The sequence below is a fragment of the Rhodococcus ruber genome (assembly GCF_016804345.1).
Classification (GTDB): Bacteria; Actinomycetota; Actinomycetes; order Mycobacteriales; family Mycobacteriaceae; genus Rhodococcus; species Rhodococcus ruber.
In genome coordinates this window covers 3,786,555-3,899,675 of record NZ_CP044211.1, presented here as the reverse complement: position 1 = coordinate 3,899,675, position 113,121 = coordinate 3,786,555, and the positions used below count along the sequence as shown (strand labels likewise).

Genomic DNA, 113,121 nt, shown 5'->3' with positions numbered 1-113,121 from the left:
GCGGCGCACGTCGCGACGAAGGACCGATCCGTGTCGAACATCCTGCGTGGTGCGGCCGCGCGGCTGACGACACCCCTCCTTCCCGACGACTACCTGCACCTCGCCAACCCCCTGTGGTCGGCGCGCGAGCTGCGTGGACGCATCGTCGAGGTCCGCCGCGAGACCGCGGACTCCGCGACACTCGTCATCAAGCCCGGCTGGGGCTTCGACTTCGGATACGCGCCGGGCCAGTACATCGGCATCGGGTTGCACGTCGACGGCCGCTGGCACTGGCGTTCGTACTCACTGACGTCCTCGCCCACGTGGGACCGCAAGCTCATCTCGATCACCGTCAAGGCCATGACCGACGGGTTCCTCTCGACCCACCTCGTCAGCGGCGTGCCCGCCGGCACGATCGTGCGGCTCGCCGAGCCCAAGGGCGAGTTCGTCCTGTCCGACCCCCCGCCGGCGAAGATCCTGTTCCTCACCGCGGGCAGCGGCATCACCCCGATCATCTCGATGCTGCGCACCCTCGACCGCCGGTCCGTGCAGGCCCATGCCGAACTGCCCGATGTGGTGCACGTCCACTCGGCGCCCACCGCCGCCGAGGTGATGTTCGCCGACGAGATCGCCCGATTCGGGGCGGATCACGAGCAGTACCACCCGTACGTGCGCCTGACGCGGGAGCAGGGCAAGTTCGCCCTCGCCGAGCTCGACACCGTGTGCCCCGACTGGCGGGAGCGTCAGGTGTGGGCGTGCGGACCGCAGGCGATGCTCGACGACATCGACCGGTTCTGGGAGTCCGCGGGCCTGTCCGAGCGGCTGCACCTGGAACGCTTCGCCGTCTCCCGCGCGGACACCTCCGGCGCCGGCGGGACGGTGACCTTCGCCAAGTCCGGCAAGACCGTCGCCGTCGACGGTGCGACGACCCTGCTCGAGGCCGGTGAAAGCGCCGGCGCGCTGATGCCGTTCGGCTGCCGGATGGGAATCTGTCAGACTTGTGTGGTGCCCTTGGAGAAGGGGCATGTCGTCGACCTCCGGTCCGGCAAGGAACACGCCGAGGGGGAGCGGGTACAGACCTGCATCTCCGCGGCTGCCGGAGACTGCACGCTCGGCGCCTGACGCACTACCCACCCGTTCCAGGGGGAAGGACCCCGGTGGCAATCACCGACATCACCGAGTTCGCTCACCTCACCGACGCGGACATCGAGGAACTCGGCCGCGAGTTCGACGCGATCCGTCGCGACATCGAGGACGCCCGAGGGCTGCGCGACGCCCGCTACATCCGCAACACCATCCGTCTGCAACGCGTCCTCGAGATCGGCGGTCGCGCGGCGCTGTTCGGCAGCCGCCGGCGTCCGCTGTGGCTGCTCGGCACGGGCCTGCTCTCGCTGTCGAAGATCATCGAGAACATGGAGCTCGGGCACAACGTGATGCACGGGCAGTGGGACTGGATGAACGATCCGGAGATCCACTCGACCTCGTGGGAATGGGATCAAACGGGTCCGTCGCAGCACTGGAAGCGCGCCCACAACTACGCGCACCACACCTACACGAACATCGTCGGGATGGACGACGACGTGGGCTTCGGCATCCTGCGGATGACGCGCGACGAGAAGTGGCGGCCGATCAACCTGCTGCAGCCCCTGGCCAACCTGATCCTCGCAGCCACGTTCGAGTGGGGCATCGCACTGCACGACCTCGATGCCGAGAAGAAGGCTGCCGGGGTGCCGGAAGGCCAGTGGAACTCCCAGCCCACCAAGGACTTCGCGCGCAAGATCGCGCGGCAGCTGGGCAAGGACCTGGTGCTGTTCCCGGCCATGACGGGCCGTGCGTGGCGCAGCACGATCACGGCGAACCTCACGGCGAACCTGGTGCGGAACCTGTGGGCGTACGTGGTGATCTTCTGCGGCCATTTTCCCGACGGCGCCGAGAAGTTCACCGTGGCGCAGTACGAGAACGAGACGCAGGGGCAGTGGTACCTGCGGCAGCTGCTCGGTAGCGCCAACATCGATGCCGGCCCGGTGATGGCCTTCATGACCGGCAATCTGAGTTACCAGATCGAGCACCACCTGTTCCCGGACCTGCCCAGCAACCGCTACCCCGAGATCGCGGAGCGGGTCCGCGCGCTGTGTGCGAAGTACGACCTGCCGTACACCAGCGGTCCGCTCGGTAAGCAGTACCTGCTCGCGCTGCGCACGATCCACAAGCTGGCACTGCCGGACGCGTGGCTGCGGGCCACGTCGGACGACGCCCCGGAGACCTCCTCCGAGCGCAAGTTCCGGCGTCCCGATCTGCCGCGGGTGCGGTCGGTGGGGGAGCGTCGTGAGGGGCTCGCGACCGCGCTGCGGACCCTGCGGGCCGCCAAGCGCGCCACCCGCCGGAAGTGATCTGCCGCACAAGCTACATCTCCGTAACCTACGGATTCGTAACTTACGGTACGGTAGGCGCATGGCCATTTCGGACATCAAGGAGTACGCGCACCTCACCGAGGCGGACGTCGAGGCCCTCGGCCGGGAGCTCGACGCCATCCGGCGGGACATCGAGGACTCCCGCGGCGAGCGCGACGCCCGCTACATCCGCAACACGATCCGACTGCAGCGCGGCCTGGAGCTGAGTGGGCGTGCGGTGCTGTTCGGCAGCCGCCGGCGGCCGCTGTGGCTGCTCGGTGCGGGCCTGCTCGGCCTCTCGAAGATCGTCGAGAACATGGAGCTCGGGCACAACGTGATGCACGGGCAGTGGGACTGGATGAACGATCCCGAGGTCCACTCCGTCCACTGGGAGTGGGACAACGCCGACCCGTCCGCGCACTGGAAGCAGACCCACAACTACCTGCACCACAAGTACACCAACATCCTCGGCATGGACGACGACGTGGGATACGGCCTGCTGCGGGTGACGCGCGACCAGCGCTGGCAGCCGTTCAACTACGGCAACATCGTCTACAACGCCCTGCTCGCCCTGCTGTTCCAGTACGGCGTCGCGGTCCAGCACCTCGAACTCGGCAAGGTCGCCAAGGGCCGCGACGACCGCGCCGAGACCAAGCGCAAGCTGCGCGAGGTGGGGGACAAGATCGGTCGCCAGATCGCCAAGGACTACGTGGTCTATCCGGCGCTGACGGGTAAGGCGTGGAGGTCCACGCTCACCGCGAACATGACGGCCAACGTGATCCGCAATCTGTGGACCAACGCGGTCATCTTCTGCGGGCACTTCCCCGACGGCGCCGAGAAGTTCACCAAGGCCGACGTCGACAACGAGACGCAGGCGCAGTGGTACCTGCGCCAGATGCTCGGCAGCGCCAACATCTCCGGCGGCCCGGTCATGGACTTCATGACCGGCAACCTGAGCTACCAGATCGAACACCACCTGTTCCCGGACCTGCCGTCGAACCGGTACGCCGAGATCGCGGTGCGGGTGCGCGAGCTGTGCGACAAGTACGACCTGCCGTACACCACCGGCCCGCTCGCCGTGCAGTACTTCAAGTCCTGGCGCACCATCGCCAAGCTGTCGCTGCCGAACAAGTACCTCGCGGACACCCCGGACGCGGCCCCGGAAACCGCGTCCGAGCGCGGCTTCGGCGGCACCGCCGTCGTGGACCCTGCGACCGGCCGGCGCCGCGGCCTGGCCACCGCGATCCGCGAGAACCGCCGGGTCCGCGGCGTGCGCCGTCTCCTCGGCATGCGCTGATCCCGAATCCACACCGAGCGCCCGGCGTCCCTGTGACACCGGGCGCTCGGCGTCCCTGTGACACCGGGCGCTCGGCGTCCCTGTGACACCCGGCGTCCGGGGACCGGGCTCACCAGGATTCGTTGGCGGCGATCGCGGTCAGCAGTGTGCGCACCGCCATCGCGCGGCGCCCGGACTTGCCCTCGAGGGCGTCGAGTGCGCACTCGGGGTCCGCGGGCGGGCCCAGGTGGGTGCAGCCACGGGGACAATCCTCCACCGCGTCGGCGAGATCCGAGAACGCGGCGATCACGTCGTCGGCATCGATGTGAGCGAGCCCGAACGACCTGATCCCGGGGGTGTCGATCACCCACCCGCCGCCCGGCAACGGCAGCGCCACCGACTGCGTGGAGGTGTGCCGGCCCTTCCCGACCCCCGAGACCTCGCCGGTGGCGCGGTCGGCATCCGGGACGAGCCGGTTGACCAGAGTGGACTTTCCCACGCCGGAATGGCCGATCAGCGCGGTCGACCTGCCCGCCAGCATCGCCGTCAGCTCCGACAGGTCCTGCTCGCGGCCCGCCAGCACCACGGGAACGTCCAGATCCGCGAACTGCGCCGTGAACTCCCCGGGATCGGCCAGATCGCTCTTCGTCAGGCACAGCACCGGTTCCAGCCCGCCCGCAAACGCGGCGACCATGGACCGTTCGACCAGCCCGGTCCGCGGCGGCGGATCGGCCAGTGCGACGACGATCAGCAGCTGCTCCGCGTTGGCCACGACGATCCGCTCGAACGGGTCGGTGTCGTCGGCGGTGCGGCGCAACACCGTGGTGCGTTCCTGTACCCGCACGATGCGCGCAAGCGTGTCGGGCCGCCCCGACAGGTCCCCGACCACCGCGACCCGATCCCCGACGACGACAGGGGTACGGCCGAGCTCCCGGGCCCGCATCGCGACGACCGGCCGCGCGGGATCACCCTCCAGCACGCAGCCCCACCGGCCACGGTCGACGGAGACGACCATCGCTTCGACGGCGTCCCGATGGGCCGGCCGGTCCTTCGTGCGCGGCCGCGAGCCCTTGCCCGGACGGATCCGGACGTCGGTCTCGTCGTAGGTCCGCCGGCTCAGGAGCGCGCTCCCCTCAGCATCCCGGCCCACAGCTCGGGGAAGCCGGGCAGGGTCTTGGCCGTCGTGCCGATGTCCTCGACCTCGATGCCGTCGACGACGAGTCCCACGATCGCGCCCGCCGTCGCCATCCGGTGATCCGCATACGAATGCCAGCGTCCGCCGTGCAGCGGCGCGGGCACGATGTGCAGGCCGTCCGCAAGCTCGGTGGCGGAACCGCCGAGCTTGCCGAGCTCCGTGACCAGGGCGGCCAGGCGGTCCGTCTCGTGCCCGCGCAGGTGGGCGATGCCCCGCAGCGTGGACGGGGTGGTCGCCAGCGCCGCGAGTGCGGCGACCGTGGGGGCGAGCTCGCCGACGTCGTGCAGGTCGACGTCGAGGCCGCGCAGATGCTTCGGGCCTCGCACGGTGAGCGTTCCGTCGGACAGTGCGACGTCGGCACCCATCTGCTCGAGGATTCCGCGGATCGCGTCGCCGGCCTGGGTGGTGCGCTGCGGCCATCGCGGCACCGACACCGTGCCGGCCGTGACGGCCGCGGCCGCCAGGAACGGGGTCGCGTTGGACAGGTCGGGCTCGACGACCCGGTCCACGGCGCGGACCGGGCCCGGTGCGACCCGCCAGGTGTCGGGCACGGACGTGTCGACCGTCACCGCGGACTCGCGCAGCATCTCGACGGTCATGTCGATGTGCGGCATGGACGGCACGGCCGCCCCGGCGTGCCGCACCGTGACGCCCTCGACGAACGCGGCGGCGGAGAGCAGCAGACCCGAGACGAACTGTGACGACCCCGACGCGTCGATGGTGACGGTGCCGCCGCGCAGGGAGCCGCGCCCGCGCACGGTGAAGGGCAGGGTGTCGCCGTCGACGTCGGCGCCGAGCGAGCGCAGGGCCTCGAGGACGGTGCCCATCGGGCGGGTACGCGCCTGCTCGTCACCGTCGAAGAAGACGTCGCCGTCGGCCAGCGCCGCGAGGGACGGCACGAATCGCATCACCGTTCCCGCCAGGCCGCAGTCCACCCGGGCGCCGTGCAGCCGGCCGGGGATGACGTGCAGCGTGGTGCCGTCGTCTCGCTCGTCGATCGTCGTGCCCAGTCCGCGCAGGGCCGCGATCATCAGGTCGGTGTCGCGACTGCGCAGCGCACCGGTCACGGTGGACGGGCCGTCCGCGAGCGCAGCGAGGATCAGGGCGCGGTTGGTGATCGACTTGGACCCGGGCAGCGTGACGGAACTGTCGACGGGTGACTCGGCTCGGGGCGCACTCCACGGATTCACCCGTCCATCTTCGCCTATCCGCAGCCGGCAGCCACCTGCCACACCCCGCGGCCGGGTGCGGTCCGCGGCGCGGGTGGTCGGCGCGGCACCTCCCGGGCGCCCCCGCATCAGGCCCCGGCGGTGATCGGCGCCACCACTGCTCCCGTGAGCCGCACCAGGTCCGCCGGGGCGAGTTCGATCTCGAGGCCGCGGCGTCCGGCGCTGCACAGGACCCGGTCCCACTGGTGCGCGGAGGCGTCGACGGCGGTGCGCAGCCGGCTGCGCTGACCCAGCGGTGAGATTCCCCCGAGGACGTAGCCGGTGGCGCGTTCGGCGTCGCTGCGTTCGGCCATGACCGCCTTGCCGCCCCCGAGGGCGGCCGCGGCCGCCTTCAGCGACAGCGTCGCCGGGACCGGGATCACGGCCACCGCGAGCTTGCCGTCGGAGAGCTTGATCACGAGGGTCTTGAAGATCTGGGCGGGGGCCACCCCGAGCCGCTGCCCGAGGAGCTCGACGGCCTCGGAACCGAACGAGCCGGCTCGCGGGTCGTGCGGGTACTCGTGGACGCGGTGGGTGACTTTCTCGCGTGTCAGCAGCGTGGTCGCGGGAGTGGAGGTCGAGGCCATGCGCGTCAATGTAGGGAACAAGCACCCACCCTGTCGTGTTGATTCCGGGTGGCCGCCACGATCGGCGTGGCCGGTGACCGAGAGCGAGGAGTGCCGCGTGCCTGTGCTGTGCCCGTCCCGGCCGGTAGCCTTCACGGATACGGCAAGTGAAGGGATCGGTGTGGTCGAGGAGTCTGGTACGGAACTGGCCGAACGGTTCGAGCGGGATGCATTGCCCCTGCTCGATCAGCTCTACGGCGCGGCGCTGCGGATGACCCGCAACCCCGCGGACGCGGAGGATCTGGTTCAGGAGACGTATATCAAGGCGTTCTCCGCCTTCTCCTCGTTCAAGGAGGGGACCAATCTCAAGGCGTGGCTGTACCGCATCCTGACGAACACCTACATCAACTCCTACCGCAAGAAGCAGCGCCAGCCCGCTCAGTACCCCACCGAGGAGATCACCGACTGGCAGCTGGCGGCGACGGCCGAGCACAGCTCCACCGGTCTGCGGTCGGCCGAGGTCGAGGCGCTCGACGCGCTTCCCGACGACGACATCAAGGCCGCGTTGCAGGAGCTGCCCGAGGAGTTCCGGATGGCGGTGTACTACGCCGACGTCGAGGGTTTCCCGTACAAGGAGATCGCGGAGATCATGGGCACGCCCATCGGCACGGTCATGTCACGGCTGCACCGCGGCCGCAAGCAGCTGCGCGGCCTGCTGGCCGATGTCGCGCGGGAGCGAGGATTCAACCGGAGCGGGGCCGTGGACGCTGCTGTCGGACACGGCGTGGACAACAAGGAGGTCTCGAGGTGAGCGAGTCGGCCGACTTCGATCAGCTCGACTGTTCCGCAGTGATCGCGGACGTCTATCTGCTGCTCGACAGCGAGTGCGACGACCGGTCGCGTGAGCGTCTGCAGCGCCATCTCGACGACTGCGGGTCCTGCCTCGAGGCGTACGGGCTCGAATCCCAGCTCAAGTCCCTGCTCAGCCGCAAGTGCGGCGGCGAGCACGCCCCGGAGGGCCTGCGGGAGCGGCTGCTGGTCGAGATCCGGCGGACCGTCGTCGTGACGCGCACCGACGTCCGGGATTGACCACCCGACACGCGTGAGGGGGCCGGAAGCAGCTGCTTCCGGCCCCCTCACGCGTGTGTGCGCGCCTCAGGCGTTGGGACGCTTGCCGTGGTTGGCGGCGTTACCCTTGCGACTGCGCTTCTTGCGGCCTCGCTTACCCATGGTCCGATCTCCTTTCTGGTTCATTACAGTGTTTCACGTGTGGTCCGGTGGCCCTGAAAGCAGGGCCACCGTCTTCTTCGTGGAATGAGGTGCCCGATGGCCGAAGACGTGCGCGCCGAGATGGTCTCCACCGTGTTCGAGGTGGTGGTGCAGGAAGGGGACGTCGTCGCCGAGGGCGACACGCTGGTGATCCTGGAGTCCATGAAGATGGAGATTCCGGTGCTCGCCGAGACGTCGGGCACCGTGACCTCACTGGACGTGGTCGTCGGCGACGTCGTGCAGCAGGGCGACCTCATCGCGGTCATCTCCTGAGTCCGCACGTGCCGCCCGTGTCCACCCTCAGCGCTCTTCTCGCCGAGCACACCGACCTGCCGGGCGGTGCGGTCGACCACCTGCAGCGAGTCGTCGGCGAATGGCAGTTGCTCGCGGACCTGTCCTTCGCGGACGTCCTGTTGTGGGTGAGCGCCGAGCCGAGTGGGGTGGTGTGCGTGGCGCAGTGCCGCCCCACCACCGCATCGACCGTGCTGCCCGAGGACATGGTGGGTTCGGTGGTGTCCGAGCGGGAACACCCGCACGTGTTGCGGGCCCTCGAGACCGGAGTGGTCGTCTCTGCGGACGCGCGGCCCAGCCACGTCGCGCCGCTGCGCCGGCAGGCGGTGCCGGTCCGCTGGGACGGGCAGGTCATCGCCGTTCTGAGCCGCGACGCGGCCACCGTGGCCAGGCGCACCAAGAGCGCCCTCGAGACCGCGTACCTCGAGTGCGCCGACGCCCTGTTCACGATGATCTGCGAGGGCACCTTCCCGACCACGGAATTGCGTTCGGACACCAAGTCGAGCCCCCGCGCGGGCGACGGCTTCATCCGCCTCGACCGGTCCGGCCGGGTGGTGTATGCGAGCCCGAATGCCCTGTCCGCCTACCACCGGATGGGGTTGAACTCCGACCTGCTCGGCCAGAACCTGATCGAGACGACACGCGCGCTGGTGACCGATCCGTTCGAGAGCGAGGACGTCGAGAGCTACCTGCGGGGTGCGGTGCGCGGCAAGCTGGGACGGCCCATGGAGATCGAGGCACGCGGGGCCACCGTGCTGCTGCGTGCGCTGGTGCTCGCGCCCGGCGGCCGGCTCGAGGGTGCGGCGGTGGTCATCCGCGACGTCACCGAGGTCAAGCGGCGCGATCGGGCGTTGCTGAGCAAGGATGCCACGATCCGGGAGATCCACCACCGGGTGAAGAACAACCTGCAGACGGTCGCGGCCCTGCTGCGGCTGCAGGCGCGACGCACCGGCAACACCGAGGCCCGGCAGGCGCTGGCCGAGGCGGTGCGCCGGGTGACGTCGATCGCGCTCGTGCACGAGGCGCTGTCGATGTCGGTGGACGAGGAGGTCGATCTCGACGACGTCGTCGACCGGCTGATCCCCATCGTCGTCGACGTCGCGGCCGTGGGCAGTCAGGTCCGGGTGCGCCGGGAGGGCAGCCTGGGGGTATTCCCCGCCGAGCGGGCGACACCGCTGGTGATGGTGCTCACCGAACTCGTGCAGAACTCGGTCGAGCATGCCTTCGATCCGGGTGCGGCCGGCACCGTGACGCTGCGGGCCGAGCGGTCGGCCCGCTGGCTCGACGTGGTGGTCCACGACGAGGGCAAGGGACTGCCGGAGGGATTCGACCTCGAGAGCTCGGACCGGTTGGGCCTGCAGATCGTCCGCACGCTCGTCGCCGCCGAACTCGGCGGCACGTTGCGGCTCGAGCGGGGCGCGACGACGGGAACGGATGCGCGGCTGCGGGTTCCGCTGGGCCGGGTGGCGCTCGGCTGAGCCCCCGTGGGGAGTCCGGCGGGAACCAGGCCCGCGGAGGCAGGAAGGCCCGGCACCGAAGCGGTGCCGGGCCTTCCCGGAGATCTGTGGCGGTGGGCCGTGTCAGACCGCGGAGCGCGCCCGGGTGCGGGCGTTGCGGCGCTTGAGGGCACGACGCTCGTCCTCGCTCATGCCGCCCCACACGCCCGCGTCCTGACCGGACTCGAGGGCCCACGAGAGGCACTCGGCGGTGACGGGGCAGCGGTTGCACACGAGCTTGGCGTCGGCGATCTGCGCGAGGGCCGGGCCGCTGTTACCGACGGGGAAGAACAGCTCGGGATCCTCGTCGCGGCAGATGGCCTTGTGGCGCCAGTCCATGCTTCTACTCTCCTTCGATAGTGCTCGTCGCACCGGCTGATCGTGGTGGCAAGTTCATGCGTGCGTCGGCAAGTGTTTCCGCGCGGTTACTTGTGAATGCTTTCACGAACCAGCGTGAAGTCAATAGGAATCGACACGACCGTGGGGAAGCTCACGCCGGCTGTGGCCCGTTCCGGGACTCGAACTTCCTTTGTACACCGCGGAACACAAAAATGTAACCCGGGTCACTCCACGGACGGGGTGGGTGCCACGACCTCGAGCACGGCCGGAACCGACACGAACTCCACCTCGGTGCGAAGACCGAGGTAGTCCCCGTCCACCTGCAGGCCGATCGGCCGGCTCGATTCCGCTCGCACCCGTGCGACGTCGTCGACCCGCACCAAGCGGCGGGAGTTCGGATTCCCGTGGCGCGCGAGCAACTGGCGGACCACCCGCAAGCTTGCGAACACCGCCGTCGTCGTCATCGCGAAGACACCGAGCCCGGTGTCGAACGAGGTGCCCGGATTGGTGTGCACCGGGCGCTTGTCCAGATAGGTCCACGGGCTCGAATTGGAGACGAACGCGTAGTACACGCCCGGGATCGGCGGCCGTCCGGGCAGCGTCAGCGTCAGCGCGGGCTCGGCACCCTTGGACTTGAAGAACTGCGTGATCGAATGCACGACGTATCGGGCGGTCGTGACCTTCCGCCCGCCCAGCCGGCTCAGGTCGACGGCCTCGCACACCTGTGCGTCGAGTCCGAGCCCCGCATTGAAGACGAACCACCGGCCGTCGCAGTGGCCGAGACCGATCCGGCGGGTCGTGCGCCGGGCCAGCAGATCGAGCAGTTGCGCGGTCGCCTTCACCGGATCGGCGTCCACACCCAGCGAACGGGCGAAGACGTTGGCCGACCCGCCGGGGACGACCGCGAGCAGCGGGAGCGTGGGGTCGGCAACCCGCTCGGACGGGGTACCGAGCAGGCCGTTGACGATCTCGTTGACGGTGCCGTCGCCGCCGTGCGCGACGACGACGTCCATTCCGTCGGCGTGCGCCGAGCGGGCCAGTTCGGCGGCGTGCCCCCGATGGGTGGTGTGGGCGACGGTGAGGGAGACCCGATCGGCGAGCGCGCGGGCCAACCGGTCGCGACCGGCCGGAGTGGTGGTCGTCGCGTTGGGGTTCACGATCAGCAGTGCGCGCACGGAGCATCAGCCTAAGTGGTCTCGCACGGGTCCACTACGCTGGCCGGGTGTCCACCGAGTCGCCACGCAGCACCGTCCCGTCCACCGTTCGAGCGGCGGGTGGTCTCGTCGTCCTCGAAGGCGTGATCGCGATCGGTTTCGCTGTGGTGTCCGTGGTCCGGGCGCTGACGGGCGGGCACGACCAGACGGTCGGAAACGGCTACGGCCTCGCGCTGTGGCTGGGAATCCTGTTCGGTGGCGTGCTCGCGGCCGGGATCGCGCTGTTACGCGGACAGCGCTGGGGACGGGCCGTGGCGATCGTCGCGCAGCTGCTGTTGCTGCCGGTGGCCTGGTCGCTGCTGACCGATTCCCACCAGGTCGTGCTCGGCATCCTGTTGACCCTGATCGTGGTGCCGGCGCTGGTGCTGCTGTTCAGCCCGCCGACGACGCGCTGGCTGGCCCAGGACTACGCGCCGGATGCCGACGACGCGGCCTGACCCCCGCCGAGCGCGGTGAGCGCCTGCCCGCTGAGACGGAAGGTGGTCCACTCGTCCTGCGGGACCGCGCCGAGCGAACGGTAGAACCCGATCGACGGCGTGTTCCAGTCCAGCACCGACCAGCTCAGGCGGCTGTAGCCGCGGTCGACGCACTCGCGGGCCAGCGCCGCGAGCAGGGCGCGGCCGTGTCCCTGCCCCCGGTGCTCGGGCCGGACGTACAGGTCCTCGAGATAGATGCCGTGCACCCCGTCCCAGGTGGAGAAGTTGCGGAACCACAACGCCATGCCCACCACCGTTCCGTGCGCGTCCTCGGCCACGTGGGCGAACGCGGCGGCATCGGCCCCGAACAACGCCGTGTGCAGCTGCTCGGGCACGACGGTGCACTCGTGGCGAGCCTTCTCGTACTCGGCCAGTTCGTAGACGAGGGCGGTGAGAGCGTCGACGTCGGCGGGACGGGCGCGGCGGATCACGATCGGGCCTTTCGTGAGGTTCGGCGACCCGCCGGAGGGCGGATATCGCGGTCGATTCTCGCGTTCGGGCGAGTTTTCAGCGAGGATCGACCCGTGACAACGGTACTTGCGGTGGCAAATCAGAAGGGTGGCGTCGCGAAGACGACCACCGTCGCGTCTCTGGCGGCCGCCCTGGCCGGGCTGGGGCAGCGGGTGCTCGTCGTCGACCTGGACCCGCAGGGCTGCCTGACGTTCTCGCTCGGGCACAACCCCGACCGGCTCGAACGGTCGGTGCACGACGTGCTGGTGGGGGCGGCGGAGGCCAAGGAGGTCCTGCTCGATACCGACGAGGGGTTCACGTTGCTGCCCGCGACGATCGACCTCGCCGGCGCCGAGGCGCTGCTGCTGATGCGGCCGGGGCGCGAGTTCACCCTTCGCCGGGCGCTGGCGCCCCTGCTCGACAGCTTCGACGTCGTCGTGATCGACTGCCCGCCGTCGCTGGGCGTGCTCACGCTCAACGGCCTGACCGCGGCGCAGTCCGTGCTCGTGCCCCTGCAGTGCGAGACCCTCGCGCACCGCGGCGTCGGGCAGCTGCTGCGCACCGTCGCCGAGGTCAAACAGATCACCAACCCCGACCTCGAGCTGCTCGGTGCGCTGCCGACCCTCTACGACGCCCGCACGACGCACAGCCGTGACGTGCTCGCCGACGTCGCCGACCGGTACGACATGCCGGTGCTCGCGCCGCCGATCCCGCGCACCGTCCGCTTCGCGGAGGCGTCGGCGTCCGGAGCCTCGGTGCTGGCCGGCCGGAAGAACAAGGGCGCCGAGGCCTACCGCGTGCTGGCCGAGAACCTGCTCGCCCATTGGCGCGACGGCAAGGAGCTGGTCACCTTCACGTCGTGACCGGTGGCCCGGCCGGGCTCACCGCAGCACCACGACCTGCGGCCCCCGCTGCTCGAGCACCGCACTCCCGGCGACCGCGACGTTCACGACACCGGTCCCGTCGCGCGCGACCGGAATGCGCTGCCGTTCCGTCCCGGTGGCCGGATCGACCACGGCGAGGGCGTCGCGCACCGGAAGCAGCAGCGCTCCGGCCATGGCACTGCCGGTGCCCGTCGTTCCCGGCACCGTCCACTGCGGCACCAGGTCGTCGCCGCCGAGGGCGACGGTCTGCGTGCCCGACCACCACGTGAGGATCGAACCCTGGGCCGTCGCGGGGAACACCGCCTCCGGTGTCGCCGCGGCCGACAGCGGGTGCCGCGCGGTGACCGTGCCCGCGGCGTCGTACACGGCGAGCACGGGCCCGGAGGACGCGGTGGGCGGCAGATACAGCACCGTGCGCTCGCCGGTCACCGCGACGACCCGCGTACCGCCGTCGTCCGGTCCCAGTTCCGGTAGCACCGACGAGGCGATCTCCGCCGGCTGCGAATCGGCCTCGGGGGTCGTCTCGAGCAGCGTCAGGCGGTCGGCTTCCTCACCGGGGCAGCGTTCGACCACCGCAAGCCGGCTGTTGCTCGCCGCGGCCGAGTTCAGCGTGCATCCGCTGCGGGGCTGGGCCCCCGGCACGACGGGCGCGTCCACGCGTCCGTACTCGAGTGTCCGCACGAGATCGGACCGCCACAGTTCGAGACGAGTGTCGCCCCGGGAGATCACGTGGGTGTCGGCAGCGGTGAGGGTCACCGCGTCGTCGGCGTCGCTCGAACGTTGCGCGCCGCGCATTCCCGAGTCGGGAACGAGCTGGGTGACCTGGCTGCATCCCCGCCGGTCGCGGTAGACCGCGACGGCGGTGCGCCAGTCCTCGACCACGCCGCACAGCGGTATGTCGCGGTCGTAGCGCCACAGTTCGGCGCCCGAGTCGAGGGCGCGGCCGGTGACGGTGCCGCCGTCCCCGGTGACCACGACGGCGCCGACCGCGATCGGACGGGACGTCGCGCCGCTGGGGGCGCGCCACGCCTCCGTCAGGGTCGACGGCACGACGGTCGCGGACGGTGGCGGCTCCGGTGCCGCGTCGGTCGTGACGGACACGGTGCCACGCGCATCCGAGCGCAACCAGACGACGCTCGCCGCCGCGACGACCGCGACGGCGAGCACGAGTGCTGCGATCAGATCCGCCCGGGTTCTGCGCTCCGGTGCGATCATCGCGAGCGGCTACTGGGCAGCCGAAGCCGTGACCGTTTCGCTGTTCGCGACGGTGTCGCCGGTCGCGGCGGAACCGCCGCGGCGCCGCCGACGGCGCCGCCGTGCGGGCGCTGTTCCGCTCCCGGACTCCTCGCTCTGCCCCGAGGCGGAACTCGCGCCCGCCGTCTCGGGACCGGTGCCGGAGTGCTCGGCGCCGCCGGTCTCCGGCCGGCCGCCGCGCGTGCGCCGGCGGACCCGGGTGCGCTTGGGTCGTGCCGCATCCTCGGAGCCCTCCTCGCGGGCGGGCCGCTCGGTCGGCGTCTTGCGGACGGTTCCGGTCGTGCCGTCGGGGATGCCCAGCTCCTCGAACAGGTGCGGCGAGCTCGAGTAGGTCTCGACCGGATCGGGCATGCCCAGATCGAGGGCCTTGTCGATGAGCTGCCAGCGCGGAATGTCGTCCCAGTCGACGAGGGTGACGGCGATACCGGTGCGCCCCGCCCGGCCGGTGCGGCCGATGCGGTGGACGTAGGTCTTCTCGTCCTCGGGGCACTGGTAGTTCACGACATGGGTGACGTCGTCGATGTCGATGCCGCGCGCGGCCACGTCCGTGGCGACCAGCACGTCGATCTTGCCCTTGCGGAACTTGTCCAGCGCCTTCTCACGAGCGATCTGCCCCAGGTCACCGTGCACGGCCCCGACGGCGAAGCCGCGCTCGGCGAGCTCGTCGGCGACCTTCTGCGCGGTGCGCTTGGTACGGGTGAAGATCATGGTGGCGCCACGACCCTCGGCCTGCAGCACGCGCGCCACCAGTTCCGCCTTGTCGAGCGCGTGCGCGCGGTAGACGAGCTGGTTGGTGCGCTCGTGCACCGCGGAGGACTCCGGTTCCTCGGCGCGGATGTGTGTCGGGCGGGTGAGGAACGTGCGGGCGAGCGTGATGATCGGCCCGGGCATCGTGGCCGAGAACAGCATCGTCTGGCGACGGTCGGGCACCATGCCGAGGATGCGCTCGATGTCGGGGAGGAAGCCGAGGTCGAGCATCTCGTCCGCTTCGTCCATCACCAGCACGCCGATCTTGCCGAGGATCAGGTGACCCTGGTTGGCGAGGTCGAGCAGCCGGCCCGGGGTGCCGACGACGACGTCGACGCCCTTCTTCAGCACGTCGACCTGCGTTTCGTACGGACGTCCGCCGTAGACGGACAGGATCTTCAGGGCACCGGTGGAGCCGGGGAGGTACTTGGCGGCGTTCTCGAGGTCCTGGGTGACCTGCAGGCACAGCTCGCGCGTCGGCACGATCACCAGCGCGCGGGGCGTGCCGTCGAGGGCGGTGGTGCCGGACTCGGCGGTGGTGAGGCGGTGCAGCAGCGGGACACCGAACCCGAAGGTCTTGCCCATGCCGGTGCGTGCCTGTCCGATCAGGTCGTCGCCGGCGAGGGCGAGGGGGAGCGTCAGCTCCTGGATGGCGAAGGTGCGCTCGATGCCGATCTCGGCGAGAGCGCGGACGATCTCGTCCCGCACGCCCAGTTCGGCGAACGTGGGCGGGGTGTGGGTGGCGTCGAGTTGGGCCGACACCGTGGTTTCGGTGGCGTCGTCTTCGTGGTCGACAGTGATCTTGCTCAGGGGTCTGGCCTTCCTGGTCTCGGCACGCACGCACGAGTGGAGAGGCGACCGGGCCTGCGCCTCAGCGGCCGGTAGGGCTCTGCGAGGCGCGGCAGCGATCTGCGATCGGGTGCGCGCACATCATCGGTGAAGTCCGCGGGGCCGGTGGTCGGCGCCTCGAGGCGCGGCCTTCCGGAACCATTGTACCGGGTGCGAGTGCCGTGAGCCGCGCGGTCGCCGGCCGGGTACTACGCTGTGTCGTCATGGGAGCCGAAACGTCACCGTCACCGTCCCGTCCATCCGCCGCCCCGGTGCGCGTGCCGGCCGACCATCCCGGCGTCGCCGAGCTGTTCGCGGTGCTCGCCTACGGTGAGATCTCGGCCTTCTATCGCCTTGCCGACGATGCGCGGATGTCGCCGAGCCTGCAGGGGCGGGTGGCGTTCGCAAGCATGGCGGCGGCGGAGATGAGCCACTTCGAGACGCTGCACGCCGCCCTGACCGCGCGCGGTGTCGAAATCTACGCGGCGATGGAGCCCTACCGGCGTGCCCTCGACGCCTACCACGCGTCCACGAACCCGTCGAACTGGCACGAGTCGCTGGTCAAGGCATATGTCGGCGACGGCATCGCCGCCGACTTCTACCGCGAGATCGCCGGTACCCTCGCCCCCGAGGTGGCCGAGGTCGTACGAGAGGTGCTCGCCGAGACCGGGCACTCGGAATTCGTGGTGCACGAGGTCCGCGAGGCGGTGCGGCACAGCGCCGCCGACAAGGACCGGCTGATGCTGTGGGGGCGGCGGCTGCTGGGCGAGGCCATCACCCAGGCCCAGTACGTGATGGCCCAGCGGGAGGATCTCACCGATCTGGTGATCGCCGCTACCGGTGATCTCGCCGACATCGCGGCGTTGTTCGACCGGATGCAGCTCGAGCACGCCGACCGGATGGCAGTGCTGGGACTGCACTAATCTGGGCGGGGACAGCTGTAGAGCCCTGAGAGTTCGGAGGTCGACCGTGGAGGTCAAGATCGGTGTTGCGGACAGTCCCCGCGAGCTCACCGTGGTCAGCGAGCAGACGCCCGACGAGGTCGAGTCGCTCGTGACGCAAGCCCTGGCCGGCGACAAGGACGGCGTCCTGACGCTCGTCGACGAGAAGGGCCGCAAGCTCATCGTGCAGGCATCGCGGGTCACCTACGTCGAGATCGGCCCCGCCGACATCCGCAAGGTCGGGTTCGCGGCGAGCTAGAACGACGGCATCACGACGGAAGGGCCGGGGCGACTGCCCCGGCCCTTCCGTCGTTGCGGGCGCGACCTCGGTCGGCGCCGTCGCTCATCGCCGGCGCAGCTCCGGCTGCAGCGGCACGTGCGACAGACCACCCCAGGCGAGCGCGACTGTGGTGTCGACGGCGTCTTCCTTCGGGATCGGCCGGGCGGCCTCGAGCCAGTAGCGGGCCGTGAACTGGCTGGTGCCGACGAGGCCGACCGCCAGGATGCGCGCCCGGTACGGGTCGAGCCCGGAGTCGTGGCTCACCAGGTCGAACACCGCGTCGACGCACGCCTCGGTGGCCTGCTCCACGCGGTTCGCCACCTGCGGCTCGCCCATCAGATCCGACTCGAACACGAGCCGGAAACCCTGCGAGTCGTTGTCGACGAAGTCGAAGAACGCCTGCACCGCAGCGCGGACGCGCTGCCTGTTGTCGGTGGTCGACCGCAGGGCCTGGCGGACACCGGAGATCAGGCTGTCGACATAGCTCTGCAGTACCGCGCAGTACAGTTCGAGCTTGCCGGGGAAGTGCTGGTACAGCACCGGCTTGCTGACCCCGGCGCACTCGGCGATCTCGTCCATGCCGGCCGCGTGGTACCCGCGGGTGACGAAGACTTCGCTGGCTGCAGCGAGGAGCTGGACCCGGCGCTCGTCCCGCGGCATCCGGGCGCCGCGTCGAGTGCCGGTGCCGTTGCCCGAGCTGGTGGCGCGGCCGGACGATGTCCGGGCTGCGAGTTCGGTCATGTCGCTCCCAATCCGAGATATTCGTCGAAGTGATACCTACCACTACGACGTGCAATCGTCTCTGCACGTTACAGGCCGGGGGCCCTCGAGGTGCGGCGCACCCCTACCCACGAGTATCCCAGCCGAGGGGCTACTGTGCGCGGCGCCACAGCGGCGCGGGGGCGGTCGCGTGCCGCGCTTCGCGACCCGGCACGTCCGGCGACGACCGTGTGAGATTCTGGCAGCCGTGACCGAGCGAGCAGGAGCCGACGTGGCGGACACACCGCGCCGCCCGGTGCGCAGTCCGCACCGGACACCCGAGGACCGGCCGTCCGAGTGGCGCCGCACACGCGCCCCTTCCCACCAGCCCCTGCGAGCCCAGTGGGATCCCGTTTCGGGGGAGAGCACCCGCCCGCGTCCGCCGCGCCCGGATCGCGGGGTGCGCCGGCAGAGCCGGCTCGGGCGCTTCGTCGCGACCTACGGATGGCGGGCCTACGCCGTTCCCGTCCTCGCGATCCTCACGGTGATCGTCGGGGTGGACGCCCTGCGCGCCGGTGGCGATCGACCCGAGCCCGCGGCGGCCGGGGACGCGGTAGCCGAATCCGGCGGCGTGGTGGGTGTGCCCGCGCCGGTCGCCGACGGCACGTTCCCCGCCGATCTGCCGTCCGGTGCGCTCCCGGAGGGTGGGCCGTTCACGGCGGCCGGAACCGGCACCTGGCGGGTCGTGCCGGGGACCGGCGATCAGGTCGGCACCGGCCGCGTCTACACCTACACAGTGGAGATCGAGGACGGCGTCGACACCACCGGCTACGGCGGCGACGCCGCATTCGCGCGGATGGTCGACGAGACCCTGGCCAACCCGAAGAGCTGGATCCAGGACCCGGCGTTCGCATTCCGGCGCGTCGATCAGGGTGAGCCCGACTTCCGGGTGTCGCTGACCTCCCAGATGACGATCCGGCAGGGCTGCGGGTACGACATCGAACTCGAGGTCTCGTGCTTCAACCCCGGCGTGGGCCGGGTCCTGCTCAACGAGCCCCGCTGGGTGCGGGGCGCCGTCGCGTTCCAGGGGGACATCGGCTCCTACCGCCAGTACCTGATCAACCACGAGATCGGGCACGCCATCGGCTTCGCCGCCCACGAAGGGTGCGGGAGCGACGGAGGCTTGGCGCCGATCATGATGCAGCAGTCGTTCGGCACGGCCAACGACGACATCGCCGGGCTCGACCCCGAGGGCGTCGTCCCCCGCGACGGGCTGACGTGCAGGTTCAATCCGTGGCCGTATCCGCGAGCATGAGGATGGGACAATCGGGGAACCGCCCGATCGAACCGGCCGAGGAGCTGTCGTGACGTCACTGCCATCCCTGGTGGAATCCGGTGCACTGCCACCTCTGGTGGAACCCGCCGCGGACCTGACCCGCGAGGAGGTGGCCCGTTACAGCCGGCACCTGATCATCCCCGGGGTGGGGGTGACGGGGCAGCGACGGCTGAAGAACGCGCGGGTGCTGTGCATCGGTGCCGGCGGCCTCGGTTCCCCGGTGCTGCTCTACCTCGCCGCGGCCGGGGTCGGCACCCTCGGCATCGTCGAGTTCGACGACGTCGAATCGTCCAACCTGCAGCGGCAGGTGATCCACGGGGTCGCCGACGTGGGCCGGCCCAAGGGGGAGAGCGCCCGCGACACGATCCGGGGGATCAACGAGAACGTGGCGGTGCGCCTGCACCCGGTCCGGCTCGACCGCAGCAACGCCGTCGAGCTGTTCGAGCAGTACGACGTGATTCTCGACGGCACCGACAACTTCGCGACCCGCTACCTCGTCAACGATGCGGCGATCCTCGCCGGCAAGCCGTACGTATGGGGGTCGATCTTCCGGTTCGAGGGACAGGTGTCGGTGTTCTGGGAGGCCGCGCCGGGCGGGCGGGGACTGAACTACCGGGACCTGTACCCGGAGGCGCCTCCGCCGGGCATGGTCCCGTCCTGTGCGGAGGGCGGTGTCCTCGGGGTGCTCTGTGCGTCCGTCGGGTCGATCATGGCCACCGAGGCGATCAAGCTGATCACCGGCATCGGCGAGTCGCTGCTCGGACGGCTGATGATCTACGACGCTCTCGCGATGAGTTACCGGACGGTGACGTTGCGCCGTGATCCGGGCCGGGTGCCGGTGACGGAGTTGGTCGACTACGAGTCCTTCTGCGGTGTCGTGCCGGACGACGCCGCCGAGGCCGTGGCCGAGTCGACGATCACCCCGACCGAACTGCACCGGCTGCTCGAGTCGGACCGGGAGATCGAACTGATCGACGTGCGCGAGCCGGTCGAGTGGGACATCGTCCACATCGACGGGGCGCGGCTGATCCCGAAGGACCGCATCCTCTCCGGAGAGGCGCTGGCGGAGCTGCCGCAGCACAAGCCGATCGTGCTGCACTGCAAGACCGGGATCCGCTCGGCCGAAGCGCTCGCCGTGCTGAAGAAGGCCGGTTTCTCGGACGCCACGCACCTGCAGGGCGGCGTGCTCGCGTGGGCTCAGCAGGTGGACCCGTCACTGCCCGTGTACTGAGGGAACACGGTGAGATAACGATGCGGGAATGCTGTCCCCGGGTAACGGAGTGCCTTCCCTGAAGGCGGCGGCGCCGACTGTACGGTGTGCCCCGTGAGTCCCCTCGAACCCCCGCAGCACGTGCGCTCGACCTTCGGCCTACGCGACGTCGAACCGGTCCCGCTCGGGGCGGACTGGGACGGTGGCTGGCGCTGCGGCGACGTCGTGCTCTCGCCGGTCGCCGACCACGCCCGGGCAGCGTGGTCGGCGAAGGTGCGCGAGAACCTCGACGTCGACGGGGTCCGACTGGCGCGGCCGGTTCGCTCCACCGACGGCCGCTACGTCGTCTCCGGCTGGCGCGCCGACACGTACATCGTGGGCACCTCCGAACCACGGCACGACGAGGTGGTGGCGCTGTCGCTCCGGCTGCACGCCGCCACCGCCCAACTCGAGCGACCGCGCTTCCTCATGCAGCCGCCCGTGGCGCCGTGGGAGGACGTCGACGTGTTCGTCGCCGCCGACCGCGCGGCCTGGGAGGCGGTACCGCTGCGCACCGCCCGCGCCGCCGGCGCCCCCGACACCGTCACGCCCGACGGACGCAAGAGCATCGATCTGATCAACCAGCTCGCGACGTTGCGCAAGCCGGTCCACCTGCCCGATCAGCTCGTGCACGGCGACCTGTTCGGCACCGTGCTCTTCGCCGGCAGCGCCGCACCCGGCCTGACCGACATCACCCCCTACTGGCGACCCGCGTCGTGGGCGGCCGGCGTCGCCGTCGTCGATGCGCTGTCGTGGGGCGGCGCCGACGACGAGCTCATCGGCCGCTGGGAGGACCTGCCGGAGTGGCCGCAGATGCTGCTGCGCGCGGTGATGTTCCGGCTCGCCGTGCACGCCCTGCATCCGCGCTCGACGGAGGAGGCGTTCCCGGGGCTGGCACACACCTCGGATCTGGTGCGTCTGCTCCTCTAGGTCTCGCCTCCTCTAGGCGTCACTGCCGCGCAGCTCCCCGAACATCGCGAGGGCGGCGGCCGCGGCGCGACCCGGGTCTCCTGCGACGACGGCGAGCACCAGTTCGCGGTGCTCGTCGTGGAAGCCTGCGCCGGTCTCTTCGACGCGACGGCGGATCGTCTCCTCGATGACGGGTATCAGCGAGTCGTAGAACTCGAGGTACACGGCGTTGTGGCTGGCCGCGACGATCGCGCGGTGCAGGGCGACGTCGGCGGCGAGGGCGGCGGCCGAACGCGGGTCCGCCCACGCGCGCATCCGCGCGTCGAACAGTTCGGTCAGGTGTTCTGCGTCCGCCCGGGTGCGGCGCTGCGCGGCGAGCGCCGCGGCGGTGACGTCGAGCGCCTGCCGCAGTTCGAGCACGTCCTGTTCGTGGGCGTCGGCGAAGTAGGTGCCGAGTGCGCTGCCCACCTCCGAGGTGGCGACCACGTAGGTGCCCGATCCCTGCCGTCGCTCGAGCAGCCCCGAATGCACGAGTGCCTGGACGGCCTCGCGCACGGTGTTGCGGCCCGTGCCGGTCAGCTCGGCCAGGGTGGGTTCGGTCGGGATGCGGGTGCCCACTGCCCAGGCGCCGGTGCGGATGTGGCCGCGTAACTGCTCGGTGACCTGGGCGACGAGACCGGTGCGTCGCACGGTGCGCATGGGGCTCCTTCCTGCATCCGGAAAACGCCTTCGACGATATACATCGGGTCATCCTATGATTCGCTCCGTGGTTGTCACCGATGCCGGATCCACGTCCCTGCTGCGGGGACGTCTCCTCGTCTTCGTCGCGATCGTGATGTCCGCCCTCACGCTGCGCCTCGCCGTGACCTCGTTCAGTCCCCTTGCCGAACAGATCCGCGCCGAACTCGGCTTCGCGCCTGCCGTGGTGGGTGTCTTCGGGATGGTGCCGACCGCGATGTTCGCGGCGTTCGGTCTCCTCACCCCGGTCATCGCACGGCGAGCGGGGCTCGAGACCACGGCCCTGATCGCGATGCTGGCCGCCGGAGTCGGCATGGCGGCCCGCGCGCTGACTCACGAGACGTGGACACTGCTCGCGTTCTCGGCGCTCGCCCTCGCCGGAATGGGCGTCGGCAACGTGGTGATCCCGCCGCTGGTCAAGCGGTACTTCTCCGACCGGCTCGCCGTCGTGAGCACCGTCTACATCGTCGGCGTCCAGATCGGCACCGTGTTGCCCGCCCTGGCCGCGGTCCCCGTCGCGGAAGCCGCGGGGTGGCGCTGGTCGATCGGTCTGTGGGCGGCGTGGGCGTTCGCCGCGGCGATTCCGTGGATCGGCGTACTCCACCGGGCCCGGGGTGCGAAGCCGGGCACCCGCGACGCGCCCCCTTCCGCCCCTGCACCCGGCCGGGTGTGGCGCTCGCCCGTCGCATGGGGCATGGCCGGCATGTTCGGCATGACCTCCCTGATCACCTACTCGATGTTCACCTGGATTCCCGCCGTACTGCTCGACGCCGGGGGCAGCGAGGCACTCGGGGGCGCGATGACCGCGCTGTTCTCCTTCGTCGGCCTGGCGGCCTCGTTCGTCGCCCCCGCCGCGTGCGCCCGCATGCGGGATCCCTTCCCGCTCGTCCTCGTGTGCGTGGCGAGCTACGCCGTGGGGTTCACCGGCCTGCTGCTCGCACCGCTGACGGCCACCGCCCTGTGGGTGCTGGCGATCGGCGTCGGGCCGACCACCTTCCCCATGGCACTGACCCTGATCAACCTGCGCACCCGCACCCATGCGGCGTCGGCGGCGCTGTCCGGGTTCACCCAGGGCCTCGGGTACACCGTCGCCTGCGCCGGACCGGTCCTGGTCGGGGTGCTGCGCGAGATCACCGGTGGCTGGACGGCACCGTTCGTGTTCCTCGGCGGCGCCGCGTTCGTGGTCCTGATCGCCGGCCGGGTGGCCTGCCGGCCGCGGTACGTCGAGGACACCTGGGGCGGCTCCGGCGCCGATCCGCACCCCGCGCACCCCCGCGGCGACGACCTCACGGAGACCTCCTGCCGCAGGTGAGCATCTCTTGACGCGGCAGTCACCGAGGGCAGCACCGCGGCAACACCCGTTTCCTACCTTGGGTCCATCGATACCGACCCGAGGAAGGGGCATGGGGTGGCCGCAACGACCGGAATATCACCGACCGAAGGCCTGCGTGCGAAGTTCGCCCGCAAGCACCGCATCGAACACTGGGACGCCGAGGACACGGCGGCATGGGACGCCGGCGGCAAGGAGATCGCGAAGCGGAACCTGATCTGGTCCGTCCTGGCCGAGCACGTCGGCTTCTCCGTCTGGTCCATCTGGTCCGTGATGGTGCTGTTCATGCCGACCGACGTCTACGGCATCGATGCCGCCGGCAAGTTCTTCCTCGTCGCCGTGCCTACCCTGGTCGGTTCGCTGCTGCGCATCCCCTACACGGTCGCCACAGCCCGGTTCGGCGGTCGCAACTGGACCGTGTTCAGCGCGCTGGTGCTGCTGATCCCCACCGTCGCGACCCTGTACCTCATGCTCAACCCCGGCTTCTCCTACACCACCTTCCTGGTGGTGGCCGCGATCGCCGGCCTCGGCGGCGGCAACTTCGCGTCGTCGATGACCAACATCAACGCCTTCTACCCGCAACGGCTCAAGGGTTGGGCGCTGGGCCTGAACGCGGGCGGCGGCAACATCGGCGTGCCGGTGGTGCAGCTCGTCGGCCTGCTCGTCATCGCCACCGTCGGCAACACCGAACCGTGGATCGTGTGTGCCGTCTACCTGGTGCTGTGTGCCTTCGCCGCGCTCGGCGCGGCCCTGTTCATGGACAACCTCGGTGATCAGCGCGCCGACCTGCGAGCGATGGGGGAATCCCTGCGCTACCGCGACTCGTGGATCCTGAGCTTCCTCTACATCGGCACCTTCGGCTCCTTCATCGGTTTCAGCTTCGCGTTCGGCCAGGTACTGCAGATCAACTTCCTCGCCGGGGGCGCGACCGCCGCCGAGGCGGCCCTGCACGCCGCACAGATCGCGTTCGTCGGTCCGCTGCTCGGATCGATCGCCCGGCCGCTCGGCGGCAAGCTGGCCGACCGCATCGGGGGCGGCCGGATCACGCTGTACACGTTCGCGGCAATGGCCCTCGCGGCCGGACTGCTCGTCACCGCCGGCACCCTCGACGACGCCACCGCCGGCGCCGCCACCGGCGGAATCATGGTGACCTTCGTCCTCGGGTTCATCGCCCTGTTCCTGCTCTCGGGTATCGGCAACGGCTCCGTCTACAAGATGATCCCGTCCGTCTTCGAAGCCAAGGCGCAGAGCCTCGACTCGCTCGACAGGGCCGGGAAGGCCGCCTGGGCGCGCAGCATGTCCGGCGCCCTGATCGGTTTCGCCGGCGCCATCGGCGGTCTCGGCGGCGTCGGGATCAACCTGGTGCTGCGCGCCTCCTACAGCAGCGAAGCCAAGTCGGCGACCATGGCGTTCTGGGTGTTCCTCGCCTTCTACCTGGTCTGCATCGTCGTCACCTGGGCCGTGTTCCTGCGCCGCCCCAGCGCCCCCACCGGGCAGACGCCCGCCGAGCGCGACGTCACCACCGTGGCCGTCCGCGCCTGAGGGCGCCCCGGCCCCACCCGCACACCAAGGAAGAAGGAAACGGTATGAGCCACAAGTCTGTCGTCGTCGTCGGGCACGGCATGGTGGGCCACCGATTCGTCGAGGCGCTGCGCACCCGTGACGAGAACGACCTCTGGTCGGTGACGATCCTGTGCGAAGAGCCGCTGCCCGCCTACGACCGCGTGGGACTGTCCTCGTACGTCGGTTCCTGGGATTCGAGAGAACTTGCCCTCGCCGGCAACGAGTACGAGGGTGACGACCTGGTCGACCTGAGGATCGGCACCCGGGCCGCGGCGATCGACCGGGCCGGGCGCACCGTCACCACCGACGCCGGCGAGGTGATCGGGTACGACGCGCTCGTCCTGGCCACCGGCTCGTACCCCTTCGTCCCGCCGATTCCCGGCAAGGATCTGGCCGGGTGCTTCGTCTACCGCACCCTCGACGACCTCGACGGCATCCGGGCCGGCGCGCAGCAGGCCGCGCCGGGTGCGGTCGGCGTCGTCGTCGGTGGTGGACTCCTCGGGCTGGAGGCAGCCAACGCGCTGCGGATGCTCGGCCTGACACCGCACGTCGTCGAGTTCGCGCCGCGGCTCATGCCACTGCAGGTCGACGAGGGCGGCGGCGCGCTCCTCGCCCGCCTCGTCACCGACCTCGGCCTGACGGTGCACACGGGCGTCGGCACCGCCGGGATCACCGACGGTCCCGACGGGTTGCGGGTGGAACTGTCCGACGGATCGGTGATCGACGCCGCGCTGCTCGTGTTCTCGGCCGGGGTGCGCCCCCGCGACGAGCTGGCCCGCGACGCGGGGCTCGAGCTGGGCCCCCGCGGCGGCGTCCGCACCGACCTCGGCTGCCGCAGCACGACCGACGACGCGATCTACGCCGTCGGCGAATGTGCCGCCGTCGACGGCACCTGCTACGGACTCGTCGCGCCCGGCTACAGCACGGCAGAGGTCGTGGCCGACCGGCTCCTCGGCGGCGGCGCCGAGTTCCCGGGGGCCGACCTGTCGACCAAACTCAAGCTGCTCGGGGTCGACGTCGCGAGCTTCGGCGACGCGCACGCCGCCACCCCGGGCGCCCTCGAGGTCGTGCTGTCGGACGCGGCCAAGGGCACCTACGCCAAGCTGGTCGTCTCGGACGACGCGAAGACACTGCTCGGCGGCATCCTCGTCGGCGACGCCTCCGCGTACGGGTCGCTGCGGCCGCTCGTCGGCCGGGAGCTGCCCGGCGACCCTGCGGCGCTGATCTCGCCGGCGGGGGAGAAGCCGGGCGCCGGGTCGCTGCCCGATGACGCCGAGGTGTGCTCGTGCAACGGGGTCACCAAGGGGGCGATCTGCGGCGCCATCGCCGACGGCGCGTGCGACATCGCCCAGGTCAAGGCGTGCACGGGCGCCGGCACCACGTGCGGCGGGTGCCTGCCCACCGTCAAGCAGCTCCTCGCGGCGTCCGGCGTGGTCATGTCGAAGGCGCTGTGCGAGCACTTCGATCAGTCCCGGGCCGAGCTGTTCCAGATCGTGCAGGCCACCGACACCCGCACGTTCTCGGCACTGATCGCCAAGTACGGCCGGGGGACCGGCTGCGACATCTGCAAACCCGTCGTCGCCTCGATCCTCGCCTCGACCGACTCGGATCACATCCTGGGCCGGCAGCAGGCGGCGCTGCAGGACACCAACGACCACTTCCTGGCCAACATCCAGAAGAACGGCACCTACTCGGTGGTGCCGCGGATGCCCGGCGGGGAGTGCACCCCCGAGCAGCTCATCGTCATCGGCGAGGTCGCCCGCGACTTCGGGCTGTACGTCAAGATGACCGGAGGACAGCGCATCGACCTGTTCGGCGCGCGGGTCGAGCAGCTGCCGCTCATCTGGAAGCGACTCGTCGACGCCGGCATGGAGTCCGGCCAGGCCTACGGCAAGTCGTTGCGCACCGTGAAGAGCTGTGTGGGATCGACCTGGTGCCGGTACGGCGTGCAGGACTCGGTCGGCATGGCCGTCGACCTCGAGCTGCGCTACCGCGGGTTGCGCTCCCCGCACAAGCTCAAGTTCGGTGTCTCCGGCTGCGCACGCGAGTGCGCCGAGGCGCGCGGCAAGGACGTCGGGGTGATCGCGACCGAGAGCGGCTGGAACCTGTACGTGTGCGGTAACGGCGGCCAGTCGCCCAAGCATGCGCAGCTGCTCGCCGGCGGTCTCGACGACGAGACGCTCGTGAAGTACATCGACCGGTTCCTGATGTTCTACGTGCGCACCGCCGACCGGCTGCAGCGCACCGCGCCCTGGCTCGAGGCCCTCGACGGCGGTCTCGAGCACCTGAAGGCGGTCGTGTGCGAGGACAGTCTCGGCATCGCCGGCGAGCTCGAGGCGGCGATGGCCAGGCACGTCGCCGGATACCGGGACGAGTGGGCCGGCGTCCTGGAGGATCCCGAGAAGCTGTCCCGGTTCGTGTCGTTCGTCAACGCCCCCGACGTGGCCGACCCGACCGTGCGGTTCGACGACTCGGGCAAGCGGAAGGTGCCGGTACTGGTCGGAATGCCCTCTTACCGCGAGGGAATCTCGGGTTAACCCCCGAGAAACACCGGCCCCGGAGAATTCCGTCCGTAGTTCCAAGGAGGACATTCATGACCGTCATCGAGACGCACACCACCGAACGCGCGTCGCGCGCCACCGTGTACGACGGGCGTCTGGAATGGACGTCGGCCTGCCCGCTCAGCCACCTCATCCCCGGTCGCGGCGTCGCCGTGCTGCTGCGCGGCGGGGAGCAGGCCGCGCTGTTCCTGCTCGACGACGGCACGTTGCGGGCGGTGGGCAACTTCGACCCGTTCGGCCGGGCCGCGGTGCTGTCGCGCGGGATCGTCGGCGACCGCAGCGGGGAGCCGACCGTCGCGTCCCCGCTGCTCAAGCAGGTCTTCTCGCTGGACGACGGACGCTGCCTCGACGACCCGTCGGTCCGCCTGCCCGTGTACGACGTGCGGGTGTGGGCCGGAGTCGTCCAGATCCACAGTCTCGTGCCCGTGCACCGCGGTTACGGCGAGCGTTCGTGAGCGAGGACACCGCGCCGCTGCACGGCTTCACGATCGGCATCACCGCCGCGCGCCGCGCCGACGAGTTCGCCACCCTGCTGACCCGGCGCGGCGCGGAGATCGTCCATGCACCCGCCATCCGCATCATCCCGCTCGCGGACGACGCCGAGCTCGAGCGAGTGACGCGCGACATCCTCGACACCCCGCCGGACATCACCGTGGCCACCACGGCGATCGGCTTCCGCGGCTGGATGGGGGCCGCGGACGGCTGGGGCCTCGCCGAGCAACTCGGCGAGGCCCTGGGCGGCAGCCGCATCCTCGCCCGCGGGCCGAAGGTCACCGGCGCGATCCGCGCGGCCGACCTGCGGGAGGAGTGGTCCCCGGCGTCCGAGTCCTCCGCCGAGGTGCTCGAGCACCTCCTGGCGGAGGGCGTGGAGGGGGTGCGGATCGCGGTGCAGCTGCACGGCGCCCGGACCGAGTGGGAGCCCGGTGCGGACCTGTGCGAGGTGCTGCGCGACGCCGGTGCCGACGTGGTGGCGGTCCCGGTGTACCGGTGGACCCCGCCCGACGATCCCACCGCGATGGACCGGCTCATCGAGCAGATCGCCGATCACAGCATCGACGCGGTGAGCTTCACCAGCGCCCCGGCCGTCGCGTCGCTGCTGCTGCGTTCCAAGGCCACCGGCATGCTCGAGGCGATGCTGCGCGCCCTGCGCACCGGCGTCACCGCGGTGTGCGTGGGTCCCGTGACGGCCGCGCCCCTGGTCGAGCTGGAGGTGCCGGTCTCGGCGCCGGGCCGGGCACGGCTCGGATCCCTCGCCCGGCACCTCGCCGAGGAGCTGCCGCGGCGCGCCCACCGCATCGAGGCGGGCGGGCACGTGCTCAGCGTCCGCGGCCGGTGCGTCGTGGTCGACGGGGAGATCCGCTGCCTGGCGCCCGCCGCGATGGCGTTGATGCGAACCCTGGCCGCCCGCCCCGGCCGGGTCGTCTCCCGTGAGGAACTGCTCGCCGCGCTGCCCGGGGGCGGAGGCGACACCCATGCCGTGGAAACGGCGGTGGCGCGGCTGCGGTCCGCGCTCGGCGCCCCCGCGATCGTGCAGACCGTCGTCAAGCGCGGCTACCGGCTCGCGGTGGACCCCACCGGCGGCGCCGACAAGGACTACCCCGTCGGCGGCGCCGACAAGGACTACCCCGTCGGCGCCGCCGACAAGGACTACCCGATCAACTAGAGGCATCGTCCCCGGCCGACCCGTTCCCGACCAGGAGTTGTGACCATGACCGACCCGGCTCTGCTGCTCGTCGCCCACGGCACGCGCAATCCGCGCGGCGTCGAGACGATTGCGGCCCTCGCCGACGCCGTCTCCCACGAGGTGGGCACGACCCGCGTCGCCTTCGTCGACGTCCTCGGACCTTCGCCGTCGGAGGTGCTGCGCCGCTCCGGGCGACCCACCGTGCTGGTGCCCGCCTTCCTCGCCTCCGGCTACCACGTGCACGCCGACGTACCCCGGGAGGTCACCGACAGTGGGCATCGCGCCGTGGCGGTCACCCGCGCGCTGGGACCCGATCCCGTGCTCGCCCGGGTGCAGCTGCAGCGCCTCGCCGCGGCCGGCTGGCGACCAGGGGACGCGGTGGTGCTCGCCGCGGCGGGCTCCTCCGACCCGCGCGCCGTCGGCGACGTGCGCCGGGCCGCGGGCATGTTGTCGGCCCTCGCGCGCGTCGCCGTGCGCGTCGGGTACGTCGCCACGGGATCTCCACGCGTGCCGGACGTCGTCGCCGAACTGCGCGCCGCGGGTGCGGGCCGGGTGTTCGTCGCGTCGTACCTGCTCGCCGACGGCCTGTTCCACGCGCGTCTCGCCGACGCGGGCGCCGACGGCGTGGCGGCACCGCTCGGAGTGCACGACTCGATCGTGCGCCTGGTGGCCGACCGGTACCGGTCCGCGGCCACGGCGCTGCTCACCGCGGAGCCGCTGCGCAGGTGAGCTTGCCGACACGGCGCGGGCGATGAGAGCTGCGCCCCGTATCGTCGATCCCCGTGTCCGAAGCGATGGTAGAGCCGGGAGCCGGGTCCCGGAGTGACGCGGCGTGCCCGCCGCTCCCGGCACCGGGGCCGGCCCGGACGCTCCTGCTCGGCGTGCCCAGGCGAGGCCGGCGCTGGCCCGGCGCGCTGCGCGCCGCCGTCGCGGTGGCGCTGCCCGGCCTCGCCGGTCTTGCGTTCGGTCACGGACCCGTCGCCGCGACCGTCGCCCTCGGGGCGTTCGCCGTCGTGTACGGCGAGGGTCGCGCCTACCGGGCGCGGTGGAAGGTGGTGCTGTTCGTCGCGGCGGCACTCGTCGTGCTGGCCGGTGTGGGTGCCGGGGTCGGTGTGCTCGTGCAGTCGGGGGCGTCGTGGACGTGGCTCCTGCTCGTGGCGGTCATGACGGCCGTCGTCGCCGTGGGTGCCTTCCTGGTCGACGCGTTGCGGTTCGGTGCCCCCGGTGCGTTCCTGCCGCTGCTGACCCTGGAGATCGCCGCGGCGCTGCCGAGTGCCGGTGTGCCGGTCGGCGCGGTCGTGTCGTGGACGGCGGTGGGTGCGGGCACGGCGGTTGTCGTGTCGATGTCCGGCGTGGTGGTCCGGCCCCGCACGCCCGAGCGTGTCGCGGTGGCGGCGGCCGTGTCGGCCGTCGACACCTGCCTGCGCGCCCCGGCGGCGCTCGGCCCGCGGCACGAGGCGGTCCGGGCACTGCACGCCGCATGGATGTGCCTGCACGACGGGCGGATCGGCGACGGTGACCATCCACTGACCGGGGCGCTCCGAGCGGCGCACCTGCGGCTCGCGACCCTCGTCGCGGGCACCGACGAGGGGGCCGCCTCCGAGACCGACGACCTGCGACCGCAACCGCCACTGCCGCGCCCGTCGGCGCGATACCGGCTCGCCCGGGCAGCTCGGCCCGGCAGCCGATCCTGGACCATCGTCGTGCGCCTTGCCGTGGCCGGTCCCGTCGCGGGCGCACTGGCACTCGCGGGCGGTGTCGGACGACCGGACTGGGCGGTGATCACGGCGGCGATGGTGCTGCATCAGGGACCCGACCGGGTGCTGGGCAGCTACCGGGGTCTGCACCGGTTCGCCGGTACCGTCGTGGGCCTCGGCGTGCTGGCCGCGGTCGTGTGGGCGGCGCCGACGGCGGTGGGGGTCGTCGTGGTGGTGGCGGTGCTGCTGGCCGGAACCGAGGAATACCTCGTCCGCAACTACGGGGTGGCGATGGTGTTCATCACGCCGCTCGCGCTGCTGCTCGGGGGCGGTGGGGTGCCGCACGACTTCACCGTGGTGGCTCGCGACCGGTTGCTCGAAACGGTGATCGGCGTGCTCGCCGCCGTCGCGGTGCTGTGGTTCGTGTTGCCGTCCGCGCATCGCCGCGTGCTGCGCTTCGCCGACGCGCGGGTCGCCGAGACGGTCGCCACCATCGTGCAGGCGCGCGCGGCGGGGGAGCGGACCGCGCTGCCGGAACTGTGCCGCGACCTGGAGTTCGATCTGCACGCCGCGACGACCGCAGCGATCGTCGCGGCCCACTCCGAACCCGCCTGGACGCGCGACCGGTGGCCGGAGCACCGGCGACTCCACGAGACCGGATACCGGGTCCTCACGCATCCGGGCTGACCGGTGCCGGTCACTGCGGCAGCGGCACCAGCTCCACCGGATCGCCGTTCTCCGCGCCGGGTGGCACGAGCGCGATCGCGCGCCGTCCGATCAGTCCCGCCAGGTGCGCGGTGCGGACCGCGTTGTCGCACACCCACGATCCGTTGCCGGTCTGTCGGGCCGGCAGCAGCCGGGTGACGTCACCGCTCACCTGCGAGGCGTTCGCCAGCGGTGCGGTCCACGGTGCCTGCGGCCGGCGGCCCGTCAGACCGTCGACGACAGCGGGCAGCATCACCAGCAGCGTCGCGACGGCCGCGACCGGATTGCCCGGCAGGCCGAGCACCACTCGGCCGTCCGGCAGCACGGCTGTCACCTGGGACCCGCCCGGCTTGCACCGGACCCGTTCGACGACGATCGACGCGCCGGCCCGCGCCAGCGCAGAGCGCAACTGGTCCGCGGCCCCGCCGCCGGTCGCCCCGGCGACGACGATCGCGTCGACGCCGGTGGTCTCGCCGAACAGCCGGTCGAACCCGTCGCCGGTGTCGCGCAGGTGCGCCTCCCCGGCGACGGCGGCCCCGCACCACTGCACGAACCGCGGCAGGACGGGACCGAGCGAATCTCGGGTCTGACCCTCGCGCAGCGGCCCGTCGCGGCGGATCTCGTCGCCGGTGACGACCACGTGGACCCGCACGGGTCCGCGGACCTGCACGGCGGTCACCTCGCCGCTCAGCGCCGCGGAGATCACCGCCGGGCCCAGGGCGACGCCCGCCGCGGCGAGTTCGACGCCGGGCGCCCAGTCCTCCCCGCGACGGCGCGCGTCGTCGCGCACCGGGGCATCGGGTATCCGGGTGACGGTGCCGTCGGTCACCTCGACGTGTTCGTCGCGCACGACCGTCGTCGCGCCGGGCGGCAGGTAGGCGCCGGTGGCGATGCGCGCCGCCTGTCCGTTCTGCAGGGTGAACGGCTCGGTCGCGCCGGCCCGGTGGACCTCGGCGCGCAGCAGCCACGGTCCGTCGCCGGCGACGGCGTATCCGTCCATCGCCGACACCGCGGCTCTCGGCAGCGCCTCGGCGGCGACGAGCGGTGCGGCGAGGGTGGCGCCCTCCGCCTCGTGCGGCGCGCGGGTGCGGACCGGCAACCGCGGCAGCGACTTCCGGAGCGCCGCGCGCGCGGCCTCGGGGTCGGCCGCGATCAGCCCGGAACGGGCGGCCCGGGCCTGCGCGAGCTCCTGCGGTGTGTCGCAGTCCGCGGTCCCCGCCACCGGGACCGTGACGTATCGCTCCGGCAGCAGGGCCTTCATCGGTTGATTGGCCGGATCCGCCCCCAGCGCGGCGAGGTGGCCGGCGAGCGCGGGACCACGCCACGCGGCGAGCAGGAACTGGATCCGCCCCGAGTCGTCGACCGCGAACGCCGCGTCGGATCCCGGGGCTCCGCGCAGGGCCTCGACGAGTGCGGCGACCGTGTCCGCGGTGAGGAACGGCAGGTCCGCGGCGAGGGTCAGCACCACCGGCTCGTGGACGCCCGCGGCGGCGAGCGCGGCAACCGGCCCGGCCCCGGCGGGCTCTTCCTGTACCTGAATCACCGCGGGGTCGAGATCGTCGCGTCGTGGTCCGACGACGGCGATCCGCCGGCACCCGCCCACCGCGGTCAAGGCGATGTCGAGCAGTCGCCGTCCCCCGACGACGAGCGCGGGCTTGTCGACACCGCCCATGCGGGTCGCGCGCCCACCCGCGACGATGACGGCCTCCACGTCGGTCAGCGAACTCATGAGGTCATGCTGCCCGACGCCGGCCGGCGCGGCGTGCCGGGCCGGGTCAGTCCGGCGTGTGACGACTGCGCGGCGGCCCGCCGATCCCACACCGGCCCCCGCGTCGGCGGGGTGCGCGGCGGCCGGTGCACGCGTGCGGGAGGTCCTGCTGCGGTGCCTGCCCGGGCGGCGCGGTTCGCACCGCCCGCGGGGGTGTCGCTGTGCTGCCGGCTGCGGGACGGCCTCGGCTCCACCCGTCTCGTCGCCGCGGCGGAACGGCAGGACTCGTCCTGCCGCCGGGCACCCGATTCGGCGCCGGTCGTGCGTTCGACGACCATCAGCGCCGGCCGTTCACCCAAGCGGTCGCGGACCTACTCGCCGCGGTCGACGTGCCGGCCGGGCTCGGCGCGGCCGTCCTGGAGCCGCGTGCAGCGGCACCAGGTGTGAGCCGGTTCAGAACCGGTGTCGCGCCGCCGCGAGATCGACCCGGCCGTCGCGGATCGGCACTCCCTCCCGGCCCAGCCTGGCGAGCTGCCGGTGGGCCAGGTGCGCGGCGGGCCTCCCGGAGGCCGGGACCACCCGGTGCCACGGCAGGTCCGCGCTGTCGGTCCGCATGATCCAGCCCACGGTGCGCGGGCTGGACAGTCCGGCCGCCGCCGCGACGTCGCCGTAGGTGGTCACGCGGCCTTCGGGGACCGCCGCGACCAGTTCCCGGACGCGTTCGACGTCGGCCTCGCTCGTCGCCGGCACCTACAGCAGCTTCCGGACGAGGGCCGCCGTCTCCTGCGGTCGTGCCTGTTCGATCATGTGGTCGCAGTCGAGGTCGAGTGTCGTGAGGTTCGTGCCGAGCCGGTCGGCGAGGGCGGCCCGGAACTCGTCGGTGACGTACGGCGGCTGCACCTTCGCGGCCCGCGCGACGATCGTGGGCAGGTGGGCCGGGGGCAGGACGAACTCGCGTGCCAGCTCGCTCCACGACGCCACGAGCGCGGGAACGCACAGCCGCCAGTTGACCCGGCCGGAATCGAGGGTGACCAGGTGCTCGGCGAGTTCGGCGTCGAGCAGCGCGGGATCGACCTCACCCCAGGAACCGTTCGTCTTGTCGGCACGGGCCTCGGCCGCGTCCGTGTAGTCGGGGTGCTGCACCGTCAGCTCCGCGATCTCGAGCATGCGTTCCGGCGGCAGCCCGATCGCCGGATCCAGCAGCACCAGACCGCGCACCCGCTCGGGCGCAGCCGCGGCCAGATGCACGGCCAGGGCACCGCCGAACGAATGGCCGACCACCAGCACCGGACCCGAGGCGTGGGCGTCGAGGACGGTGAGCAGGTCCCGTACGTGTGTCTCGAAGTTCCACGGCGGCGTCCACGGGGAGCGGCCGTGTCCGCGCAGGTCCGGCGCGAGCACCCGTGCATGGGGGAGGTGCTGCGACGCGAGGTGCTCCCAGCGCCGGCCGTGACCGGTGAGGCCGTGCAGGGCGAGCAGCTGCGGACCGTCGACGGGACCGAACAGGTGGGTGTGCAGTTCGTTCACCCGTCGATTGTGTCAGGGCCGCGGCCGGCTCCAGGGGCAGCCGATGCGCTCGCACGGGACCGGTGCGGCCGTGTCGGCCGATCGGCAGGGACGGGCCGGGCTCCCGGACCGGGGGTGGATTCGGTCTCGCGGGCGGTCAGACCGGCCGTGCCGGCGGGAACGACCACCGCGGCGACGGGGCGGCCGCTCACCCGGTCACGAACCACCACGGGGGGTCCGTCCTCGTCGGCGCAGTAGCGGTCGCCCCACTGGAGAAGTGCGACCAGGACGGGGAAGAGGTCCATGCCCTTGTCGGTGAGCCGGTACTCGTTGCGGGTGCGGTGTCCGGCCTCCCGGTACGGCACCGGGCGCAGGATTCCCGCCGCCACCAGTTTGCGCAGGCGGTCGGCCAGGATCGGCTCGGACATCCCGATGTGCCGCCGCATGTCGTCGAACCGGCGCACGCCGTTGAACGCCTCCCGCAGGACGAGCAGGGTCCACTTCTCGCCGATCACGTCCAATGTCCGCTGCACGGAACAGTTCGTCGTGTCCGTCTCCAACCAGCGCATGCCCCGAGGCTAGCCCCTTGCTCACTGCAATTTCAGAAGTTAGCGTGGCGCCATGGACACCACCGGTACCGATCTCCCCAGCGACAGCGCCTTCCTGCAGGCCGCGGGCCTCGTGCTCGACGAGGTCTCCGGCACCCGGGTCACCGGGCACATCGATCTGGGGCGGGACCATCACACCCCGTGGGGCGTCGTGCACGGCGGTGTCTACACCACCGCCGTCGAATCCGCGGCCAGCGTCGGAGCCAGCGCCGCTGTCCAGGACCGCGGCCAGTTCGCGGTCGGGGTCCACAACAGCACCGACTTCCTGCGCTCGAGCACGGGTGAGCGCGTCGACGTCGTCGCCGAACCACTTCAGCAGGGCCGCGTCCAGCAGCTGTGGCTCGTCACCGTCACCGGCAGCGAGAGCGGCAGGACCCTGGCGCGCGGTCAGGTCCGGCTGCAGAACGTTCCTCTGCCCGGCTGACTCGCCGCTCGCGGTCGGTTTCATGGTCGCCGCTCGCGGTTGTGCTGGATTCACCGCTCGCGGCGGTGCCGTCTTCGCCGCTCGCGGCGGTGCCGTCTTCGCCGCTCGCGGCGGTGCCGTCTTCGCCGCTCGCGGCGTGTCGGACCCGTCTGCTGGAATGGCCGCATGACCGACGCCGACCTTCGCCCCGACGCCCGGCCGCAGCAGGTCGAGGTGCGTCTGGTGCCGAGGCCGGACGAGGCACCCCCGCAGCGCCGATGGCCCGAGGACGTGCAGCGGCTGTTCGCGGACTCGCCGCCCCTGCCGCAGTGGCGGCCGTGGCAGGTGCTGGGCGGTCCCGGGACGGGAAAGACGGCGCTGCTCGTGGACCTGGCCGTCGCCCGGATCGTCGCCGGCGCCGACCCGGAATCGGTGCTGGTGCTCACCCATTCGCGACGCGCCGCCACCGAGGTCCGCGAGGCGATCACCGCCGGGTTGCTCCGCGCGGGGGTGGCTGGCGGCGGTCCCCGCGCCACGCGGGAGCCACTGGTGCGCACCGTCCACTCGTACGCGTTCGCGGTGCTGCGGCTGCAGGCGTCCACACACGGCAACCCGCCGCCGCGCCTGATCACCGGAGCCGAGCAGGACGCCGTCCTGCGCGAGTTGTTGCGCGGAGATCTCGACGACGGCGCAGGAATGTGGCCCGAGCGGCTGCGGCCCGCGCTCGGCATGACCGGTTTCGCAGTGGAGCTGCGGGACCTGATGCTGCGCGCCAACGAACGCGGTCTCGGCCCGGAGGACCTGATCGAGCTCGGGCAGCAGCGATCGCGACCGGAATGGGTCGCCGTCGGCGAGTTCGCCGCCCGGTACGAGCAGATCATGCTGCTGCGCGGTGCCGTGGGCATGGAGGCCCCCGAGGCCACCGCGCCCGCCCTCGACGCCGCCGAACTCGTCGGTGCCGCCCTCGCCGCATTCGTCACCGATCCGGACCTGCTCGCGCGGGAACGCTCCCGGATCCGGCACCTGCTCGTCGACGACGCGCAACATCTCGATCCGCAGGCCGCGCAGTTGGTGCGCGTCGTCGGCCTCGGCACCCGCACCACCACCATCGCCGGTGACCCGGACCAGGCGGTCTTCACCTTCCGCGGTGCCGACCCGGCCTTTCTCGCCTCGCTCGCCGACGACGACCCGAGCCGCCGCGTGGTGCTCGGAACCAACCATCGCGCCGCCCCGGAGGTGGCAGAACTCGTCGGCCGGATCACCCGGCGGCTCTCCGGTCTCCCGCCGCACCGCGGCGCACCCGCCGTCCCCTCGGACGATCCGGGAACCGTGCGGGTCCGGGTGCTGCCGACGCCGGCGAAGGAGGCCGCGCTCGTCGCAGACACGCTGCGCCGCGCCCACCTCGTCGACGGGGTGCCGTGGTCCCGCATGGCCGTCGTGGTGCGGTCGGTGCCGCGTTCGCTCGCTCCGCTGCGGCGGGCCCTGCTGGCCGCCGGGGTGCCGGTGACCACAGCTGCATCCGAGCTTCCGCTGGCCCGCCAGCACGGGGTCGCCGGACTGCTGCTCGTGCTGCGGGCGCTGTCCGGGCTGCCGTTCGGTGGTGAGGAGGCGCTCGCCCTGCTGTCCGGTCCCGTCGGCGGAGCCGAACCGGTCGCGCTGCGCCGCCTGCGCCGGGGCCTGCGCCGGGTCGAACTCGCCGCCGGGGGCGACCGTGACTCGGCCGAACTGCTGCGGCTGCTGCTCGTCGACGACGAGAGCGAGGACGCCGAACGGCTCGTGCACGGCCTCACCGACGTCGAGGCGGCGCCGCTGAAGAAGGCGCAGTCCGTGCTGCGCAAGGCACGGGAGGCCGCGCGCCGCGGCGGCGGGATCGAGGACGTGCTGTGGGAGGCGTGGCAGGCCACCGGCCTCGAACGCAAGTGGTCCGCGGCATCCGAACGCGGTGGACCCGTCGGCGCGCAGGCGGATCGCGACCTCGACGGCATCGTGGCGCTGTTCGACGCCGCCGCCGACTACGTCGACCGGCTGCCGCGCGCCCAGCTCGCCGGATTCGTCGACTACCTCACCGAGCAGGAGATCCCGGGTTCCGTCCGCGCCCGCCTCGTCGCGCAGGCAGAGGCGGTGACCGTCGTCAGTGCGCACTCGGCGGCCGGCCGCGAGTGGGACGTCGTGGCGGTCGCAGGCGTGCAGGAGGGCCTTTGGCCGAGCCTGCGGGCCCGCGGCACCCTGCTCGGGATCGAGACGCTGATCGACGCGGTCTCCGGGGCCGACGACGGTGGCGACGGCACGACGCGGCTCTCCCGCACCGCCCCGCTGCTGGCCGACGAGCGCCGCCTGTTCCTCGTCGCGTGCAGTCGCGCGCGGCGCACCCTCCTCGTCACCGCCGTGGAATCGGTCGGCGGCGACACCGACATGGTGCGGTCCCGGTTCGTCGACGAGTTGGTGGGCGCGGCCTCGGACGACGAGGTCGACGAGCCGGGGGAGGACGTCTCGGTACTGCCGGAGGAGATCCGCACCCGCGTGCTCGCGCTGCCCACCCTCGTCGCCGAGCTGCGCAGCGTCGTGTGCGATCCCGTGGTGGCCCGCGACGACCCTCAGCGGCAACGCCGGGCAGCGGCACAGCTCGCGCGGCTCGCCCGGGCCCGGGTGCGCGGCGCACATCCGGACCAGTGGTACGGCACCGCCGAACCCAGCACGCAGCAGGAACTGTGGGACCCCGGGGCCGACGCGGTGCCGCTGTCGCCGTCGACGGTCGAACAGCTCACCACGTGCCCGCTGCGGTGGATGTTCGAGCGGCACGGTGGCTCCGACGGCGACAACACCCACGCTGTCGCGGGGAGCCTGGTGCACACGCTGGTCCAGGCGCTCGCCGGACGGATCCCGCCGGACCAGGTGGAGCGGGCGCTCGAACGGGCTTGGGACTCGGTCGATCTCGGCTCGCAGTGGTACGCCCGTCGCGAGCTCGAGCGCACCCGCGCCATGCTGGACACGTTCTCGGCGTGGCTGCGCGGTACCCGTGGCGAGCTCACCGAGGTCGGTGTCGAGATCGCCGTCGACGGCATCCTCGAACCCCGGACCGACGACGAGCCGCGGGTGCGGTTGCGTGGCCGGATCGACCGGCTCGAGCGGGACCCCGAGGGGCGGCCGGTGATCATCGACGTCAAGACCGCGCGCCATCCCGTCACCAAGGAAGCGGCGCAGGAGCACGCGCAGCTGGCGGCCTACCAGGTCGCCGCCGCGGCCGGCGCGATCGACGGGCAGCCCGCCGCCGAACCCGGCGGGGCACGGTTGGTGTTCGTCGCCAAACCTCACAACAAGGAGGGCGCCACCCAGCGGGTGCAGCCTCCGCTGGACGCCGAGACGCTCGACCGTTGGCGTGACGTGATCCACGAAGCAGCCGCGGCCACCCGGGGACCGCAGTTCCTGGCCCGGGTCAACGACGGGTGCCGGCACTGCCCGGTCCTGTCGAGCTGCCCGGCGCACGACGAGGGCAGGCAGGTGACGGGACAGTGACACCACCGACGGTGACCGCGGCCGAGTTGGCAGCCGCGCTCGGGCAGTTCCCGCCGACCGACGAGCAGGCCGCGGTGATCGAGGCGCCGCTGCGGCCCACGCTCGTCGTCGCCGGCGCCGGGGCCGGCAAGACCGAGACGATGGCGGCGCGGGTCGTCTGGCTCGTCGCGAACGGTTTCGTCGACCCGGAACAGGTGCTGGGCCTGACATTCACGCGCAAGGCCGCCCAGCAGCTCACCACCCGGATCCGCCGGCGGCTCGCGAAGCTCGCCGGTTCGCCGCTGGTGCGCGACCTCGACCCCACCGGCGGGCTACGGGCCCGCATTCTCGCCGGGGAGCCGGAGGTGGGCACCTATCACTCGTACGCCGGGCGACTGCTCGGTGAGCACGGGCTGCTGTTGCCCATCGAACCGTCGGCGACGCTGCTGTCCGAGACCGAACTGTGGCAACTCGCGTATCGCGTGGTCAGCGCCTGGGACGGCGACCTCGACACCGACCGCAATCCCGCGTCGGTCACCGAGTGCGTGCTGGCGCTGGCGGGACAGCTCGCCGAGCACCTCGTCGAGCCGGACGACCTGCGCGTCGCGCACACCGAGCTGGACAAACTCGTGCACACGCTGCCCGCGGGCCCCAAGCAACGTGGGGGCCCGGCGAAGACCCTGCTGAACATTCTCGACGTGCAGCAGTCGCGGATCGAACTGCTGCCCCTGGTCGAGCGGTTGGCGCAGACGCTGCGCCGCGAGGGCGCGCTGGACTTCGGCAGCCAGATGTCGCTCGCGGCCCGGATGGCGCGCGACCACCCGGAGGTGGGCCGTGCCGAGCGGGCCCGGTTCCGCGTGGTGCTGCTCGACGAGTACCAGGACACCGGCCACGCCCAGCGCGTCCTGCTGTCGTCGCTGTTCGGCGGTTCGCCGTCCGGCAGGACCGAGGACCCCATGCCCGCCGTGACCGCGGTGGGCGACCCGATGCAGTCGATCTACGGATGGCGTGGCGCGTCCGCGGCGAATCTGCCCCGGTTCTCGACGGACTTTCCGCTGGCGGACGGCAGCCCCGCACCGCGGCTCGAGCTGCTCACCAGCTGGCGCAACCCCCCCGAGGCCCTGGAGCTGGCGAACTCGGCGTCGGAGCCGTTGCGGCACAAGGGTGTCCAGGTGAGCATGCTGCGCGCCAAGCCCGAGCCGGTCACCGGTGACGTCCGGCTCGCCCTGCACACCGACGTCGAGGCCGAACGGGAATGGGTGGCGGAGCGGATCGCCGCCGAGTACGCGGCCGCCCGGGAGTCCGAGGCGCCGCCGCCCACCGCGGCGGTGCTGGTGCGCCGCAACGCCGACGCCGCACCGATCGCCGAGGCACTGCGCGCCCGCGGGCTGCCCGTCGAAGTCGTCGGTCTCGGCGGCCTGTTGCACACCCCCGAGGTCGCGGACGTGATCGCCATGCTGCGGCTGGCCGCGGACCCGACGGCTGGCAGCGCGGCCGTGCGGGTGTTGACCGGGGCCCGCTGGCAGCTCGGCGCCGCCGACCTGCAGGCGCTCTGGCGACGGGCCGGTGAACTCGCCATCGGGGGCCGGTTCGGCGTCGGCGGCTCGGTCACCGACTCGGCCGCCCTGGCCGAGGCGCTCGACAGCGCCCTGCCGGGCGAGCAGTCCGAGCAGGCGGGGATCGCCGACGCACTCTCCGATCCCGGTCCACCGCACCGCTATTCGGAGTTCGGGTACGCGCGCATCGTCGCGCTCGGCAAGGAACTGGCGTCCCTGCGGGAGCGGCTGGGCCAGCCGCTGACGGAACTCGTCGCGGAGGTGGAACGGGTCCTGGGCATCGGCATCGAGGCGCAGGCCAGGGCCGGCAGCGACGGCGGAGTCGGCCGGGAGAACCTCGACGCCTTCGCCGACGTGGTCGCCGGGTACGCGAGCCGCGGTTCGGCGACGTTGACCGGCCTGCTCGCCTATCTCTCCGCGGCGGAGGAGATCGAGGGCGGACTCGCCCCGGGCGAGGTGCAGGTCGCCACCGAGCGGGTGCAGGTGCTCACCGTGCACTCGGCCAAGGGCCTCGAATGGGAGGTGGTGGCGGTTCCGCACCTGACGGCGGGGGTGTTCCCCTCGTCGACGGCGGGCAGCACCTGGCTCGGCGCCCTCGGGGAACTGCCGCCGTCGCTACGTGGCGACCGGGCACTGCCGGACGAGAACAGCGAAGGTGTCCCCGTCCTCGATCTCGAGGACGTCTACGACCGCAAGTCGCTCGAGGACCGCATCGACACGCACAAGGACGCCCTCAAGCACCGGAAGATGGACGAGGACCGGCGTCTGTTCTACGTCGCGCTCACCCGCACGGAACGAGCCCTGTTCGTCTCCGGCCATCACTGGGCCGAGTCCGGAACGGAGCCGAAGGGACCGTCCCCGTTCCTGTCCGAACTGCACGAGCTGGTGGCGGAGCGACCCGGACTCGGTCGCGTCGAGATCTGGGCCCCGGCGCCGGAGGCCGGCACCGAGAACCCGATGACCGCGGATCCGCACACGGCCGTGTGGCCCCGCGATCCCCTCGGGCTCCGGCGCCCCTTCGTCGAGCAGGGCGCGGCCCTGGTCCTCGCGGCACTCGAGGAGCCCGAACCCGCGCCTCCGGCGAACCCGGACGACGACCCCGACGACTGGGCCGCGGACGTCGACGCGCTCCTCGCCGAACGGGCCCGTCGTGCCGAGCAGCGTGCCGAGGTGACGTTGCCCGCGCAGATGTCGGTCAGCCAGTTGGTGGATCTGGCTGCGGACCCGGCCGCGCTGGCCGCGCGACTGCGCCGCCCCTTGCCGTTCCGGCCGAACCCGCTCGCGCGGCGCGGCACGGCTTTCCATGCCTGGCTCGAACGCCGGTACGGCGCCACACGGCTGCTCGATCTCGACGAGCTGCCCGGCGCGGACGACGCCGGCGGCGACGAAACCGAACTCGACCGGCTCCAGGAGGCATTCCTGCGGTCGCAGTGGGCCCAGCGCAACCCGGTGGAGGTGGAGGTCCCGTTCGAGACCTCGCTGGCCGGGGTGGTGATCCGCGGCCGGATCGACGCGGTGTTCGAGGATCCGGACGGCGGCTGGACGGTCATCGACTGGAAGACCGGTGCCGAGCCCGACGAGGACCGGCTCGAGGCGGTGGCGATGCAGCTGGCCGCGTACCGCCTGGCCTGGGCGCAGCTGATGGCAGCCCGCACGTTCCGCGCGACCGGCCGGCCGGCCGAGCCGCCGCTCGGCAAGGTCCGGGCCGCCTTCCACTACGTGCGCACGGGACGGACCATCGCACCCGAGGACCTGCCCGGAGCCGAACGGCTGGACCGGCTGGTGCGCAGTGCCGGCGCGGACCGTCCGTCGGCCGGCGAACGAGAGCGACCGGCGTCAGCGGCGCGGGGCGTTGCGCCGGGCCGTGAGCGCCTGGGAGATCAGGGGTAGTTGCAGGGGCAGCCGGGCCACCGCGACCGCCTTCGCGGCCGGGGAGAGCCGCTCACTCCGCAGCCACGTCACGGCCATCTGCACGTTGGCCGGGAACACCGCGATCAGCAGCGCCGCGGCCAACGTCCCGCCGAGCCGGCGGGTCCGCGGAATCGCAAGTGCCGTCCCCACGGTCAGCTCGGCGATCCCGGATGCGTACGTGTACGTGCGTGGCGAGCCCGGCAGCGCCGTCGGCACGATCCGGTCGAAGGGGTGAGGGGAGGCGAAATGCGCCGCGCCCGCGCCGAGGAGGAGCGCGGACAGCCGCAGCGCCGCGCGCTGGGACGGGTGGGTGGACATGCGCGCCACACTAGCGGCCGACGCGTAGGCTGCGAGCCGATGTCAGCAACGAGAACGTCGGTGACCGTGTCGCCGGAGCAGAGAATACTGCGGGAGTGCCGCCATGCCGGGTAGGTTACGCGGCCGCTTCAGCCGTTCCGACGTGCTCACCGAGCGCCCGGACTTCGCGCTGGTGGGCATCCTGCGGGTGCCGCAGTTGCAGACGAGTCCGAGCCGGGCCATCACCCGTCGCGTCGGATATGCGGTGGCGGCATTGATGTTCGCCGTGCTGGTGGTCTACCTGGACCGGGACGGCTATCGCGACGCCCAGGGTGACCCGCTGTCGCTGCTGGACTGCATCTACTATGCAACCGTCTCGCTGTCGACCACCGGGTACGGCGACATCACCCCGTTCACCCCCGAGGCGAGACTGATCAATGTCCTGGTCGTCACGCCGCTCCGGATTTTCTTCCTCATCGTCCTGGTCGGTACGACGCTCTCGGCGCTGACCGAGAGTTCGCGCCAGGCGTTCAAGATTCAGCGTTGGAGGCGCCGCGTGCGTAATCACACCGTCGTCGTCGGATACGGCACCAAGGGCCGCACCGCGGTGGATGCGATGCTGGGCGACGGGGTTCCGCCCTCGGAGATCGTCGTCGTCGACACGGATCCGGTGGTGCTCGAAACCGCCGCGGGACAGGGCCTGGTGACCGTGCAGGGTTCGGCGACGAAATCGGATGTGCTGCGCCTGGCCGGGGTTCAGCACGCAGCAGCGATCATCGTCGCCGCCAACCGGGACGACACCGCGGTGCTCGTCACGCTCAGCGCGCGCGAGATCGCTCCGAGGGCAAAGATCGTCGCGGCCATCCGCGAATCGGAGAACACGCATCTGCTGCGTCAATCCGGCGCGGACTCGGTGGTCATCTCGTCGGAGACCGCGGGCCGGTTGCTCGGCATCGCCACCACGACCCCGAGCGTCGTGGAGATGATCGAGGATCTGCTCACCCCGGAGGCGGGATTCGCGATCGCCGAACGGGACGTCGAGCCGAACGAAGTGGGCGGCTCGCCCCGGCACCTGTCCGACATCGTGCTCGGCGTCGTGCGCGACGGTCGCCTGCTGCGCGTGGGGTCCCCCGAGGTCGACGCCGTGGAGGCGGACGACAAGCTGCTCTACATCCGGCGGGTGTCGGGCTGAGCCCGCGCCGCCGCTAGGGTGCAGGCGTGAGCCGTTTCCAGCTGTCCGACACCCCCCTGCTCTCCCGCGCGGTCGTCGACCGCGCCGAGGAGCTGCGGGGCGACGCCGCGGCCCTGCACGACGGTTGGTCGCAGGCCCTTCTGCTACGGGTCGATCGTCACGGGCAGGTGCCGGTGGACGGCGACGCACTGGTGTTCGCCGCGGCGGTGGAGCTGGGACCCGAGCCGGTTCCGGGCGCGGTGTTCCTCGGTGTGCGCGGCGACCGGCACGTGTGGGCGATCCGGGTGCTCGCGCAGACCGGAACGGTCGCCGATCTGCGCCGGGTGGGGGAGCGGCTCGACGACGCCGACGCGGGTCTGATGGTGACCGCGGTGGCCCTGCTCAATTGGCACGACAGCGCGGGTTTCAGTTCGCTGGACGGAGCGCCGACCGAGCCGACCCTGTCCGGCTGGTCGAGGATCAGTACCAGCACCGGTCACGAGGAGTTCCCGCGGACCGACCCGGCGATCATCTGTCTCGTGCACGACGGCGCGGACCGGGTCCTGCTGGCGCGACAGCCGGTGTGGCCGGAGCGACGGTTCTCCGTGCTCGCCGGGTTCGTCGAGGCGGGGGAGTCGCTCGAGTCCTGCGTCGTGCGGGAGATCCGCGAGGAGGTCGGCGTCGACGTGCGCGAAGTGCGATATCTCGGTAGCCAGCCGTGGCCGTTCCCGCGCTCGGTGATGATCGGGTTCTCGGCCGTCGCCGATCCGGACCGTCCGCTGGCCTTCCTCGACGGCGAGATCGCCGAGGCCCGCTGGTTCACCCGCGACGAGGTGCGGGCCGCGCTGGCGCTCGGAGACTGGGCCTCCCCGGCCGACGCGCCGTTGTTGCTGCCCGGATCGATCTCGATCGCTCGGGGCATGCTGGAGGGCTGGGTCCGGGGGAGCTGAACCGGTCAGGACCGGGGCCACAGCAGACCGGTGAGCACGGTCTCGACGAGGTGATCGGTGTACTCGTAGGTCAGCGGACCGGAGCGCAGCAGCCAGCGCTGGGCGACGGGGGCGAAGAGGGTGTCGACGACGGCGTCGAGATCCACTTCGGGGGACAGCTGACCCTGTCGCTGCGCCGCGCACAGCCGCTCCTTCTTCAACCGCCGCGTCGGCTCGTCGAGGCGACGGGAGTATTCGGCGGCCAGGGACTCGTCCTCGAGGACGGCGACGGTCAGCGCGCGCAACGGCCGTTCGAACCGGGGATCGTTCAGTTCGTCGACGGTGGCGCGCAGCACCGCCTTGATGTCGGCGACGAGATCGCCCGTGTTCGGTAGGCCCTGCGGGTCCTCCGGTTCGCCGCCCACGTTTGCGTCGAGGTAGGCGTCGAGCAGCACCGATCCCTTCGACGGCCACCACCGGTAGATGGTTTGTTTCCCGACGCCGGCTCGGGCAGCGATCGCCTCGATGCTCGACTTGCCGTAGCCCACCTCACCGACCAACTCCACCGCGGCGGTCAGGATCGCTGTCCGGGCGGCGTCGCTGCGGCGGGTGATTCTCGGAGGCATGGAACACAGCATAGGCCAAACCGAGACGAGACGGACCGTCTTGACTGAGAGGGGCGGTGGTCCCATACTGGCACGGCGAGACGATCCGTCTCGTCTAGTATTCGAGGAGGTGCCGACATGGTCGAGCAGCGGATATGGCTGGTCACGGGGGCGAGCCGCGGGCTGGGCCGAGCGTTCACCCGGGAGGCGCTCGCCGCGGGAGACCGGGTGGCCGCCCTCGCCCGCACCGCGACCGCAGCGCCCGAGTACCGGGACGACGAGCGGGTACTCACCGTCGACGTCGACGTGACCGACCGGTCGGCGGTGTTCGCGGCGGTCGAGCGGGTCGTCGACCACTTCGGTCGCCTCGATGTCGTCGTCAACAACGCCGGGACGATGTGGACCGGCTTCGTCGAGGAGTTCACAGAGGAGCAGGCACGCGCCCAGATGGAGACCAACTTCTTCGGAGCGCTGTGGGTCACGCAGGCGGTGTTGCCGGCGCTGCGCCGACGTCCACCGGGCCGGCTGCTGCAGATCTCCAGTGTTGCGGGGATCGCGGCATTTCCCACCACCGGGTTGTACAGCGCGAGCAAGTTCGCACTGGAGGGACTGAGCGAGGCGGTCGCTGCGGAGGCCGTACACTTCGGGGTCGCCGTGACGATCGTCGAACCCGGCGGATACTGGACGGACCTGTACAAGGACATGCCCGCCACTGCGCCGCTCGACGACTATGCGGCGCTGCGCGCCGAGCTGGCGGCGACGTCGGACGCCGACGGCGTCGACAGCGAGCCGGCGCTCGCCGCGGCTGCGGTCCGGGCAGTCGTGGACAGCGACGATCCACCGAGACGGTTGATCCTCGGCAGCGTCGTCTACGACGCCGCGGTCGGACTCGCGCAGGACCGCATCCGGGACTGGGCGGCATGGGAGAAGGTCAGCCGGGCGGCCGAACATGCCGTGCCGGCCCCGCCGGGATACACCACCTGAGGTCCTCGGTGCCCCCGGCGGATGCGGTGCCGTCCGCTAGAGGCCGAGCGCCTGCTTGACCGCGGACAGCGGGGGATTGGTCGCGGTGCTGCCGTCGGCGAACTGCACGGTGGGAACGACGTGGTTTCCGTTGTTGACGCTGCCGACGAACTCGGCGGCCGACGGGTCGGCTTCGATGTCGATCTCGGCGTAGCCGATGCCGTGCTCGTCGAGCTGGCGCTTGAGGCGACGGCAGTAGCCGCACCAGTCGGTGGTGTAGAGCGTCAGGGCGGGAGCGTCGGTCGTAGTCACGGTGCGCACAACAACCACCGTCTGTCCGCTGTTCCGTCCTGCGGTCAAATGTGTTCTCCGCCACAGTCGGTGTGGGCCGGATGCCTGTCACCCCGTCCTGCCATGATGGAGCCCATGCGCGCAGAGACATCGGTGGAGGGACTCGATCCCCAGCAGGCCGCGGCGGTCCTCGCGCCGCGGGGCCCGGTGTGTGTCCTCGCCGGCGCAGGTACCGGAAAGACCCGGACCATCACCCGCCGCATCGCGCACCTGGTGTCCCACGGACACGTCGCGGCGGGCCAGGTCCTCGCTGTCACGTTCACCGCGCGCGCCGCCGGAGAGATGCGCGGCCGCCTGCGCGAACTCGGCGTGGGCGGTACGGGTCCGCAGGTGCAGGCGCGCACCTTCCATGCCGCCGCGCTGCGGCAGCTGCGTTACTTCTGGCCGCAGGTGGTCGGCGACACGCCGTGGCAGCTGCTCGACCGCAAGTTCGCGGTCGTCTCCCAGGCCGCGCACCGGGCCGGGTTCGCCACCGACACGGACACCGTGCGCGACCTGCTCTCGGAGATCGAGTGGGCGAAAGGATCGCTCGTCGCGCCGGAGGACTATCCGGCCGTGGTGGCCCGCGCCCGGCGTGAGCCCCCCGCCGACGCCGCGCGGGTCGCTGCCGTCTACGCCGGCTACGAGTCGCTCAAGGTGCGCGACGACGGCATCTACCTCGACTTCGACGACCTGCTGCTGCACACGGCCGCCGCGCTCGAGGAGCACAGCGCCGTCGCCGAGGAGTTCCGCGACCGCTACCGCTGTTTCGTCGTCGACGAGTACCAGGACGTCACGCCCCTGCAGCAGCGGGTGCTCGACGCGTGGCTCGGCGACCGCGACGACCTCACCGTCGTCGGCGACGCGAACCAGACGATCTACTCGTTCACCGGTGCCACCCCGCAGTACCTGCTCGACTTCTCCCGCCGGTTCCCGGACGCGACGGTGGTCCGGCTCGAACGTGACTACCGGTCCACCCCGCAGGTCGTGGCCCTCGCCAACCAGGTCATCGGCGCGGCGCGCGGCCGCATCGCCGGGACCCGGCTCCAGCTCGTCGGCCAGCGCCCGCCCGGACCGGAGCCGGCGTTCGCCGAATACGACGACGAGCCCGCCGAGGCGCAGGCCGTCGCCAAGGCGATCGCCAAGCTGCTGGGTTCGGGGGTACCGGCCGCCGAGATCGCCGTGCTCTACCGCATCAACGCGCAGTCGGAGGCCTACGAACACGCGTTCACCGAAGCCGGTATCCCGTACCAGGTCCGCGGCGGCGAGGGCTTCTTCACCCGGGCGGAGGTGCGGCAAGCGGTCGGGGCGCTGCGGCAGGCGCAGGCCCGAGACGACCTGCCCGAGGGCGCCGATCGCGGCGCCGCCCTGGTCACGCTGGTGCGAGCGGTGCTCGCCCCGCTCGGGCTGAGCGAGACCGAACCTGCCGGTGCGCAGGCCCGCGAACGCTGGGAATCGCTGCGGGCGCTCGTGCAGCTCACCGAGGAACTCCTCGGGCACGAGCCCGACCTCGATCTCGACGGACTGTTGCGCGACCTCGCGGCGCGGGCGGAGGCACGGCACCCTCCGACGGTGCAGGGCGTGACACTCGCGTCGCTGCACGCGGCCAAGGGCCTGGAATGGGACGCGGTCTTCCTCGTCGGTCTCACCGACGGGACCCTGCCCATCGTGCACGTCGTCGGTGACAGTTCGACACCGCCCGACGAGGCAGGCATCGAGGAGGAGCGCCGGCTGCTGTATGTCGGCGTCACCCGCGCGCGCGTGCACCTGCACCTGTCGTGGGCGCTTTCGCGCACCGAGGGCGGTCGCCGGTCGCGGCGGCGATCACGGTTCCTGCACGGTCTGATCCCCGACGATTCGCCGGCGTCACGGATTGCGGCTCCCCCGTCGCCGAAGCGTAAGCGGCCGCAGTGCCGCGTGTGCGGCAAGCCCCTCATGGGATCGTCCGCGACCATGCTCGGACGCTGCGAGGGTTGCCCGTCGAACCTGGACGAATCGCTGCTGGTGGCATTGAAGGACTGGCGCCGGGAACGGTCCAAGGAGATGAAGGTCCCCGCCTACGTGGTGTTCAGCGACAACACGCTCATCGCCATCGCCGAGCAGCAGCCGGGCGACGACCGCGCCCTCGTCGCCATCCCCGGTATCGGGGCGAAGAAGCTCGAGCAGTTCGGAGCGGACGTGCTCGCTGTCGTGCGTGGTGAACGCGCCTCCGACACCCTCGATCTCTAGCGGCTCCGCGGATGCGGCAAAACCGCAGGTAGAAAATGGGTTGTGCGATCGACGGCCGAGTTTCTAGGCTGGAGGTCGATGTCACGGGAAAGGCCCGTGCGCGGACGACGTCAGGAGGTGGCCCCGATGCTCGGCTTCGATGCAGCTGCAGTGGTGGTCGCCGTCCCCGTCGCCGGCGCCCCCGTCGCCGCCGGTGCGTGCACTCCGCGCGTCGCCCGCGTGCGAGCAGCCGCCCTTTCGTCCGTGTCCCGAAGCCACCGAGGTCAGCCCCGGTAATCTTCGATTCGCCTTCCGGCCACGGACACCGCCCAGCGGACCGTGGCCTTCTTCGTCTTCTGCCCGGTTCGCTCATCGCATCCGAAACCAGACAGAGGAGACATCCATCGTGCAAACCGCAACGCTCGACGTCGACCGAACGACGCGTGTGCGCGAGTTGCCCTGCCGCGGCGACGATCCGGACCTGTGGTTCGCCGAATCACCGACCGAGTTGGAGCGGGCCAAGGCGCTGTGCGGCCGGTGCCCGATTCGAGCCCACTGCCTCGCCGCGGCACTCGACCGGGCCGAGCCGTGGGGTGTGTGGGGCGGCGAGATCTTCGAACGGGGCGCCGTCGTCGCCCGCAAGCGCCCGCGGGGGCGTCCCCGCAAGGAACTGGTGTGCGCCTGACCGGGCTGCCGGGACGTCAGTCCACCGGGTCGGTGAAGCCCGGCAGCCACTCCGACAGGATCCGCATGTACGGCGCGTGCGCGTCCAGCTGAGCGCAGATGCCGACCGAGCCGAGGAGTACGCGGACGATGTTCGCGTACTCCGGCGGCAGGTTCAGAGCCCGCGCGGTCCGGAAGTTGGATCCGGAGAAGTCGGTGGCGGTGCCCGCCGCCTTCTGCAGCCACGCCCGGGTGAAGTGGAAGGACTCCGTGTGGATCGGGTCGGTGAACGGGCGCAGGTAGTCCGCGATCTCCTGCTCGGTGACCTCCCTGCCCGGCAGGACGAACCGGTTCTCGTAGAGCAGTGTGGTCAGCTCGTCGAAACGTTCCTCGAGGGCCAGCCGCACCATCCGGCCCAGCACCGGGGGCAACCCGTTCGGCATCGCGGCCGTGGCCCCGAAGTCGATGACGCCGAGCCGGCCGTCGTCGAGCAACATGAAATTGCCCGGATGGGGGTCGCAGTGCAGCAGGCCCACCTGTGCCGGGGAGGCGAAGTGGAACTCGGCGAGCAGCGCCCCCGCCCGGTTGCGCTGCTCGCGGGTACCCTCCGCGATGATCGTGGACAGCGGTGTCGCCGTGAGCCATTCGGTGACGAAGACCTTCGGGGAACTGGCGACCACCCGCGGCACGACGAACCGGGGATCGTCGCCGAACACTTTGGCGAAGGCCCGCTGATTGTCGGCCTCGATCCGGTAGTCGAGCTCCTCCTCGGTGCGCGCGGTCAGCTCGTCGAGCACCGCGCGCACGTCGGTGCCCGGCATCACCGTCGCGAACAGACCCGCGAACCGGGACAGGGTCCGCAGATCGGCGCGCAGCGCCTCGTCGGCGCCCGGGTACTGGACCTTCACCGCGACCTCGCGGCCGTCCGCCCACGTCGCCCGGTGGACCTGGCCGATGCTCGCCGACGCGGTGGGAACGTCGTCGAACGAGGCGAACCGTTCCCGCCAGCCGGCACCGAGCTGCTGATCGAGGACACGGTGGACCGTCTTGGCCGGCAGCGGCGGAGCAGCCGACTGCAGCTTCGTCAGCGCCTCCCGGTACGGTTCGGCGAACTCCTCCGGCACCGCGGCTTCCATCACGCTCAGCGCCTGGCCGACCTTCATGGCTCCGCCCTTGAGCTCACCGAGCACCGTGAACAGCTGTTCGGCAGCCTTCGCCGCGAGCTCGGCGTCGATCTCCTCGCGGTCCCCGCCGGCCAGACGCCGGCCGAACCCCACCGCGGCACGACCTGCGATCCCGAGGGGGATGCTGGCGAGCTTGGCGGTGCGGGAACTGCTTCTCCGGGGGATTTCGGCCACGCCCACCATCATGCCTGACGCCGTCCCCCCGGCGCGGGGCGCCGTGGGTCGACCCCGCGTCACGCCGGCGGGCCGGCGCACCCGCAATCCGGGTGCCGGTACCAGCGCCGCGACGCGAGCCGGTGACTGCGCAGGTCCACCTCGAGGGTCCGGTCCAGTGTCGCGGGCGCCACGGTCGTGAGAATCGCGTCGAGCTCGGCGAGGGCGAGAGCCGCGGTCGCCAGCACCACGGGGGGCTCCGCACAGCCGACGCGGTCGCACAGTTGAGCCGCGAGCTGCGGCCAGTGCGGGTCGAGGTCGGTGCGGGTGAGATCCGCGCAGCGCAGACAGCTCGTGCGCCCCGGGACGACGAACGGCCCGACGATGCCACGGCCGTCGCGCAGCAGCACGGTCAGGTGCGGCACGCGGTGCCGCATCAGCTCCCGGACGAGCCGGGGATCGGGGACCAGTGCGTCGGCGAGCAGCACGCACTGCACGTCCCATCGAGCGACGTCACTGTCGCCGGTGTAGGCGGCGGACCGGCTCAGCCGGGTGCCCGAGACCGTCAGTTGGGTGACCAGCGTATCCGCGAGGGGCCCGCGCCCGTGCACCCGCACCCGGGGAGCCACCGGTACGGTCCCGCCCGGGTCCCGGACCGCGCCGACGGTGGTCAACTCGTCGAGCAGGACGGTGACGGCATCGTCCGCCAGCCCGGCCTGCGCCGTGCGGGCCAGAATCTCCGCGCGCGACGAACGCCCGTCGAGCAGGCTCAGCACCGTCGACAGGGCGAATGCGTCGAGCCCTGCGCCGGGGGAGAGGACGGCGGCGGTATCGGGACCCCACCCGAGTTGGACCGAGCCGTCCGGGCGACGGAGCACTTCGAGGGCAGGATCGAGCGCAGGTCCGGGCTGGTGCATGGCCGTGGTCATGCCCGCCAGTCTGCGGCACCCCGGGCCGCGCCCCGGGTGCCCGAGGCCGGTTGTCCACAGGGGGAAACCGCGATCTACCAGCGTCGAAGCGCGCTCAGGCGGATTCGTCGGGATCGGTGGACTCGCCGGAGTCGCCCTTCTCCCGCTCGGCACGCTCGCGTGCCTCGGTCTCGCGCAGCTGTGCGATCGGATCGTCGAACGTGGTCGTTTCGCCGCCGAGGATCCGATCGAGGAAAGCGGCCGGGTTGTCCAGGTCCGACGAGTCCGGCAGCAGGTCCGGATGGGCCCACACCTTGTCCCGTGCCTCCGTCCCGGCATCGGCGGTGAGGCGGCGCCACAGGACGGCGGCCTCGCGCAGTTTCCGCGGCCGCAGCTCGAGACCGACGAGTGTGGCGAAGGTCTGCTCCGCGGGCCCACCGCTCGCACGGCGACGGCGCAGCGTCTCGCTCAACGCGGCCACCCCCGGCAACCGGTCGCCGAGGGCATCGGCGACCACGGTCTCCACCCAGCCCTCGACCAGGGCGAGCAACGTCTCGAGGCGCTCGAGGGCCTGCTTCTGCTCGGGAGTGGTCTGCGGCTCGAACGCCGCGCCCCTGAGCAGTTCCTCGATCTTCGACGGGTCCGTCAGCGCCGCGGGGTCGATGCCCTGCGCGAGGTCCTCGATCGCGGAGAAGTCCATCCGGATGCCGCGCGCGTAGTCCTCGACGGTGGACAGCAGGCGTGATCGCAGCCACGGCACGTGGCTGTAGAGCCGCTGGTGTGCCGCCTCACGCGCGGCCAGGAAGACGAGAACCTCCTGCGCCGGCTGCTCGAGCCCCTCACCGAAGGCATCGATCGCGGCGGGCATCAGCGCGGCGGTGCCCTCGGGCCCGAGGGGAAGACCGATGTCGGTCGAGGCCAGGACCTCCTTGGCCAGCTGTCCGAGGGCCTGGCCGAGCTGGGAGCCGAACGCCAGGCCACCCATCTGGGAGAACATCCCGAGCATCGGCCCGGCCATCGCCCGGGCCTCCTCCGGCAGGCCCTGGACCCACATGCCGTTGACCTGCTCGGCCACGGGATCGCACAGGCGCTTCCACGTTCCGAGCGTGTTGTCGAGCCAGTCCACGGGCGTCCACGCGACGGTGCGGGTCGCGCCGGCGGGCAACGTCGTCGCGCCGTCGAGCCACAGCTCTGCCAAGTGCGCGGCGTCGCGGACGGCGTCCGCGGACCCGGACGAGACGGGGGTCACGGAGCCGATCTGCTGGCGGGCGAGCTTGGCGGCCACCTCGTAGTTGACGGGTCCCGAACCACCGGACCCCATCGCGCTGCCCATGCCGCTGAGCATCTGCCCGAACTGCGTCAGCATCTGCCCGAGCGCCGCCGGGTCGAAGCCCTGCGCTCCGAACGGGTTGTCGCCACCGGCCCCGAACGGGGCACCGCCTGCGCCGGGCGCACCGAAACCGAAGGGAAAACCGCCGGGAGTGCCGCCCTGGGACCCGCCCCCTGCCGAGCCGGCACCCTCGGCACCGGATCCCTCGGCGCCGGAACCGGAATCCTTCCTGCGGTCCGGGTCGTCGTCGGGATTCGAGAATCCGAAAGGCGTGTCGCTCATGTCGTCAACGGTACAAGGCCCACCGCGCAGCGGTGGCCCCCGCGATCACGCTGACCGCGAACACCGCCGCTCCGGATACCCTGGCCGGGTGAATCGACGGCTCGTGACGATCCTGGCGGTGCTGTTCCCCGCGCTGCTGCTGGTGACGGTGGCGCTGAATGTGAAGGTGCCCTACGTGGCGCTCGGCCCCGGCCCGACGTTCGACACCCTCGGCGAGGTCGACGGCAAGGCGGTCGTCGCCATCGAGGGCACCGACACCGACCCGACCACCGGCGAGCTCGTGATGACCACGGTCGGTGTCAGTGACCGCCTGACCGTGGCGCAGGCCCTCGCGGCGTGGCTCGGCAGCCGGTACGGGATCGCCCCGCGCGAACAGATCTACCCACCCACCGCGACCCGGGAGCAGGTCAAGGAGGCGGACGCCGCCCAGTTCGAGCAGTCCGAACGCAGCGCAGAACTCGCCGCCCTGCATCATCTCGATCTGCCCGTCGTCCTGCGCGTCGCCCGAGTCGGCGAGTCCGGGCCGTCCGCCGGGGTGCTGCGCGAGGGCGACCGGCTCGTCAGCGTCGCGGGGGAGCCGGTGACCACCGCCGGCAGCGTGCAGCGCGCCGTCGCCGCCGTCGCCCCCGATACGCCGGTCGACATCGGGATCGTGCGGGACGGTGTCGAGCAGACCGTCGCGGTGACCGTGGGCGCCCGCCCCGACGATCCGGAGAAGGGTTTCCTCGGCATCAGCCCCGAGGAGGTGCCGGACGTGCCGTTCGACGTGACGTTCAACCTCGCCGACGTCGGCGGGCCGTCGGCAGGGCTGATCTTCAGCCTTGCGGTGGTCGACAAGCTCAGCCCCGGCGAGCTCAGCGGCGGCGCGGTCGTCGCGGGGACCGGGACCATCGATTCCGACGGGGCCGTCGGCCCGATCGGCGGCATCACCCACAAGCTCGTCGCGGCGTCGGAGGACGGCGCGACGGTGTTCCTCGTGCCCGCCGACAACTGCGCCGAGGCGCGCAGCGCTGCTCCCGACGGCATGCGGCTGGTCGAGGTCGAGACCCTCGAGGGCGCGATCGGTGCGCTCGGCTCGCTCGCCGGCGGGGGCGACGCGCCGAGCTGCGGGTAGACGCGGGACCGGCGCTAGTCGTCGCCCGGTTCGAGGGTCGCGTACAGCGCCGCCACCACGTTGGGGGCGAGGTTGTCGTAGGTTCGCAGCTCGATCCCGGCGAACGGGTCGTCCTCGTCGGTGGGCCGCAACTGCAGCAGCGACAGCGACGGGCCGTCCCGCAGCACCGCCGCGATCAGTCGCGCATCCCGCCGCTCCGGATGGCCGTGCGCCGCGACGCGGGCGGCCTCGTCGGCGGCGTGGGGATCCGCCAGCAGCGGGACCAGCGCGTCGTCCAGATCCGACTCCGCGCTCGGCGGCAGCACCACGATCTCCTGCACCAGGGCACAGCCGGCGACCGATTCGGGCCAGCTGGTGGTGGCGAGGAACTCGTCGAGGGCGGGGCTGCCGCCCTCGACGTCGTCCGGGAAGGCGTCCTGCTCCACCGGGGTGTACTCGTGGCCCGCGTCGAGCTGGTCGAGCAGCGTCGGTTCCGACGCCGCCAGCAGGGCCGTCGGCACCAGCGCGAACATCTGGGGTGGCTGCCCCCAGCCACCGGCGTCGACGAAGTCGACGATCTCACCGACGCACCGGCGCAGGGCGTCTTCGGACGGGACGGGATAACTGTCGCTCACGGACATATCCTTGCACCGTCGCCAGGTCTCGTCGCCGCCGCGGCGTGGTGGCCGCCTCATTCCGTAGAGTGGGGCGAAACGGTCACCGCGAGTGCCGTGGGTGACAGTCGAGGTGAACAGCTGCGGCGCATCCGCGTCGCCGGAGAATTGGGAGTGTGGCACGTGGGCATGAGGCCCCCCACCGGAGTACCTTCGCTGTCGAAACGCAGCAAGATTCTGCTGAGCCTGGCCGTGGTGGCCGCGGTGCTGCTGCTGGTCGGTCCCCGACTGGTGGACGCCTACACCAACTGGCTGTGGTTCGGTGAGGTCGACTTCCGTGACGTGTACGTGAAGGTGCTGCTGACCCGGATCGTCCTGTTCGTCGTCGTGGGCCTGTTCGTGGGCGCCGTGGTGTGGCTCGCCATGCTCCTGGCGTACCGATCGCGCCCCGTGTTCGTGCCCGCATCCGGGCCCAACGACCCCATCTCGCGGTACCGCACCACGGTGATGTCCCGGCTGCGCACGTTCGGCCTCGGCATCCCGATCGTGCTCGGGCTGCTGTCCGGCCTGATCGCGCAGGCGAGCTGGGTGACCGTGCAGATGTTCTTCAACGGCGGCTCGTTCGGCACCACGGACCCGCAGTTCGGGCTGGACGTCGGCTTCTACGCCTTCGACCTGCCCTTCTACCGCTTCCTGCTGAACTGGATGTTCGTGGCCGTCATCCTGGCGCTCTTCGCCAGTCTGGTCACCCACTACATCTTCGGCGGCATCCGGCTCGCCGGCCGCGGTGGCAGCCTCACCCGCGCCGCCCGCATCCAGCTGGCCGTACTGGCCGGCATCTTCGTCGCGTTCAAGGCGGTCGCGTACTGGCTCGACCGGTACGCACTGCTGTGGAGCGGGCGCAAGGAGCCCACGTTCACCGGCGCGGGATTCACCGACATCAACGCCGTGCTGCCCGCCAAGCTGATCCTGATGGCGATCGCCGTCATCTGCGCGGTGGCGTTCTTCGCGGCGATCGTGCTGCGCGACCTGCGTATCCCGGCGATGGCGACCGCGCTGCTGGTGCTCTCGTCGATCCTCGTCGGGGCCGTGTGGCCGCTGGTGGTCGAGCAGTTCTCCGTCCGGCCGAACGCCGCCGTCAAGGAGGCCGAGTACATCGAGCGCAACATCGCGGCGACCCGTCAGGCCTACGGCATCACGGACGAGACCGTGGAGTACCAGGACTACCCCGGCGTGGGCAGCACGTCGCCGCGCAACGTGCCGGCGGACGTGACGACGATCGCCAACACCCGTCTGCTCGACCCCAACGTGCTGCCGCGCACCTTCACCCAGCAGCAGCAGCTGAAGAACTTCTACGGGTTCCCGCCGTCGCTGGACATCGACCGGTACGAGATCGACGGGCAGCGCGAGGACTACATCGTCGCCGCCCGCGAACTGTCGCCGTCGAGCCTGACGGGCAACCAGACCGACTGGATCAACAGGCACACGGTGTACACCCACGGCAACGGCCTGGTCGCCGCCCCCGCCAACCGGGTGAACGCCGCCGCGAGCGAGTCCGCGGAGGAGGCCGCCAACAGCAACAGCGGCTACCCGGTGTACATGGTCAGCGACATCGCGTCGCTCGAGTCCGGCAACCAGGTGATCCCGGTCGAGCAGCCGCGGATCTACTTCGGTGAGGTCATCGCGCAGGAGGAGCCCGACTACGCGATCGTCGGTGCCGCCGAGGGCGAGGCCCCGCGGGAGTACGACACCGACACCGCGCAGTACACCTACACCGGCTCGGGTGGCGTGTCGATCGGCAACTGGTTCAACCGCCTCGCGTTCGCCTCGAAGTACGCCGAACGCAACATCCTCTTCTCGAGTGCGATCGGCAGCGAGTCGAAGCTGCTGTTCAACCGCGATCCGCGGGACCGGGTGACGAAGGTCGCGCCCTGGCTCACCGCCGACGGCGACGCATATCCCGCGGCGGTCGACGGCCGCATCGTGTGGGTCGTCGACGCCTACACCACGCTCGACAACTACCCGTACGCGCAGCGCAGTTCCCTCGAAGGTCTCGTCGAGGACAGCGTCGACCAGAACACCGGCCGGCTGCTGCCCCGCAAGGAGGTCTCCTACATCCGGAACTCGGTGAAGGCGACAGTCGACGCGTACGACGGCACCGTGACCCTCTACCAGGTCGACGACCAGGACCCGGTCCTGAAGGCGTGGATGGGTGTCTTCCCCGATGCGGTGACCCCGCAGGACCAGATCTCCGACGAGCTCCGCTCGCACTTCCGGTACCCGGAGGACCTGTTCAAGGTGCAGCGCGAGATGCTCGCGAAGTACCACGTCGACGACCCGCGCGAGTTCTTCACCAACAACGCGTTCTGGTCGGTGCCGAGCGACCCGACGGTCGAGACGACGGCCAATCAGCCGCCCTACTACGTGCTGATCGGTGACGAGGAGACGGCCCGCCCGTCGTTCCGGCTCACCTCCGCGATGGTGGGCTTCAACCGGCAGTTCCTGTCCGCGTACATCTCGGTGAACTCGGACCCCGACAACTACGGCAAGTTCACGATCCTCCGATTGCCGACCGACACCCAGACCTTCGGTCCCGCACAGACGCAGAACGCGATGATCTCCGACACGCGCGTCGCGTCGGAGCGCACTCTGCTCGAGCGGTCCAACCGGATCCAGTACGGCAATCTGCTGACGCTGCCGATCGCCGAGGGCGGCATCCTGTACGTCCAGCCGATGTACACGGAACGCAACTCGGCGAGCGGAAACACCTCCACCTTCCCGCAGCTGTCCCGGGTGATCGTCAGCTATCGCGAGCCCGGGCCCGCCGGTGGGGTGCGGATCGGCTATGCCCCCACCCTCGCCGCGGCACTGGACCAGGTCTTCGGCGGCGGCGTCGGCAGTGCGGCCACCGCACCGGGTGGCGAGTCGACACCCCCGGCACCGGTTGAGGGGGCAGAGGGGACACCGCAGGACGGCCAGGCGGCGGCACCGGCGCCCGCTCCGGCGCCGAACCCCGCGCCCGCTCCGGCGCCGGCGGATCGGACGGCGGCAGTCGCCGAACTCGACGCGGCGCTCGCCGAGCTCAGCGCGGCGCAGAGCACCGGCGACTTCGCAGCGTACGGTCGGGCGCTCGAACGAGTGCAGGCGGCCGTGGAGGCGTACCAGTCCACCGGCGGCTGATCTCCTGCCGCGACCGAAGCGGGGCCCCGCGCACATCGTGCGCGGGGCCCCGTCGTTCGGGGGACGAATCAGCGTCCGGGCAGTGCGACGCCGACCACCTGGTCGAACTGCGCAGCGAAGCCGTGCTGCGCGGCGAACTCGCCGGCGACACCGAGCGCCTGCTCCACGGCCTGGTCGACCGGCGCGGCCTCGGGTGCCGGTGCTGCGGGTGCCGGTGCTGCGGGTGCCGGGGTCGCGGGTGCCGGAGTTGCGGGTGCCGGGGTTGCGGGTGCTTCGGGCGCGGGCGCGGCCTCGCTCCCGGTGGTCAGGTACTGACCGCAGACCGGCCACGCGCCCGGGCCCTGGGTCTGCAGCGTGTTCTCCGCGACGCGGATCTGCTCGGCCTTCGAAGCGGTGTGCGGGCTGCCGGTGCCGCCGTTGGCCGCCCAGGTGCTCTGCGAGAACTGCAGACCGCCGTAGTAGCCGTTGCCGGTGTCGATCGACCAGTTGCCGCCGCTCTCGCACTCCGCCACCGCGTCCCAGTTGTGCGGGGCAGCGGAGGCGGTGCCGGTGGCGAGGCCGAACGGCACCGCCACGAGGGCGCCGGTGACAACGGCCGTGCCGAGGCCACGCTTGCTGAAGAAAGTGGTCATGCGGGATGAATCCTCTCCGCGCTCGCCGACGCCGGACCCCGGGCACCGCTCGGTCGTGGCGGTGCGGACAGTCGGCCGGGTCGCGTCGCTGCCCCCCGAAGGTTTCGTCGTACCGGATCCCGCGGGGCAGCTCGGCGGCGGCGGGACGGCGTCGGCTCGGTGGTGTCGAGCCGCGACCGACCGTACCGATGCGTCGCGACCCGGGCTACCGGCCGCAACCGTGCCCCGGGTGTCCATCAGATGGGACGAGCGACCCGCTTCTGCGCAGGTCACCGCGGCATGTCGACCTTCCCGTCACGCGATCGTTACACCTCCGTTATGTGAGGAGGAACATGTGCCGAGTGTGGTCCAGGACACGCGACGACGCCCGAAAAAGGCCTTCGCCCAGGCGATTTGCATTCCGTTCACCGAGCCGTGTAACTTCGTTCCTGCAACGCGGGGTGGAGCAGCTCGGTAGCTCGCTGGGCTCATAACCCAGAGGTCGCAGGTTCAAATCCTGTCCCCGCTACCACGCCGAAGGGCCCGGCACCGGTTCATCCGGTGCCGGGCCCTTCCGCATGAGATCAGGGCTTCATGTCGACGAGTACGCGTCGCAGCAGCTTCCCCGTCGCATTGCGCGGCAGTTCGTCGAGGAAGACGACGTCACGCGGGACCTTGTAACGCGCCAGGTTCGCCTTGACGTACTCTTTGATCTCCTCGGCGTCGCGCGCGGAGCCCTCGGCCAGCACCACGAAGGCGCGCAGCCGGTGACCGAAGTCCGGATCCTCCACCCCGACCACCGCGGCGTCGAACACGTCGTCCCTTTCGACGAGAAGGTTCTCCACCTCCAGCGGGTACACGTTCTCGCCACCGGAGACGATCATGTCGTCGTCCCGGCCGTCGACGAACAGCAGTCCCTCCTCGTCGAAGTGCCCGACGTCGCCCGTCGAGAGCAGTCCGTTGATGCGCTCCTTGTCCCGGCCGTCCGTGTAACCGTCGAAGCTCAGCCCGCTCGCGACGAAGATCCGGCCCACCTTGCCGGGCTCGGTGATGCGGTTGCCTTCCTCGTCGTACAGCTCCACCCGGCACGTCACCGGGGGCCGTCCGGCCGTGCCCGGTGCCCGGCGGATGTCCTCGGGCGTGGCGACGGTGGCCACCGCGCATTCGGTCGACCCGTACAGGTTGTGCAGGACGTCGCCGAAGTACTCGCGGGTGCGCCGGCACACGTCCGGCGACAGCGCCGAGCCGGCGGAGAAGATGATCTGCAGGCTCGACGTGTCGAACCGGCCGATCGCCTCGCCCCCGAGGTCCAGGATCCGTTGCAGCATCGTCGGCACGACGACGAGCACGTTCGCCCGGTGCCGTTCGATCAGGCGAACCGTCTCGAGCGGGTCGAACCGCCGCTCCATCACCACGGTCTGACCCAGCGCCAGCGCGAGTCCGAACTGCGAGATGCCGGTCCCGTGGAACGCCGGCGCCGCCATCAGCATCGTCTGTCCCGGCCGTAGCGGCACCCGGTCCAGGAACTGCGCCGAGGCGAGCGGCGACGTGCGCTCGCGCGGGGCACCCTTGGGCGTGCCGGTCGTGCCGCTGGTGAGCAGCACGAAACCACCGAGTGTGCTCGGCGCGGGAACGGCGGACCGATCGAACTGTGGGAGCACGGACTCGATGCCGGGTGGTCCCGGCTCCTCACCCTCGGGCCACGAGCTGTACGTCCGCACATCCGGCGGCAGGGCTGCGGCCACCGCCGCGAACTCGGCGTCGTAGACGAACGTGCCGACACCTTCACGTTCCGCGACGTCCGCGAGCTGGCGCGGAGCGAACCCGGTATTCATCATGACCAGCTTCGCGCCGAGTTTGGCGGCCGCGAGCATGGTGAGAACGAGTCCACGGTGATTGCGGGCCATCAGGCCCATCACGTCCCCCGCCGCGACCCCGTCGGCCTGCAGCGCCCGTACGAGCGCATTCGACTGTCCCTCGAGCTCCTCGTAGCTCAACCGGCCACGCTCGTCGACGAGGGCGACGGCGTCGTAGCCGCGCGCGGCGTGGGCATGCACCGGTCCGGCGAACGGGCCGTAGCGGCTCACGGCGACGAGGGTGCCGATTCCGTGGTCGACCCGGGGGAAGTGCAGCAGGCCGGAGCGCGCGAGTACCCGCACGGCACCCAGTGTGTCGGTCACCTCCCCGACGGCCCCGGTGATCCTGTCCTTGATGTCCTGCCCGGGCATGCTGTCCCCTTCGAGCTCGTGCCGGATTCGTCACCGCAACCCTAGTGGTGATGCACTTCACAGAAGTGGACATTCGTCCGATCTACCGGGGGTGTCAGGGCCGGGGGATTCCCGCCCGAGCAGTGCCGGTCGCAGCCGTCGGACGGCTGATCGCGGCCACCCCGGTGATCGCGGTCATCGCCCTGCTCGGTGTCGTGGCGGCCACGCCGGCGTCCTGGCTGGTCGAGCGGGTGGGGGAGCAGGACGAGGCGAGCCAGGCGGCGACTCGGGCACAGGTGGCCGCGCCGACGGCCTAGGTGGTCGCGCTCCGCGACGAGCTCCGCCGCGCGAGGGTGATCCCGCCCGCCCGCGCGGGTAGCGGTCCGGTCCGGAGCGTGAGAGGGCCCCCGCCGTCGGTGAGTACGGCGGGGGCCCGACCCCTCGGAGAAGTGGTCTGTGACCGGCTACTTCAGTTCGGCGCTCGACAGGCCCAGCAGCCGTCGCGCGATGATGAGCTGCTGGATCTGCTGCGTGCCCTCGAAGATGTCGAGGATCTTCGAGTCGCGCGCCCACTTCTCGAGCAGTGGACGTTCGGAGTAGCCGTAGGTACCCGCCAGCTCGACTGCCTTGAGGGTGACCGCGGTGCCGGTGCGGCCGGCCTTGGCCTTGGAGATCGACGCCTCCAGCGAGTTGGGTTGCTTGTTGTCGGCCATCCACGCGGCCCGCAGCGCCTGCAGGTAGGCCGCCTCCCAGTCGGCCTCGAGCGCGAGGAATTCGGCGGCCGCAGCGTGCTGGTTGCAGGCCGGGACGTCGTAGGACACCTCGACACCGGCCTCGGCGAGGACGCCGCGCAGTTCCTCGAGCGCCGCGCGGGCGACGCCGATGGCCATGCCGGCGACGATCGGACGGGTGTTGTCGAAGGTCTGCATGACCCCCGCGAACCCCTTCTCGACGTTCACCTCGGGGCTGCCGAGCAGGTTGTCCTTCGGAATCCGGCAGTTGTCGAGCACGAGGACGGCCGTGTCGGAGGCCTTGATGCCGAGCTTGTGCTCGAGGCGGGCCACGCTGAGGCCGGGGGCGTCCCGCGGGACGACGAACGACTTGATCGCCGCGCGCCCCTTCGACCGGTCGACGCTCGCCCACACGACCACGTGGGTGGAGCGTTCGCCGGCGGTGACGAAGATCTTCTCGCCGTTGAGGACCCACTCGTCGCCGTCGAGGACGGCGGTGGTGGTCACGGCGGCGGAGTCGGAGCCGAAGCTGGGCTCGGTGATGGCCATCGACGCCCACACCTTGCCGAAGCGCTCGAGCTGTTCGTCGGTGGCGACGGCGGCGATCGCCGAGTTGCCGAGGCCCTGATAGGGGATCGAGAGAGTCAGACCGACGTCGCCCCAGCAGGTTTCGATCACGTTGAGCAGCGACGCCATGTTGCCGCCGTTGACGTTGCCGGCCTGCTTCTTGGGCTCGTCGCCGCGGCCGAGCGCCGCGCCCGAGGCGCCCTGGCCGGAGTCGTTGAGGCCCTCGACCATCGCCGCCATCGTGTCCAGTTCGACGGGGTACACGTGCTCGGCGAGGTCGTACTTGCGTGAGACGGGACGGAAGATCTGCGCGGCGACCTGGTGGGCCTGGTTCGCCGACGCCTTGAGCCTCTTGGGAAGTTCGAGATTGATCATCGCGGGTTCCTAGGTGTGAGGGGACGCTGCCGGATCGGGCGGCTCAGACGAGGACGACGCCCTCGGCGACGCCCACGGCGCGCAGGTCGCGGTACCAGCGCTCGACGGGGTGTTCCTTGGTGAAGCCGTGGCCGCCGAGCAGTTGGACACCGTCGAGGCCGATCTGCATACCCTTGTCGGTGGCGAGCTTGCGGGCCAGCGCCGCCTCGCGGGCGAAGGACAGGCCCTGATCGGCCCGGGCGGCGCCGCGCAGCGTGACCAGCCGGATCCCGTCGAGCTCGATCTTGATGTTGGCGACCATGAAGGCGACGGCCTGCCGATGGCTGATCGGTTCGCCGAAGGCTTCCCGTTCGTTGACGTAGGGGACGACGTAGTCGAGCACGGCCTGTCCGGTCCCCGCGGCGAGGGCGGACCAGCCGAGCCGGGCGAGGCGGACGGCGTCCGCGTACTGCTCGGCGCGCACGTCGGCGTCGGCGTCGCCGAGGAGGGCGGACTGCGGCACGGCGACGTCGGTCAGGTGCAGCCGGCCGAGCCCGGCGGCGCGCAGACCCATCGACGGGTCGGCCTCGATCACCAGGCCCTTGCTGTCGGATTCGACCAGGAACAGCGACGGCTTTCCGTCGAGTTCGGCGGCGACGACGAACAGTTCGGCGCTGCCGGCGGCCGGCACCAGGGACTTGACGCCGGTGAGCCGGTAGCCGCTGGGGGAGCGCACCGCCTTGGTCTGCAGCGCGAAGGGGTCGAACAGGGCGCGCGGCTCGGTGATCACGACGCAGGCCTGGGGGACGTCGTCGCCGGCGAACGCCGGCAGGTACGTCCGCTGCTGCTCCTCGGTGCCCCACTGGGTGAGGGCGACCGCGACGCCGCTCGGCGCGAGGATCGGCAGCGCCAGCCCCATGTCGCCGTGGGCGAGTGCCTCGGCGACGAGGGTGTTGGTGACGGCGCCCCGCTCGGTGGCGGCTCCCTCGAATGCCTCGGGCACGTTGACGAGGGTGATGCCGAGTTCGGCGGCCCGGGCGAGGAGGTCGGCGGGGGCGGCGGCTGCCTCGTCGGCATCGTGTGCAGCGGGCCGCAGGATCTCGGCGGCGAACTCGCGGACGGTCTCGGCGATCATCTGCTGATCGTCGGTGGGGGTCAGGTCGAACAGGTCGGTGCGGACGGCGGTGTCGAGGCGCTGCGGTGTGCCGGATCCGCCGGTGACCTTCTTGAAGGTGCGGGTGGCGGCGCCGAGCGTCTTGAAGCCGGTCTTGGTGGACTGGTAGGTCACCCGGTCGATGGCCTGCCGGAGGTTGTACCGGTCCGCGAGTTCCGAACCGGTGATCCGGGTGAGCACACGCATCGCCGCGCCCATGGCGTCCCGCCGGAGGGGGTTCAGGCCCACGGCGGACGTATCGCGGGGGGTGTTCCGGGCCACACTGTCTTGCTTGCTCATGATCACCAGAGGTTTCTCGATGTGGGGACGGACGCCCACAATCTTACTGCGGAGTAAGATTGCTGTCTACTATCGAGTAAGTTGGTGGTGCGTGCCCTATCCGGCGTGCTGCAGACGGGTGAGCACACCGTCGTGCAGCGCTCCGTTGGTGGCGACCGCGCTGCCACCGTGCGGGCCGGCCGCACCGTCGAGATTCGTGAACCGGCCCCCGGCCTCCCGGACCAGCACGTCCAGCGCAGCCAGGTCCCACAGGGACACCTCGGGCTCCAGTGCGACGTCCACCGCGCCCTCGGCGAGCAGGCAGTACGAGTAGAAGTCGCCGTAGGCCCGCACCCGCCACACCTCGTCGGTGAGCGCGACGAACTCGTCGCGCCGGCCGCGGTCGCGCCAGCCGGACAGGCTCGAGAAGCTCAGCGACGCGGCGGACAGCTCGGCGACCTGCGAGACCGAGATGCGGCGCGGCTGCCCGCCGTCGTACGCCAGCCACGATCCCGCGCCGGCCGCGGCCCACCAACGGCGGTTCAACGCCGGGGCGCTCACCACCCCCACCACCGGCACGCCGTCGTCGAGCAGGGCGATCAGGCTGGCCCACACCGGCACACCGCGCACGAAGTTCTTGGTCCCGTCGATCGGATCGACCACCCACTGGCGGCCGGTGAACACCGCGTCGCCCCCGAACTCCTCGCCGAGGATCGCGTCCCCCGGGCGCTCGGCGCCGAGCGTGCCGCGCACGGCGCGTTCGACGCCGAGATCGGCATCCGACACCGGGGTCAGGTCCGGCTTGTCGGTGACGGTCAGGTCCAGGGCGCCGAACCGGGTGCGGGTGATGGCGTCCGCCTCGTCGGCGAGGCGCAGGGCGAGATCCAGATCGGCCGAGAAGTCCGTGCTCATGCCCCAGACGCTAGTCGAGGCCCACCCGGCCCCCAGCGGTGGCGAGGTCACGCCGCACACCCGGTAGCCTTGAGAATCGTGCATCCCGATGTTTCCGCAGACCTGGCCGAACTGGCGACCACCCTCGAGACCGTCGAGGCGGTCCTCGACGTGGACGAGCTGCGCCGGCGCATCGACGAACTCGAGCACCAGGCCGCCGACCCGGAGTTGTGGAACGACCAGGAGCATGCGCAGCAGGTCACCAGCCAGCTCTCGCACGCCCAGGGTGAACTGCGGCGCGTCGAGGAGCTGCGCTCACGGCTCGACGACCTGCCGGTGCTCTACGAACTCGCCGAGGGCGAGGAGGGGGAGGACCGCACCGTCGCGCTGGCCGACGCCGACGCCGAGCGTGCCGCCCTGCGCACCGACATCGAGGCGATGGAGGTGCGGACCCTGCTCTCCGGCGAGTACGACCAGCGCGACGCGCTGGTCAACATCCGCGCCGGCGCCGGCGGCGTCGACGCCGCCGACTGGGCCGAGATGCTCATGCGGATGTACATCCGGTGGGCCGACAAGCACGGCTATCCGGTGGAGGTCTATGACACCTCGTATGCGGAGGAGGCGGGCATCAAGTCCGCGACCTTCGCGATCAAGGCGCCCTACACGTACGGCACCCTCTCGGTCGAGATGGGCACCCACCGGCTCGTGCGTATCAGCCCCTTCGACAACCAGGGCCGGCGCCAGACGTCGTTCGCCGAGGTCGAGGTGCTGCCCGTCGTCGAGACGACCGACCACATCGACGTCGACGAGAACGACATCCGCGTCGACGTGTACCGCTCGTCCGGCCCGGGCGGGCAGTCCGTCAACACCACCGACTCCGCGGTGCGACTGACCCACATCCCCACGGGCATCGTCGTCACCTGCCAGAACGAGAAGTCGCAGCTGCAGAACAAGGTCTCGGCCATGCGCGTGCTGCAGGCCAAGCTGCTCGAACGCAAGCGGCAGGAGGAGCGCGCCGAGATGGACGCCCTCAAGGGCGACGGCGGGAGCTCCTGGGGCAACCAGATGCGCTCCTACGTCCTGCACCCCTACCAGATGGTCAAGGACCTGCGCACCGAGCACGAGGTGAACAATCCGTCGGCCGTCCTCGACGGCGACATCGACGGGTTCCTCGAGGAGGGCATCCGGTGGCGCATGCGCGAGAACCAGAAGCAGAACCAGTAGTCCGGAACCAGCGACACGGAGGATCGAACCCTGTTTCCCGGTAGCAGGATTCTCGACTGGCTGTCGAGCAGCGGTCTGCAGATCGCGCTCACGGTGCTCGGCGCCGCGCTCGTCGCGCGATTCGTGAGCTGGGTCGGTGGCCGGATCACGCGGCGCATCGACGAGACCTACCAGCAGTCCGACGCCCTGGTGCGCTCGGAGGTCACCAAGCACCGCCACTCGGTGGCGCAGGTGATCACCTGGGTGGTTATCACGTTCGTCTACATCGTCGCGACCCTGAAGGTCTTCGACTACCTGGCGCTCCCCATCGGCAGCCTCGTGGCGCCGGCCACGGTGCTCGGTGCCGCGCTCGGTTTCGGTGCCCAGCGCATCGTCCAGGACATCCTCGCCGGATTCTTCATCATCACCGAGCGGCAGTACGGGTTCGGTGACACCGTCCAGATCTCGGTCACCGGTGCCTCCGCCGATGCCGTCGGCACGGTCGAGGACGTCACCCTGCGGGTGACGAAACTGCGCAACGCCGCCGGCGAGGTCATCACCGTGCCCAACGGGCAGATCAACAAGGCTGTCAACCTGTCGAAGGACTGGGCCCGTGCCGTCGTCGACGTGCCGATCCCGGTCACCGCGGACATCGCAGAGGTCAACGACATCCTGCACGAGGTCGGTGTCGCGGCGTTCGAGGACGAGAAGCTCAGGGAACTGCTGCTCGACGAGCCGACCGTGATGGGAGTCGAGAGTCTCGAGGTCGATCAGGTCAGCGTCCGTATGGTGGCCCGGACCCTGCCCGGCAAGCAGTTCCAGGTGGGCCGCGAACTCCGGGTGCGCGTCGCGCTGGCGCTGCGCCGCAGGGGGATGAGCGTCAACCCCCAGCTGGACACCTCCACCCCGATCCACGGTATCGAGGCGGTGCAGTGAGCGAGCGACGCCGATTCCACATCCCGGACCACGTCCTCGGCGGCCGGGTGCGCACCACCACGTTGAGCCTGTGCGTGCTCTGGGTCGGCCTGTGGTTGCTGTACGTGTACCTGAATCCGGAGGACGAGCAGAACGCGGCGGCGCCGCCGGGCGCGGTCGTCGTCAGCGACGTGCCGTACGTGCCGTACGTGCCGGAGGCCCCGGTCGAGCCCACTCCGACCACCACCGTCCCCACCACCACCGAACCGGCTCCGACGACGGCCGACCCCACGCCGACGGGCACCGGATCGACTCCCGGCGGACGCGGCTCGGAGGCGGTGCCCGGTGCCCCGGCCCCGACGACCACGACGACCCAGCCCGGCCTGCGGTTGCCCGAGATCCCGATTCCCGGCCTCGGCGATTCGTCCCCCACCGAACCTACCGGCGAGTCGGTTCCTTAGGTCACCGTCCGATAACGGCTAGCATGGCGGCGTGATCCGCCTGGAGAATGTGTCCAAGTCGTACAAGACGTCGACCCGGCCGGCTCTCGACAAGGTGAGCGTCGAGATCGACAAGGGCGAGTTCGTCTTCCTCATCGGCCCGTCCGGTTCCGGGAAGTCGACCTTCCTGCGGCTGCTCCTGCGTGACGACACGCCCACCTCGGGTGACATCCACGTGGCGGACTTCCACGTCAACCGCCTGTCGGCGCGCCGGGTGCCCAGGTTGCGGCAGAACCTGGGCTGCGTGTTCCAGGACTTCCGGTTGCTGCAGCGCAAGACGGTGGCCGAGAACGTCGCGTTCGCGCTCGAGGTGATCGGCAAGCCCCGCTCGGTCATCGCGCGCACCGTGCCCGAGGTGCTCGACCTCGTCGGCCTGTCCGGCAAGGCCGACCGCCTGCCCACCGAGCTGTCCGGTGGCGAACAGCAGCGCGTCGCGATCGCGCGGGCGTTCGTGAACCGCCCGCTCGTGCTCATGGCCGACGAGCCGACCGGCAACCTCGACCCGGACACCAGCCAGGACATCATGATGCTGCTCGAACGCATCAACCGAACGGGAACCACCGTGCTGATGGCCACTCACGACCATCACATCGTCGACTCGATGCGGCGCCGGGTGGTCGAGCTCGACCTCGGGCGGGTCGTGCGCGACGAGGCGCGCGGCGTCTACGGCGTCGGCCGCTGACCGCGTTCTCCCGCTCCACCGCACTCGCCCCCTCCGGCAACCGAAGGACTTCGACACTCCATGCGTGCCAGCTTCATCCTGAGCGAGGTCGCCACCGGCCTGCGCCGCAACCTGACCATGACCGTCGCGATGATCCTGACCACCGCGATCTCCCTCGGCCTGTTCGGCGCGGGCCTGCTCGTCGTGCAGATGGCGGACAAGACGCAGCAGATCTTCCTCGACCGGGTCGAGGTGCAGGTGTTCCTCACCGAGGACATCTCGACCCTCGACCCGGACTGCGAGCAGGACATCTGCCGGACCCTGCGCTCGGACCTCGAGAACACCCCGGCAGTGGTGTCGGTGCAGTACCTCAACCGCGAGGACGCCGTCGCCGACGCGACCGAGCGGGTCTTCAAGGACCAGCCGGAACTCGCCGAACTCGTCAGCCCCGAGAGCTTCCCGGCCTCGTTCAAGATCAAGCTTTCCGACCCCGACCGGTTCGGGGTGATCGAGGACCAGTTCGCCGTCCGCCCCGGGGTCGACAGTGTCCTCAACCAGAAGGACCTCGTCGAGAGGCTGTTCAGCGTGCTGGGCGGCGTCCGCAACGCCGCGTTCGCGATCGCCACGGTCCAGGCGGTCGCTGCGATCCTGCTCATCGCGAACATGGTGCAGATCGCCGCGTTCACCCGCCGCACCGAGGTGGGCATCATGCGGCTGGTGGGCGCGACCCGCTGGTACACCCAGTTGCCGTTCCTGCTCGAGGCCGTCGTGGCGGCCGTGATCGGCGCGGCGCTGGCCATCGCCGGGTTGTTCGCCGCGAAGGGTGCCTTCGTCGACGAGGTGCTCTCGGAGGTCTACGAGGCCAACATCGTCGCCCGCATCTCCAACAGCGACGTACTGCTGGTCTCGCCGATCCTGGTGCTGGTGGGCGTCGGCATGGCGGCGTTGACCGCCTACGTCACCCTGCGCCTGTACGTGCGCGAATAGCTCCGCGCCGGTGCGCGGGAATATCCGGTTGTCTCCGCTACCTATGCTGTACACAGATCTGTCGGACGCATCGAGGACCGGAGGGGCCCGAAAGTGAAGGAAAAGGGCCGCAAGGTCATTGCGACCAACCGCAAGGCGCGGCACAACTACACCATTCTGGACACGTACGAGGCCGGAGTCGCACTCCTGGGCACAGAGGTCAAGAGCCTGCGCGAGGGCAAGGCCTCGCTCGTCGACGCGTTCGCCACCGTCGACGACGGTGAGGTGTGGCTGCGCGGGTTGCACATCCCCGAGTACGGACACGGTACGTGGACCAACCACGCCCCGCGGCGCACCCGCAAGTTGCTGCTGCACCGCCGGGAGATCGACAACCTCGTGGGCAAGACCCGCGAGGGCAACCAGACCCTGGTGCCGCTGTCGATGTACTTCTCCGACGGCAAGGTGAAGGTCGAGCTGGCGCTGGCCCGGGGTAAGCAGGACTACGACAAGCGCCAGGATCTGGCCCGTCGCACCGCCGAGCGTGAGGTGACCCGCGAACTCGGCCGGCGGGTGAAGGGCATGCGCTGACGGCGATCGTGCTCGCCCTGGTGGCCGCGGTCGGCTACGGGGTGAGCGACTTCCTCGGCGGAGTCGCGTCCCGGCAGGTGGCGGCGCTGCGGTTCGTGCTCGTGTCGTACCCGCTGTCGCTGTTGCTGGTGCTCGCCGTCGCGCCGCTCGTCGGCGGTGACGTCACGGCCGGGTCGCTCGGCTGGGGTGCGGCGGCCGGTGTGGCCGGCGGCGTCGCGATCTGGTGGTTCTATCTCGCGCTCGCCGCCGGTCCGATGTCGGTGGTGTCCCCACTCACCGCCGTGCTCGTGGCCGGGATCCCGGTGCTCGTCGGCATCACGGCGGGGGAGCGGCCCGGACCGGTCGCCTACGCCGGAATCGCGATCGCCCTCGTCGCCGTCGTGCTGGTCAGCAGGGAATCGAGGGAGAGCGTCGCCGGGGACGAGCAGCCACGCTTCACCGCGAACGTGGCGTGGCTGACCGTCGGCTCCGGGGTCGCGTTCGCGCTGATGTTCGTCGCGCTGCACCGAGTCCCCGAGGGCACCGGCCTGTGGCCTCTCGGCATGTCGCGGCTCACCGCGACGCTCGTGGTGTGGGCCGTGGCTCTGGGGGTGCGGCAGCTGATCCGGCCGCCGGGGCGGGTGTACCCGCACATCGTCGCGGTCGCGGTCCTGGACGTGATCGCCAACGGTGCGCTGATGTTCGCCTTCCAGGGCGGCATGCTGTCGCTGGTCAGCGTCATCGGCGCGCTGTACCCGGCGGCGACCGTGCTGCTGGCGATGATCGTGCTGGGCGAGCGTATCGGGCGTGGTCAGACGGCCGGCATGCTGCTCGCCCTCACCGCCGTAGGCATGATCACCGCGGCCGCGTGACGGCTGTGATCCACGTCATCCGCGGCGCGGCGGAAATGGGAATGACGAAGGGGGGTCCGCGCGTTAGAGTGGGTAGTCCTGCGAAGGTCGCAGGTACGTACGGGGCTGAACGGTTTCGACTGCGTACGTTGAGCTAGGGGAAGCGTGTCGGTGCAGGCAAGAGACCACCGTAAGCGTCGCTGCAAACCAATAAGCGCCGAGTCTACTCAGCGCGAGTACGCCCTCGCTGCCTAAGCGAGTGCGTCTCTGTCAGACCGGGTGTGCTCCCGCCCCGGATCCTGGCATCGACTAGGGAGCTTCACCGTACGGCTCGGTCGCGGAGCCGGACGGGACAGCAAACAGCGACTGGGATCGTCATCTCGGCTTGTTCGCGGGACCGGGAGATCCAAGTAGAGACATAGCGAACTGCACACGGAGAAGCCCTGGCGAGGCGGCGGAGGACCCGGGTTCGATTCCCGGCAGCTCCACCGAAGGCCAGGTCAGACACCGAATAGCCACCGGCTACGAAGCGTCTGGCCTGGCCTTTTTTATTGCCGATGTACCGGAAACGTTCCGCTTTGAACCGGCAACCACCGCGTCCAAGGCATCCGCCACCACAGCATGCTGCCGGCCGCGTCCGAAATACACATCCTGCGTCATCGACACCTGAGCGTGCCCCAGATGGTCCGCAGCCTGCCGCGCAGACAAACCCTCCTCGTCGAGGATCGTCGCCACCGTCTTGCGGAACGTGTGACTGGTCACCCAGTCGAGCTCCAGGGCTACGCGCACCTGCCGCCACTGCCGCGACACCGTGTCCGGATCGCGCAACGTGTCCACCGCCGACGGGAACACCATCAATCCGCGCTGCGGCCGCGCGCGCAGCATCTCCACCGCGAACCCTGGCAACGGCAACGTGCGCATGCCGGCCGACGTCTTCGTCGTGTCCTCACGCACCAGCCCCACCCCGATCACACGCACCACCTTCCCGCAGATCCGCACCGTCCGCGCATCGAGGTCCACATCCTTCCACCGGATGCCGAGCAGCTCGCCGATGCGGCACCCGGTCGCGGCGAACAAGGTGATCACGTCGGCCAGGTCCGACGCTGCGCAGTACTGCGCCACCGTCGGAATCTGCCCTTCCCGCGACGTGGTCCGCAGTCCCTTGCGCTTCTGCTGCTCGGACAGCACCACCGGGCATGGCACCGTCGAGTGACGCACATCGTGGAGTACCCGGTTCAACGTCTGCGCGTCCATGGCCTTGGCCGTCGCCTTCGCCTTCCGTTTGGTCGCCAGGTCCGACACCTCGCGCACCGGGTTGGCCTGGATCGCGCCGAACCGGACGGCCACTTTGAACATGCCCGACAGGATGGTGCGCACCTTCCTTGCCGTGGGCACGCCGTGCCGGTCGGCCATCTCCCGCACGAACCGGTCGATCCGCTGGGTGGTCGCCTCCCGGATGGTCTGGTTGCCCAGGCCTGCGACGATCCGGGCCGCCAGGCGGTCGTAGTCCTGCAAGGTGGCGGGGGAGCGGCTGCCGGCCTCGAGCTGGCGGCGGTACTCGGCCCACAGCACGTGCACCTTCGTCGTGGCGGTGATGTCGCCGTCCTGCGGTGTGGTGCGATCGGTCAGTGCCTCGAGCAGGATCCGTTCGGCTACGGCGCCGGTCTTGTCCTTCGCGCCGAGGGGGGTGACGCGGTAGATCTTGCGGGTGACGCCGTCTGCGTCGCGGACGCGGCACGAGGCGCGCCAGCGCCCGTCGGGCAGCTGGGTGCGTTTGATGTTCCCGTGCGCCCCGATGGGCAGCGAGGGTCTGACCATGGTTCTCCTTTCGGTTGGTGCGGCGTCAGGGCTGACGCCGCGTGATCTCCCGCTCGACGTAGTCGCGTTCGCGGGGCGTGAGGTGCTGGATGCGGGTCTCGAGCACCTCCAGGTCAACCCAGAGTTCCTCGGCGGTGTCGTCGTTGACGCGTCCACGCGTCCACAGCAACGCGTCGACGAGGTGATCGAGTTCGATCAGCTGACGCGCCGTGAGGCGCTCGACGACGCGCTCCTCCCGCGGCCCGAAGTACGGATGATCGGGCACTGGGCCGCGCTCGTAGTGTGTGAGCTCGTGGGTGAGGGTGCTTCGGCGCTCGGCCTGATTGCAGGTCTTGTCGATCTCGATGCCGCGTCGGGTGACGTGGCCGGCTGATCCTTCGGCGGGGTCGACGAAGTGCACCCGCAAGTGGGGGTGATGGTCCCGGATGTACCGCCATGGATGCCATTTCGATGACTTCACCATGGCGGTATTAGAACACCAGTTCGATGGATAATCTTTCACTAACCCCCAAATTCACCCAAAAGGGACCACGAAACCCCACGTCAACGAGGGGTGGCTCGCGACACGCCGACCGGGTCAGACGGCGGCGAGTTCGCGCTGTCCCCGGTGCAACTGGTGTCGAGCGAACGGCTCGACCTTCTACTCGTGAAAGAAACCTGGCGGACTCACCCATTTGGTCAGCACCAGTTGCGATTTCGGTTGCGGTCTGTACGTCTCGGTCATCTATGCCCCGTCCTCGGGGCCGTCCGGGTCGGGATGCTCGCCTGGCTCACCTTCGACTCGGCGGCGGCGGCGCTCTTTCGTCTCATAGGCGCGCGAGGCCATCGGCGGCTCGTCCTGTTCACCATCCGTGTTTACGGTGTACGGCTTGCCACGCGAGGAACGCGCGTCGTCGCCCTCGACGTCCTCCTGGCGGAGCTGGACAACGTTGGAGCCTTGATTCGGCGGATTCAAGTTCTCCGTCCTGCCCTGCTCCTCCAGTTGATCGATGCGCTGCTGCTGGGCCACCAATGTCCGTAAGAGCGCAATTGCTACCCGCCGTTCGTCGAGGCCCAACTCATCAACCCCTGGTGGAAGGTCATCGGCGAACGGGCGGCCCTTCGGCTTGCGTCCCGCTGCTTCCAGCGCCACTCGTTCCGGTACGCCGGCAAGCCACGCCAGCGCGCGGAGGGTGCGTAGTGATGGATTCGACTTGTAGGTCCCATTGCGGATCTGGTTGATCGTGGTGTGCACGATCTTGTGGCCGCCCCTGCGTGCGATGTCCTCGAGCTCGCGACCGCTGGCCCCATCATGTCGCTCGACCGCCAGGTCTATCAGCTCGTTCAACGACTGTGGTTTCTTCACGACCTAGACAGTCCCCTCCGGTCATCTGCTCGTACCAGAACGCGCAGCGAATTTCGTGACAAGTAGTGGATTCATCATTGCAGCACGATGCATGCAGCTTGCACTTGTCGTGTTGACAAGTAGGTGATGTGCGATGTTAAATCCACTTGTCACAGCGAAGAGTGGAGGGCAGGATGGGACGAGCAAGGCCACCGAAGATCCGGAGGGAAGTCTGGATGAAAGTGAAAGACCCAGGTCAGATCCGACGCTGGCGTAAGCAGAGGCACTACACGCAGCGTGAACTCGCCTACCTGGTCCGTCGCACCCAGGCCACAATCTGGCAGATCGAAGCGGGGCGTCTGACCAACATCAGCGAAGATCTCGCCGTAGCTATCGCGGCCCGCCTCGATGTGCCATGGGAGGACCTTTTCACCGCACATGAGTCCGTTCTCGTGCCCACGATGGAAAGTGCTGTTAACTCCGAACACCGAGTGCCGGCATGAGCGCACAAAAAAGGACCGCCCCGGTGCAACGAGGCGGCCCAGCACCCACCAACCGGAAGGAAAAGCAGATGCAGACCGAGACTAACAGCGACGACCTCGCCACCACCATCGGAGACCTCGTCAACTTGTACGGCCTCCACATCATCAACGCCATGTACTTCGCCGCCACCGGCGCATGGAGCGTAACCATCCACGTCGACGACCGGTTCAGCCACGGCCTCACCGAGGTGCACGGCGACATCCGCGTCATTCGCGCCGACGGCGAAACTCTCCACGAGGCACTGGACATGGCGTACAGCATCTTCCGCGCCGCCAGCCCCAACCACGAAGCCACCACGGCGGTCCGCGATGCGTCGTAACTGCACCTGCGCCGGACCGGTACCCGGATGGCCTCAGCACGAATCCTTCTGTGGGCAGCCGGAAGACGACGACACCTACAGCTACCGCGGCGACCGCGAGCACCACTCCGAACTTCTCGCCGACGCCGACCGAGAGGAAGTCACCCGATGACGCTACAGCCCAACGTGATCGCACGCCTCGACCAGCTCGGCGGCAAGTACCGAATCCGCCACGTCAACCACATCCCCAATCCCGCACCCGCCGGAGACCATTGGGCCGTTCACGCTGTCTTCACCAGCACCGTGGGTGTCAACGACTTCCTGCTCGACACGTTCGCCACACACGGCGATGCCATCGACTTCGTTGTCGCCAAGCTCGGCGAGCTGGAGGTGCTGGCCTCGTGACCGCCACACTGACCATCGTCGAGCCGGGCCTCTACGACGGACTGCCGTCCGACACCTACCACGCCGACCCTGTACCCGCCGGCTCTCTGTCCTCCACAGGCGCACGTAAACTCCTCGCCCCGTCCTGCCCAGCCCTGTTCAAGTACGAGCGCGACCATCCCCAGCCGCCGAAGAAGACCTTCGACTTCGGGCACGCCGCACACCAGCTCGTCCTCGGCGAGGGTCCGGAACTGCGCGAGATCCCCGGTACGCTGCTCGCCACCAACGGAGCAGTCAGCACGAAGGACGCCAAGGCATTCGTCGCCGAAGCGCGCGCTGACGGCGCGGTGCCGCTCAAGCCCGATGACTACCAGATAGTCCACGACATGGCTGCCGAGCTGCGCGCGCATCCCGTCGCCGGGCGCCTGTTCCGGCCCGGCGCCGGCAAAGCCGAGCAGTCCGGCTTCTGGCAGGACGAGAAGACCGGCATCTGGCGTCGGGTCCGCTTCGACTGGATCGTCAACCCACGTGACGGCCGTCGCCTGATCATCGCCGACTACAAGACCGCTCGCAGCGCCGAACCGAGCGAGTTCGCTCGCGCCGCCATCGACCACGGCTACCACCAGCAACACGCCTGGTACCTCGACGCCGCGCGCGCACTACGACTCGGCACCGACCCGCAGTTCGTGTTCGTCGTCCAGGAGAAGACACCGCCTTACGTGGTGTCGGTGATCCAGCTCGACGAGACGTTCCGCCGCATCGGGGACTACCTGAACCGGCAGGCCCTCGACATCTACGAGCAGTGCACCCGCACCGACGTCTGGCCCGGCTACGCCGACGACGTCGCCCTCACCCCACCGCCCGTCTGGTACGAGCGCAGCTTCGAAGAGGAGATCGCAGCGTGACACAACGCATCGACATCGACCACCCAACGCCCGTGCCGGCACCCCGCGCCGAGTTCGTCGGCCAGGCAACCGCCATCGAACAGGCACGCGCGGTCGCCGAGGTCCAGGCCGCCATCGTCGTGGCCCAGCAGTGCCCACGCAACGTCCATCAGGCCGTGGCCGCCATGCGCGAGTCCTGCTCCCAGCGCGGTCTGGCAGAGCGCGCGTTCTTCCGCTTTCCGCGCGCCGGGGGAGCGGTAACCGGCCCATCGATCCACCTCGCCCGCGAACTCGCCCGCTGCTGGGGGAACATCCAGTACGGCATCGCCGAGCTGCGTCGCGACGACGACGCAGGGCTGAGTGAGATGCAGGCCTACGCGTGGGATGTGCAGACGAACACCAGGTCGGCGCAGATCTTCATCGTCCCGCACAAGCGGGACACGAAGGACGGCGTCAAGAAGCTGACCGATATGCGGGATGTATACGAGAACAACGCCAACAACGGTGCTCGCCGCGTCCGTGAGGCGATCTTCGCCGTACTGCCGACATGGTTCACAGAGGAGGCGAAGGACCTGTGTTCGCAGACGCTCAAGGATGGCGGCGGTAAGCCGCTGTCGACGCGCATCGCGGACGCGGTGCGCCTATTCGGCGCGCTGGGGATCTCGCAGGACCAGCTCGAGCAGAAAGTCGGACGGCCCACTGAGAAGTGGACCGAGCATGACGTCGCGCAGATCGGTGTGACGTTCAAGTCGCTGCAGCGTGGCGAGGTCACCCGCGACGAGGAGTTCCCTCCGCAGCGCGTGACCGCTGCGGAGCTGGTTGGTGAGGACGAGCCGCCTGAGCTGGCGCCTGAGCCTGACGCAGATGTCGATCGTTCGGATGAGGTCGCGGATCTGTTCGGGGGTGAGCAGGAATGACGCTCTGGACGGATATGCCGCTCGCCTACCTCGATCTGGAAACCACGTCGGTGAATCCGCATGAGGCTCGGATCGTCACGGCCTGCGTCGGCCGTGTCGACGTCGAGCGGATCATGTTCCTCGCGGATCCCGGTATCGAGATCCCCGCCCAGGCCACCGCGGTTCACGGCATCACGACCGATCAGGCACGGAACGGCATGCCGCACGAGAGGGTTGTCGCATCGCTTATCGGCGAGATGCGATCCGCGTGGGACGCCGGGTACATCGTGGCCGCGTTCAATGCCTGTTACGACCTGACGGTCCTGCACACGCAGAGTGGCGGGGAGTTCACTGTCGACGGTCCTGTGGTTGATCCGTTCGTGATCGACCGCGCGCTGGACCCGTACCGGCGCGGCTCCCGCAAGCTGGCGGACGTCTGCGCGCACTACGGGGTGCGTTTCGATGCCGCCCACGAGGCAGCTTCCGATGCGTTGGCCGCGGCGCGCCTGGCGTGGAAGGTGGGCCGCCGCTTCCCTGAGTTGGCTGTGACGGCCGATGAGTTGATGGAGCTGCAGCAGCGCTGGCACAGGACTCGTCAGGACTCGTACATCGATTACCTGCTCCGGCATGGCAAGTCGGCTGACGACGTCAATCGCGACTGGCCTTTGCAGTCCGCCGCCTGATCTCGAATTTCTGGACTATCCGAAAGGAGTGCTGTCGCATGTTTTCTCGTAGGCGAACAGTGGTTGCGTTGCTCAGCTTGCTGGCGGGTGCCGCATTGGTGGCGGGTTTCGATTCGCGCGAGTCGGAGCCGGTGGTGATCGGTGAGTACCCGGCCAAGCCTGCCGTCTCGCTGGCGGGCGTTCCGGAATTGGTGGTGCCGCGATGAGAAAGAGCGTGAATCCGGCGTACATGACGATGGCCGAGGTTGCCGAGGCGCTGGCGTTGCGGCCGGCGACGGTCAAGAAGCGGCGGATGAACCGGGAGTGCCATCCGTTCTTCCGGAAGGCATTCAAGACGGGCCCGAGCGCGAATTCGCCGCTGTTGTGGCACCGCGCTGACGTCGACGAGTACGTGCGTGAGCTGACCGGCCGCGGGCTCGGCGGTGCCGCATGACAATCGAAAGTGATGTAGAGAATCCCCCCGTGCACGATGCCAGGCGCGCAATCGTGCACGGGGAGCCGTGCGGAGCTGGGTGCTTATCCGTCGACCTTTCCGGCCTCCAGTGCGTTGAGCCTGTTTTCCAGGTCTGCGAGCCCATTCAAGAGCGATTGGGCGAACATGCCGGGCAGCTTAAAGCCGTTGATGCCGGTGTTCGATTGAGCAGCGGTTCGGATCTCGGCGGCTACGCGCTTGGTGATCGGAAGGTCGTCAGGGATGGTGCTTCCGAAGTCGTAGTTGGACACGATTCTTCTCCTCTAGTTGATGGGTACGGCTGCCCAACCGTAGAAGACGATGAGACTGCGGGCTTCAGTAGGACGGTTCCCGTGGCTGAGGCGAATGGCGGTTCGGTATGACCGCCCACTTGCCCCACCAGCAGAAGGCCGCCGATCTGCTCGTTCTCGCGCAAACGCAGCTCGGCTCCGGCCGCCGCTTCGAAGCCGTCTCGGCCGCACACGTGCACGCCGTCCTCGACCTCACCGAAGCCGTACAGCAACTCACCGCGGCCCTCACCACCGACGAATTCGCACGGACAGGGGAGCGGTCATGAAGCCACTCGCCACCGCTGCCGAAGCGATCGGCCTCACCGCAGCCGGCCTCCTGGCCGCCGGTGCCCTCGTCATCGTCTGGCTCATCCCAACCGGAAGGGGAACCGTCCTGTGAGTTCCGACCGCAACGCCGCGCACGTGATCGCGGCCCGGGTCCTCGCCGAGGGGGACTGGAAGGACCACGCCGACCTTGCCCAGCGGGTGACCGACGCGATCCTCGCCGCTGGCTGGCGCGAACCGCAGGAACCCACCGACCACGACGTCGAGCTCCGACGCCAAGCCCTGCAGTCCAGCGCCGAACTGTGGCGCGGCCTCGACATCCTCGACCGCGAACTCCGCGCCGGCAAGTTCACCTCAGCCCGAGACACCGTGCAGATGCTCCGCGCCGTCGTCCGCATCCAGGACGCCACGATCCAGCACCTCACCGCCAGACATGCTCAGGAGAACCGATGACCACCACCGAGATCACCCCCGAACTGCTCCGCGACGTCGCCGACTTGATCGACGGCACCGGACACGGACTCGGACCTGGCGCCGCACTGCGCGACGAAGCTGACCGGATCGAGCGCAAACAGTCCGACGAGAAGCGCATCGACGAACTCGCACGTGTGTGGGTGCAGGTTTACGACAACCATCAGGGCCCGTTTGATGACAGGGTTCGTGACGGCATTCGTGCCGTACTCGCCCACCTCCAGCAGGAACACGAGACGCCGAAGTTCGACCAGTGCGGAATCGAGATCAAGCCACTCCGCCAGTGGAGTGACCTGCGCTACGTGCCCGACGAAGTGAAGGTGGTCCGGGACCCGAAGGGCATCGAGTGGCACCGCACTCCCGGCGGCGGCTGGGCGCTCGATGCGAGCACATGGACGCCGGGCCGAGAGAGTTCCCCGTTCACCGAGGTGATCGATCATGGGTGACCGCACCGGTATCGAATGGACCGACGCCACCTGGAACCCCGTCACCGGCTGCACCAAGGTGTCCCCAGGCTGCGATCACTGCTATGCCGAGGGCATCGCGCATCGCTTCGCCGGCACCAAGGCCTACCCCAACGGGTTCGAGGTGACGTTGCGGCAGGAGCGGCTCGATCAGCCGCTCCGGTGGCGGCGGCCGCGCCGCGTGTTCGTCAACTCCATGTCCGACCTGTTCCACCACAACGTGCCAGACAAGTACATCGCCATGGTCTTCTCCGTCATGGCTGCGGCTCCGCAGCACACCTTCCAGGTGCTCACCAAGCGGCACGCCCGGATGCGCGCGCTACTGAAGTCGGAGACGTTCCGGGAGCAGGTGTTCAAGACCGTCGCGGTGCAGCACCCCGGAGATGTGATGGGTGACTACTGGCCGCTGCCGAATGTCTGGCTCGGTGTCTCCACCGAGAGCCAGCAGTGGGCCGACACGCGGATCCCCGCGCTGCTCAGCACGCCGGCGGCGGTTCGGTTCATCAGCGCCGAGCCGCTCCTCGGGCCGATCGACCTTGCGAGGGTCGGTGCGCCGCCGTTCTGGTGCCTCGGGCATGGGCGCCCGACAGTTGACTGCCCGAACGACCTGCACCTCCCACGGCACGGCATCGACTGGGTGATCGTCGGCGGAGAATCCGGCCCCGGCGCCCGGCCGATGCACCCCGACTGGGTGCGCCACCTTCGCGACCAGTGCACCTCTTCTGGCGTGCCGTTCCTGTTCAAGCAGTGGGGCGAGTGGGCGCCGTCGGCGCGGCCCTCCGAGTTCGTCGACGCGGACGGGCATCGCAAGACCACGAACGACCTGACCGCCCTCACGCTCCCCGCCTCCTGGGCGCCGGTTCGGCGCGTCGGAAAGAAGGTCGCCGGACGCGAACTCGACGGCCGCACCTGGGACCAATACCCGAAGGAGACCGCAGATGCCTGAGCGGATCCAACGGAAGCGCACCAAGGGCTGGCGAATGCCTGAAGGAGCCGTGTACGTCGGCCGCCCGACGAAGTGGGGCAACCCTGCCTACATTGGCGGGACCTTCTCCGTTGGAGAACCGAGCGGATTGTGGCTTGGTCAGGCCGGGCGGCGGACTCTTACGGCCACAGTCCGGTCGAACGCGACAGCAACCAGCATCTACCTTGGCGGTCTCCGAACTGGGATGAGCGAGTTCCACAACGAGGGCGTGTGGAGCGAATGCCATCTTCCTTCGATCGACGAGATCCGCGCCGAGCTCGCCGGCAAGGACCTCGTGTGCTGGTGCCCGCTCGAAGACGAGCACGGCAACCGAGTGCCCTGCCACGCCGACGTCCTACTCGAACTCGCCAACGGAGGCACCCATGCCTGACCTCGCCGCCCTCATCGCCAAATACCGCGCCGCATACAGCCGATACTTCAACGACGCCTACGACGAAGACGACGCCTGGGAAGCGGCCCGCGAAACCATCGGCATCGCAAACGAACTCGTCGACACCTTGGCCGACGCCGATCCCAGCACGGTGGCCGACGGATTCGGCATCAAGAGCCTGCAGGTGCAGGACGGCGCCGCCGATCTGAAGTTCGTCGCCAACACCGAGCAGGCCGAACACCTCATGCTCGCCATCAGCGACGCCTGCGGACACATGCTCGACAGCAACGACGCCACCAACTACGTCGAGTTCCAGGTCTCGAAGCGAGGCCGTCCCACCTACGTCGTGCACGTACGCCGGTACATGCGTCCGACACCGCACAAGCTGCGGGAGCAGGCAGAAGCCCGCGCCGAGCGCGCCGAGGCTGCACTCGAACGCGTGCGGTCACTTACAGCGCGCCCTGACGGCTCTTCGCGCCCCGACGAATTCAGAATTTTGGTGAGCCGCATCAGAGCCGCCCTGGACGGTGACCAGTGACCGACATCCTCACCATCACCATCGGCCTCACACTCCTCGTCCTCATCGCAGCCGGTGGAGGCATCATCAGCTACCTCGTCGCGAAGTGGCTGATCTGGCTGTGGGAGAAGCCATGACACCCGACCAGCTGCGCCTCATCGGTGAACTCGCGGACTGGCAGATCCTCGGCCTCGCCGACAACCCTGACTACTGGTGCCGGTACATCCGCGACATGCACGGCGGCGGCACCCCGCGTGACAAGCAGTGGTACGACGCTGGCCTGTGGTGCTCCACCTACCGGTGGGGCATCGCCATGACCACCCACGGCGACTACACGAAACAGCGCAGCCTCCGCGACCCCGAGCACGCCGTCACCCTCACCTGGCGCCAGATCATCGACTGGGTCAGCCAACTCCCCGACGAACTCCGCGCCGACGCCCGCCGCGCGCGCACAGCCGACGACGAGGAAATGCAGCGTGTCATCGCGCAGCTCCTCGAGCCGGCACCGACCGAACCGGAGGAGCTCGCGCTGTGGTGAACCAGGACTACCACGTCACCGACAACGTGCCCGCTGCCCGCGTCGAGAAGCCACCCACACCACCAGCCAGGTCGTGCAAGGTCTGTGGCGCTCCGGCCGCGCCCGGCGCCTACTGGTGCAGAGCCTGCAAGGGACTGCTGTGACCGCCCGATGCCCGTGCTGCCATCAACCCCAGCCCAGCACCCGTGACGTGCTGGCCGGGATGCTCCTGCGCGTCATGCCGCGACGCATCCCTACCCGGTGGGACGCCCAAGACCTCGCCAGCGAAGCCATCGCAGTCCTGCGCGAGCTGGGATGGCAGCCACCGGACAGCAAAGACACTCGAGCGCGTCGCGCAATCGTGGATGCGCACCAGATGCTGAGCAGGCCGTCATGACCGCCTGCTGCCCCGTCTGCCGACGCGACGTCCACCGCGTCTCTGAAACGACCGGACACGTACCGCGGCACAACGAGACGGCCCGAAACCCGTGCCCCGTGAGCGGCCGGCACATTCCCCCCGAGTGGATCGAAAGGAGAGCAGCCTAAATGGAGCGCGTCTGGCTGTCGACCTCGTACTACCTCGACCCCGCAGTAATGAACCTCAGCCCCCAAGCCGAGGTCCTATTCCTGCGGTCGATCGCGTACTCGGGAGCCGCCGAAACGCGCGGATTTGTGCCGCGAAAAGTACTACGAAACTTCGGAATTTCTGCGATTTCTCGACGAATCTCTGAGCTTTTGAGCGCCGGTTTGTGGGAAGAAATCGACGACGACGGATACCTCATCACCGGGTGGTCCAAGTGGCAGAAAAACGGGGATGCGCTGCTGGAACGCCGAAAGAAAGACAGGGAACGTCAAGCCCGCAGACGAAAAAACGTCCGCGGACAGTCACGTGACACGTCACGTGACGTCACGGGGGGAGAAGAGAGTAGAGAAGAAAAAGAAGGTACTTACGTACCTTCTTCATCTCACCAGAGCAACGCGCGCGAAACCCACACACCGCGGCCAACAGGACCCGCCGTCGACGTCGACGGCTGGAAACTCGTCCGCGACGTCATCCCCCTCGAACACCCCCAAGCCACACGCACCGCCCTCGCCATCGAAGCCGGCACCCTCCTCAAATCCGGCAGCACCGAAACAGACATCCGCACCGCACTCACCCTCTGGCTCACCAAAGCCACCCTCGGACCACGAACCCTCCCCAGCCTCGTCTCCGAAGTCATCCGCAGCCGAAACCAACCACCACGCGGAACCCACACAACCGCAACCTCCACCACCGACCAACGAGTCGCCCAAGCCCAAGCCCTCAAATCACAACCAGCAATCCCACCCCCCCGACCACTGGAACTGCCATGACCCTCACCCGCGACGACGTCATCGACGTCCTCACCGCCTGCGCCTCCATCGACCAGCGCAAAGTCGGAGCAACCGACATCACCGCCTGGTGGACCACCCTGCGCCCCGACCTCGACCTGCAACTCGCCCTCGACGCAGTGCGCGTGCACTACGCGACCTCCACCGACCGCGCCCTACCCGGCCACATCAACCAACTCGCCGTCCAAATCCGCAAAGACCGAGCCGAACGCGAAGACCACGAACAACGCGAAGCCAGACAGCTCGCCAACGACCAACGACACGGCATCGAAGTCGCCCAAGCCGGACTCGCCATCAACGCCGAGGGTCCCCCCGTTCCCGGCGCCTACCAGATCAACGACGCCGTCAACCGCGACTGCCCAAAATGCAAAGCCGAACCGTACGAACCCTGCACCAACCCAATCAACGGCCAACCCCGCCGCATACCCTGCCCCGCACGACTCAAGGAAACCGCCTAATGCCCCGCAACCGCGCATCCGCCAAATCCGCCGGTGCACGCTTCGAACGGCACATCGCCGACTACCTCGCCCAGGCACTTGGCGATGACCGAATCGATCGGCGCGTCAAGACCGGAGCCAGAGACCGCGGCGACATCGCTGGACTGCGCATCCACGGTCAACGACTCGTCGCCGAGTTGAAGAACTGCCAGCGTCTCGACCTTCCCCGCTGGACCCGAGAAGCCGCCCTTGAGGCCAGAAACGACGACGCGCTCACGGGGGTCGTGATCCACAAGCGACACGGCGTCGGCGACCCTGCCCAGCAGTGGGTGACGATGACCGTCGAGCAGTTCGTCGCCCTGGTCAGCGGAGAAAAGCCGACATTGACGCGACCGTGCTGACAAGTGAGTTAAACATCGCCCATCACTGCGTTATGCTCGCCATTGCGCCTGGTGCAACAGGCCCGACACGACCGGAAGGAACCCCATGAACCCCACCCCGATCTACACCCAGCTCCTCGCCGAAACCCTCCACCACGGACCATTCGGATTCCTCGTCGACGACGAATCGAGCAACTAACCCAACCACCGGCCGCGCCCACCCCCTCAAGGCGCGGCCGGACCCCATCCCGGCGACGAAAGGAGCACACCATGCCAGCGGCCCACACCAACCCCGACCAAGCCAACGCACGCATCGACGCACCCGAAGCCGAACTCACCGCCACCACCGACGCCGCTGTCAACCCACAGCTCGTCAACCGAGGAGGCCCCCGTGGGTAGCACCAGCCCGACCGACCCCCAGAACTTGGACGCGTCGGAGAAGGCACGGCTGGCGCTGGCTGCGCGCCGGGACGGGAAGCAGTGGGCAGAGATCGCCGAGGATCTCGGCTATGCGGATGCGTCGGGGGCGTACCGGGCAGCGAAGCGACTCCTCGACAGGACCGAGTTCGAAGCGGTGGAGGAGTACCGGGCGATCGAAGCGGACCGCCTGGACGACGCGCACCGCACCCAGCTCGAGCATCTGACGAAGGTGAAGCTGACAGGTGCCCCCGAGGACGTGTCGGCGGTCGCGAAGGCGGTGTCCGCGATCGTCCGGATCTCCGACCGTCGCTCGAAGCTACTCGGACTGGACGCCCCCACCCGCGTCGACGTGGCGCACAGCGGAGAGGACTTTGCTGCCACCGCCGCGAAGTTGATGAAGGAGATCGGTCTGGCCGTGCCTTCCGACTTCACGCCCGACGAGGACAGCGCCGAGGCCGAGGACCAGGACGAGGAAGCGCACGGAGGGGGAGACCCGTGGGTGCGGTAGGGAACAGGCGCGTCAAGGCATACAAGACCTGTCCTATCGAGGGCTGCGACTGGCAGCTGATCACCGAATGGTTCGACGGATCCCCAGACCAGGTCGTCAAGGTGTCTCAGGCCGAGCAGGAGACCGCCGCCGGCCTCCACATGAGGTCGCACTACACCCCCGAAAGGACGTACTTCACATGACACTCGACATGGCCTGCCCCGTGTGTCATGCGGCGTTCATCCCGCCGGAGGACGCACTCGCCTATCCGCCGGACGGTTCAGTGGCGGTGTGCGTCACCTGTGCCGATGTCGTGGTGTGGAACCAAACCTGTGGATGGGAGCTCCCGGACGCGGAGCACAAGGCGGAACTGCTGGAACTGCAGCCCGTGGTCGACTCCCTGATGGAGATCCGGCAGTGGCACGACCAGTGCGAGAAGGACCGGGAGACGCTGCGCTCGCTGATCTCCCACGGGTACCTCGTCGGATCGAGCATCACCGACATCGTGGAGGCCATCCTCGACAGCGGATTCCACCGCCACCCGGACAACGCGGAGGACAACGATGTCTGAGGAACCAACCCTGTCCGACACCGACAACCCGGATACCGGCCGACAACGGGACGGCGGTGGACTTCGCCGGACACGTGGCCGTCCCGCATCCCTGCGCCGAGGAGACTGCCGAACAAGCGCCTGGCAGCCCGACGACAATCTGATCACTGCCGCACAGGCCGGCCAACTCTCCATCCGCAACCTCAGCTGTGAAGACCGATCCTGGGTGGTCGCCGGACTGACCGCCCGCGGTGTCACCGCCGAAGACACCGCCACCATGCTTCGATGCTCACTCAGGTTGATCAAACAGATCCGGGCGAACCCGATGACCGCAGTCTCGTTCTATGCGCAAACCATCGCTGTTGAGGTCGAGACCGCCCGGCTCCAAGCGAAGACAGCGAAACGCGCCTACGCCTACGAGCTCGAGGATCTGCGGATGACCGCGGAACGGTACAAGAAGCAACGCGATGACCTGATCGACCAGCTCGCCGCCCAGGCGCGACGAGCGGAGAGGCAGGACGCGTGAACGAAAACACCCCGTCCATTCTGTGAAAGGGCCTGTTGCGATGTACCTCGGTGAAGAGCCCCGCACCACCCCAACACCCGCCGGCCACATCGAACGACTCGAAACGAGTATCGCCCGCACCGTCCACGAGATCGACGAGCTCCGCGCCGAGAACACCCGGCTACGGGCTCTGGTGCCCGGCTTCGAGACCACCACCCTGCACACCAGCGACCACCTGAAGACAGTCCGCGAAGCATTGTGCGTCGCTCAGGCGGCGATCGGAAACTTCCCGAACCGACCCCTCAACTGGCCTCAGCACATCCAGCATTTGCAGCGCCTCATCGACGACATCGACCGACAGCGACCGCTCGGATCGAACGGCAAGCACGGCAACCTCCATACGCCCACCTGCCAATGTGAGGACAAGGCCGGGTAACGATGGACGAGGACCCCGTCGAGAAGCTCCACGAGCACACCCGCGGCTGGTCGGCCGAACGCAAAAATGCACTGATGCTGTGGCTCCGGGCGCAGCACACCCGCCACGTCATCCAATCCCGATACAGCCACCCTGCGGAGCTGGCAGCCGCCGTCGACCCGAACTTCGTGATCACCCCTGCAGTCGACGTCATCTCCCGGACCGTGGAGCGCGTCATCCGCGAGCCGCAACGCAACCTTCTCGTGACGATGCCTCCACAAGAAGGCAAGAGCTCCCTGTGCGCCATCTGGGCGCCACTCCGCGCCCTGCAGCTCAACCCCGACACCCGCATCATCGTCGCCGCCTACGGTGACGCCCTCGCCGAAGACCACTCCCGTGCCGCCCGCGGCTGGATCGAAACCGCCGGCACCGGCGCCGTCGACGCCATCACCGGACAACCCGTCGAAGACAAACTCGGACTGCAGCTCTCCCGCACGTCCACATCCGTGTCGTCCTGGCAGGTCGCCGGAGGCAAAGGCGGATACAAAGCCGTCGGCCTCGGCTCATCCATCACCGGCCGCGCCGCCGACCTCCTCATCGTCGACGACCCCTACAAGAACATGCAGGAAGCCGACAGCGTCGCGCACCGCCGCAAAGTGAGCGAGTGGTTCAAATCCGTCGCGCTCACCCGACTCTCCCCGGACGCGTCGATCATCCTCATCCAAACTCGCTGGCACGCCGAAGACCTCTCCGGGGAAATCCTCGCCGCCGAGCAGGAACTCCCACCCCACCAACGCACGTGGCGGCACATCAACATCCCCGCCGTCTCCGAAGCCGGTATCCCCGACGAACTCGACCGGCCCCCAGGTGTCGCCATGACCTCCGCACGAGGCCGCACCCCCGAACAGTTCGCCACCCGCCGCCGCCAGGTCGGGGAGCGTGTCTGGTACGCCCTCTACCAAGGCACCCCCACACCAGCCGAAGGCGGCCTGTTCACCCGCACATGGTTCGACACCCACAAGCTCGAGGAGCAGCCGGACCGCTCCACCCTGCGCATCATCGCCGTCGACCCCGCCGAAACCGGGGAAGGCGACGAGGCCGGCATCATCGCCGCCGCCCTCCTCCCTGACGGCACAGTCGCCCTGACCCATGACCGGTCCGAGCAGATGACCTCCGAACAGTGGGGCCAAGCCGCCGTGAAGCTCGCCATGGAAACCCACGCCAGCGAGATCGCCGTCGAAACCTACACCGCAGGCACCACCTACGTGAACGTCGTCAAGCGCGCGATCAAGGCCTACCGCGACAAACTCCAGGCGGGGTTCGATGGGAACGATCGGGAGATCGCCGCAGCCATTCGCCGCACCCACGACCTGAAGGTGTACCCGTGGCGAGGCAAGGGGGACGCCGTCGCCCGCTCCGCGCTGCTCCGGCAGGCGGTGGAGGTCGGCACCTGCAGGACCGTCACATCCGAAATGACCACGCTGGTGGAGCAGGCCGTCACGTGGCAGCAAGGCCAGCACCAACCCGACCGAGTCGCCGCCGCGATCATCGCCCACGACCGACTCATCGCCCGCGGTGGGCGTACATCGAGTCTCGGCAACCCCGCCCGTCCCGCGACTGCTGCGCCTGCACCGGCGTGGCTCACCCGCAAAATCGGATAGCTCCTGCACGGTGCGTCTTTACCGTTGCGCGCCATGGACGGTCTCACACTCCTCGTACTCCTCCTCTACGTCCTCGCTGTCATGCGAGTGACCCGACTCATCAACGCGGACACCATCCTCGACACCCCACGCATCTGGCTGCTTCGCCGCTTCGGCCCTGAGTCGACGCTCGCGTACTTCATCTCCTGCCCCTGGTGCGTGTCCATCTGGATCGCCGGACTCTCGACGCCGTTCGTGCTGTGGGCCCTCGAACTCCCACTGTGGCTGTGGCCGCTCCTCGGACTCGCCGCCTCGCACCTGACTGGGTTGGCCGCGCAGCTCGACGGCGACGACCTCGAGATCGAAATCGAAGACGAGTAGCCTCATGGATACTGAGGACATCCAGAAGTTGATGGGAGCGGCCCTTCGCAAGCGCGCCGCACAGGGTGGCCGGCACCTGCATCACCGCGATTGCATTCACAACCTGCCGCCCGAGGAGCAGATCGCGATTCGCGGCAAGACCGTTGAGTGGTGGATGGCGATGGTCGGCTCGATGCCTGAGCAGATCACGCCGGACCAATGGGAGACCGAACCGCTGAGTGGATAGCCTGCTCGGCCGCAACGCGTGCTTTGCGACGCGGTCTGACCCTGCACCCTTCGCCTCTACCTTCTGGTCGTGGCCCGCAGAGTCAAGATCCGACGCACCCCCCGACACCGGGGAACGCTGACCGCTGCCGGTCAGAAGATCACCGACCCCTCGAAAACCTTCAAATCATCGATGGGATCCTCAGGCTCCAACTGGCAAGAACAAGCCTGGGAGTTCCTCGACAAGGTCGGCGAACTGCGCTACTACGTCGGCTGGCGCTCCGCCTCCGTCGCCCGCTGCCAACTCATCGGCTCCGACCTCGACCCCGACACCGGACGCCCCACCGGCTACACCGAAAACACCACCGTCCGGAAGATCGTCCGCGACATCGCCGGCGGCGTCACCGGGCAGTCTCAGATCCTCAAGCGACTCACCACAGGACTCACCGTCCCCGGTGAAGGGTTCGTCGCGATGATCGTCCGCGACAGCGAATCCCACGACACCTACTCCGACGGATCGCCTCTCTCGCTCGAGGACCAGGAGCAGGGCGAATTCCAGGAATGGATCGTGCTGTCCCGCGACGAAATCAAAGCCTCCGGATCGGACGGTCTCGAGTTCACCCTCGAAGACGACTCCAAGCACCTGTTCGACGAGGAACGGGACCTGCTGTTCCGGGTCTGGAACCCCCACCCCCGCAAAGCATCGGAAGCCGACTCCCCGGTCCGGGCCGCCGAGGACGCCCTCCTTGAGATCGTCCGCACCACCAAGTCGATCGACAACGCCGCCAAGTCCAGGCTCGTCGGTAACGGCATCGTGTTCGTCCCGCAGGAAATGTCACTGCCCGAGCAGAGCGCGCCCGGCGCCACCCCCATGACAGGAGACGCCCCGGGCCCCGACTACGGGGTGCCGTACGCCGCACCCTCCGCATCCCAGCAGTTGCAGGACTTGCTGTACCAAGTCGGCACCACGGCCTACAAGGATCAGGAGTCGATGGCGGCGTTCATGCCGATCATCGCGTCGGTGCCGGGGGAGTGGACCGACAAGGTCAAGCACGTCACGTTTGATTCCCAGGTCGCCGAAACCAGCCTCAAGACTCGTGAGGCTGCGATCCGCCGGCTCGCCATGTCCCTCGACGTCGCACCCGAACGCCTCCTCGGACTCGGCGCCAACAGCAACCACTGGTCCGCCTGGGCCATCGCCGAAGACGACGTGAAGGTCCACGTCGTCCCGGTGCTCGAGACCATCGTCGCGTCGCTCACCCAATTCATCCTCCGGCCCCTGTTGGAGAAGGAAGGCATCGACCCAGACCACTACGTCATCTGGTACGACACGACACCTCTCACTCAGGACCCGGACAAGAAGGCCGAGGCGAAGGACGCGCACGACCGAGGTGGACTCACCACCAAGGCGTTACGCAAGTACTCGGGGTTCGACGACTCCGACGGATACGACCTCACCACCGCCGAAGGCTGGCAGGAACTTGCCCGCGACAAGGCCGCCGCCGACGTGTCACTCATCCCCACGCTGGCGCCGCTGCTCGGCGGCGTAGCTACTCAGATCACCCCACCACCGCAACAGCCCGCGATCGACGCTCCCACCGACACCACCCGGACCGCTCCGGAGTCGGAGACGCTGCCCGAGTCCGAACCAGTCACCCAACCCGACTCCACCGACGAACCCGACACCGTGACAAGCGCAGCCGTCCTGGTGTTCGTCGAGACCTTCACCGCGCGGGCCCTCGAACTCGCGAACAAGCGCAGACGCAACCGAGCCAATGCGGCCCAGTTCCGCGACGTCCCGATTCACCTGGCACACCGCAACCTGCCCGCCGTCCCGGCCGCCGAAGTGCCGAAGCTGATCGAAGGATGGGACACCTCGGTCCCCTGGGGCGCGGTCGAACGACTCGGGTTCACCCGCCGCACCATCGCCTCATGGGTGGAGCGCGACGCCATCGACGAACTCACCAAGGTGGCCGGCTGATGTACCCCGACAACCTCGCCCGCGCCCTCTCCGCGCAGCTCGACGCCGAACGGGCCATCGAAGCGTTGACCATGGCCGCGTTCGAATCGTGGTTACCCCACGTGAAAGCCGCAGTCCTCCCTTCGCTCACCGCATCCGTTGAGCTTCCCCCGGACCCGGACCAGGTCCCCGCAACGGCCGGATGGTGGGAGCTGGCCCTCGACCAGGCAATCCTGTACGGCATCGGCCTGGTCTACGGCCACGAACTACTCGCAGTGCTCTCCGGTGCCGGCGCCGCAGCCGCATCCTTGGAGACCACCGACCCCGACGACGAACTGTCGAACACAGCGCTCGCACGGCAGGCCCGCAAGATCGTGGCGTCCTCACTCGGGATACCGACATCCGAGATCACGGCGCTCGACCGCAGACTCGCATCCCTGCCGTCGGTGCGGAAGATGCAGGCGGAGTATCTCGCGCAGGTCCGCAACCGGATGGTGAACACCCCAGAGGCGGTGTTCCGCGACATCACAGTCCAACTCGACCAGGCGATCGCCGCCGGCGAAGGACCGGACGCGCAACGCAGGAGAGTCCAGCAGTTCCTGTCCCCGACGACGGGGGACTGGACGGGCCGGGCAATGACCGTGGCCCGGACAGAGTCGGCGGGCGCGATGTCGCACGCCACCATCGAAGCCGCTGCGCTGCGCAACGAGGTGCTCGGTGAGGAACTCGAGCAGACATGGATCTGCACCCTCGACTCGAAGACACGCCGGTCGCACTATGCCGCCGACGGACAGCGCGTCCCGCTGGGAGGCACCTTCAGCATCGGCCGCGCACAGCTCCGCTTCCCCGGCGACCCACGAGGACCGGTGGAAGAGGTCGCCAACTGCAGGTGCCGGGTCGCGGTACTCGCCGTCGACGAACCCCTGCCGACCGAGCAGGACCGGCACACCGAACGTGGACCGGGGGACTCCACGGTGATCAACCGCGCAGGCTCACAACAGGACGAGATCGAACGACGCGCCGAGGAAGGAAACATCCGGGCACGTGAGGACCCTGCCGGACTCGGCCGGGTGGCATCCATCAACACGGAGGACGACATGGCAGACGACGAGACCACAGAGGACACGGCAGTAACCTTCCGGACGTTCACCGACGCGGTGATCGCCGTGCTCGGCACCCCGACCGACGACCGCCGCATCCTCGCCGCGGACATGGACTTCCGGTTCCGCGAGTTCCCCCTGCCGGTGATGTGGACCAAGCAGTCATCCGGCGGGCACTTCGACGCATACACAGTCGGGGTCATGGAGTCCGCCCGCGTCGAGGGCGCGCAGGTCCTCGCGTCCGGGTACCTGCTCAACACCGACGAGGCCGACGAAGCGGCCGATCAACTCGCACACAAGGTCACCGGTCCCTCAGTGGACCTCGGGGATGCAGAGTGGAAATACACGAACGAGGCCGGTGAGGAGATCACCGAAGAGATGTGGGAGGACGCCTACGACAACGGCGTCGAACTCAAGGTCTACGAGACCATCACCTCGGCGAAGCTCCTCGGTGTCACCCTCGTAGCGACCCCCGCATTCGGGGAAACCACGCTGCAGCTCGACGCCGAACGCGTCTCCAAGGACATCGCCGTCGTGGCCTCCCTAGTCGCCGCAGATGCACGCCCGATCGACGAAACCTACGACGCCACGCTGTTCTCCGACCCCCACCTCGACGGACCAACCCCGGTCACCTATGACGCGAAGACCGGCCGGATCTACGGGCACCTCGCATGCTTCGGGCAGTGCCACGTCGGGATCACCGATCAGTGCGTCGTCGCACCCCGATCGAAGACCGACTACGCACACTTCCACACGTCCCCTCCGGTGCTCACCACCGACGGCCGGCTACCAGTGGGTCGCCTGACCGTGGGCACCGGGCACGCCGGCCCGCGCCTCGGCGCCCGGCCCGCCGCGGAGCACTACGACAACACCGGCACGTGCTTCGCCCTCGTGCGGGTGGGGGAGGACGAGCACGGCATCTGGTTCTCCGGCATACCGCACCCCACAGCCACCGAGGAGCAGCTCCGGGCCGGCCTGTCCGCGCCCCTGTCCGGGGACTGGCGCACCATCGGCGGCAACCTCGAGCTGGTCGCCGCGCTCGCGGTGAACACACCCGGATTCCCCGTCCTGGTCGCCGGAGCATCCGACGAGAACGACCGTCCCCGCACCCTCGTCGCCTCGCTCGGGCCCCGCGCCGAGTCCAAGCGCAGCGGGCGAGTGGACCCGAAGCGTTTGGCGCAGGAAGTGGTCCGCGAGATGCGGGCGCAGGAGCGGCGCAACGAGCAGGCCCGCGCGGTGCTCGCGGCAGCAGAACGCCGCCGCGAAGCACGCGCGATCATCGAGAAGGCAGGAGTCTGACATGGGATGCGGTTGCGGACGTCGAGCCGGATCGACACTCGCCGGCAGCAGCGCGGCGACGTCGTACACATACAAGGTGACTTTGCCGTCCGGTGAGGAGGCCACCTACCTCACCCCGCTCGAAGCGAAGCGGGAAGTCCGGCGGGCAGGTGGCGGCACCATCGTCCGCGTCGCCGACACACCAACCTCCTGACCCCCGCTGCGCAGCAAAGGGCCTCGGCACCCTCTCGGTGTCGGGGCCGTTTTGCACGGTCCGTCTTTACTCTCCCGAACCAGACAACAGGAGTCCTGTTCTGGCTGTGGGCCGGGGACCTCCAACGTCACGACTGATACAGGAAACGAGACGAGGAGTCCCCATGGACCCGTTCGAACTGCCCGAGGAGATGCCAACAGACCTCGCAGGTCTGGCGGAGCTTCGCGCCCAGGCAGAGGCGTCGTTCAACGAACTGCGCGAGATCGTCAACAGCGGCGAGGACCTGACCGAAGAGCAGCTTGAGCAGCTGCGCTCCCTCGCACGGGACATCTCCACCATCGACACCGCCACCCAGGAGGCGGAGCAGGCCGAGGCCGAGCGCCGCGCCGAGGTCAACGACCTCATCTCGCAGGTCTCCGGACAATCCGCCGAGAGCGACGAAGACAGCGACGACGGCGAGACCGACCAGACTGGAGACAACACCGGCGAGAACGTCGAGGGTGCCGACGAGGTGTCGCAGGACGACGTCGACGCCGTCGTCACCGAAGCCGAAACGACCGCAGCCGACGCCGCCGAATCCGTCGCCGCATCCGGCCGCCGCCGCACCAACTTCTCCGGCGCCGGCAACGGTCGCAAGACCAAGATCCCCGCGCCGAAGAAGCCGGACATCGGCTGGCGCATGGACTCCAACGTGTTCGGCTTCAAGCCCGGAAAGGTCGGCTTCGCCGATCTCGCCGAAGCCGTCGAATCGGTCCGTCCCGGCAGCCGGGTACGCGCAGGCCGCCCCGTCCGCGGCGGATTCACCGGCCAGACCCTCGGCCGCCTCGACCGCGACATGCCGCTCGTGGAAACCAGCCACGAACTCGTGGCCGCGATCGAGAAGGCCACCAACGAGAAGACACTGCCCGGCGGATCGCTGACCGCCGCCGGCGGATGGTGCGCCCCGTCCGAGCAGCTCTACGACTTCTGCGAGGTCCCCCAAGCCACCGATCTGGTGTCCCTCCCGGAGATCGCCATCCGCCGTGGCGGTGTGCGCTGGCCCGTCGAGCCGGACCTGTCCGCGATCTTCGACTCGTTCCAGTTCTTCTTCACCGAACCGCAGCTCGAAGCAGTCGACGTCGACGGCAACCCCACCGCCATCAAGGAATGCGTCGAGGTCCCGTGCCCCGACGAGTTCGAGGAACTGCGCCTCAACGCAGTCGGCTACTGCGTCGAAGCCGGAATCCTGCAGAACCAGGGCTGGCCGGAGCTGATCGAGTGGTTCATGCGCTCGCTCACTCAGGAGCACTTCCGGGCCCTGTCCAAGCGCACGGTCACCGACATGGTCACCGGCTCCACCCCGCTGACCATCCCCGTCGATGCGCAGATCGCTGCCGGATCGTCGATCCTCAACAGCCTCGCGCTGATGGCGACGAACTTGCGTCTCGATCGTGGCCTGGGCCGTACCGCCACCATCGAAGGTGTCGCGCCGTCGTGGTTGCACGAGGTCATCCGCGCCGACCTGGCGAACCAGCAGGGCACGGACACCAAGGCCGTCACCGACACGCAGATCAACAGCTGGCTGGCGGCCCGCAACATCGCCCTCCAGTTCGTCGGTGACTGGCAGACCCGCGGCGCCGGCCTGCCGGGAAACCTGCAGACAGTCGTCTACCCCGGCACCGTCGACGTCCTGCTCTACCCGGCAGGCACCTGGTTCCGGTCGCTGTCGAACGTGATCGAGCTCGGCGTGATGTACCCGAAGGAACAGCTCCAGGTGAACCGGTACACGCGGTTCTTCACCGAGGACGCGATCGCCGTCGGTAAGCGCTGCAACCAGTCGCTGAACGTGACCATCCCGATCTGCCCGTCCGGGGCTATCGGGGCACGTCAGACGGTTGCGTGCAACACCCCGGAAGTCACGCCCTAATCGGACTACCCCGGGACGTCCCCACGGAGCGTCCGGGGTTGTGACTCGGAACGGGTGCGGCACGTGAGGCCGTCCCGCACCCGTTCCGGGAACCACCCGAACCTCACCAGGAGCCAGCTGTGACTGCACCGACCACCCTTCTCCCCGTCGACTACGACGCGCCTCCGGTCAACCCCATCGGGGTCGGGCTGTTCTCGGCGGCGAACCTGATCGACTCCACGGGCCCGTCCCGGATCCTGCACGGGGTCGAAATCCGGCCGCGCAACTGTGCGACCGGCTGGGGCACCTGGGACGCCGATCCCTGTAAGGACCCCGAGCCCGGCACACTCAAGTCCGGTGACCGCCCCGTCGCCGGAGACCCGTTCGACGCCCTGGTCGTCTGGGGCTACGACGAGTGCGGCCCGCTGGAGGACTTCGCCGAGTACGAGGCCCGCGCACTACAGAACGCCCGGCTGCACGAGCAGGCCCTCGCCGAGGCGCACTTCGGCGCGCGACTCGACGCCGACACCACCACCCCAACCGCCGTCGCCGACCTGGTGGCCGCGGTGGCCGAGCTGGAAACCGAACTCGCCGCCTCCGCCGGGTTCTACGGCACGATCCACGCCTCGACCCGCTTCGCCGCGTACGCCGCGCAGGCCAACCTGATCATCCGGTCCTCCGGATCCCCGGTCCTGCGAACCCCGCTCGGACACACGTGGGCGTTCGGAGGGGGATACGACGACACCCTCGGCACCAAGATCGTCGCGACCGGTCCGGTGACCATCTGGCGTGATGCATACACCACGCGTTCCACGCTCGACGAGCGGCACAACATCAAAGCTGCCATCGCCGAACGCGCCGTCGTCGTCGGCTACGAGTGCCTGGTCGCCTCGGTCGACGTCACCCCGACCCCGTAGAAGGGACTGTCATGCCTGCCGGAGTGGAAGTCATCGTCGAGGACGGCTTCGCGACCGTCACCCCCGAACCCGCCGAGCGCGGCCGGGTGCTGACCGCGCTGCTCGCCGCCGTCGATGAGCCCTCACAGATCCGCACCGACACGTCCGGGCGGCGCCGCGCGTATGTCGTGTTGGAGCAGGACGCTCGCAAGGCGGGTCTGCTCGATCAGCGGAAGCCTGCCGTGAAGAAGACGGCGGCGAAGAAAGCGGCGCCAAGGAAGGCCACGGAGAGGCCCGACGATGTGGGGGAGGCGGACACCAGTGAGGTGGACACGGACACGGAGGCGGACGCAGCGCTGACCGACCCGCCGAACCTGCCGTCTACTCCGGTACAGCAGTAGTCCAGGCAGTAGCCGATGTTCGGGATCACCGCACAACACCTGTCCCAGCCGACCACGATCCTTGGCCTGCTGATCGTGCTGATCATCATCGGCGGCCTCGTCCCGAGGTGGCTCTACACCTCCGTTCTGAAGATCAAGGACGACGTCATACGGGATCTGCGCGAAACCAATCGCGAGCAGGCCCGGCATATTGACCGGCTCATCACCGGCACATCCACGGGTGTGCGCGTGGCGGAGTCGATCCACGAAACCGTGCTCGAGGCAGACACAACTCAGGCGGGTGACAGGTGATGTGGGGGTGGGCGGGACGGGTCAAGCAAGCCAGGATCGAACGCGCCGAAGCGGCCCGGGAACTGGAAGAGACACGCCGTCACGGCAGGGAAGTGGTCGATCCTCTCGTCGACCGAGCCGAGGCAGTCATCCGGCGTAATCACTTCGGCGAGGCAATCGAGAACGCCATGGGCAGAAGGAGACACGCATGATCAACGCGGCGCTCGCTGTCGCTGCCGCACTCGGTGGGCTCGTCATCCTGATCTTCCCTGCGGAGACAGAGGCGAAGATCTTGATCTTCACCATGACCGTCTTGGCGTGGACGTTCGTCGTCACGTACGCGCTGCGCTCACCGTGGCGATCAACGCAGGCCGGCCGGTCCGTGATGGCGACGACCGTGTCGATCGCGCTGATCGGCACACAGCTCGCATCGGTGTGGTGGTTCGGCGACTACCCGGGTCGGTCCGAGGTCCGCTCGATGGTGATCCTCGCGCTGGTGCTGACCTTGCTGCACCGGCTGCTGGTGCTGCGGCGCATTCAGCACGCTGACGCAGACGACGGACCGGGTTCTACCGCCCTCTGACGTGCACGCCTCGTCGCTACTGTGTCGACCGACGGCCTCACCGTTTCTGTCCCACGTACCTGAAGGAGCCCGTCGTGGCAGTGTTTCCGGTCGTCAAAGGCACACGCCTGAGGGCGACGAAGGTCAACTCGTGTGGTCTCCCGGTGTCCGGCAACGCGAACTATGCGGTGACGGAAGGCTGGGTGTCCCTCGCAATCTCTCCCGTGATGCAGGAGGCGGAGGAGCTGGAGCAGCGCAACGCGGAAGGCCGCGTCTGCGTCGCCGAGCGCACCCCGCCCGAGCGGAAGTACTACAACCTCACGCTGACGCTGTGCCAGGTGAACACCTGCCTGATCTCGCTGTTCAACGGCTGGGAGCAGGAACTCGACTGGGACGGCAACGCCGTCGGTCTGCGTGACCAGCGCAAGGTCGAGTCCGACTACGGTGTGGCCCTCGAAGTCTGGGCCGGTGGCAAGGCCGGGAACGACTGCCCGACTCCCGAGGACGACTCGATCTTCTCCGGTGCCGGCACCGGCAAGTCCTACGGTTACTTCCTCACGTTCGGTACCGAGTTCACCCTCGGTGACATCGAGATCGCGGCGTCGGTCGCGAACTTCACGCTCACCGGCATCACGTTCGCCGGTCCGCAGTGGGGTCGTGGCCCGTGGAACGTGGTCGCCATCGATGCTGCGAATACGCCCGGTCGTTTGCTCGCCCCGGTCACCGATGAGCAGCATCTGGTCATCCAGCGCACGCCGATCGCGCCGCCGGAGCCGACTCCGGGTGAGGAATGCTGCCCGCTGGACATTGCGGGTGTGTTCGAGGCCCCGGACTACTACTTTGGTGGTCCGGCCTCCGAGCCCGCGGCGGACGTTGCTCCTCCGCAGGCTGCGTGCGTGCTCACCCCGTAGGTCCCTCTTGCTGCCGGGCGGGTCGTTCCTGCCCGGCAGCGGGGCCGTCCCCTGATGTAGGTCCTCCGGGGGAGGGCCATGCAGGGCTGCGATGCCATTCGATGAACGAACCGATTGGGTGGACACACCCTCGTCCCGCCGCCTCCGGTGCATTCCGGGGATATTTTGCTTTGGGAGCGGAGCCGGAGCCGGCTGAGCTTATCCGTCGATAAGCAGGAGAAGAACGAGAATGATCACCACTCCGACGGACAGGGCGATCACGAGCCCACCGGTGGGTGATCTGGAGTCGCCGAAGAGTGGTTCGTCGGGATTCCACTTCCATCGCCTCTTACCCACCCCGTCATGAAACCGTACTGTCCGGTATGCCCGCAATGGGTAGATCTACGTACGCGGCATGGAACGGCCGTGCACCTGAGCCGGCGGCTCTTGTAACGGCCGAACCAGTGCCACCGACACCATCGGTGGTGACCGCGAGTACCCCCGACGCTCGACGGTGCCGCAGCAGAATTGCCTCCGGAGCAGGGGCGATTCGTCTTGCGCAGGTTGCGCACGTCTCGCATGTAATCGTGGGCGCGTGGTAATGCCGTCGGCCGGACCGGCTGTGCAGCCCCTGCAGCGCACAGCCGATCTGACTTGCTCGAGGATCGCACACGGCCCTGAAATAGATGAGCCTCCCTAGGGATAGGGAAAGCCCCGCCGGGAGTGACTCCACTCTGACGGGGTCCCGGCCGGCTGGGGGAGAACGGCGACCAAGATCAATCCTACGGTGGCACGAAGCGCCCCGCTTCGGAGGTGGGGGCGCATTCCTCCTCTTACCTCCGCGAGTCGGAATGTGCGATCCATCGCTACGATTCGCGGATGACAGACACGCGTAAAGTTCTCGATTCGGTCACACTGCGGTTCGATGGGGACGAGAAATCGAATGCCGACCTTCACGAGCTGCGGGCCACCGATGTCGCGGAGGTCCTGCGAGGACTGGCAGGAATTGTGAGTGATTTCGACAAGGCCGGCGCCTTCCACGATGAAGGCCCCGCCGATTCCGTGGTGCTGGTGCGGCCTCCGCAGGAAGGGTCGTTCATCATCGAAGCGATCCGCGTGGCGGGCGAGAACTGGGAGGGCATCGCTGCGGCGACAGGCATTCCGTCGGTGGCTAGCATCATCCAGCTCTCCACCAAGTCGATGCGAGCCGAGGTCCAGGACTTCGAGCATCTTGAGAACGGCAACGTGAAGATTACCTGGCAGGACGACACTGTCAACGAGGTCTCGAGAGCGGTCTGGGACGAGCTGAACAAGCGCAAGCGTCGGCGCAAGAAGCAGCTGAGGGAGATCATGGCTCCGTTGAGCGATGATCGGGTGTCAGAACTCGATGTCATCGGCGCACCTTCGAGGGAGGGCGAGAATGTGCCACCCTCGGAGCCGTTCGTCCTTACCCGCGCCGACTACGACAGCGTTGCGCCGTCTGACGATATCGATGAGTCGGTAGAAACGTTCGAGGTTGATGCGCAGATGCAGGCCATCGACTTCGGTGACCCGACGAGGTGGAAGGTGAGGGCGGCTGGCCAGACGCGGAAGGCTACGGTCGATGACGCGGACTTCCTCCGACGCGTGGCGGAGGGACTCGCGATCAGCAGCAGCGACATCTTCCGGCTCCAAATTCGCGCCGATAAAATTGTGAAGAACGGACGCGGGCGGACTACATGGACTGTACTGAAGGTTGAGAATCATAGGAGGACGGCAGGTGACAACAACTCATAAGTCACAGTCGCGGCGCCGTCTCGATGTCTCAAGCTTGGTGCTGATAGTGATCGGATTGCTGTTCGGCGCCATCTCGTACCTCTTGGCCACGTACTCCGGCGTCAACGTCTTGGTCATCGTCCCGTCGGTCGTCGCGGTCACGATCGGTGCGATGAATCTTGTCAAGCGCGAAGCCCCACGCGATGGATGCCGCGTGCCGAGGGGATAAGACAGCATTCGGCCCCGCCCTGTGGTGCGCCGATGAACCGTTACGCCGTCGCGAACATCGGCCGCTACCGTGATCCAGATGGACGCACGGTCAAAGCGGCAGACCTGGATCGCCGGCGTCGGGGCGTTGGTGTTCCTCGCGGTACTGCTGGCGGTGGTGGAGTTCACGAGCCGCGAGTCAGACACCACCGCCCCGACCGCCACCACGGCGACCACCACGACCCGGGTCGCGCCGCGACCGATCCCGAACCTGCCGCGTCCCCCGGCGCCGACGGTACCCGCAGTGCAGAACGACCGGTTCCTGAACCGGCTCGACCCGCAGGTCCGCACCGGCAACAGTAACGCCGAGCTGATCCGGCTCGGGCATCTAGTGTGCGACCAGCTCGCCGCCGGCGAGTCCGGCAGCTACATCGCCACAATCCTGGTGGACTCCGGGTTCTCGCTGTCGGCGGCAATCGAATTGATCGACGCGGCACAGGACGTGTACTGCTGAACCTGCACGGGGGCGCGCGGAACTCCCGCCCCCATGACATGTACGTGCCCGGTAGCGCGTTATTACGTCCCCGACGCCGATGCCCCCGCCGCCCCCCGAAAATGCGCGCCCGCGGTGGACGAGTGGCAGGCCCACCTCGACGCCGCGAACCGCATGCTCGGACTGCTCGACGCGGATGAGCAGTCCACACCGCCACAGCACTAGGGCACGCGCCGCGGCCACCGGCGCCACGGCATAAGCGGCTCACTACATACCGCGACGCCCTTGCCGGGGAGTGCCCGTCGATTCCCTCTGATCTGAGGCACCACATGGGAGAATCACGGCATGGCGACGAGAGAGTACGAGCAGAGTCCCGAACGGTGTCCCAGATGCGATGGACCGATGGAAGAGCTCGTCGAGTTTGATCAGACCTTCGAGGGAATTGACCGTTCGGTTATCGAATACCGCTGCATAGGGGACTGCGGCCGCGGCTTCACTACTCGGGAAATGCGCTCCTAGTAGTCGCGCCTCTCGCACCTGGGGCACCGTCGGAACAAGCCTAGACAGGCGCCGGCGTAGGGATACTCAGTCCATGGGGACGTATTTGATCTCGTACTTGTCCGCTAGGCCTCTGATCATGCTACAGGGCTGTGGTTCGTAATCTACTGCGCAGTAGACGGTGCCCTGGGCAATCGCTTCTGGTCCCACAGCGCGCCTGCGGTGCTCGGAATGAGCGCGGGCAGCTTCTCGCTCACTCTGGAGCTCATCAAGGCGACCAAGATCGGGGGAATCGGACTGCTCTTCCCCCGCGATTTCCTCATCAATACGGTCTCGGACGACTTCGGTTAAGTGTGCGCGCCGGATCATCGACCAATCATCGCGCAGATGCTCCACGCGCGTATGGGGAAACAGGTGAGCCGCAGGCTCACTCTGTACCGAGAAGACCCCGCCAGGGCTAAGCAACCTGGCGAGTCCTTCGTCGTAGCCACCTCGGGGAGGGCGGCACCCAGACCCTATCGGCGTCCATATCGCGCGCAGCACGAGGCCCCGCCGGTGATCACTGTGAGGAGCCGACCGGCGGGGCCTGGCCGCCGAACAGGGGGGAGCGACGACCAAGATCAACCCTATGCAGACATCGCGAAGTCTGCAGACCTTCTGCCCGCAGCAGCTCGCTATCGGTAGGGAGTCCTACCGTCACGCGAAGGCAGATGCAAGTCTGCACGCCGCGGCGATGTAGCGGCCCGTGACGCTGTACAGTCCGCGCATGGAATGGGGTGATGTTGCTACATGGGCTGGTGTTGTAGCAGCGCTATTGGCAGCGGGTGTTGCAATCCGCGCTGAGCGTCGTGCGGAAAAGGCCGCAACGGAGGCCGCAGCTGACGCTGTTCGGGCGCTAACTGCGGCCGAGGAATCTGCCAATGCTCAACGTCGGCTCGCCGACCTGGCGGAAGCGGAAGCGAATCGGTACGTCCCTCCGTGGAGTCTCCGACATCGGAATCGCGATACCTATGAAGCCGTCAATGCTGGCACTGAACGGGTTTACGACGTCACAATATCGGGCCCCTCGGTTCTCGACGGACCGCATCACAGGGACTCACTGGATGTGCATTCCAGCGTAGTGTTCTTCGGGATTCATGCTGCCATGGGGGAAGGCCTCGACGAGGAGGTCAAGGTCACGTGGCGTCGGACTCCGTCGGGTGATGCCGAAGTCCACCAATGGAAGAATGCCCTGCCCCCGAAGGGGTGAGTCCCTGATCGTTTGAATCGAGGCGTACGCGGTACCGCGGCCACGATTACAAGGCTGCTCTCAGGAATGATCGGTAGCCTCCAACGCGCAAATCAAGATGAGCCCCGGATGGTGCTCCAACACCGGCCGGGGCCTTGCCACCACTCGACGCGGGGATCCCGCTGCGGGACGTGCAGATCATGGCCCGGCACTTCGACCCCTGCATGACGTCGCGGTACGACCGGGCGCGGCACAACCTCGACCGGCACGGGAACTACGTGCTCGCCGCATACCTCGGCGGAGCCGCGTAACCGTACCTGCACAGCAAAGCGCCCCACCCGATACATGAGGTGGGGCGCTTTCGCCATGTCTGGGATCAACCGCACTCGACGTCGTACGTCTGCCGCAGCTCCGTCGAGCCTTCCTCCATGCCGGTCTGGGCGGCGCCGAGGTTGCCGATCGCGAAGCGCCCCCACGCGAGCTTCTCGTCGTTGCTCTCGCAGAAGATCATCACGTCGTAGCCCCCGTCCGGGCTATCGCTGTACTCCTCGGCAACCGCGTTGACGACACCATCCAGGCCATCAGAGGTTGCGACCGTGACGTTGATCGTGTTGTCGGTGTCCGAGGTGACCGTGTACTCGGCGGTGTCCGATGTGCTCGATCCGCAGGCGGCGAGCAAGAGCGCAGCAGGGATGACGGTGAGGGCAGTGCGAAGTTTCATGCCCGGATCATCCCTTATCTTTGTTTCTTCCGTTACGTCGCGGTCAGCATTCCCCCGCGCATCAGGGGACTATCAACTGCACGCTGGGTCTTTACCGTGACGACCATGTCCTGCACCTGGCCGATCGACCGGTCCTGCCTCCCCGAGGCAGCGACCCCCGAGGAGCGTGTGAAGCAAAGGCACGCCGAGGACCTGGCCGTGTCGGTGCTCTGGGCGCTGTCCGGGCGGCAGTTCGGTCAATGCCCGGTGATCGCCCGCCCGTGCCCGCAGACGTGCTCGACGTCCAGTGGAACGTACGGACCCGGCTGGTTCCCAGTATTCGCCGACGGACAGTGGCGCAACCTGACCTGCGGATGCCCCGGTTCCTGCACAGCGTCCGGCCCGAAGGTCGTCCACCTACCCGGCCCCGTCGGCGAGGTCCTCACGGTCACGGTCGCCGGCGTCACCCTCGACGAGGCGGCATGGCATCTCGAAGGAGACCGCCTCTACCGCGTCGACGGCGCGGACTGGCCACGTCAGGACATGAACAGTCCATCCGGCAATGACGGCACATGGACCGTCACCTACACCCGCGGCGTCCCGGTCCCCGACGGCGTCGGGACCCTCGTCGGCATTCTCACCAAGGAGTTCCTGGACGCCTGCGGCGGCGGCAAGTGCCGTCTCCCGCGCCGCGTGCAGTCCGTGTCCCGGCAGGGTGTCTCCTACCAGATGGTCGACCCCACCGACATCTACCGCTCCGGCAAGACCGGGCTCGCCGAGATAGACATCTGGCTGGCCGCAGTCAACCCGACAGCGCTCCAACAAAGGCCGGTCGTCCGATGAGCGACGTCGACTGCATCCTCAACGAGCTGATCTCCGCGCTGCGGGAAGCGTTCGCCCCGGACTCACAGATGCCTCCGCTCGGCGGTGGCACCACCGAGGTCCGGTTGTTCGCCGGGGACGCGACCCCGCTGGCAGCGTGGGACGCACACCGCGAAGGGGAGGGCTGCGACCACCCGTTCCTGTGGGTGCGTCTGGTCCGCCGGTACCGGACGCAGCAGTTCCCGGCCCCGTACGTCGGGCCAGCCCCGTGCGGGATCCCGACGACGGTCGCCATCGAAGTCGGAGTCGGGCGGTGCGCGGTCGTCGACGCCGAACCGTCCTGGGAGGAATACGCCAACGAGGCGGAGATCAGCATCGACGACTCGTGGCGGATCGACCTGGCGCTGTGCCGGGCGATGGGCAAGATCGAGCGCGCCGAGTGCGGGCTGTCCACGGCGATCGACGCCGTGGTTCCTTACGGCCCTGAGGGTGGCGTCATCGCCTGGATCGGGACCGGATACGTCCAACTGACCGGAGGATTCTGATATGGCACAGCGCATCACTGTCGAGGGCACGATCACCCCGTCGGTCCTGCTGTCGACCGGGGAACAGATGACGGTGACCCAAAGCCCGTTCATCGACAAGCTGATCTCCAAGGGGTTCATCCGCGTGGTCGCCGACGACGATCCCACTTCGGCACAGCCGGCCGTCGAGGATCAACCCGTCGTCGTAGTCCCGGCACGCAACGCCAAGCGCGAAGTGTGGGCAGCATTCCTGACCAACCTGAAGATCGAGTTCTCCAACGAGGACGGACGCGACGAACTGATCAACCTCTACGAGGACAGCGAGCACTACGTCCCAGACGACGATCGTGGCTGACGCACGCTACGAGCTCCAGGTCGACCAGGGGCGGCTGGGTCAGCAAGTCCAGCCGATCCTGGCGCGCAAGGCCGCGTCACTGACGCGACGGATCGCCGCACAGGCGAAAATGAACGTTCCGGTCCGGACCGGCAACCTGGGGCGGTCGATCCAGGAGGACCCGATCGTGTTCTCCGGCCCATTCCGGGTCACCTCGGGCGTGACCGCAACGGCCAGCTATGCCGCCGCGGTGCACGAGGGCACCCGCCCGCACGTGATTCGGGCGCGCAACGCCCGGGCGCTGGCGTTCCCCGGCGCCGGCGGGCGCACCGTGTTCCGCCGTTCGGTCAACCACCCCGGCACCCGGCCCCGTCCGTTCCTGCGCAACGCCGCCGAGCAGGTGATCCGGGACGAGCAGCTCGGCTGAGCCGCTGCACTGCCGGTGGCTAGCCTGACCCGCGTCGCACCACCCCGATCGAAGGACGGCCTCGAATGACCAGCTTCAACGACGACCCCGCGAAGATCGCCCGCGACGAGGCGGACCTCGCCGAACGCAAGCGGCGCCTCGGCCTGGAGAAGACCGACGGCCCCGAGGTGATCGAGATCGACGAGTCCGGCGAGGTGAAGGCGGAGACCGCCGTCGCCACCGTCGACGAGCCGGAGCCGTGGCCGCACGAGATCCTGACCGACTTCTACGGAGAGGACTGGGAGGTCCGCAAGCCGAGCGAGCAGGCGCTCGCCGGATTCGCGCTGGCCTCGGGCAAGTACGTCCCGCAGAAGCTCCAGAACGACCTCGTCGGGCTGTTCATCAAGAACCACATGTCCGAGGAGTCGCACGAGCGGATGTACGAGCGGCTGATGAACCCGGACGACCCGGACTTCACCCCCGCCACGCTCGGCGAGATGATGAAGGAGATCGCCACGTTGGGTCGCTCCACGGCTAGTGTCGAGTTGTGAGCGCAGACGAAGACATGCTGGCCCAGGCAGTCCGGGACATCGTCTCGGACGCTTCGGCGTCACTGGCCGGCGCGGTATCGGCCGGAGCCCGGCTCGGCGCGATGCTCGCCGGCGTGCACCGCGGTCTCGTGCAGGGTGGCGCCTCCGCGCACGTGGCCCTGGAGGTCACGAAGTCCGTGGCAGAGGCGGCATTCCGCAAGCCCTGAGCCTGCACCACTGCTCTCTAGCCTGACGGGGTGACCACCCCTAGCGGCTCCATCGGAATCGGCGTTTCGATCGATGCCGACGACCTGACGTCCGAGATCACTCGGGCCGTGCAGTCGGCCATGTCCGACGTGCTGCGCTCAGTGCGCACCGGGATGGGGCAGGTCGAGGGCGCGCTCGGCGGTATCGACACCTCCGGCTTCGCTGACATCGCCCGGGCGGCGCGGGAAGCTGCCGAGCAGGCCGACAGGGCGGCGCGTGACACCGCCTCTTCTGTGAGCCGGACCAGCCAGCAGGTCGAGCAGTCCACCACCTCGGCGGCGCGCAGCGCGAACACCGCCCTGTCCCGGATCGACGCCTCGTCGCTGTCGCGGATCGCCTCCGGCGCCGACGACGCGATGGACCACCTGCGCCAGCTCGACCGGTGGCAGCTCCAGGCGCTCACCGCCGAGGTCAACCGCGCCGGACAGAACATCGGTCAGGAGATCGGAGCCGGAGCCTCGCACGCCGAGCGCACCCTGGGCCAGCTCGACTCCGCCTCGCTGGAGAACCTGCTCCGCTCGATCAACGACGTCACCCGCGAGATGAACGGCGCCACCGACGAGACCGAGCAGCTGTCCGGCCGGTTCGAGGGGCTCGGGTCGTCCGGGGACGGGCTGGTCGGCAAGCTCGCCGGGGTCACTGCCGGGGTCGTCGGTATTGGTGCGGCGATGGACACCGTCTCGTCGGCGCTCGACCGCGACAGCTTGGGCAACAAGCTCGCCGCCCAGCTGCGGCTGGACCCTGCCGAGTCGGCGGAGGCGGGGCGGATCGCGGGCGAGCTGTACGCGCAGAACTACGGCGCGTCCTTCGAGCAGGTCAACGACTCGATCGGGGCGGTGCTTTCGACCCTTGGCAACTTCGCTGACGACGGGTCCGCGACCATCGAGAAGCTGTCCAAGGCCGCGCTCACTCTGTCCGCCACGTTCGACATCGACGTCGCGGAGTCGACGCAGGCGGTCAACAACCTCATCCGTAACCGGCTGGTCCAGGACGGGGTGGAGGGCTTCGACCTGCTCGCTCGTGGTCTCCAGGAGGTTCCGACCGCGCTGCGCGGTGAGGTCATCCCGGTGCTCGACGAGTACGCTGTCTCGTTCGCCGCCGTCGGTATGAGCGGCTCGGACGCGATGGGTGCCGTGGTTAACGCCGCGCAGAGCGGGCAGATCGCGATGGACAAGGCCGGGGACTCGATCAAGGAGTTCGTCATCCGTGCCACCGACATCGGGGACAAGGGTGCGGTCGAGGCAATGCAGTCGATGGGCCTCAACGCGACCGAGATGGCGAACGCTCTGCTCGGCGGTGGGGAAGCTGCGGGGGAGGCGTTCAACCAGATCATCGGCGAGCTGATGAAAATCACCGACCCGGCCGAGCAGGCGGCGGCGTCGGTCGCGATCTTCGGCACCCCGCTGGAGGATCTGTCGAAGAATCAGATCCCGCAATTCCTGGGCAACCTGACCAACGGTGCCTCGGCGATCGGCGAGTTCGCCGGCACCGTCGACGAGATGGGCGATACTCTCGCGCAGGGGCCGGGCGCGGCGTTGGAGACGTTCCAACGACAACTCCAGACGGCGCTCGTCGACACCCTCGGGTCGACGGTGCAGTACTTCCAGGAGAACGAGGGCGTAGCGAAGGCGCTCGCCGTGGCGCTCGGGGCGCTGGCGACAGTTTATGTCGGGATGAGGGTGGCCTCTGCTGCCTCGGCGGTGGCCCTGGGCATCCATACTGCCGCGACCGGCGGCAACACCGCCGCGCTGGCGGCGAACCGGCTGGCGATGGGCGCTGCTGCGGTCGCCTCCGGGGTGATGCGGGTCGGGCAGCTCGCGGGGGCGGCGGCGACCGGGGTCGCCACCGCCGCGCAGTGGGCGTTCAACGCCGCCCTGTCGGCCAACCCGATCACCCTCATCGTCATCGCGATCGCCGGGCTGGTCGCGGGCCTGGTCGCGTTCTTCACCAAGACCGAACTCGGGCGCGAGCTGTGGTCCTCGTTCGTCGAGTTCCTGGCCTCGTCGTGGGAGACGGTCAAGGGAGCCTTCCAGGCGGCGTGGGAGTTCATCTCTCCGATCCTGTCGGGCATCTGGGACTTCGTCTCGAACGTCCTGGTCGGCGCGTTCAACACGCTGGTCTCCGTGGTCACCACCGTGTTCGACGCGATCGGCGCGGTGATCAGTTACGTGTGGAACTCGGTGGTCATGCCGGTGTTCAACGTCTGGCAGACGGTGATCATGGGGATCATCGTGCCGATCCTGATGTTTCTGTGGAACTCGGTCGTGGTGCCGGTATTCCAAGGCATCGGCAACATCATCAAGACCGTGTGGGACACCGTCATCTCGGTGGTGTTCACCGCGATCAAGGTCGGCATCGACGCGCTCGGTGCTGCCGCGAACTGGCTGTGGAACAACATCTTCGTCCCGGTGTGGAACGGAATCGGCGCGGCGATCAGCTTCGTGTGGAACACGATCATTCTGCCGGTGTTCGACGCGATCAAGGCCGGCATGGATGGCGTCGGGGCGGCGGCGTCCTGGCTGTGGAACAACGTCATCACCCCGGTGTGGAACGGCATCGGCGACACGATCCGCTGGGTGATCGACAACGTCATCACCCCCGCGTGGGAGGGCATGAAGTCCGGTCTCCAGGCGGTCGGGGACTTCTTCTCCACGGTGGTCACCGGCATCGGCAACGTGTGGAACGGGCTGCGCAACCTCCTCGCCAAGCCGATCAACTTCCTGATCGGGACGGTCTACAACGAGGGTATCCGCAAGGCGTGGAACAAGATCGGTGAATTCATCCCCGGACTGGTCACCGCCCCGGAGCTGCCCACCATCCCCGAGTACCGCACCGGCGGCGCGCTGCGCGGTCCGGGCACCGGCACGTCCGACGACATCCTCATGTGGGGCTCGAACGGCGAGCACATGGTCACCGCAGCCGAGGTACTGGCTGCAGGCGGGCACGGGGTGCTCTACGCGATCCGCGACATGATCGCCCGCGGCATCCCGTTCTCCTGGGACAACGGGCGGGTCATCTCCACTATCGGCGAGGGCAACCTCTCGCGGTACGGCACAGCGGTGCAACGCAAGGGCCTGGGCAACGTCGACCCGGAGGGGTTGTTCAACCCGCTCCTCGCCCCGAAGTACAAGGACGGCGGCGCGATCGAGCTTGAGCCGTGGATGCTCCAGCTCGCCAAGGGACACCGGTTCGCGCAGGCGCAGCACGGCAAGCCGTACCAGTGGGCCGGCCCGACCGGGCCGGGCAGCTCGTTCGACTGCTCCGGGTTCATGGGCTCGATCGCCGCGGAGATCCTGGGCGGCGACCCCTGGCGCCGGTACTGGGCCACCGCCTCGTTCGCCGGATACCCGACGGTCGGCCCGCAGGGCTTCACCAAGGGACTCGGCGCAGGATTCACCATCGGCGTGACCGACGACCCGGGCGGTCCGGGCGGCGGGCACACCGCCGGGGTGCTCGGCGAGGTGCCGGGCATGTTCGGGGTGGCCCGGGTCGAGTCGGGCGGAGCGATCGGCGACGTGCACTACGGTGCCGGTCCCGATGTCCGGTCGTTCGCCGGGGTGTACACGTTGCCCATCGGCGCCAACGGGTTCTTCCAGCCCGGTGAGGGCCTGTCGGTCGGCCCGACCCCGGAGGAGCAACGGTCGTTCCTCGGCGAGAAGGTGCACGACGTCCTCACCGCGATCACCGACCCGATCAAGGGCGCGATCGTCGGCGCAGTCGGCTCGCCGCCGCCGCACTGGCGCTCGGTCCCGCCGAAGTACCTCGATGCCGGGGCGGACGCTGTCGCCGACGGCACCGACGCGGTGATCGACGGGCTCGGCGACATGCTGTCGTCGGCGTGGACGGCGGCGAAGGGGCTCGGCTCCTCGCTGCTCGACACCCTCAACCCGTTCGACTCCGGCGGTCTGGCGTTCGGCAAGGGGTTCCTGCCGAAGAACGTCATCGCCCCGGAAAGGGTGCTCTCCCCGGAGCAGACGAAACTGTTCGAGATTCTGGTGACCTCGCTCCAGGCGCTCGCCAATGGCGACTACGACGGCGGGCTGAGCCGCGTCGGCATCCAAGAGGACCACCCGTTCGTCGATGCCGCGCTGACCATGCAGGAGGTTGCAGCGTCGGTCGACGCGCTGGTCAACCGCGGCGACTACGACGGCACGATGTCGCGGTTCGGGGTGCAGGAGGACCACCCACTGATCGACGCGGTGTTGACCATGCGTGAGGTCGCCACGTCGGTCGATGCCCTGGTCGCCAAGGGTGACTACGACGGCACCCTGTCTCGGTTCGGGATCCAGGAGGACGACCCGGTCGTCGACGCGGTGCTCACCATGCGTGACACCGCGCTCGCCGTGCAGGACGTCGCCGGGTCGGTGGGCACGCTGGTAGAGAAGGGCGACTACGACGGCACCTTGTCGAGCTACGGCATACAGGAAGACCACCCGGTCATCGACGCGATCCTCGACGTCCGCGACGCGGTGGTCGAGGCACTGGGCAGCAGCGCGTCCAAGGTGGCCGGGGACATCGTCGCGGCCATGGCCCCGACCCCGAGGGACCTCGCGGAGAAGATCGACCCGGACACGCTGCGGTTCATGCAGGACACGCAGGCGCAGCTCACCGAGCAAGGCGAGATCATCTCGGAGACCGCGGAACTGGCGAAGCGCAACGAGTCCTCCACCGCCCTCGTCGTCGCCGAGCAGTACCGGCAGATCGAGAAGCAACTCGTCGAGGTCACCAACCGCCTCACCGGCGGAGTGCTCGGCCCGGTCGTGCAGTCCGCGATGCAATCCGCGCTCGGGCTGGTAGAGAAAGCGCTGGAGGCATCCACCGGCGACATCACCGCCGCGCAGGACAAGACCACCGAGGCCGTGAAGGACATCGACGTCTCGGGCGAATCCACTGACCCGGCGCCGCCGTTCGGGGCGCCCGGCTCGGCGTTCGACTTCGCCACCGAGCTGTCCAACGCCGTCGTGTCGGTCACCGACACCGCCAGCCAGGCGATTCTCCAGGTCGGCATGGACATTGCCAAGGCGGCGCTGCAGCAGCAGAAGTCGACCGTGGACAACAGCCGCGGCGTGCTCGGCGACGAGAACAACTCCGGCGGATTCCTGGTCGACACCATCGTGCGGCTGACCGGGGTGGAGATCCAGATCCGCGACACGATCTACGCCGTCGCCGACGAGATCAAGAAGTTCCGCGGCGAGCAGTTCCAGACGTTCGACGAGACCGGCGCGCTGCTCTCGGACACCGCCTCGCTGCTGGAGCGTTCGGCATCGAGCACCGACCTGGTCATCGCCGAACAGAACCGGATCAACCGGGAGCTGATCAAGGCGGTGCTGCGGTATCTGATGCTCAACGTCGTCCTGCCGATCCTCATGGCGCTGATGACCGCGATGATCACCGTCGCGGTCACAGCGATCGGCGCGGCAATCGGCGCGGCAATCGGCGGTCCGATCGGCCTAGCCCTCGGCGCCGCACTCGGCGGCATCATTGGCCTGGCCCTGTCCGCTGCCGCCGCCGCGGTGATCGGCGGCATCGGGCTCGGCGCCGGGGCGGCGATCGACAGCTTCGACCAGGGCGGCATCGCCAACGGCATCGGTGTCCTGCCGAAGAACACGGTCCAGCCCGAGCGGGTGCTCTCGCCCAGGCAGACGGCCAGCTTCGAGCGGCTGGTCGACCTGCTCGACGGGTCGGGCCTGTCCGGCGGCGGCAGCCGCACTGTCCAGATCGGTTCGATGACCGTGCAGGGCACGCAGGCGGCGGAGAAGACCTCCGACAAGCTGCTGTCACTGCTCAACAGCTGAGGAGTGTGGGATGCCGTTCCGAGGATGGATGGAGCTCAACGGCGAGGAGTTCACCAACTCCTCGCGGTTGCTCGCCCACCTGCGCCCTCCCGCGCCGGCCAATGACGAGGCGATCGCACCGCCGATGTCGTGTGCGTGCGACGTGACGATCCCGTACGACGACACCTGGCCGGAGCTGGAGGCCACGCTCAACAACGGGCCGTACACCCTCGACACCGCCCCGTGGTACGACGCGTCCCGCCCTGAGTCGGCGGAGTTCGCCGGGGTGTGGGTGATGGACGTGCAGGGCCTGGACACGGTTCCGGTGCAGCGTGACATCTCCGAGGCGGTGTGTGCGGGTGGGGTGGCGAGCTGGGCGCGGGACCGGTCCCGGCAGCTGACCTTCTCCGCCCTGATCGTGGCCTGTTCCAACGCGGGGGCGCGGTACGGGCTCAACTGGCTGAGTTGTGTGCTGCGCCAGTCCAACGTGCGCGGCGGGGTGGACCTGAAGTTCTACCGGGCTCATCCGTCGGGCACGTCGGCTCCTCCTGCCAGCCAGCTGCGCACCACCTACGGCACGGTGCTCACCACGTCCCCGAAGGTCGTGGAGATCGCCGGGAGGGGCGGCGGCACCCGGCATCGGCAGGGCTCGATCTTCCGCGTCGAGTGGGAGATGGTGTGCACCAACCCGTACCTGTACGGCGAGTCGGTCACCGCTGCGGTGGGCTGGGACTCGATCGTCGAGGAGTCGATCGAGTGGGCGCACGCCCCGGACTGCGAGGACACCGCCAGCTGCGACCTGCCGACGATCTACAACGCCGAGTGCGCCCCGCCGGTCATCGAGCTGGAGGCGGCGCAGATCCCGGTGTGCGGCGGCTGCCTGCCGCTGTGCTCGATCGAGCGACGCACCTGGCAGCTGTCGGGGGTGCTGCCCTCTGTATGTGAGGAGACCACCGTCTCGGTGCGGGTGCAGAACACCGGGGAGGACCCGCTCACGGTGAACTTCTTCTGGCGTCCGTGCGGCTCGACTGAGCAGTGCGACAAGACCGCAGC

Annotated in this window: 119 protein-coding genes, 1 tRNA gene and 1 other RNA gene (2 of these 121 running past the window's edge); 89 read left to right on the top strand and 32 right to left on the bottom strand. The window is 69.4% G+C overall.

Annotation, left to right across the window (positions count from 1 at the left end; all coding sequences use genetic code 11):
- The 3 genes from F1734_RS18025 to F1734_RS18015 all read left to right on the top strand — a co-directional run.
- Window positions 1-1,101: the 3' portion of a ferredoxin reductase gene (locus F1734_RS18025; RefSeq protein WP_203010857.1), read on the top strand. 30 nt of this gene lie to the left of the window's left edge; 1,101 of the gene's 1,131 nt are visible here — the last part of the coding sequence; its start codon lies off the left edge, out of view; the stop codon is at window positions 1,099-1,101.
- Between the two features lie 35 nt (window positions 1,102-1,136).
- A complete protein-coding gene (locus F1734_RS18020) occupies window positions 1,137-2,369 on the top strand; it encodes a fatty acid desaturase family protein (protein WP_017679565.1) in 1,233 nt (410 codons plus the stop codon).
- 61 nt (window positions 2,370-2,430) lie between these two features.
- A complete protein-coding gene (locus F1734_RS18015; RefSeq protein WP_048770748.1) occupies window positions 2,431-3,666 on the top strand; it encodes a fatty acid desaturase family protein in 1,236 nt (411 codons plus the stop codon).
- 109 nt (window positions 3,667-3,775) lie between these two features.
- Here F1734_RS18015 and rsgA read toward each other — a convergent pair whose 3' ends face one another.
- The 3 genes from rsgA to ybaK form a co-directional block, all read right to left on the bottom strand.
- The gene (gene rsgA, locus F1734_RS18010) at window positions 3,776-4,795 is read right to left on the bottom strand and encodes a ribosome small subunit-dependent GTPase A (protein WP_040272459.1); all 1,020 of its coding nucleotides are present in this window, start codon (window positions 4,793-4,795) and stop codon (window positions 3,776-3,778) included.
- The gene (aroA, locus tag F1734_RS18005) at window positions 4,762-6,030 is read right to left on the bottom strand and encodes a 3-phosphoshikimate 1-carboxyvinyltransferase (protein ID WP_165276456.1); all 1,269 of its coding nucleotides are present in this window, start codon (window positions 6,028-6,030) and stop codon (window positions 4,762-4,764) included. The genes rsgA and aroA overlap by 34 nt, the downstream gene beginning before the upstream one ends.
- 107 nt (window positions 6,031-6,137) lie before the next feature.
- On the bottom strand, window positions 6,138-6,635 hold the full coding sequence (gene ybaK, locus F1734_RS18000) for a Cys-tRNA(Pro) deacylase (protein ID WP_010594730.1): 498 nt from the start codon (window positions 6,633-6,635) through the stop codon (window positions 6,138-6,140).
- A gap of 160 nt (window positions 6,636-6,795) precedes the next feature.
- Here ybaK and F1734_RS17995 point away from each other — a divergent pair, with 160 nt between their 5' ends.
- Entirely contained in the window at window positions 6,796-7,425 is a 630-nt protein-coding gene (locus tag F1734_RS17995; protein WP_010594729.1) for a sigma-70 family RNA polymerase sigma factor, read from the top strand.
- Complete coding sequence (gene rsrA, locus F1734_RS17990) at window positions 7,422-7,703, top strand: mycothiol system anti-sigma-R factor (protein WP_010594728.1); 282 nt, start codon at window positions 7,422-7,424, stop codon at window positions 7,701-7,703. Before F1734_RS17995 ends, rsrA begins: the two co-directional genes overlap by 4 nt.
- A gap of 66 nt (window positions 7,704-7,769) precedes the next feature.
- On the opposite strand, the gene F1734_RS26570 is transcribed toward rsrA, so the two are convergent.
- Window positions 7,770-7,844: a 50S ribosomal protein bL37 gene (locus tag F1734_RS26570; protein WP_022597109.1), complete on the bottom strand. Its 75-nt coding sequence runs from the start codon at window positions 7,842-7,844 to the stop codon at window positions 7,770-7,772.
- 96 nt (window positions 7,845-7,940) lie between these two features.
- On the opposite strand from F1734_RS26570, the gene F1734_RS17985 reads away from it, so the two are divergent.
- On the top strand, window positions 7,941-8,156 hold the full coding sequence (locus F1734_RS17985; RefSeq protein ID WP_003939128.1) for a biotin/lipoyl-binding carrier protein: 216 nt from the start codon (window positions 7,941-7,943) through the stop codon (window positions 8,154-8,156).
- Between the two features lie 17 nt (window positions 8,157-8,173).
- Complete coding sequence (locus F1734_RS17980; protein WP_040272462.1) at window positions 8,174-9,652, top strand: sensor histidine kinase; 1,479 nt, start codon at window positions 8,174-8,176, stop codon at window positions 9,650-9,652.
- A 102-nt stretch (window positions 9,653-9,754) separates the two neighbouring features.
- Here the strand turns inward: F1734_RS17980 and F1734_RS17975 are convergent, their stop codons facing one another.
- On the bottom strand, window positions 9,755-10,009 hold the full coding sequence (locus tag F1734_RS17975; protein WP_003939130.1) for a WhiB family transcriptional regulator: 255 nt from the start codon (window positions 10,007-10,009) through the stop codon (window positions 9,755-9,757).
- A 224-nt stretch (window positions 10,010-10,233) separates the two neighbouring features.
- The gene (locus F1734_RS17970) at window positions 10,234-11,184 is read right to left on the bottom strand and encodes a diacylglycerol/lipid kinase family protein (protein ID WP_010594726.1); all 951 of its coding nucleotides are present in this window, start codon (window positions 11,182-11,184) and stop codon (window positions 10,234-10,236) included.
- A 47-nt stretch (window positions 11,185-11,231) separates the two neighbouring features.
- On the opposite strand from F1734_RS17970, the gene F1734_RS17965 reads away from it, so the two are divergent.
- On the top strand, window positions 11,232-11,660 hold the full coding sequence (locus F1734_RS17965) for a hypothetical protein (RefSeq protein WP_010594725.1): 429 nt from the start codon (window positions 11,232-11,234) through the stop codon (window positions 11,658-11,660).
- On the opposite strand, the gene F1734_RS17960 is transcribed toward F1734_RS17965, so the two are convergent.
- On the bottom strand, window positions 11,630-12,130 hold the full coding sequence (locus F1734_RS17960) for a GNAT family N-acetyltransferase (RefSeq protein ID WP_010594724.1): 501 nt from the start codon (window positions 12,128-12,130) through the stop codon (window positions 11,630-11,632). The two genes, F1734_RS17965 and F1734_RS17960, sit on opposite strands and share 31 nt — an antisense overlap.
- Window positions 12,131-12,223: 93 nt before the next feature.
- Between F1734_RS17960 and F1734_RS17955 the strand changes: the two genes are divergently transcribed.
- On the top strand, window positions 12,224-13,012 hold the full coding sequence (locus tag F1734_RS17955) for a ParA family protein (RefSeq protein WP_010594723.1): 789 nt from the start codon (window positions 12,224-12,226) through the stop codon (window positions 13,010-13,012).
- Window positions 13,013-13,030: 18 nt separating this feature from the next.
- Here the strand turns inward: F1734_RS17955 and F1734_RS17950 are convergent, their stop codons facing one another.
- Both F1734_RS17950 and F1734_RS17945 read right to left on the bottom strand, forming a co-directional pair.
- Window positions 13,031-14,248 carry an Rv3212 family protein gene (locus tag F1734_RS17950; protein ID WP_017679561.1) on the bottom strand — a complete coding sequence of 406 codons (1,218 nt, stop codon included), beginning with the start codon at window positions 14,246-14,248 and terminating at the stop codon, window positions 13,031-13,033.
- A gap of 9 nt (window positions 14,249-14,257) precedes the next feature.
- Window positions 14,258-15,874: a DEAD/DEAH box helicase gene (locus F1734_RS17945; protein ID WP_017679560.1), complete on the bottom strand. Its 1,617-nt coding sequence runs from the start codon at window positions 15,872-15,874 to the stop codon at window positions 14,258-14,260.
- Between the two features lie 212 nt (window positions 15,875-16,086).
- Between F1734_RS17945 and F1734_RS17940 the strand changes: the two genes are divergently transcribed.
- Window positions 16,087-16,785 (top strand): ferritin-like fold-containing protein, encoded by a 699-nt coding sequence (locus tag F1734_RS17940; protein WP_026137492.1) that lies wholly within the window; start codon window positions 16,087-16,089, stop codon window positions 16,783-16,785.
- 46 nt (window positions 16,786-16,831) lie between these two features.
- Window positions 16,832-17,062, top strand: a complete 231-nt coding sequence (locus tag F1734_RS17935; protein WP_003939138.1) for a DUF3107 domain-containing protein — start codon at window positions 16,832-16,834, stop codon at window positions 17,060-17,062.
- A gap of 84 nt (window positions 17,063-17,146) precedes the next feature.
- On the opposite strand, the gene F1734_RS17930 is transcribed toward F1734_RS17935, so the two are convergent.
- Window positions 17,147-17,824 carry an HTH-type transcriptional activator FasR gene (locus F1734_RS17930; protein WP_017679558.1) on the bottom strand — a complete coding sequence of 226 codons (678 nt, stop codon included), beginning with the start codon at window positions 17,822-17,824 and terminating at the stop codon, window positions 17,147-17,149.
- 274 nt (window positions 17,825-18,098) lie between these two features.
- On the opposite strand from F1734_RS17930, the gene F1734_RS17925 reads away from it, so the two are divergent.
- From F1734_RS17925 to F1734_RS17915, 3 genes are all read left to right on the top strand, one after another.
- Window positions 18,099-19,097, top strand: a complete 999-nt coding sequence (locus tag F1734_RS17925) for a DUF3152 domain-containing protein (RefSeq protein WP_372446902.1) — start codon at window positions 18,099-18,101, stop codon at window positions 19,095-19,097.
- A 49-nt stretch (window positions 19,098-19,146) separates the two neighbouring features.
- Window positions 19,147-20,349, top strand: a complete 1,203-nt coding sequence (gene moeZ / locus F1734_RS17920) for an adenylyltransferase/sulfurtransferase MoeZ (RefSeq protein ID WP_372446878.1) — start codon at window positions 19,147-19,149, stop codon at window positions 20,347-20,349.
- 93 nt (window positions 20,350-20,442) lie between these two features.
- Window positions 20,443-21,297, top strand: a complete 855-nt coding sequence (locus tag F1734_RS17915) for a TIGR02569 family protein (protein ID WP_010594716.1) — start codon at window positions 20,443-20,445, stop codon at window positions 21,295-21,297.
- A 12-nt stretch (window positions 21,298-21,309) separates the two neighbouring features.
- On the opposite strand, the gene F1734_RS17910 is transcribed toward F1734_RS17915, so the two are convergent.
- Window positions 21,310-21,975, bottom strand: coding sequence for a FadR/GntR family transcriptional regulator (locus tag F1734_RS17910; RefSeq protein WP_010594715.1), 666 nt, complete (start codon window positions 21,973-21,975; stop codon window positions 21,310-21,312).
- Window positions 21,976-22,030: 55 nt separating this feature from the next.
- Between F1734_RS17910 and F1734_RS17905 the strand changes: the two genes are divergently transcribed.
- The 7 genes from F1734_RS17905 to F1734_RS17875 all read left to right on the top strand — a co-directional run bounded on the left by F1734_RS17905 (window position 22,031) and on the right by F1734_RS17875 (window position 31,536).
- Window positions 22,031-23,326 carry an MFS transporter gene (locus tag F1734_RS17905; protein WP_010594714.1) on the top strand — a complete coding sequence of 432 codons (1,296 nt, stop codon included), beginning with the start codon at window positions 22,031-22,033 and terminating at the stop codon, window positions 23,324-23,326.
- Window positions 23,327-23,422: 96 nt separating this feature from the next.
- On the top strand, window positions 23,423-24,886 hold the full coding sequence (locus F1734_RS17900; RefSeq protein WP_010594713.1) for an MFS transporter: 1,464 nt from the start codon (window positions 23,423-23,425) through the stop codon (window positions 24,884-24,886).
- Between the two features lie 44 nt (window positions 24,887-24,930).
- Complete coding sequence (nirB, locus tag F1734_RS17895) at window positions 24,931-27,444, top strand: nitrite reductase large subunit NirB (RefSeq protein WP_010594712.1); 2,514 nt, start codon at window positions 24,931-24,933, stop codon at window positions 27,442-27,444.
- Window positions 27,445-27,500: 56 nt separating this feature from the next.
- Complete coding sequence (gene nirD, locus F1734_RS17890) at window positions 27,501-27,923, top strand: nitrite reductase small subunit NirD (RefSeq protein ID WP_010594711.1); 423 nt, start codon at window positions 27,501-27,503, stop codon at window positions 27,921-27,923.
- Window positions 27,920-29,131, top strand: coding sequence for a uroporphyrinogen-III synthase (locus tag F1734_RS17885; protein WP_010594710.1), 1,212 nt, complete (start codon window positions 27,920-27,922; stop codon window positions 29,129-29,131). Before nirD ends, F1734_RS17885 begins: the two co-directional genes overlap by 4 nt.
- Window positions 29,132-29,176: 45 nt before the next feature.
- A complete protein-coding gene (locus F1734_RS17880; protein WP_010594709.1) occupies window positions 29,177-29,881 on the top strand; it encodes a sirohydrochlorin chelatase in 705 nt (234 codons plus the stop codon).
- A gap of 65 nt (window positions 29,882-29,946) precedes the next feature.
- Window positions 29,947-31,536, top strand: coding sequence for an FUSC family protein (locus F1734_RS17875; RefSeq protein WP_119700318.1), 1,590 nt, complete (start codon window positions 29,947-29,949; stop codon window positions 31,534-31,536).
- A gap of 10 nt (window positions 31,537-31,546) precedes the next feature.
- Here the strand turns inward: F1734_RS17875 and F1734_RS17870 are convergent, their stop codons facing one another.
- The 4 genes from F1734_RS17870 to F1734_RS17855 all read right to left on the bottom strand — a co-directional run bounded on the left by F1734_RS17870 (window position 31,547) and on the right by F1734_RS17855 (window position 35,337).
- Complete coding sequence (locus F1734_RS17870) at window positions 31,547-33,283, bottom strand: NTP transferase domain-containing protein (protein WP_010594707.1); 1,737 nt, start codon at window positions 33,281-33,283, stop codon at window positions 31,547-31,549.
- Between the two features lie 432 nt (window positions 33,284-33,715).
- Complete coding sequence (locus F1734_RS17865) at window positions 33,716-34,012, bottom strand: MGMT family protein (protein WP_010594705.1); 297 nt, start codon at window positions 34,010-34,012, stop codon at window positions 33,716-33,718.
- Window positions 34,013-34,789, bottom strand: coding sequence for an alpha/beta fold hydrolase (locus tag F1734_RS17860; protein WP_010594704.1), 777 nt, complete (start codon window positions 34,787-34,789; stop codon window positions 34,013-34,015). It lies immediately after the preceding gene.
- Entirely contained in the window at window positions 34,786-35,337 is a 552-nt protein-coding gene (locus F1734_RS17855) for a winged helix-turn-helix transcriptional regulator (RefSeq protein ID WP_167522752.1), read from the bottom strand. Before F1734_RS17855 ends, F1734_RS17860 begins: the two co-directional genes overlap by 4 nt.
- A gap of 52 nt (window positions 35,338-35,389) precedes the next feature.
- On the opposite strand from F1734_RS17855, the gene F1734_RS17850 reads away from it, so the two are divergent.
- From F1734_RS17850 to F1734_RS17840, 3 genes are all read left to right on the top strand, one after another.
- Entirely contained in the window at window positions 35,390-35,800 is a 411-nt protein-coding gene (locus tag F1734_RS17850; RefSeq protein ID WP_048770758.1) for a PaaI family thioesterase, read from the top strand.
- A 165-nt stretch (window positions 35,801-35,965) separates the two neighbouring features.
- Window positions 35,966-39,292, top strand: coding sequence for an ATP-dependent helicase (locus F1734_RS17845; protein ID WP_102031287.1), 3,327 nt, complete (start codon window positions 35,966-35,968; stop codon window positions 39,290-39,292).
- Window positions 39,289-42,717: an ATP-dependent helicase gene (locus F1734_RS17840; RefSeq protein ID WP_237210791.1), complete on the top strand. Its 3,429-nt coding sequence runs from the start codon at window positions 39,289-39,291 to the stop codon at window positions 42,715-42,717. Before F1734_RS17845 ends, F1734_RS17840 begins: the two co-directional genes overlap by 4 nt.
- On the opposite strand, the gene F1734_RS17835 is transcribed toward F1734_RS17840, so the two are convergent.
- The gene (locus F1734_RS17835; protein WP_017679546.1) at window positions 42,664-43,056 is read right to left on the bottom strand and encodes a DoxX family protein; all 393 of its coding nucleotides are present in this window, start codon (window positions 43,054-43,056) and stop codon (window positions 42,664-42,666) included. The two genes, F1734_RS17840 and F1734_RS17835, sit on opposite strands and share 54 nt — an antisense overlap.
- 103 nt (window positions 43,057-43,159) lie before the next feature.
- On the opposite strand from F1734_RS17835, the gene F1734_RS17830 reads away from it, so the two are divergent.
- Together F1734_RS17830 and nudC are read left to right on the top strand one after the other, a co-directional pair.
- Complete coding sequence (locus tag F1734_RS17830) at window positions 43,160-44,227, top strand: potassium channel family protein (RefSeq protein ID WP_010594695.1); 1,068 nt, start codon at window positions 43,160-43,162, stop codon at window positions 44,225-44,227.
- 26 nt (window positions 44,228-44,253) lie between these two features.
- A complete protein-coding gene (nudC, locus tag F1734_RS17825) occupies window positions 44,254-45,156 on the top strand; it encodes an NAD(+) diphosphatase (protein WP_017679544.1) in 903 nt (300 codons plus the stop codon).
- Between the two features lie 5 nt (window positions 45,157-45,161).
- On the opposite strand, the gene F1734_RS17820 is transcribed toward nudC, so the two are convergent.
- On the bottom strand, window positions 45,162-45,773 hold the full coding sequence (locus F1734_RS17820; RefSeq protein WP_017679543.1) for a TetR/AcrR family transcriptional regulator: 612 nt from the start codon (window positions 45,771-45,773) through the stop codon (window positions 45,162-45,164).
- A gap of 105 nt (window positions 45,774-45,878) precedes the next feature.
- Here F1734_RS17820 and F1734_RS17815 point away from each other — a divergent pair, with 105 nt between their 5' ends.
- Window positions 45,879-46,724, top strand: a complete 846-nt coding sequence (locus F1734_RS17815; RefSeq protein ID WP_203010855.1) for an SDR family NAD(P)-dependent oxidoreductase — start codon at window positions 45,879-45,881, stop codon at window positions 46,722-46,724.
- A gap of 36 nt (window positions 46,725-46,760) precedes the next feature.
- On the opposite strand, the gene F1734_RS17810 is transcribed toward F1734_RS17815, so the two are convergent.
- Window positions 46,761-47,015 (bottom strand): mycoredoxin, encoded by a 255-nt coding sequence (locus F1734_RS17810; RefSeq protein ID WP_026137488.1) that lies wholly within the window; start codon window positions 47,013-47,015, stop codon window positions 46,761-46,763.
- A 114-nt stretch (window positions 47,016-47,129) separates the two neighbouring features.
- Here F1734_RS17810 and F1734_RS17805 point away from each other — a divergent pair, with 114 nt between their 5' ends.
- Window positions 47,130-49,262, top strand: coding sequence for an ATP-dependent DNA helicase UvrD2 (locus tag F1734_RS17805; protein WP_225222608.1), 2,133 nt, complete (start codon window positions 47,130-47,132; stop codon window positions 49,260-49,262).
- Window positions 49,263-49,647: 385 nt separating this feature from the next.
- Entirely contained in the window at window positions 49,648-49,926 is a 279-nt protein-coding gene (locus F1734_RS17800; protein WP_010594688.1) for a WhiB family transcriptional regulator, read from the top strand.
- Between the two features lie 16 nt (window positions 49,927-49,942).
- On the opposite strand, the gene F1734_RS17795 is transcribed toward F1734_RS17800, so the two are convergent.
- The 3 genes from F1734_RS17795 to F1734_RS17785 form a co-directional block, all read right to left on the bottom strand.
- Window positions 49,943-51,274, bottom strand: coding sequence for an ABC1 kinase family protein (locus F1734_RS17795; RefSeq protein ID WP_010594687.1), 1,332 nt, complete (start codon window positions 51,272-51,274; stop codon window positions 49,943-49,945).
- Between the two features lie 47 nt (window positions 51,275-51,321).
- Window positions 51,322-52,170, bottom strand: coding sequence for a hypothetical protein (locus F1734_RS17790; protein ID WP_010594686.1), 849 nt, complete (start codon window positions 52,168-52,170; stop codon window positions 51,322-51,324).
- 94 nt (window positions 52,171-52,264) lie between these two features.
- Complete coding sequence (locus F1734_RS17785; RefSeq protein ID WP_119699874.1) at window positions 52,265-53,761, bottom strand: zinc-dependent metalloprotease; 1,497 nt, start codon at window positions 53,759-53,761, stop codon at window positions 52,265-52,267.
- Window positions 53,762-53,849: 88 nt separating this feature from the next.
- Here F1734_RS17785 and F1734_RS17780 point away from each other — a divergent pair, with 88 nt between their 5' ends.
- Window positions 53,850-54,875 carry a YlbL family protein gene (locus F1734_RS17780; RefSeq protein WP_017680863.1) on the top strand — a complete coding sequence of 342 codons (1,026 nt, stop codon included), beginning with the start codon at window positions 53,850-53,852 and terminating at the stop codon, window positions 54,873-54,875.
- A gap of 14 nt (window positions 54,876-54,889) precedes the next feature.
- Here the strand turns inward: F1734_RS17780 and F1734_RS17775 are convergent, their stop codons facing one another.
- Complete coding sequence (locus F1734_RS17775) at window positions 54,890-55,495, bottom strand: PPA1309 family protein (RefSeq protein WP_010594682.1); 606 nt, start codon at window positions 55,493-55,495, stop codon at window positions 54,890-54,892.
- A gap of 156 nt (window positions 55,496-55,651) precedes the next feature.
- On the opposite strand from F1734_RS17775, the gene F1734_RS17770 reads away from it, so the two are divergent.
- Window positions 55,652-58,648, top strand: a complete 2,997-nt coding sequence (locus F1734_RS17770; protein WP_029540056.1) for a UPF0182 family protein — start codon at window positions 55,652-55,654, stop codon at window positions 58,646-58,648.
- A 68-nt stretch (window positions 58,649-58,716) separates the two neighbouring features.
- Here F1734_RS17770 and F1734_RS17765 read toward each other — a convergent pair whose 3' ends face one another.
- Complete coding sequence (locus F1734_RS17765) at window positions 58,717-59,280, bottom strand: transglycosylase family protein (RefSeq protein ID WP_010594680.1); 564 nt, start codon at window positions 59,278-59,280, stop codon at window positions 58,717-58,719.
- 434 nt (window positions 59,281-59,714) lie between these two features.
- On the opposite strand from F1734_RS17765, the gene F1734_RS17760 reads away from it, so the two are divergent.
- Window positions 59,715-59,791: transfer RNA gene (locus tag F1734_RS17760), tRNA-Met, on the top strand.
- A gap of 52 nt (window positions 59,792-59,843) precedes the next feature.
- On the opposite strand, the gene F1734_RS17755 is transcribed toward F1734_RS17760, so the two are convergent.
- On the bottom strand, window positions 59,844-61,487 hold the full coding sequence (locus F1734_RS17755; protein WP_203010854.1) for an acyl-CoA synthetase: 1,644 nt from the start codon (window positions 61,485-61,487) through the stop codon (window positions 59,844-59,846).
- 50 nt (window positions 61,488-61,537) lie between these two features.
- Here F1734_RS17755 and F1734_RS17750 point away from each other — a divergent pair, with 50 nt between their 5' ends.
- On the top strand, window positions 61,538-61,783 hold the full coding sequence (locus F1734_RS17750; protein WP_237210792.1) for an ion transport protein: 246 nt from the start codon (window positions 61,538-61,540) through the stop codon (window positions 61,781-61,783).
- Window positions 61,784-61,930: 147 nt separating this feature from the next.
- On the opposite strand, the gene F1734_RS17745 is transcribed toward F1734_RS17750, so the two are convergent.
- The 3 genes from F1734_RS17745 to hisN all read right to left on the bottom strand — a co-directional run bounded on the left by F1734_RS17745 (window position 61,931) and on the right by hisN (window position 65,462).
- The gene (locus F1734_RS17745; protein ID WP_010594677.1) at window positions 61,931-63,139 is read right to left on the bottom strand and encodes an acyl-CoA dehydrogenase family protein; all 1,209 of its coding nucleotides are present in this window, start codon (window positions 63,137-63,139) and stop codon (window positions 61,931-61,933) included.
- Between the two features lie 43 nt (window positions 63,140-63,182).
- Window positions 63,183-64,577, bottom strand: a complete 1,395-nt coding sequence (locus tag F1734_RS17740) for an acyl-CoA dehydrogenase family protein (RefSeq protein WP_026137793.1) — start codon at window positions 64,575-64,577, stop codon at window positions 63,183-63,185.
- Between the two features lie 90 nt (window positions 64,578-64,667).
- Window positions 64,668-65,462, bottom strand: a complete 795-nt coding sequence (hisN, locus tag F1734_RS17735) for a histidinol-phosphatase (protein ID WP_017680856.1) — start codon at window positions 65,460-65,462, stop codon at window positions 64,668-64,670.
- A 78-nt stretch (window positions 65,463-65,540) separates the two neighbouring features.
- On the opposite strand from hisN, the gene prfB reads away from it, so the two are divergent.
- From prfB to ssrA, 8 genes are all read left to right on the top strand, one after another.
- Window positions 65,541-66,665 carry a peptide chain release factor 2 gene (gene prfB / locus F1734_RS17730; protein WP_010594673.1) on the top strand — a complete coding sequence of 375 codons (1,125 nt, stop codon included), beginning with the start codon at window positions 65,541-65,543 and terminating at the stop codon, window positions 66,663-66,665.
- Between the two features lie 60 nt (window positions 66,666-66,725).
- The gene (locus tag F1734_RS17725; RefSeq protein ID WP_167522837.1) at window positions 66,726-67,580 is read left to right on the top strand and encodes a mechanosensitive ion channel family protein; all 855 of its coding nucleotides are present in this window, start codon (window positions 66,726-66,728) and stop codon (window positions 67,578-67,580) included.
- Window positions 67,577-68,020, top strand: coding sequence for an Rv3103c transmembrane domain-containing protein (locus F1734_RS17720; protein WP_010594671.1), 444 nt, complete (start codon window positions 67,577-67,579; stop codon window positions 68,018-68,020). The genes F1734_RS17725 and F1734_RS17720 overlap by 4 nt, the downstream gene beginning before the upstream one ends.
- A gap of 31 nt (window positions 68,021-68,051) precedes the next feature.
- Complete coding sequence (ftsE, locus tag F1734_RS17715; RefSeq protein WP_010594670.1) at window positions 68,052-68,741, top strand: cell division ATP-binding protein FtsE; 690 nt, start codon at window positions 68,052-68,054, stop codon at window positions 68,739-68,741.
- Between the two features lie 60 nt (window positions 68,742-68,801).
- On the top strand, window positions 68,802-69,707 hold the full coding sequence (gene ftsX / locus F1734_RS17710) for a permease-like cell division protein FtsX (RefSeq protein WP_010594669.1): 906 nt from the start codon (window positions 68,802-68,804) through the stop codon (window positions 69,705-69,707).
- A gap of 93 nt (window positions 69,708-69,800) precedes the next feature.
- Window positions 69,801-70,274 (top strand): SsrA-binding protein SmpB, encoded by a 474-nt coding sequence (gene smpB / locus F1734_RS17705; RefSeq protein WP_010594668.1) that lies wholly within the window; start codon window positions 69,801-69,803, stop codon window positions 70,272-70,274.
- An 8-nt stretch (window positions 70,275-70,282) separates the two neighbouring features.
- Window positions 70,283-71,125 carry a DMT family transporter gene (locus F1734_RS17700; protein ID WP_010594667.1) on the top strand — a complete coding sequence of 281 codons (843 nt, stop codon included), beginning with the start codon at window positions 70,283-70,285 and terminating at the stop codon, window positions 71,123-71,125.
- A gap of 101 nt (window positions 71,126-71,226) precedes the next feature.
- Window positions 71,227-71,595, top strand: a transfer-messenger RNA (tmRNA) gene (ssrA, locus tag F1734_RS17695).
- A 31-nt stretch (window positions 71,596-71,626) separates the two neighbouring features.
- Here the strand turns inward: ssrA and F1734_RS17690 are convergent.
- The 3 genes from F1734_RS17690 to F1734_RS17680 all read right to left on the bottom strand — a co-directional run bounded on the left by F1734_RS17690 (window position 71,627) and on the right by F1734_RS17680 (window position 74,267).
- Window positions 71,627-72,922 (bottom strand): site-specific integrase, encoded by a 1,296-nt coding sequence (locus F1734_RS17690; protein ID WP_203010853.1) that lies wholly within the window; start codon window positions 72,920-72,922, stop codon window positions 71,627-71,629.
- 25 nt (window positions 72,923-72,947) lie between these two features.
- Window positions 72,948-73,385 carry a hypothetical protein gene (locus tag F1734_RS17685; RefSeq protein WP_059174416.1) on the bottom strand — a complete coding sequence of 146 codons (438 nt, stop codon included), beginning with the start codon at window positions 73,383-73,385 and terminating at the stop codon, window positions 72,948-72,950.
- 261 nt (window positions 73,386-73,646) lie between these two features.
- Window positions 73,647-74,267 (bottom strand): hypothetical protein, encoded by a 621-nt coding sequence (locus tag F1734_RS17680; RefSeq protein ID WP_203010852.1) that lies wholly within the window; start codon window positions 74,265-74,267, stop codon window positions 73,647-73,649.
- A gap of 215 nt (window positions 74,268-74,482) precedes the next feature.
- On the opposite strand from F1734_RS17680, the gene F1734_RS17675 reads away from it, so the two are divergent.
- The 8 genes from F1734_RS17675 to F1734_RS17640 all read left to right on the top strand — a co-directional run bounded on the left by F1734_RS17675 (window position 74,483) and on the right by F1734_RS17640 (window position 78,367).
- A complete protein-coding gene (locus F1734_RS17675) occupies window positions 74,483-74,749 on the top strand; it encodes a helix-turn-helix transcriptional regulator (RefSeq protein ID WP_102031278.1) in 267 nt (88 codons plus the stop codon).
- A 68-nt stretch (window positions 74,750-74,817) separates the two neighbouring features.
- Complete coding sequence (locus F1734_RS17670; RefSeq protein ID WP_203010851.1) at window positions 74,818-75,108, top strand: hypothetical protein; 291 nt, start codon at window positions 74,818-74,820, stop codon at window positions 75,106-75,108.
- Between the two features lie 147 nt (window positions 75,109-75,255).
- Complete coding sequence (locus tag F1734_RS17665) at window positions 75,256-75,492, top strand: hypothetical protein (protein WP_203010850.1); 237 nt, start codon at window positions 75,256-75,258, stop codon at window positions 75,490-75,492.
- Window positions 75,489-76,376, top strand: a complete 888-nt coding sequence (locus F1734_RS17660) for a PD-(D/E)XK nuclease-like domain-containing protein (protein ID WP_203010849.1) — start codon at window positions 75,489-75,491, stop codon at window positions 76,374-76,376. The genes F1734_RS17665 and F1734_RS17660 overlap by 4 nt, the downstream gene beginning before the upstream one ends.
- Window positions 76,373-77,272 carry a hypothetical protein gene (locus tag F1734_RS17655; RefSeq protein ID WP_203010848.1) on the top strand — a complete coding sequence of 300 codons (900 nt, stop codon included), beginning with the start codon at window positions 76,373-76,375 and terminating at the stop codon, window positions 77,270-77,272. The genes F1734_RS17660 and F1734_RS17655 overlap by 4 nt, the downstream gene beginning before the upstream one ends.
- Entirely contained in the window at window positions 77,269-77,934 is a 666-nt protein-coding gene (locus tag F1734_RS17650) for an exonuclease domain-containing protein (RefSeq protein ID WP_238423971.1), read from the top strand. Before F1734_RS17655 ends, F1734_RS17650 begins: the two co-directional genes overlap by 4 nt.
- Before the next feature lie 68 nt (window positions 77,935-78,002).
- Complete coding sequence (locus tag F1734_RS17645; protein WP_190242309.1) at window positions 78,003-78,140, top strand: hypothetical protein; 138 nt, start codon at window positions 78,003-78,005, stop codon at window positions 78,138-78,140.
- Window positions 78,137-78,367, top strand: a complete 231-nt coding sequence (locus tag F1734_RS17640; protein ID WP_059174423.1) for a hypothetical protein — start codon at window positions 78,137-78,139, stop codon at window positions 78,365-78,367. The genes F1734_RS17645 and F1734_RS17640 overlap by 4 nt, the downstream gene beginning before the upstream one ends.
- A gap of 83 nt (window positions 78,368-78,450) precedes the next feature.
- Here F1734_RS17640 and F1734_RS17635 read toward each other — a convergent pair whose 3' ends face one another.
- On the bottom strand, window positions 78,451-78,657 hold the full coding sequence (locus F1734_RS17635; RefSeq protein ID WP_203010847.1) for a hypothetical protein: 207 nt from the start codon (window positions 78,655-78,657) through the stop codon (window positions 78,451-78,453).
- 107 nt (window positions 78,658-78,764) lie between these two features.
- Between F1734_RS17635 and F1734_RS17630 the strand changes: the two genes are divergently transcribed.
- The 32 genes from F1734_RS17630 to F1734_RS17485 all read left to right on the top strand — a co-directional run bounded on the left by F1734_RS17630 (window position 78,765) and on the right by F1734_RS17485 (window position 103,022).
- Window positions 78,765-78,962 (top strand): hypothetical protein, encoded by a 198-nt coding sequence (locus F1734_RS17630; protein WP_203010846.1) that lies wholly within the window; start codon window positions 78,765-78,767, stop codon window positions 78,960-78,962.
- Window positions 78,963-79,071: 109 nt separating this feature from the next.
- Window positions 79,072-79,413 (top strand): hypothetical protein, encoded by a 342-nt coding sequence (locus tag F1734_RS17625; RefSeq protein ID WP_203010845.1) that lies wholly within the window; start codon window positions 79,072-79,074, stop codon window positions 79,411-79,413.
- Window positions 79,410-79,877, top strand: coding sequence for a hypothetical protein (locus tag F1734_RS17620; RefSeq protein ID WP_203010844.1), 468 nt, complete (start codon window positions 79,410-79,412; stop codon window positions 79,875-79,877). Before F1734_RS17625 ends, F1734_RS17620 begins: the two co-directional genes overlap by 4 nt.
- Entirely contained in the window at window positions 79,870-80,841 is a 972-nt protein-coding gene (locus tag F1734_RS17615; protein ID WP_203010843.1) for a DUF5131 family protein, read from the top strand. The genes F1734_RS17620 and F1734_RS17615 overlap by 8 nt, the downstream gene beginning before the upstream one ends.
- The gene (locus F1734_RS17610; RefSeq protein WP_203010842.1) at window positions 80,834-81,250 is read left to right on the top strand and encodes a DUF4326 domain-containing protein; all 417 of its coding nucleotides are present in this window, start codon (window positions 80,834-80,836) and stop codon (window positions 81,248-81,250) included. The genes F1734_RS17615 and F1734_RS17610 overlap by 8 nt, the downstream gene beginning before the upstream one ends.
- Window positions 81,243-81,788, top strand: a complete 546-nt coding sequence (locus tag F1734_RS17605) for a hypothetical protein (protein WP_203010841.1) — start codon at window positions 81,243-81,245, stop codon at window positions 81,786-81,788. The genes F1734_RS17610 and F1734_RS17605 overlap by 8 nt, the downstream gene beginning before the upstream one ends.
- Window positions 81,789-81,900: 112 nt before the next feature.
- The gene (locus tag F1734_RS17600; protein WP_203010840.1) at window positions 81,901-82,305 is read left to right on the top strand and encodes a hypothetical protein; all 405 of its coding nucleotides are present in this window, start codon (window positions 81,901-81,903) and stop codon (window positions 82,303-82,305) included.
- Window positions 82,306-82,830: 525 nt separating this feature from the next.
- The gene (locus F1734_RS17595; protein WP_203010839.1) at window positions 82,831-83,637 is read left to right on the top strand and encodes a hypothetical protein; all 807 of its coding nucleotides are present in this window, start codon (window positions 82,831-82,833) and stop codon (window positions 83,635-83,637) included.
- Window positions 83,634-84,113 carry a zinc finger domain-containing protein gene (locus F1734_RS17590; protein ID WP_203010838.1) on the top strand — a complete coding sequence of 160 codons (480 nt, stop codon included), beginning with the start codon at window positions 83,634-83,636 and terminating at the stop codon, window positions 84,111-84,113. The genes F1734_RS17595 and F1734_RS17590 overlap by 4 nt, the downstream gene beginning before the upstream one ends.
- The gene (locus F1734_RS17585) at window positions 84,113-84,493 is read left to right on the top strand and encodes a hypothetical protein (protein ID WP_203010837.1); all 381 of its coding nucleotides are present in this window, start codon (window positions 84,113-84,115) and stop codon (window positions 84,491-84,493) included. The genes F1734_RS17590 and F1734_RS17585 overlap by 1 nt, the downstream gene beginning before the upstream one ends.
- Before the next feature lie 249 nt (window positions 84,494-84,742).
- Entirely contained in the window at window positions 84,743-84,871 is a 129-nt protein-coding gene (locus F1734_RS26455) for a hypothetical protein (RefSeq protein ID WP_274382430.1), read from the top strand.
- A complete protein-coding gene (locus tag F1734_RS17580; protein ID WP_203010836.1) occupies window positions 84,864-85,400 on the top strand; it encodes a hypothetical protein in 537 nt (178 codons plus the stop codon). Before F1734_RS26455 ends, F1734_RS17580 begins: the two co-directional genes overlap by 8 nt.
- Before the next feature lie 178 nt (window positions 85,401-85,578).
- Window positions 85,579-85,950, top strand: coding sequence for a hypothetical protein (locus F1734_RS17575; RefSeq protein ID WP_203010835.1), 372 nt, complete (start codon window positions 85,579-85,581; stop codon window positions 85,948-85,950).
- On the top strand, window positions 85,943-86,455 hold the full coding sequence (locus F1734_RS17570; protein ID WP_203010834.1) for a hypothetical protein: 513 nt from the start codon (window positions 85,943-85,945) through the stop codon (window positions 86,453-86,455). Before F1734_RS17575 ends, F1734_RS17570 begins: the two co-directional genes overlap by 8 nt.
- Before the next feature lie 40 nt (window positions 86,456-86,495).
- Entirely contained in the window at window positions 86,496-86,870 is a 375-nt protein-coding gene (locus F1734_RS26310) for a hypothetical protein (RefSeq protein WP_238423970.1), read from the top strand.
- Window positions 86,871-86,872: 2 nt separating this feature from the next.
- Window positions 86,873-88,510, top strand: a complete 1,638-nt coding sequence (locus F1734_RS17560) for a terminase large subunit domain-containing protein (RefSeq protein ID WP_203010833.1) — start codon at window positions 86,873-86,875, stop codon at window positions 88,508-88,510.
- Between the two features lie 33 nt (window positions 88,511-88,543).
- Entirely contained in the window at window positions 88,544-88,870 is a 327-nt protein-coding gene (locus F1734_RS17555; protein ID WP_203010832.1) for a hypothetical protein, read from the top strand.
- A 4-nt stretch (window positions 88,871-88,874) separates the two neighbouring features.
- On the top strand, window positions 88,875-89,096 hold the full coding sequence (locus F1734_RS17550; RefSeq protein WP_102031257.1) for a hypothetical protein: 222 nt from the start codon (window positions 88,875-88,877) through the stop codon (window positions 89,094-89,096).
- Window positions 89,097-89,267: 171 nt separating this feature from the next.
- The gene (locus F1734_RS17545; RefSeq protein ID WP_203010831.1) at window positions 89,268-91,055 is read left to right on the top strand and encodes a hypothetical protein; all 1,788 of its coding nucleotides are present in this window, start codon (window positions 89,268-89,270) and stop codon (window positions 91,053-91,055) included.
- The gene (locus F1734_RS17540; protein WP_203010830.1) at window positions 91,055-93,433 is read left to right on the top strand and encodes a phage minor head protein; all 2,379 of its coding nucleotides are present in this window, start codon (window positions 91,055-91,057) and stop codon (window positions 93,431-93,433) included. The genes F1734_RS17545 and F1734_RS17540 overlap by 1 nt, the downstream gene beginning before the upstream one ends.
- A gap of 1 nt (window position 93,434) precedes the next feature.
- Window positions 93,435-93,626, top strand: a complete 192-nt coding sequence (locus F1734_RS26565; RefSeq protein WP_203010829.1) for a DUF7196 family protein — start codon at window positions 93,435-93,437, stop codon at window positions 93,624-93,626.
- A 163-nt stretch (window positions 93,627-93,789) separates the two neighbouring features.
- On the top strand, window positions 93,790-95,532 hold the full coding sequence (locus F1734_RS17530) for a major capsid protein (RefSeq protein WP_203010828.1): 1,743 nt from the start codon (window positions 93,790-93,792) through the stop codon (window positions 95,530-95,532).
- Window positions 95,533-95,651: 119 nt separating this feature from the next.
- Window positions 95,652-96,428, top strand: a complete 777-nt coding sequence (locus F1734_RS17525; RefSeq protein WP_059174450.1) for a hypothetical protein — start codon at window positions 95,652-95,654, stop codon at window positions 96,426-96,428.
- A gap of 11 nt (window positions 96,429-96,439) precedes the next feature.
- A complete protein-coding gene (locus tag F1734_RS17520; protein WP_203010827.1) occupies window positions 96,440-96,808 on the top strand; it encodes a hypothetical protein in 369 nt (122 codons plus the stop codon).
- A gap of 15 nt (window positions 96,809-96,823) precedes the next feature.
- Window positions 96,824-97,099: a hypothetical protein gene (locus F1734_RS17515; protein ID WP_003938846.1), complete on the top strand. Its 276-nt coding sequence runs from the start codon at window positions 96,824-96,826 to the stop codon at window positions 97,097-97,099.
- Complete coding sequence (locus tag F1734_RS26560; RefSeq protein WP_420803913.1) at window positions 97,099-97,290, top strand: DUF7620 family protein; 192 nt, start codon at window positions 97,099-97,101, stop codon at window positions 97,288-97,290. The genes F1734_RS17515 and F1734_RS26560 overlap by 1 nt, the downstream gene beginning before the upstream one ends.
- Window positions 97,287-97,661, top strand: coding sequence for a putative phage holin (locus F1734_RS17510; protein WP_059174452.1), 375 nt, complete (start codon window positions 97,287-97,289; stop codon window positions 97,659-97,661). The genes F1734_RS26560 and F1734_RS17510 overlap by 4 nt, the downstream gene beginning before the upstream one ends.
- A 74-nt stretch (window positions 97,662-97,735) precedes the next feature.
- A complete protein-coding gene (locus F1734_RS17505; RefSeq protein ID WP_003938844.1) occupies window positions 97,736-98,551 on the top strand; it encodes a hypothetical protein in 816 nt (271 codons plus the stop codon).
- Between the two features lie 858 nt (window positions 98,552-99,409).
- Window positions 99,410-100,306, top strand: a complete 897-nt coding sequence (locus F1734_RS17500; protein WP_203010826.1) for an LAPAL motif-containing putative phage structural protein — start codon at window positions 99,410-99,412, stop codon at window positions 100,304-100,306.
- 286 nt (window positions 100,307-100,592) lie between these two features.
- The gene (locus tag F1734_RS17495; protein WP_203010825.1) at window positions 100,593-101,006 is read left to right on the top strand and encodes a DUF732 domain-containing protein; all 414 of its coding nucleotides are present in this window, start codon (window positions 100,593-100,595) and stop codon (window positions 101,004-101,006) included.
- A gap of 1,243 nt (window positions 101,007-102,249) precedes the next feature.
- The gene (locus F1734_RS17490) at window positions 102,250-102,732 is read left to right on the top strand and encodes a hypothetical protein (RefSeq protein WP_203010824.1); all 483 of its coding nucleotides are present in this window, start codon (window positions 102,250-102,252) and stop codon (window positions 102,730-102,732) included.
- A 134-nt stretch (window positions 102,733-102,866) separates the two neighbouring features.
- Entirely contained in the window at window positions 102,867-103,022 is a 156-nt protein-coding gene (locus F1734_RS17485) for a hypothetical protein (protein WP_203010823.1), read from the top strand.
- Window positions 103,023-103,087: 65 nt separating this feature from the next.
- Here the strand turns inward: F1734_RS17485 and F1734_RS17480 are convergent, their stop codons facing one another.
- Window positions 103,088-103,432 (bottom strand): hypothetical protein, encoded by a 345-nt coding sequence (locus tag F1734_RS17480; RefSeq protein WP_203010822.1) that lies wholly within the window; start codon window positions 103,430-103,432, stop codon window positions 103,088-103,090.
- Window positions 103,433-103,600: 168 nt separating this feature from the next.
- Here F1734_RS17480 and F1734_RS17475 point away from each other — a divergent pair, with 168 nt between their 5' ends.
- From F1734_RS17475 to F1734_RS17440, 8 genes are all read left to right on the top strand, one after another.
- Window positions 103,601-104,254 (top strand): hypothetical protein, encoded by a 654-nt coding sequence (locus F1734_RS17475; RefSeq protein ID WP_238423968.1) that lies wholly within the window; start codon window positions 103,601-103,603, stop codon window positions 104,252-104,254.
- Window positions 104,251-104,778: a hypothetical protein gene (locus F1734_RS17470; protein ID WP_059174458.1), complete on the top strand. Its 528-nt coding sequence runs from the start codon at window positions 104,251-104,253 to the stop codon at window positions 104,776-104,778. The genes F1734_RS17475 and F1734_RS17470 overlap by 4 nt, the downstream gene beginning before the upstream one ends.
- A 1-nt stretch (window position 104,779) precedes the next feature.
- Window positions 104,780-105,112, top strand: coding sequence for a hypothetical protein (locus F1734_RS17465; protein WP_203010820.1), 333 nt, complete (start codon window positions 104,780-104,782; stop codon window positions 105,110-105,112).
- Entirely contained in the window at window positions 105,105-105,518 is a 414-nt protein-coding gene (locus tag F1734_RS17460; RefSeq protein ID WP_059174460.1) for an HK97 gp10 family phage protein, read from the top strand. The genes F1734_RS17465 and F1734_RS17460 overlap by 8 nt, the downstream gene beginning before the upstream one ends.
- 65 nt (window positions 105,519-105,583) lie before the next feature.
- Window positions 105,584-106,048 (top strand): hypothetical protein, encoded by a 465-nt coding sequence (locus tag F1734_RS17455; RefSeq protein WP_059174461.1) that lies wholly within the window; start codon window positions 105,584-105,586, stop codon window positions 106,046-106,048.
- Window positions 106,045-106,254 carry a hypothetical protein gene (locus tag F1734_RS17450; protein WP_059174462.1) on the top strand — a complete coding sequence of 70 codons (210 nt, stop codon included), beginning with the start codon at window positions 106,045-106,047 and terminating at the stop codon, window positions 106,252-106,254. The genes F1734_RS17455 and F1734_RS17450 overlap by 4 nt, the downstream gene beginning before the upstream one ends.
- A 30-nt stretch (window positions 106,255-106,284) precedes the next feature.
- Window positions 106,285-112,089 carry a phage tail tape measure protein gene (locus F1734_RS17445; RefSeq protein ID WP_059174463.1) on the top strand — a complete coding sequence of 1,935 codons (5,805 nt, stop codon included), beginning with the start codon at window positions 106,285-106,287 and terminating at the stop codon, window positions 112,087-112,089.
- A gap of 10 nt (window positions 112,090-112,099) precedes the next feature.
- Window positions 112,100-113,121: the 5' portion of a sugar transferase gene (locus F1734_RS17440; protein WP_228287052.1), read on the top strand. Its footprint extends 238 nt past the window's final position; the window shows 1,022 of its 1,260 coding nt (coding positions 1-1,022); its start codon is at window positions 112,100-112,102; its stop codon lies beyond the right edge, outside the window.

Bases quoted from the DNA above. Each gene is read 5' to 3' on its own strand.
- F1734_RS17595 (WP_203010839.1), top strand. From the start codon at position 82,831: ATGGAGCGCGTCTGGCTGTCGACCTCGTACTACCTCGACCCCGCAGTA.
- F1734_RS17640 (WP_059174423.1), top strand. From the start codon at position 78,137: ATGAGAAAGAGCGTGAATCCGGCGTACATGACGATGGCCGAGGTTGCC.
- F1734_RS17905 (WP_010594714.1), top strand. From the start codon at position 22,031: ATGATTCGCTCCGTGGTTGTCACCGATGCCGGATCCACGTCCCTGCTG.
- F1734_RS17815 (WP_203010855.1), top strand. From the start codon at position 45,879: ATGGTCGAGCAGCGGATATGGCTGGTCACGGGGGCGAGCCGCGGGCTG.
- F1734_RS17950 (WP_017679561.1), bottom strand. From the start codon at position 14,248: ATGATCGCACCGGAGCGCAGAACCCGGGCGGATCTGATCGCAGCACTC.
- F1734_RS17875 (WP_119700318.1), top strand. From the start codon at position 29,947: ATGGTAGAGCCGGGAGCCGGGTCCCGGAGTGACGCGGCGTGCCCGCCG.
- F1734_RS17650 (WP_238423971.1), top strand. From the start codon at position 77,269: ATGACGCTCTGGACGGATATGCCGCTCGCCTACCTCGATCTGGAAACC.
- F1734_RS17795 (WP_010594687.1), bottom strand. From the start codon at position 51,274: ATGATGGTGGGCGTGGCCGAAATCCCCCGGAGAAGCAGTTCCCGCACC.
- F1734_RS17855 (WP_167522752.1), bottom strand. From the start codon at position 35,337: ATGCGCTGGTTGGAGACGGACACGACGAACTGTTCCGTGCAGCGGACA.
- F1734_RS17455 (WP_059174461.1), top strand. From the start codon at position 105,584: ATGACCAGCTTCAACGACGACCCCGCGAAGATCGCCCGCGACGAGGCG.
- F1734_RS18015 (WP_048770748.1), top strand. From the start codon at position 2,431: ATGGCCATTTCGGACATCAAGGAGTACGCGCACCTCACCGAGGCGGAC.
- F1734_RS17975 (WP_003939130.1), bottom strand. From the start codon at position 10,009: ATGGACTGGCGCCACAAGGCCATCTGCCGCGACGAGGATCCCGAGCTG.
- F1734_RS17530 (WP_203010828.1), top strand. From the start codon at position 93,790: ATGGACCCGTTCGAACTGCCCGAGGAGATGCCAACAGACCTCGCAGGT.
- F1734_RS17880 (WP_010594709.1), top strand. From the start codon at position 29,177: ATGACCGACCCGGCTCTGCTGCTCGTCGCCCACGGCACGCGCAATCCG.
- F1734_RS17510 (WP_059174452.1), top strand. From the start codon at position 97,287: ATGATCAACGCGGCGCTCGCTGTCGCTGCCGCACTCGGTGGGCTCGTC.
- F1734_RS17690 (WP_203010853.1), bottom strand. From the start codon at position 72,922: ATGGTCAGACCCTCGCTGCCCATCGGGGCGCACGGGAACATCAAACGC.
- F1734_RS17775 (WP_010594682.1), bottom strand. From the start codon at position 55,495: ATGTCCGTGAGCGACAGTTATCCCGTCCCGTCCGAAGACGCCCTGCGC.
- F1734_RS17630 (WP_203010846.1), top strand. From the start codon at position 78,765: ATGACCGCCCACTTGCCCCACCAGCAGAAGGCCGCCGATCTGCTCGTT.
- F1734_RS17570 (WP_203010834.1), top strand. From the start codon at position 85,943: ATGTCTGAGGAACCAACCCTGTCCGACACCGACAACCCGGATACCGGC.
- F1734_RS17615 (WP_203010843.1), top strand. From the start codon at position 79,870: ATGGGTGACCGCACCGGTATCGAATGGACCGACGCCACCTGGAACCCC.
- F1734_RS17550 (WP_102031257.1), top strand. From the start codon at position 88,875: ATGGATACTGAGGACATCCAGAAGTTGATGGGAGCGGCCCTTCGCAAG.
- F1734_RS17685 (WP_059174416.1), bottom strand. From the start codon at position 73,385: ATGGTGAAGTCATCGAAATGGCATCCATGGCGGTACATCCGGGACCAT.
- F1734_RS17670 (WP_203010851.1), top strand. From the start codon at position 74,818: ATGCAGACCGAGACTAACAGCGACGACCTCGCCACCACCATCGGAGAC.
- F1734_RS17870 (WP_010594707.1), bottom strand. From the start codon at position 33,283: ATGAGTTCGCTGACCGACGTGGAGGCCGTCATCGTCGCGGGTGGGCGC.
- F1734_RS17930 (WP_017679558.1), bottom strand. From the start codon at position 17,824: ATGACCGAACTCGCAGCCCGGACATCGTCCGGCCGCGCCACCAGCTCG.
- F1734_RS17940 (WP_026137492.1), top strand. From the start codon at position 16,087: ATGGGAGCCGAAACGTCACCGTCACCGTCCCGTCCATCCGCCGCCCCG.
- F1734_RS17850 (WP_048770758.1), top strand. From the start codon at position 35,390: ATGGACACCACCGGTACCGATCTCCCCAGCGACAGCGCCTTCCTGCAG.
- ftsX (WP_010594669.1), top strand. From the start codon at position 68,802: ATGCGTGCCAGCTTCATCCTGAGCGAGGTCGCCACCGGCCTGCGCCGC.
- F1734_RS17605 (WP_203010841.1), top strand. From the start codon at position 81,243: ATGCCTGACCTCGCCGCCCTCATCGCCAAATACCGCGCCGCATACAGC.
- F1734_RS17675 (WP_102031278.1), top strand. From the start codon at position 74,483: ATGAAAGTGAAAGACCCAGGTCAGATCCGACGCTGGCGTAAGCAGAGG.
- F1734_RS17500 (WP_203010826.1), top strand. From the start codon at position 99,410: ATGACAGACACGCGTAAAGTTCTCGATTCGGTCACACTGCGGTTCGAT.
- F1734_RS17590 (WP_203010838.1), top strand. From the start codon at position 83,634: ATGACCCTCACCCGCGACGACGTCATCGACGTCCTCACCGCCTGCGCC.
- F1734_RS17495 (WP_203010825.1), top strand. From the start codon at position 100,593: ATGGACGCACGGTCAAAGCGGCAGACCTGGATCGCCGGCGTCGGGGCG.
- F1734_RS17465 (WP_203010820.1), top strand. From the start codon at position 104,780: ATGGCACAGCGCATCACTGTCGAGGGCACGATCACCCCGTCGGTCCTG.
- F1734_RS17755 (WP_203010854.1), bottom strand. From the start codon at position 61,487: ATGCCCGGGCAGGACATCAAGGACAGGATCACCGGGGCCGTCGGGGAG.
- F1734_RS26455 (WP_274382430.1), top strand. From the start codon at position 84,743: ATGCCAGCGGCCCACACCAACCCCGACCAAGCCAACGCACGCATCGAC.
- F1734_RS17765 (WP_010594680.1), bottom strand. From the start codon at position 59,280: ATGACCACTTTCTTCAGCAAGCGTGGCCTCGGCACGGCCGTTGTCACC.
- F1734_RS17785 (WP_119699874.1), bottom strand. From the start codon at position 53,761: ATGAGCGACACGCCTTTCGGATTCTCGAATCCCGACGACGACCCGGAC.
- F1734_RS17545 (WP_203010831.1), top strand. From the start codon at position 89,268: ATGGGATCCTCAGGCTCCAACTGGCAAGAACAAGCCTGGGAGTTCCTC.
- F1734_RS26560 (WP_420803913.1), top strand. From the start codon at position 97,099: ATGTGGGGGTGGGCGGGACGGGTCAAGCAAGCCAGGATCGAACGCGCC.
- F1734_RS17805 (WP_225222608.1), top strand. From the start codon at position 47,130: ATGCGCGCAGAGACATCGGTGGAGGGACTCGATCCCCAGCAGGCCGCG.
- F1734_RS17790 (WP_010594686.1), bottom strand. From the start codon at position 52,170: ATGACCACGGCCATGCACCAGCCCGGACCTGCGCTCGATCCTGCCCTC.
- F1734_RS17620 (WP_203010844.1), top strand. From the start codon at position 79,410: ATGACCACCACCGAGATCACCCCCGAACTGCTCCGCGACGTCGCCGAC.
- F1734_RS17490 (WP_203010824.1), top strand. From the start codon at position 102,250: ATGGAATGGGGTGATGTTGCTACATGGGCTGGTGTTGTAGCAGCGCTA.
- F1734_RS17480 (WP_203010822.1), bottom strand. From the start codon at position 103,432: ATGAAACTTCGCACTGCCCTCACCGTCATCCCTGCTGCGCTCTTGCTC.
- ybaK (WP_010594730.1), bottom strand. From the start codon at position 6,635: ATGGCCTCGACCTCCACTCCCGCGACCACGCTGCTGACACGCGAGAAA.
- F1734_RS17560 (WP_203010833.1), top strand. From the start codon at position 86,873: ATGGACGAGGACCCCGTCGAGAAGCTCCACGAGCACACCCGCGGCTGG.
- F1734_RS17540 (WP_203010830.1), top strand. From the start codon at position 91,055: ATGTACCCCGACAACCTCGCCCGCGCCCTCTCCGCGCAGCTCGACGCC.
- F1734_RS17750 (WP_237210792.1), top strand. From the start codon at position 61,538: ATGCACTTCACAGAAGTGGACATTCGTCCGATCTACCGGGGGTGTCAG.
- F1734_RS17610 (WP_203010842.1), top strand. From the start codon at position 80,834: ATGCCTGAGCGGATCCAACGGAAGCGCACCAAGGGCTGGCGAATGCCT.
- F1734_RS26565 (WP_203010829.1), top strand. From the start codon at position 93,435: ATGGGATGCGGTTGCGGACGTCGAGCCGGATCGACACTCGCCGGCAGC.
- F1734_RS17985 (WP_003939128.1), top strand. From the start codon at position 7,941: ATGGCCGAAGACGTGCGCGCCGAGATGGTCTCCACCGTGTTCGAGGTG.
- F1734_RS17665 (WP_203010850.1), top strand. From the start codon at position 75,256: ATGACGCTACAGCCCAACGTGATCGCACGCCTCGACCAGCTCGGCGGC.
- F1734_RS17600 (WP_203010840.1), top strand. From the start codon at position 81,901: ATGACACCCGACCAGCTGCGCCTCATCGGTGAACTCGCGGACTGGCAG.
- F1734_RS17470 (WP_059174458.1), top strand. From the start codon at position 104,251: ATGAGCGACGTCGACTGCATCCTCAACGAGCTGATCTCCGCGCTGCGG.
- F1734_RS17575 (WP_203010835.1), top strand. From the start codon at position 85,579: ATGACACTCGACATGGCCTGCCCCGTGTGTCATGCGGCGTTCATCCCG.
- F1734_RS17585 (WP_203010837.1), top strand. From the start codon at position 84,113: ATGCCCCGCAACCGCGCATCCGCCAAATCCGCCGGTGCACGCTTCGAA.
- F1734_RS17910 (WP_010594715.1), bottom strand. From the start codon at position 21,975: ATGCGCACCGTGCGACGCACCGGTCTCGTCGCCCAGGTCACCGAGCAG.
- F1734_RS17515 (WP_003938846.1), top strand. From the start codon at position 96,824: ATGTTCGGGATCACCGCACAACACCTGTCCCAGCCGACCACGATCCTT.
- F1734_RS26310 (WP_238423970.1), top strand. From the start codon at position 86,496: ATGTACCTCGGTGAAGAGCCCCGCACCACCCCAACACCCGCCGGCCAC.
- F1734_RS17820 (WP_017679543.1), bottom strand. From the start codon at position 45,773: ATGCTGTGTTCCATGCCTCCGAGAATCACCCGCCGCAGCGACGCCGCC.
- F1734_RS17555 (WP_203010832.1), top strand. From the start codon at position 88,544: ATGGACGGTCTCACACTCCTCGTACTCCTCCTCTACGTCCTCGCTGTC.
- nirD (WP_010594711.1), top strand. From the start codon at position 27,501: ATGACCGTCATCGAGACGCACACCACCGAACGCGCGTCGCGCGCCACC.
- F1734_RS17830 (WP_010594695.1), top strand. From the start codon at position 43,160: ATGCCGGGTAGGTTACGCGGCCGCTTCAGCCGTTCCGACGTGCTCACC.
- F1734_RS17745 (WP_010594677.1), bottom strand. From the start codon at position 63,139: ATGATCAATCTCGAACTTCCCAAGAGGCTCAAGGCGTCGGCGAACCAG.
- hisN (WP_017680856.1), bottom strand. From the start codon at position 65,462: ATGAGCACGGACTTCTCGGCCGATCTGGATCTCGCCCTGCGCCTCGCC.
- F1734_RS17520 (WP_203010827.1), top strand. From the start codon at position 96,440: ATGCCTGCCGGAGTGGAAGTCATCGTCGAGGACGGCTTCGCGACCGTC.
- F1734_RS17835 (WP_017679546.1), bottom strand. From the start codon at position 43,056: ATGTCCACCCACCCGTCCCAGCGCGCGGCGCTGCGGCTGTCCGCGCTC.
- nirB (WP_010594712.1), top strand. From the start codon at position 24,931: ATGAGCCACAAGTCTGTCGTCGTCGTCGGGCACGGCATGGTGGGCCAC.
- F1734_RS17845 (WP_102031287.1), top strand. From the start codon at position 35,966: ATGACCGACGCCGACCTTCGCCCCGACGCCCGGCCGCAGCAGGTCGAG.